Genomic DNA, 114564 nt, shown 5'->3' on the forward strand with positions numbered 1-114564 from the left:
GCGGTTACGGGCTTTGCCGGCTTCTACCTGGTGCTTGGCCGCGCGCTGCGCGAGCTCGATCCGAGTCGCACGATTCCGAAGCGGATCGAGGCGGCGTTCGATACCCTCGCTGAGGGCGTGCTGATCATTGACGACGACGAGCGCGTGCTGCTCGCAAACCGGGCCTTCAAACACAACGTTCTGACCGGTGGCGAACTTGAGCTCGGCTCTCCGGCCAGCGGATTGCCGTGGCTTTCGTCGGTGGCGGCTCCGGTTGCGCCAAGCGATCTGCCGTGGCGCGTCGCCCTGGAACATGAGCATCCGGTGCTCGGCGCGGAGCTGAGCATTCGCGATGCCGGCGGCGGCATGCACCGGCTCGTCGTCAACGCGACGCGCATCCTCGACGGCAGCGGGACGGCACGCGGCGCCATCGTCACGTTCACCGACGTGACGGCCTTGCATGAAACCAATATGCGGCTGAGCGCCTCGGTCGAGGAGCTGCGCAAGGCACAGCGGCATATCTCCGATCAGAATCTCGAGTTGCAATATCTTGCCTCGCGCGACCCCCTGACCGGCTGTCTCAACCGTCGCACCTTTTTCGAACAGGCGGAAGCACTGCTGACCGAAGCAATCCGCACTCGGCGTCCGTTTGTCTTCATGATGGTCGACGCCGACCACTTCAAGCGGATCAACGATCGGTTCGGCCATGCCTTCGGCGACAAGGTGCTGGTCGGGCTCTCCGACCAGTTGCAGACATTCTGCGGCGCGCCGCATCTGGTCGGCCGTTACGGCGGTGAAGAGTTTTGCGTCGCGCTGATCGGCCTGAGCAAGACCTCGGCCGAACACGTGGCCGAGCAGGTGAGACGGTCGGTGTCGAACGTCGGGACTTGGCTTCCGGGCAGCGAACGCGTGACCGTCAGCATCGGGCTCGCGCCTCTCGACGATCCGCGCGACAAGCTCCTCGATCTGGTCAACCGCGCAGACAAGGCGCTTTACGCAGCCAAGACGGCGGGCCGAAATCGCGTGGTCGTGGAACGCACTAAGGATGCGGCGCCCACGTCGACCGTTGCGAGAGCGGCTTCCCGGGCCGGTTGGCGCTGTGATCCCTAACGAACGACGCAGGCGGTCGGCCTTAGATGCCCTACCGTATCGGGGCGGACGCCGTCGCAGCGCTCGGCCAGCGGGCTCGCCGGGCGACGGAATGCCAGCAATGGCTGATGCGCAAGTCCTCGCGATCGCCGGTTCGTAGGTCGTGGGCGATGCTGCGCTCATCGGTGCCCTTGATGGTGGTGACGCTCGGCGAAACGCCGACACAGCGGGTCGGCATGGTCAACACCTCAACGACCCGATTTGCGAGATCGTCGCTTGCAAGGTCGTCTTGGTTGTTGCACGACGAGCAGTGACCGATGATCGTTCAGATCAAAGCGCTGGTTCTCAAAGAGCTAGGCCCGTCATGGATTAGGACGTTCCGGGATAACGTTCCCGTCCCGATACTACTCTCAGATCCCGAGCGCACCAAGCAGGCGCGGCGGGGGCGCCGAAGAATATGCGAGCATGAGCGAGAACTGCAGCGCAAGCTTCGTCGTAAGGCGGACTGAGGTTGCCTCGACTGAAGGACCCTTGCGCCGGAAAGCTCCGTGCAAGCCTACGCCGCGCTTGCCACAACGACTCTCGGTCGAAGGAGTCGACGCAATTAGTTCGGGTGGAGTTCTTGTAAGATGGCGTTACAGGGTCGTTCGTCAACATTGAACGGCACCAAGTTACGGTGGCCAGGACAGATTCTAGAAACACCGTCCCAACGGCGTTGGGGCGGCCCTGGAGCGCCTGGACCATCCCGAGATCGGCGGACGGCTCCTGAGCATCGTCTGCGCGAGCCGGCGCGCAGACGACTTGCCGATCTCAGCTCAGCCCGATCATCCGTGCGAAGCGGGTTGCTGTCCTCATCTCCGGCTGCTGTTCAATCTCCGGCTGTTCCGACCGGTTCAGCTCCGCCAGGGAGATCAGGACGATCTGGTTGACATATTCGATCACCATCGAGAACAGCTCACCGTCCGGGCTGTGATAGTCGATCCGCGTTGCCTGGCCATCCTGCACGGTCTTGACGACCGTCCAGCCCAGCGGATTGCTGGTATGTCGGATCAGTTCGCCGATGGTGTGAATCTGAAAACGTGATGGATCCTGCCGCAGGATCTCGCGCGCCTTTGCGTTCATCGTCAGGATGCGCGCGCTCTCGACCCTGTTCTGACCATCCATGACCGGCACGGCCGCGATGATCCCGAGCGGCGATCGGTCCGCGATCATCGCCGGTCAAGTCCACGACACGAGCCTTGACGACGAGGCCGCCGAGTTCAATGAGATGCCGCGTGCGCTTGCGGCGCTCGACCTGCCGCATATCATGCCGCACCCTTGCTGCCTGTTGACGGTTGCGCGCCGCCCGGTTGCGCCCGAGCGCCGCAGCGAAGCGGTCGGCGCGGCGGCCCGAATCGATGCGCAGTTCGGTCTCGAGCTGGAGCGCGCGGCTGGCGCGGTTGACCGGGCTGCCAGCCGCCTCGCGGGCAAGCTCAGCGTTCTTGTAGGCGGCTTCGGCATCGAGCGAGCCATAAGGCCGCACCTCCTCGAATACCCGGCGGATCTTTTGGAGTTCATCAATACCGGCTTAGCTCCACTTCCTCATAGCGCTCCAGGGCCTGGATGCCCGGACGCTGAGGTAGCCCTCAAACCGCTGCCGCTGCTCGTCGACCGTGAACGGTTCGAGCGCAACTATCAGGAGCGGCTCCTTGCGGTCGGCTGCACACGTCCGCAAACGTCGAGTTAGGTCGGCACGAGACTGCAGCTAAAGACCAGTTTGCCAGTCCACACGAACGCAAACGACCCACCAGCTCGATCGATGGCAACGATCGACCGTCGAACTTCGCGGGCGCCGTGAGTGCGAGACCACCAGGTGGGATGGTTCAGCCTGCAGCAGCGGCAATGGCCCAGCGCGATCTGGCCTCCCGTATCAATTCTGGCAAATTTGCGATCATTCGGTGCATGTGGGCTTCCAGGCGCGCGCACGCGCGCGCGGCGTTCTGGCTGCGGACGCCGTCCGCGATATCAAGACAGTCACGGAGCTCGGAGTCTGGATCGGCGTCTTGGGAGATGACGAGGCATCGAATATACCGGCTGCGATCGTTGAAGTTCTTTATCATTCGCAGCATCTCCTCGTTCCTCGATATCTGCGCGATCTGCTCGAACACACCCTCGATGGCGGCAGCATAATGCTTGGCGCGATTCCTTGCCGAATTCGCGGGCGGAAGCGCCGCCACTCTCATCGCGCTTCGGCCAAAGCGTACGGCCGACGACGACTCCAAAGCCTTCCTGAGATTATACGCGAGTACCAGCCGAGCAAACTCATAGAGGTCCTGCAGCTCCGCTGCGTCCGGGACCCTCGAGAAGAAGCCTCGCTTCGGAACGATATCAATCAGCCCCTCGCCATGAAGACGCTCGAGAGCTTGTCTCACCGGTGTCGCGCTCGCCCTGACATAGTCAGCAAGCTCGTCGATGCGCAGGTGCTCGCCTGGCAAAATGATCTTCGACTCCGACGTCAACTCGTAATGTGTGACCAATTCCTTGATTCGGGCGTAGGCAACATCGACTCGATTGAATTCGCTGTCCATATCGATACCTGCTGCGCGAGGATTGCTGATCCGGCGGGCTTGAGCCGAAGGCTGCGCGGCGCGTCGCGCGCTCATGCGACGCGCCGCTCATCTCGCTTTCTGCTCGCGATCGATCGCCGAGTGCCGCCGGGTGTCGCGCATGGCGAGATAGACGACAAGAGAGGTCGCAATGCAGCCGGTGAGGTAGAAATAGAACCAGCTTTCGTGACCGATCGACTTGAACCAAAGCGCGATCGACTCTGCCGTGCCGCCGAAGATCGAAACGGTCAATGCATATGGCAGCGCTACGCCCGTTGCTCGAATTGCAGTTGGGAACAGTTCGGCCTTGACCACCGCATTGATCGAGGTATAGCCGGATACGATCAACCACGCCGCCGCGATCAGGAGGAATGCGGTAAACGGATCGTGGACTCCCTGCAGCGTGTTCAGAAGCGGAATCGTGAACAGAGTTCCGCCCAGTCCGAACCCGATCAACAGCCATTTGCGTCCGATGCGATCGGAAAGGGCGCCATAGAGCGGCTGCAGCGCCATCGCGAAGATAAGGCTACAGGCGGTGACCATGGTCGTTTGATCATCGGTCAGCTTGACGGAGAGCTTCAGGTATTTCTGCATGTAGGTGGTATAGGTGTAGAAGGCCGCAGTCCCGCCCATGGTTAGTCCAACAACAAGCAGGACTTCACGTCGGAACTGACCCAGCGCACGCAGCGAACTCCCCTGTCTTGCCGCCTTCGCGCGGGTGAATACATCCGTTTCGTGCAGATTGCGACGCATGACGGCGGCCACGACGGCCAGCAGCGCGCCGATCACGAACGGAATACGCCAGCCCCATCCCCGAAGCTGCTCCTCCGTCAGGACCACCTTCTGCAAGACCAGGAGAACGACGATCGCGCAGAGCTGGCCGCCAATCAACGTCACATATTGGAAGCTGGAATAGAATCCGCGGTTCTTTTCGTCCGCGACCTCGCTCAGGTAAGTTGCGCTGGCGCCATATTCACCGCCAAGGCTGATTCCCTGCACGATTCGCGCGAAACCAAGCAGGACCGGCGCCGCAAAGCCGATCGACGCATAGGTGGGCGTCACGGCGATGATCAGAGAGCCGAAGCACATCATCAAGACCGACAAGGTCAAGGCATTGCGGCGGCCATGATGATCGGCAAAATGGCCGAATAGCCAGCCTCCGAGTGGGCGGACGAGAAAGCCGGCGGCAAACAGCAGCGCGGCGTTCAACTGCTGCACGACCTCGTCGCCCTCAGGAAAGAACGATTTGGCGAAATACAACGCAAACGCAGCATAGGCGTAGAAGTCATACCATTCCACCAGATTTCCGATCGAGCCGACGAAGATCGCGCGCAAGCGGCTACCCATCCCAAGGCCGTCACGGCGTGCTTCATCGGCGGCCGCAACGAGGGTGGGGTTGATAGCTCGCTCAAAATTCATGGCGTCCTCCGAGTGCACGTTTTCTTAGGCTCTAAGGCCAATCGTGCTCATGCCTGAGCAACCCGCGTGCCAGCCGGCCGCGGCCGCCGACCGCGCCGGCAAACAAAGCCATTTCAGATGGTTGCATTGCGCCCCGCGTGAAACGGGCTCGCGGCGCTCAGCGGAATTCCGCCGATCCGCGTCGGCGTGTGAGCGGGAATCCGCCTCGTGCCTAGCAGGAGGTTCGGCTGGGTCGCAGCAAGCCGTACCTTGCCATTTTTTCGTTGAGCGTCCGCCGTGGCACGCCGAGACTTTCCATAACCGCCACAACCGACCAGTTGTGCTCCAGCAAAGACGCCTCGATCAGCATGCGCTCATAAGCTGCGACACGCTCGGAGAGCGAGCGCCTTGCGCCCGCTCCCTCGGCCCGCCGCAGAATTTCCGCGACGCGACGACCCGTTGCGGCCAGGCCGAGCGCGTAGCGTTCAGCCACGTTCTTCAATTCCCGAACGTTGCCAGGCCAGTCATGGGTCAGCAGCGCATCGAAATCCTCGGCCCCGAGTGGGGTCAAGTCACGGCCGCTGCGCCGGGCGGCTTCCGCGGCGAAATGCTGGAATAGCAGCAGCACGTCGTTGCCCCGTTCGCGCAGCGGCGGCAGACGGATCTCCGCCGCGGCCAAGCGGAAGTAGAGATCGGCACGAAAGCGGCCGCTGCGGCTGTCCGCCGCGAGATCGGCCTTCGCGGCGGCGATCACACGGACGTCGATCGGGATCAGCCGGTTCGATCCCACCCGCTCGACCACGCGCTCCTGCAGAACGCGCAGGATCTTGACCTGAAACGCGTGTGGCATGCTTTCAATTTCATCGAGCAGGAGGGTTCCGCCGCTGGCATGTTCGAACTTCCCGATGCGAGCCCCGCGTGCGCCGGTGAACGCCCCCGCCTCGTGACCCAGCAGTTCGCTCTCGAACAGCTCGGCGGGGACGGCCGCGCAATTCACCGCAACGAAAGGAGCTCGTGCCCGCGGACCAAGGTCGTGCAGTGCGCGAGCGACGACCTCCTTTCCCGTGCCGCTCTCGCCGAAGAGGATCACATCCCTGTCGTGCTCGGCGAGCTCGCCAACGGACTTTCGCAGCGTGGCCATCGCTGGCGATGTCCCGAGGAGACGTCGCTCCAGCTCACCTTCGGCGCCGAGCCGGCTCGTGAGTTGCCTGAGTTGACGCTTCAATCCTGACTGTTCTGCCGCCCGCGCCAGCACGGCAGACATATGATCCGGGTTGGCAGGTTTCTGCAAAAAGTCGTAGACGCCCTCGCGCATGGCCGCAACCGCGAGTGCAACGTCGCCGTGAGCAGTCAGCAGTATGACCGGAATGTCGGGATCGATGCGCTGCACCTCGCGCATCAGTTCGATGCCGGATCGATGCGGCATCCGGAAGTCGGTCAGTACCACGTCAGGCAGCTGAGCCTGAAGCATCGACAGCGCCTCGTCCGCATTTCGGGCGGTGCGCACGTCGAAGCCGCCCAGCTCCAGCCATTGTCTGATCGAGCTGCGAACGATCTCCTCGTCGTCGACGACAAGAATCGATTTGCTCATCCACATACCCCGATAGGTCTAGGTCGGCGCGGGCGGCGCCGGCAGGGTCACCCGAAACCGGCTTCCGATTTGCAGTTCACTCTCAACCGAAATCGTGCCTCCGAGCTCCCTCACGATTCCATAGCTGATTGAAAGACCGAGGCCGAGTCCTTCACCGATTTCCTTGGTGGTGAAGAACGGATCGAACAGCGACTTCATGTGATCCGCCGAGATTCCGCTCCCGGTGTCTGCGACCTCGGTCGTAACGGTGCTCCCCGCACGACGGATGGAAACCGTGAGAACTCGGCGCGGGCGATCACGCATCGACTGGACCGCGTTCGAGAGCAGGTTGACGAAGACCTGCTCCAGACGGATCGGGTTCGCTTCGACGTGAGCCGGCTCCGCGGGCAAGTCCAGGACAACCTCGATACCTTCATTTCTGATCCGGTACTGCAGAAGCCGCATCGCATTGCCAAGTGTCACACCGACATCGACTCTGCTGGTTGCCCCGGTCTCCTTGCGCGCGAACATGCGCAAGTGACCGATCAATGCCATCATTCGCTCGGCTATGGATGACATCAAGTCGAGGTTCAAGGCCGTTCGTTCGATCTCGTTGCGTTGCAACAAGACTCGGCTGCTTGCGATGTAAGTGGTGAGTGCCGCGAGTGGCTGGTTGATTTCATGCGCCACCCCCGCCAGCGCCTGTCCAAGACTGGCAAGCTTCGCACTCTGCACCAGGCTCTCGTGGGTTTGTCGCAACTCCTGTTCGGTGCGCGTCCGTTCCAGGACTTCGCTCGTCAGCTGACGATTGGCTTCGCGAAGCTCCATCGTGCGCTCCGCAACACTTCGTTCCAGCAGCTCGTTCGCTTCGCCCTTGGCTTTCATCGATTGCCGCCATTGATAGGCTACAAGTCCAAGCAGCTGTATTGTGAGAACGGCAAAACCGGCTGTGGCGGCGACCATCATTGCATGCCGTCGCGCGTCTCCGATATCCGAGAAGATCAGGAGCTGCCACCCATGCGCCGGCAGATGCCGCGCACGCAGCGCATATTCGTGGATGTCATTGTCGTCGCCCAGTCCGACCGATACGTTGCCTGATGCCGCCGAGGAATGCAGGATCGGGGCATTTTCGATCGTGTCGCCGAACTGCCGGGACTTGTTGAGACGCGCGACCGCGCTCGAGGGCAGCGTTCGCAGCGGGTGATATTTCCACCGCGCGCGGCTGGCCAGGATCACCACGCCTCCTTCATCTTCCATGGCCACCAGATCACCGGCCCTGACCCAATCGGCTTCCAGCGGCGTCAAATCGATCTTCACGACGGCGACCCCGATCGTAAGCTCGCCTTCCGTGATCCGTTGCGACAAGAAGTAACCAGGCAGGCCGGTCGTCACCCCGACGGCATAGAGCTGCCCTTCCCCGTCACGGATTGCGCTCTGGAAATAGGGGCGAAAGTCGTACGCATGCCCGACGAAGCTCTTTGCTCCATCATAATTGCTTGCTGCCAGCGCCACCCCTGCCGTGTCCAGCACGTAGAGCTCGGCCGATCCCGCGGCCTGATTTAGCGACTTGAGATAGCGGTTGGCTGCTTCGACGACTGCCTCGTCGCCCGGTGTCCGGAACAGCCGGCGCACCGGGTCGGCGAGTGAAAGAACCGTGGGCAGATATCGGAAGCGGGCAACGGTTGCATCGAACGTGCTGCCGATCAACGTCAGCCTATCATCGGAATCGCGGCTCATCTGCGCGAGGCCAGCGCTCAGGGCCAATCGGTAGGACAGCAGCGCGACTCCCACGATTGCCAGGATGGCAATGGCCGCGATAGCCGGCCAAGCCCTTGAGAGCTCACGCGGCAGTTCCAGTCGGCTCGAAAACCACGCCGACATTGATACACTCCCGCTCACGCCAGGGCTCGAATGATGGACCTGACCTACGCTTCGGTCACCCCGCGAATTCTCCCCGCGCATGCCGGATCCAGAGCTTCACCCGCAACCGGAGTCTTGGACCCTCTTATGAGTCGAAGGTCGATGTACCCCGCGGCGTTTTACGGTCGAATGAGATCTATACGGCCGCAGCCATCGTCCAGCGTGACCTGGCGTCCCTGATGAGCTCCGGCAGATCGACGATCATCCGACACATGTGCGTTTCCAATTTGGCACACGCACCTTTCGGATCCTGATCACGGAGCAATTCGATCAACTCGAGACATTCTCGTACCTGGGCGCCTTGATCCGGGCTTTGCAGGATCGAGAGGCATCGGACATATCGGCTGCGATCATTGAAGTTCCGCATCATTCTCAGCATCTGCGCGTTTCGCGACAGCTGCGTGATCTGCTCGAAGACGCCTTCGATGGTCATCGCATGATGTTTGACACACTTCGTTGCCGAGTGACCCACTGCAACGGCTTCCACTTTCATCAAACCCCGGCCGAGACGCGCGACCGAGGACGGATCGAGTGGCGTCGTGATATTGTGCTCAAGAACCAGCCGGGCAAACTCATACAGGTCCTGCAGCTCTGACGCGTTCGGGACCTTGGAAAAGAAGCCTCGCTTCGCGATGCTGTCGATCAGTCCCTCGCCTTGCAGGCGCTCCAGCGCTTGGCGCACAGGCGTTGCGCTCGCATTGACGCGATCCGCCAGATCGTCAATGTGCAGATGCTCTCCCGGAAGCACCCGGACCTTGCTGTCAGGGACCAGATCATAGTGGATGACGAGGTCCTTGAGCTTAGTGTAAGCGGTGTCTACCTTGCTGATATCCCCGTCTGTATCACGCATGCCACGTCCCCTTGAACCACCCTAGGCGGACGCAACTTGCCGGCCGCAGACGTAGCACCGGAGAGGCGTATGCCTTGTTCCCGGAATGCTCCGACCGCGCCGACGAGCACGCATGAACGGGTTCGGCGACGCCCGACGTCGAACCCTTGCCCTGCTACTCGTTGTCCGCCCATGACTGTCATTTTTTTACACACCGTAAGCTTACGCACTCATTGCAGCCGTCACCATCATAAAAACTATGCAATCAATGTGTACTGGTTCACTGGAGCATGCTGAGACGGTGTCTCATCGCGTAAGCGGTTGCAGCGGCGCGCGAGCTCACGCCGATCTTCATATATATGTTCGCAATGTGTCTGTTGACGGTCGGCACACTGAGGCGTAGTTCCGCGGCAATGGCCTTGGAGCGGCTGCCGGCGGCGAGCTTGCTGAGGATCTCCATTTCTCGTGGCGAAAGATCATCAGGGCCTCGCGCGTATAAGTTGCGGGGCTCGACTTCGACTCCCTCTATCCGTGCTCGATCGACACGCTCCTGCCAGCTTCGCATGCCGAGTGCTACGAACTGCTCGCGTCCCCGCTGCAGCAGCGCGTGCGAGGACGGCTTGTCGCCTGAGGTTCCCGTCACGATCGCCTCGTCAAGATCGACGAGCGCTCGGAGGCAGACCTGGCCTGCCCGCTCAAGGTCGCCGCGGGCCTTTGCGAAGTGTGTGCATGCCGCAACCGTGTGACCCTGAAGGGCCGCCAGGCGTCCGAGGATGAATTCACGGCATTCACCGGCTGCACCGATCGTGCTTCCGTGTTTTGGAGCGCGGACCAACGCTTCGAACCGGCGCGCGCGCTTGACGTCCTCACGCTGCCAGGCGGCGCAGACCCCGAGCCCCAGTGCATCATCCGACAGCTGTCTGTCGCAATTTGTGTTCTCCAAGGATCGGAGCAGCGCCTCGATGCGAACGTCATATTCGTTTTCGCCAGGCAAGAACGCTTCAGTCAGAGCGGCGAAGCCGAGCACGATCTGTCCAAGGCGCACCGGATGATCCTTGACGATCTGCAGCGCACGCGAAGCGATTCTGCCGATTGCCGTCCAGTCGCCACCATACAAATAGGCCCGCCATGCGACCGCGGAAAGCTCCAGGGCGAGATGCAACCGGTGCCATGGTCCCAGTCGGACAGCCAGCGCACGCGCGTCGCGCAGCGCCGCGTCGGAGCTTGTCAAATGGGCCAGGCTCGCCTCGGCAATCGCGAGAGAGGTTAAAGCCTCGATCCGGCCAGGAAGCGACCCGAAACACTTGGCATCCCGCAACAGGTCGTGCGCAGTTTCGACCCCCATGGCGAGTTGTCCATGCCGATAGATCCAATCATGGGTGACGACCTCTCGAGCCCGGATGATGGCCGCCGGACTCTGCCATTCGGCGGCCCAACGTTGCACCTGCTCTGTCTGTTCGATGGATCGCGGAGCATACAGGTCGAGCGCCGAGGCGCGGTCCTCTTCGTCTCCAAGCTGACGGACGAGATCGAGCGCAACCGGATCCGGCGCATGGTAGATCGTCTCAAACGTCCCGTCATTCCATCGGCATCGCCAGTGCTGTCGGAGCACCTCCAATCGGGCCCAGTGCAAATCTCGGCGAGCACCGCAGGCCTCCAGTCCGCGTTCCACCAGAGGCTGCCACATCTCGGTGGGAGCGCCGGCGTCGCGCAGCCTGCGGGCAATCGTCACCAAGAAACTCATGATCCATGAGGGCTGCCGCTCCCAGCATCGGCCGAACAGAAGGCGAGACGTCGCGTCAGCGGCTTCGACGTCGAGGGATGCAGCCTGGGCAAGCGCGAGATCACGAAGCATCTCGTCCGAGACAGCATCGCCTGCGAGATCGCAAGCGATCCGAAGGAATGCAGCTTCGTGCTCGCTGATATAGTTCGCTCGCGCGCGCTCGGCTGCCTTCAGCGCGAAGACCCCGCCGATCTCGGCACCCGCGATGCGCTGCGAAGCGTGATACTGATGTGCAATCTCTCCGGGATCGGCATCGAGCTCGGCGAGACGCGTCGCCGCGCGCCGATGCAAGATCGCTCGCCGGTCGGGGTTCAGTTCGTCGTACATGGCACGCCGCAGCAACGCATGCGCAAAGACGTAGCCATCACCTCGCACGACGAGGACTCCGGCCCTCATCGCCTCGTCGATATGGTCGAGGATCGTCTCTTCGGAATCCGATATCAGAAGCTGCAATCGGCCGAGATCGAAGCCTTCCGGAAATATCGCAGCGATCCGTAGCATCCCCAGGGTCGGCCCCGAGAGCCGCGCGAACCGTCGCGACAGCAGCGGACGCAATCCGGCCGGGATGCCGACACCGTTGGTCACGAGATCGGCGGGCCATTGGCCCTGGCGCCCCGGAAATCTTCCCTCCTCGACGAGGTGGTTGAAGAGCTCGCGCACATAGAACGGATTGCCGCCAGTCTCACGATGAATTGCCGTCGCAAGCGATGCGGGAAGCCGCTCGCCAGCCAACGACTCAAGCATGCGCATCGTGTCCGCAGGCTCGAGCGGCCGAACCGCGATCCGGTGAAGTTCGCTCTCACGCGCCATCGCACTGAGTTCCAGCGGCTCGCCACCGGTCTCGTCGGGACGGAGGGTCATGACGGTTAGCAAGGGGAGAGATCGCGTCGAGCGTAAGCAATGCAGCAACATCGACCAGGATTCGCGATCGGCCCAGTGCAAGTCCTCCAGCACGAGCAACAGTGGAGATTCGACTGCAACCGCATGAAGCAGATGAACGGCGGATTCGAACAGCCGAAACCGCTCGTCCGGTCCGGAGAGTCCTTTGAGAGCAGGAAGATCCGCAGCGGCCGCGAACGCCGGCACCAGGCGAGACAGCGGCCGAATCATATCATTGCGAGCATGGTTGAGGAGTGTCGGCTGCTCGCGAGCCCATTGGGAGAACGTGTCGGCGAACAATCCATAGGGCAGAGGTTCGGCCATCTCGTAGGCGGCCCCCCTCGCGACACAGAAACCGCGCTGCTTCGCAGTTAGGGCCAGTGCCTCGACCAGACGGCTCTTGCCGATACCAGCCTCTCCTATCAGGACCGCGCCGACAGCGCGTCCATTCGTGCTCGGGAGAAGCTCGCGAAGCCGGTTCGACTCCTGGTCCCTTCCTATAAGCGGAACACCGCTATCCTTCATGCGCTAACCAATGGCCAACCTACACGATACTCTTTCATGGCTGCGGCACGACGCACTGCCGCCCGTGCGATTCAACCGTCTCCGACAACTTAAGATTGCTTTGAGAAAATATCAGCTCGGCACGATAATACCAAGCGTCAAATCAATGTTGCGCTGCGCATATGGGACTCATCTCGCGAAGACTGTCGCGCAATCGCGACCGGCGAGACCCGAAGGACTCAGATCGATCACGATCTCCATGGCCAGTTCAGCCAATGATTGCTTGCCCTAAAAGACACACAACCATCATGAGGTGCAACTACAAAACTCAACCGAAGCATGAAACATCATTGAGTCGTTTTCTTGACGAAATTCCCCTGGCCCAACGAGCTGGCGATCGAGGAATCGCGGCGACGCCGTTCTCGACTACTCGGCGTCGGAGGCGACGCACACATGGGCCAAGCATCTGCTGCAACGCCGGAGAGAACCATGCGTTCGCATACAGGCTCAGGAGATGGCGATGGCCTCAGGAGATCGCGGGTCCTTCATATCGTCCAACAACGCACCTTCAGCGTTCGGCGGCTTGGTGCCGAACCCCGACGCGCGAATCATTTCGGAGCGTCGGATTGCGCGCATCGGAGCCGCGGCAAACCAGTGACGAGTGCGGCTTGGCACATGACATCCGGCACGCAGATCTACTGAACCGAATGTCAGAACCGTTCCTTAGGGCCGGAACGATTCGATGTACTTGATCAAACCCTTGGCGCCGAAAGAAAGTCCGGAGGTCCACGCGTCGCGGGGACGGGCCCTCGCCCATTTCTTTGCTGCACCACTCTTCGCAACGGACCCGACCGCTGAACGCGTTGCAGCAAGGCCGACCCCGACAGCGACACCGACATCGGGACCAATGAGCGCCCAGTTCCCCGCGTGAGCGTGTACATCAGCCGCTACCAGATTGCCCGGAACGAGCCCAATCGCGCCGACAAATTGAAGGCCTTTTCCGGATTTGGTTGATGTTTCCCAACTTGACTTGGTGGGAATATTTACAGTTGGAGGAGCCAAGTCCTTCTTGTTTGCAGAGCTGGCCTTATTGTAGCTCATCAATTCTTTCGTCGTGCGCCCCGTTCTCCGCGCCACCTGCACCCATGTCAGCCTGCCCTTCGACGGATCTTGGACGTCACGATTATCGTAGACGCGGTCGACCGAGAGCTTGTCACCGACCCAAGCCCCGGCCCGCGGAAGCTCGTAAGTCTGGGGGATCCAAGTCCGGTTCTCGGACACGATCTTTCTGACTGTTGTGCCATGCTCCTTTGCGAGATCTCTCAGAGATTGTCCCGGCTGGAGATCGACGGCTTGCTTTTGCCCGGGAACGTGCAGATTCTGGCCGCTCATCGACAACAGACGTCGGAGAGGCACACCGGTTTTTTTGGCGATCTGTTCCCATGTCACGGCTGTTGGGTTGCTGGCCGACGAGGCTTGGCCCGGAACGTCAATCCGCAAAGGTGCACGACTGTCCTTGTTTGCCGTGATCAGCTTCTTGATCCCGACACCATGCCTGCGAGCGAAACTCTCCAGTGACTCGCCTGGTTGCAAGCGATCGGTCGTTGCCCCGCGAAGCACGCGGCCACCGCTCGCTGCATCATAAACCCGTCGTGGTGGGATGGACAAACCACGGTGCCCGTTCGCCTCCAACAGCCGCTTCAGGCTGAGTCCCTGATCGGTTGCAAATTCCCCGTAGGTCACGCCATTCGTGACCTGACGAAGCCGCTGAGGAACCAGGATCTCGGCGGGCGCTACATTCTTGGCGTTGGCCTTGGCGATCGATCGCAGCGAGGTGCTGTGGCTGTCGAGAAACTCCTGCGGGCTTTGACCGGCTTGCACGCGTGCGTCATCGACTGCCGGAACGGATGCGCCTGCGGAATCCTTCCGAGCGGGGATCGACCATCCATGCCGATCCAGGTTCAGCGCCACGAGCGTCTTGACATCGACCCCCTCGCGCTTCGCAATCTCGGCCCATGTCGCACCAGAACTGTTGAGAGCGGTAACTGTCGGATTGATGTCTTGAACGCCAGGATTGCTTCGCGTGAGGTCGCGCGGTATGAGGCCAAGCCTTTGGGCAATGCTGACCATCGTATCGCCTGGCAGAACGTCGACTTTCGTCCCGCGCGAGCGCATCAGCGCTTGGGAGCTCACACCATTGCGCAAGGCGAAAGCTGCCTGCCCAAGACCGAGCAAACCGTCCGATATGGCGGCGGCCCTGTCTGTATGCCATCCACTCGCAGCCTTCATGAAATTGATCGAGGCGTTGGTCCCGAAACTCGAGGCGACGACGGCGCGAGCCGCCGCTTCACGAGACGACCCGAGCCACGTCCTAACCCGCGCATGCGCCAGGGGACTGTTGAAAAACGCGCGACCTACTGGATTAAGATCAGCGATGGCCTCGCTCAATGCCGGCGCACCATGCGTGGCCAACACCAGTTCGCCGGCAACGGCTGCCGATGCTGCGGCCGGCGGAGCGGCAGCGACCCATTCTCTCAATCGATTCGCGATGCGCTTGGCGCCGCCTCCCGCCTGAGGTGTCGTCGAGGCGGCCAGAGCCCAATCGGCCGCGTGATCTTGGCTGATTGGCGTATCCTGCAACCCCAAAGCGGTCTGCCGGAACGATGCGAGTGCCGCTGGATCGCCTCCGAAAACCGCCTTGTGGAAGTCGGTCTCCCCCATCCGGTCGCGAATGGCCTCCGCGATCTTTGCCTCCGTCGCATAGGGCGATGTGCCGCGGCGCGGCACGACCTGCGAGGCGAGAAACTCGGTCACACCTTCGTTCAAGTTCGAATGTGGCCGGCTTGAATCAACGACCAAGGTGCTTGCGAGCTTCTTGAACGATTCCGAAGTCAGTGCATGCACCGCCTCGTGCGCGACCACGTCCGGGCTCAATCTGTCGGTCCGCACATAGACGCGATGCCCCCGATCCGATGCGATGCTGAAAGCATCGACGGCCGCCGGATCGTGCTGGCCGCCGGCATTTTGATATGCACGGGCGAAATCGGCAGGATCCATGGCCTGCTGCCGGATGCCATTCGGCGCTGAGCCGCTCGTCCGACCTTGATAGGCGTCAAACACCTTCCTTCCCGCGTCGAACGCAGCGGGCTGTCCGGCGAGGCCCGCTTCGGTCGCGGTGCGGGATCTGCTCTGCTGATAGTGATGAGAAGCCACACCGGAAACTGTATTGAGTCCGATGGACAGATAGTCTTGCGTGGTCGGCGCCTTGCCTGACAGGAGGCCGGGACCCGCAGTCAGCATGGTGTTCGCGCCCAGCTGGGAGGCTGTCTGATAAAGCGGGTTCGACACGAGGCCATTCGGCCGTGCCGCGCTTGAGGTCCGCACGGCGACCTTGCCGTCGACGAACTTCGTCAGACCGCCAGTCACGCCGGCCATCGCGACATTCTTGAAGTACCCCGAGAATGCGTCCTTCATCTGCGCGTTGGCTTCGTCCTGCGTGAGCCGTCCCTCGGAGAGCTGATACTGGGACTCGACGTAGGTCCCCGCGACGTTGCCGAGGCCCATGACCCCCTGATTGGCGACCATGACCGTTGATCCGGTTGCCAGCTTCGAGACGACCGAGCTTGCAGCCTGGTCGAGGCCGCGCGTAACGAAGGCCTCCGTCGCTCCGCCCGTCAACGCCCCGCCTGCTGCGCCCAGGGACTGCACGCCCGATACGGTCGCATCGACGCCCGCCTGCTTCACTTCATCCCAGCTGCCGCCACCTTGGAAGAAGTTGTTGGTCAGCGCCGCATCGAGGGAGACGTGAGAGCTGCTGTGAATGTCGCCGCCACCGAACACAGTCGCTGCATTCTGGGCCGTGTCGATGGCTTCTGCCGTTCCCGTTCCTACCAAGGTGCCCGCTGCGAGGGCGGCCAAGACAGGCGCGCCGGCTCCGGCCGTGGCCATGGTGACAGCGGTCGCAGCCGCGGCGATCGCGACGTCGCGCACGACTTCCTGTGCACTCGACCAATTGGCGTCGGTCTTGCGCTCGTTCTCGAACATCCGGTCATTCTGGGTGGCCAGATTACCCATGATTTTCAGATACTCGCCGTTGACCTCCTGGGCAGTCATCCCTCCCTGATTTTTCTGCAGGGCCGTGAGCGCCTCTTTCTTGTCCTGCAGATCCGACTCGAGCTCAGACCGGTTGGCACCGAACAGCCCCCCGACCCAATCGCCGCCCTTCTGCAGAAGGCTGCGGTTGCCGAGCGCTTTGTCTTCCCTGTCGATGGCATCCTGCAGCTCATGCAGCCCTTGACCGATATCCACTCGCGCGTTCGCGTCCTTGAGGCTCGCAAGCTGCTCAGCGACCGCGCCATCGCTCAAGGCACCCGGATGCTGCGCAAAGAATGTATTGTACGCATGCGAGAGCGCGCTCTGGTCAGCGGCCGTTTGCGGATCAAGTAGATTTTGCGGCAACGTCAGCCGAAACTGGGAGTCCAGCAGCTGATATTGAGCCAGCTTCTGTTGAAGTTGTGCATATTGAAGCGATTGCTGAGCCGTCGTCAGGGCGCTGCCCGCTTTGGTGAAACCCACAGCCTGTACATTGCCAGCTTGTACCAAATCAGTGTTGGCGGACTGCCGCGCGGTTGCGACCGCCGCCTCGCTCTGTGTGACACGATAATCCTGAACCAGCCTGTTGGTCGTTGCAGCCAGCTCTTTCGTGATCAGGCCGGCCGATGCCGCATCAGTTCTTGCCTGCGCTATCTGCTGCAACACCGGCGAGTTTGAGGGCAAGGGAACATGGCTATAGGTCTGCTCCAGATTAGCCAATGTCGTATTGCGCCGGTCGGCGTAGGCAAGCCCGGTTGCCGACTTGAAGCCCGCCGTCGCAATGTCGGACATTGTCGAGAGCTCGCGCAACTGATGCTGCGCTTGGTTCAGCTTGAGCTCCGTGGCGGCCGTCGGATTCTTGATATAGGCGGCCTGCGCATCCGAGACGGCCTGGTGGCCCTTGATCAGGGCGAGGTCGGTCCCGACTTTGTTCTGATAGGCGCTTGCCTGATCGTAGTCGATCTTCGCCGTGGTAGCGGTCTGCCGGGCTTGCGGGGACAATTTGGCAAGATCGGAGTCCTGCGCTGCCTCAAGATCGGTCTGCGCTGCCGCCGCAAATGCCACTCGGTGCTGAGCCGCGGCCCAGCCTGCATTCTGGTAATCAGCGTTCCCGTTCGCGAGCTTGAGATCGAGCGATGCCTGCTGCGGATCGCTGCCGCGCGTTGCACGTACGGTGTACCCCAATGGATGCAGAGCGTCGTTCACCCGATCCTGGGCATCCTTCGCAACCGTCCCGTATTTCTCGGAATTCGAAGCATAATACTGGAGCTGGGCCTTGCCCTGCGCGACCATGCCGACATCGGCGTTGAGCTTGCTCCGCGCCACGGTGAAGTCGTCATAGGCGCGCAGCTGCGATGGCGTCAAATTCGCCTGGGTCGGATTTTCGTTCTGGTCGATCGTGACACCGGCTTTCTTCAGCGCTGTGGAAGCGCTCTCGAGCTCTTTCTTGTCCGCCGCGGCCTGCTGCCCGTAGACGACGCTTTTCCCTGCCGCAAGGTCGGCGCTCGCGGCATCAAGCTTGCGCTGGTCCGTCGCCAGCTTGTGTTGCTGCGCATCCTGCTGCTGATTCAGCAACGACAGACGGTGCAATGTTCCGGCGCTGATCCCCCGGTCCATCTCGGTGTCCAGACGGCCGAGCTGCGATTTGGTCTGCTCGAGAGCAGCCGTATCGGCGGTGACCTTGGCCTTTCCCGCGGAAACCTGGGCCGAGGCCGCGTCGACGAGCGGGGCAACTTTCCGCGCGACTGGATCTTTCACGGTGACCGGCGGCGGTGCCGGCTTGTAGTTCGCTGCGGCGGCGTCGATGCGTTGTGCAGCACTCAGATTGCTCTTGGCCGAACTCAACACCGCCTGGTCGGCGGTGACTTGCTGCTGAGCGGCCGCAACCTGCTTCTTCAGATCGCTGATATGGGCTTGATGCGCAGCCGCCGCGGCGCCCGCGCCGCGACCGTACCCGATCGGAGCCTTCGTTCCCTGCGCATCATTCAGTTCGGTCTGCAGTTTATGCAGCTTTCCAGCATCACCGTCGAGAGTGGTCTGCGCTTTTGTCTGAACAGATTTTGCCTGCGAAACGGCGTCCGGGACCGGCGCCGCCGGCGCCGGGGCGGGAACTCCCGGACATGTTGCCGCCGCTTTCGGCGGAGCAGGCGGGCAAAGCAACACAGGCGTCGGCTGCAGAACCGGACCTATGAAAGGCCGAAGGGGCTGAAAGAGCGGCGAAGGTGCGGTCGATGATGATCCAACGCTGCGCGCCGAATTGCGATCGAGCATGCCCGACGATGATGCCGCGGACTTCGGCCGCGGAGGTGGCGGGGGTGGGGGTGGGGGCGGAGGAGGAGGCGGACTGGCGACAACCGAGCCACCTGCGTCATCTATCCGCATTCGTGCGTCTCCCCGTTAGCGGCGGCGGCTCTGCTCTGGCAGACGCAGTTCGTCAGCCATGCAGCCCGCTCGGCGATCATGTCCGAGCGACAGTTTAGGGCATCAGCCGGCGGCCGATCCGAAATATATTGTGAAAATACTGTCGGGCAGCACGGCTACACTCAGGATATGCCGCTCGCGCGCAAGGCCGACACCACCGGCTGGAAAAACTCCTCGGTGATGTAATGGTCCTGAGCGATGCGGCGATCGAGTTCCTCTGCGAGGTCTGGATTGCGGAAACGAGGAATGCCAAGCTCAGCCGCAGCTTCGGTGAGATTGTGCGCACGGACGGAACGTCCTTTGCACACGAGCCTTGGGACCTGTGTCTCACCCGGAACATAGCGCAACCCGACCATCACATCGTCGCCCTCAATGACCAGTGTTGCGCTTTCGATTCCTCCCCGCCCTCCCCCGTGCGCCAGCGATTGACGCTGACGGCGTTGTGCGGAGCGCACCTCCGGCAGGCCCTCCTGGTCTCTCCGCTCGCGCTTCGCCTCGCTTCGTGTCATCCGCATCTCGCGCATGAACAGTCCGCGCTGCAAGAGAACGTCGATAAGGCCGCCCACCATCAGCACGACGATTGCCGCGACGACGAGCGGTGCCATCACCGCCCCGATCACCGGCGCGAGGCACGAAAGGCCGCATCCTGGCGTGTGAACCAAGGAGTTGAGCGACATCTCGAGGACGAAAACCGAGATCGTGACGAGCAGGGTCGTCTTGACCAGACTCTTCACCAGCTCGATCAGGCTCTTGAGCGCGAAAATTCGCTTCAAACCCTTTGTGGGATGCAAGCGCTCTGCGCGGGGCTTGATAGGGTCAAGGCTGAAGACGATCCCCTTGGTGACGGCGACGTTGACGACGAGGGACATTAGGACGACGATGGCCGCCCCCCTTGCAAGGTATGGCACGGCGGCTTCGTACATCATCGTTCCGATCGTGCCCGCAGCTTCCCGAAACGGTTGCCCGCCCGCATCGCCCACGAGCATCATGGCTCCCCGTAGCCGCGCGAAAAGCTCCGGCAAGGTCAGCCAGAGATAGAGCAGCATGGACGACAGGCATGCACCGGCGACCATATCGGTGCTGCGAAAGACCTGTCCCTTTTCGCGCGCCTTACGTAACTTCCGCTCGCTCGGAGGCAGCGTCCGCTCCTCAGTGCCGCCATCCTCGCTCATCGCAGGAACTGCCCTAGCTGGTCCAGGATTCCGGTCAACTCTCCAAGCTGAGTACCGAAGTGATCGAGCAGAAAGGCCGCATAGAGCGGCAGAACCAGGAAATAGACCAAGTTGCGCGCCGCCATCGAAAGATCGAACACATTCAACTGCGGTGCGAAACGGGCAATCACCATCAGCGCGAACATCGCAACGAACATGGCCGCCAGCACTGGGAATGCCAGGATCAATGCCAACTGCAGCACGCGGACGAGCATTTCCAGCGCCAATAGGCCGCTCTCCGCGCGTAGCAACGGCGCGAGCTCAATGACCGGCCAGAGCCTGTAGCTGCCATAAAGGGCTTCGACGACGCTATGAAAGCCGTCGGCTGCGACGAACAGAACCACCGCAGCGAGCATAAAAAGCGTGCCAGACGCGGTGGACTCGGTCATGGCGTTGGGATCCTGAAGCTGGGCATCGGGGGCCTGACGTTCGTAGTCGAGCAGGTCGCCCGCGACCTCGGCGGCCCAGAACGGGATCCCAAGCAGCAGACCAAGGAGCCCTCCGATGATCGCTTCCTTGAACCCGACCGCGACCAATCGCAATGTTTGCGTGCCGATCGGAGGAAGCACCTCAACAAGTCCGGTCATGACCGGTAGCGAGATCGCGACCACGAAGGCACCACGAATCAAGCCGGTCAGCCCGAGGCGAACAAACACCGGAAAGGTCATGACGAAGGCGCTGGGACGCGCGATGGCGAGCGCCAACGAAAGAAGATGACGGAAGACGAGATTGGCCCCCGCCTCGATGCTGTCCAACGGCATGAGGTCAAGCCCCATCGCCACTCCGCGTCGCCCATGTCCCTCCGAGCACGATGAAGGGAAGGCCCGTCAACGCGTCAGTGCAGGAAAATCCGCAAGGATCTGATCGGCATATTGGATCAGCGGTGCCGCCAACACTGCGCCGAACACCGCCAGCGTGGCCACGACGGCAATCAGTTTGATCGTCTGCGGCAGCACCTGATCCTGAATCTGGGTTGCGGCCTGAAGAATTGAGACGAAGAGGCCAACAACCATCGCCACACCCAGGGGAGGCATGGCAAATATGAGAACGACCGTCAGACCCCTGACCAGATGATCGACGATTGTCGCTTGGCCCATTGCTTCCCCTCCCCATCTCGCAGGCTATCCGTAACTCAACACCAGGCCATGCATCAGCTTCGACCAGCCCTCGACCATCACGAACAAGAACAACTTGAATGGGACGGAGATCGTCGATGGCGGCACCATCGACATGCCAAGGGACATCAAGACCGCGGACACCACGAGATCAATCGCGATGAAGGGCAGATAGAGCAGGAAGCCGATCTCGAAGGCGCGCTTGAGCTCCGAGCTCATGAAGGAGGGAACGAGGATAACGAGATCTTCGCTCGATAGCTTGGCTCTGCTGCTATCGGGCCACAAGCTGCCAGTGGCCGTGACGAAAAAATCTCGCTCCGCGACCGTCGTGAACCGGCTCAAATGTTCGCGAATTGGCTGGCCTGCCCGCTCAGCAGCATCTTTCCAGTCGGTAAAAGTTTGAAACTCGCTGGGCCGATCATTGACGCGCTCATACACGGCCTGCACCAGCGGCGCGCTGACATAGGCCGTCAGAACCAGCGCAATGGCATAGAGCACGAGGTTTGGAGGCGTCTGCTGCACTCCCAGCGCATTCCGAATCAGGAACAGCACCACGGCGATCTTGACGAACGATGTCATCGTCACGACGGCAAAGGTGACAAGGCCAAGCCCGGCGATGACCGCGAGAACAGCGAACAAATTGAACTGGGTCACGGCTTCAGCTCATTCGTGATTGAACAATCTGTTGATCCGCACGCCGATTGCCTCGCCGATCCTGACGATCTCGCCCTGCCCGATCCGCCGATTCCCCGCGTGAATCTCAATTGCATGTCGCGGATCCCGACCGAGATTGAAGACATAGCCGGGCGCGATCATGCGCAACTCGCCGAGAGGTATCTCGAGCTGGCCGATCTCAAATAGGAGCTTGATCTGGAGGTCGTCCAGGCTCACATCGTCTGCGCCTGTATCGACGCTTTCATGTGCAGTCATGTCCACAGCCGTCCAATGATGATGAAGATCGCCTCTTATCTGGTGCAACGTGTCCACCACTGTCGCGTCGCTTCCCTCGAAGCGACATGAGGTGAGACGACGCTCGCCGAAGACGGCGGCGACGCGTCCATCCGGCATCGCGTGTTCGACGATCACGACGTCTCCCGGCCGTAAGCTCGCAAGCAAGCGGGCGCTGACGCGCGTAGCACCAAGCCGGAAAGCCGCGCAGATCGGAACTCCGGCGGCAGCAGCCGGACCCAATGCTTGAACTTGATTTGCCAAGCGGGATTCGTATGGCTCTGGTAAAGACAGGTAAGCACTGAACGATCGTTCGCCAAACCTGCCGCGACACAGGATTCCAATCGAGTCCGGAACGCTGCCATCGAAGGAAGCATGCGTGAGGATGACGGGGAGGCCGAGCGTCTCCTCGATTGAATCAAGTATGGCGGCGCAGGCGAACTCGATCAGAAGCAGCAGATCGGGCTCGGCAAGCGTAGTTCGAGGCGGACCATCAATCGCCTGCAGCGTTGCATCGATCACCTCGACAGGCAGACTTACGGCGCATGGATCACCGCCGATCGTAAAATGAAGACGACACGCCGGCCGGCTCGAAACGCCCGAGGAGGCGCCCGAGAAGGAAATCCGCAGCGGCAGACCTGCCAACTCGCAGGTGAGTTCAGCCAGCCGCCGACACCAACGACGGGCACGTAGAACATCAGCAATGGATAGCGCGTCCGGATGAAATTCGGTGATCTCACCGTCAGGCGCTCCGCGCCTGCGAGCGGGGAATGGCGCGTTCATGCTTGCCGCCCCGCCGCCCTGCCGTCCGAATTAGCCATCTCCTCTAGCAACGTCTCACGGTCCTCGCGACGGCGACGTGATTGCTGCGATAACTCATCCCACTTGCGACGCCTCCGATGAGCCTTCACGAATTCGAGGCGTAGACCCTGAACTTCGTTACGCGCATGGTCGAGCGTACGGATGCTCGCAAGGCGCTGCTCGGCAAGCGCCATTGCCAGCGACTCGAGGCGCCTGAGTTGCGCGTCAAGTTGGGTGATCTCCCGCGCGGAAATTGGACGCCCTACCATCTGCTGGTAGATCTGACGTTCGCGTGCGCCACGCGCCGCTGCTTGCAACGCAAGCGCATGATTGATCTGCGTCAGTTCTGCAGTCGCTTCGACCTGTGCCTCCACGCCGCGCTGAAGCGCGGAATTCGCCCGCCGCTCCCTCTCTCCGAGAACGATCCGCATCCTGCGTATGCGCGTGAGCAGTGGATCGTACCTCATGACGCGAGCTGCTCGAGTTGATGGATCGTGCGATCCCACGGAACGACCTCGCCGAGGCCCTGCCGCAGAAAGGACTTGATAGCATCCTGCTTGGCGATCGCCTCATCGGCGATCGGATCGGATCCGGCCTTGTACTCCCCAACCTGCAGCAGGAACTCAAGCTCTGCATAGCGAGCTATGAGTTCACGCACCCTCCTGGCTGCAGAGCGATGACGGCTCGTCACGACCTGATCCATGACGCGGCTGAGGCTGGACACGATGTCAATCGCAGGGAAATGCGCCGACTGTGCGAGCTTAGGTGACAACGCGATGTGCCCGTCCAGAATGCTGCGCGTCTCCTCCGCGATCGGATCCGCGGTACCATCCCCCTCAACCAGCACGGTGTAAAATGCAGTGATTGAGCCGGCGACTCCGGGACCGGACCGCTCGAGCAACTCGGGCAATGCCGCAAACACCGACGGCGGAAAGCCCCGGCGCGTCGGCGGCTCGCCCGCGGCCAGTCCGATCTCACGCAATGCCCTCGCAAAGCGAGTGACACTGTCCTGCACTAGGAGCACGCGTGCGTTGCAATCCCGGAAGTACTCCGCGATCGTCACGGCGACATAGGCAGCCGTGACGCGCTCCGTCGGCGGCCGGTCGGAGGTTGCGACAATCACGACTGATCGCGCCCGAGCCGCTCCGGCCAGGCAGCGCTCGACCATTTCTCGAACTTCGCGCCCACGCTCGCCAATCAGTGCGACAACGCAGACGTCGACGTCCGCGTTCTGGACGATCTGGGCGACAAGCGACGATTTGCCCGCGCCGGGTTCGCCATAGATGCCGATCCGCTGCCCCTCGCCGCAGCTGAGCAGACCATCGATCGCCCGGATACCAAGTGACAAAGGGCCGTCAACGAGCCGCCGTGCCAAGGGCGCCGGCGCAGCTCCGCGGACTCGTCGAATCTGGTCGAACTCGGGCCATCCTCGTTCCTGAACGTCGAGAGGGCGCCCGAGCCCGTCGACGACGCGGCCGAGCAGCGCTGGCCCAACCATGATGCCGAGGGCCTGCCTTGTCGAGACGACTTCCGTTCTTGTTGAGAGACCCGCCACGTCTCCGAGAGGCGTCAGCAACGCGACTCCGCCTTCGATGCCCACGATCTCGGCCCGCAGATCAGGCGAGGCATGGGCAGAACGGAGCAAACAGATATCGCCAACACGCGCATCGGGAACGATCGCCCTGATGAGGGTCCCCGACACCTGAATCACGCGCCCGCGGATCGGGCGCAGTTGCGAACGGCCTGCAGCTTCACGCAACTGCGGCAGGATTCGCGCGAGTCGGTGCGTGGCAGAGCCTGCCGGCATCATGGCTCCACGCCCTCGAAACCGGCACGCAGCGCCAAGGCGAGCTGCTCCAGTTGAGCGTCAACGGAAACATCGATCTGCCCGAACTCGCTCCAAAGCATACAGCGCCCCGGCGCAAACTGCGGGTCGGACACGATGGTGAGCTGGTCGGCCCCATCCTCCAGCAGCGTCGCCACTCGTACACGGATGGACTCCATCTCCTGCGGCGCAGTCATCAGCACGAGGGCCGTACCGGAACGGATCTCTTCGAGTGCTCTGGTGATGGCGCGCGCGGCGAGATCGTCCGGCTCAAAACTTCCGAGGATCTCCCTGATGATCTCGACGACGAGCGTGATAAGTTCGTCTTGCAGATCGGCGACGAAATCATCAACCGTGACCTTCGTTTCCGCAATCAGGCGAGCCGCCTCCTCAACTCCCGCGAGACGACCATCCTCAAAGCCTCTCATGCGCTGCTCTTCGAACGCGAGCCGGGCCTGCGCGGCGATCTGCTCGCATTGCCGCCGGGCGTCGGCAAGAGAGGCAGCCGCGGAAAACCAGGTCTCCGCCTCTTCGGCTCGAACCACGGGTCCGAGCGGATGGAACGTGCCGACAGGCTTGTCACTCTCGCGGGCTTTCACGGCACCATCCCATCGGCTAGAACGCGATCAACAATCTCCGGACCAAGCTGCTGGTGTCGCCGCGAGACCGAGGAGCCCAGCGGCGAGTTAATCGGAAATCGAAGAAGGATGCGGCTGCGCAAGGTGGCGGGGAGTCGCCAGATTGCGGCATTGAGACATTGCATCCCATCACCTCGGATGAGGTCCGCAAGCGCAGATGGATTCGGGGGGCGATCGGGTTTGGGCGACAGATCGATATTGGCGAGCGCGACCTTGTGGAGTCGGGAATCGAATTCTCCGAGATGCTCCCGGAGCGTAGTCTTGAGGACCGTGGAACGAATTGCGTGGGCATGCCAAACACCGCCGGCCAGCTCACCGACGCGGCATAGTTGCTCGCAGTCGAGAAACGCAATGCGACTGCGCGTGTCAGCGACGTCGGCTGCCGTGCAGCAATCAAGCTCGTAATGCACAACGATCCGCTCTGAGATATCTCGGTGGAGTCGGTCGCAGGCGAGTATCCGTGCGGCAAGCCCGGGCGAAACGCCCGGTACGCACGCGAGAAATCGTTCAACGTGGATGTAGCGTGCCGGTAATCGACAAAACGTGTCCATATCCATCACCGGCCAATGCCCCACCGGCGCGCCGGGTTCGCAGCCACCGCCGACCTTCGGAGCACGCAAACCAAGGGATGCTCCAGGTTGCACAAGCCTACTCATTTGCCGGCCAAGCCCACTTCAATCGCACTAGGATACGACACGCAGCGGATCACGCGCCGGCATTCGCGCCTCACGACGCGGCGCGTTGCGTTGCGCATATCCCACGCGTGCCCGGCGCCAGAGCTGGAAGATTCCGATCGATCCCAGCAGCCCCACCCCTACCGCGGCTGACACCTGCAGGATGAGCGGACGGTCACGCAGGGCAGATCCGTCGTGAGATAGAACGGATGCCGTCGTCTCGATCGACGTGGAGGGGCTGACTTCGACGGGATCCGAACTGCCACGCACGAAAACCACGGCCACCCTGTCGTACGTCAGTCCTTCGACACTGTTGGCAATGAGGGTCTTGATCTGCGGTAGGAGCACGGCGATTTCGGCGCGCGCGTCGTGCTTGATGAACACCGATGCCGCCGACGACGGAACCTGATCGTGACGCAACGGGTCTATCTTAGGCAGCACCACGTGGACTCGGGCAGAGATGACTCCGTCGATCTCCATGATCGTCCTTGCCAACTCTTGATTGAGCGCGTGAATCAACCTGACTCGCTCCTCTGTGGGTGACGACACCAGACCATTGCTTGAGAATATGCTGCCCATGTCTTCGAACTTCGCGTGCGGCAACCCGGACGCATTCAGCAGCGTCACAGCGTCGGCAAATCGCTCCTGCTCGACCCTGACAGTATTGCTACCGTCCTTTGCCTGGAGTCGGTCGGCGGCGATGCCGTGGTGCAGCAGAAGGGCCACCATCAGATTAGCCTCCTTCTCGCTCAAGCGGCTATAGAGCTCACCCTTGCAACCGCTCAGCATGAACGCCAAGCCCAGCACCAGCGCCAAATTCAATCCGCGCCCTCGAGCGGCCAGCCATTGTTTGCCGCAACCGGCCATTCTCATTGTCCCTTCAAGAACGTGTTGAAGATCCGGGTCGACTCGGTCGAGATTTTCGACATCAGCGTCGCCTCAATGGCAAACGAGAATGCGTGCTCCAGCATTTGCAGGGCCTGACGGCCCGCGTCTGGCTTGTCCGCTCCCAGGGCCGTTCCGCCAATGTTGGAGGACGCTGGACCGGATGCTGCCGGCTCCGGCATGAGATTGAGCTCGGGCGCGACATTGCGCTGGACCCGCTCGTACGAACTCTCCATCCACTCCATCACCTTGCCGCCGAGTTGGTCGACGGCGTGCTCAGGCTCCATAGGCAGTTTAGTGACCGATCTATGCAGAGCGTCCTGAAACGACTGCTGGGCGGCCGCTCCGGGCTCAACGGCTCCGAAACTGACACCAACTGTTCCGGAAGCTGTGACGCCACCCAACGGCGCAATCGTCGTCATGTCACCGCTCCATGCCGTCTCAGGACCCCTCGTGCTCTCGCCATTGCTCACTCCAAACAAATAATGACTCACAAGGACAGCCGGACCATGGCTTGCACAACGGATCAGACAGAGCTTTGCACGGCGCCCAGCGGGGCAGAGCATAATATTTTCCTAATATATTCTCCGACGCACCCGCGACCGCTGTGATTGAATGAGATGAGCTGATAGCAACAAGTACATGTGAGTCTGCTCGTGGGTACGCGCGATCAACTACACGATTGCCACGATTGTTCCGCGACAAGGCCGCACGAAGGCCACGTTTTCCCATGCGACCCTTTGGCATCTCGGGTTCTGGTCCCATTGCGCAGCGGGGCTGCGATCGCGACCGTCTGCCTGACGCTCTCGGCGGCTGCAATCCACACCACGTCCGCAGACGCGGGTGAACCTGCTTGGCCAACCGAGTCCTACAGGTACACCATCGTCGACCAAGACCTTGGCAACGTTCTTCAGGAATTCGGACGAAATACCGGCCTGCGGTTAGAGGTGAGCCCGGAAGTACGGGGACGTGTGCGCGGGCCTCTGCCTGAACTCAAGGCAAGAGAATTCATCGAGCATCTATCCCGGAACTACGGACTCGACTGGTATTTCGACGGCTTCCGGATTTATGTCACTAGCAACAAGGAAGCTTCGAGCAGGCTCGTTCAACTCGGTGCCGTGCCGCTCCAGCGTCTCGAAGCCGCACTTCGCGATCTCGCGCTCTCCGACGCGCGATTCTCACTCAGATCCATCAAGCAGGCCGACATGGCCCTGGTCTCGGGTCCCCCGCAATACATCCAAGCGGTGGAGCGTACGCTCGCAGCACTGAAGCCTCGAGCTGACCAGCCATCGTCCGTCACCGTCTATCGCGGGGAGCACGTCCAAGTGGTCAAGCTCAACGCCCCAGGCGACGTGCCATGACGCAGATCAACGGGTTCGCAAGTCCTGCCAGATCGACCGGACGGATCAAAGGAGGGTCAGAATGGCCGTAGAAGCATCGAGCATGACGACCGCGATGGCAAGCGCCTCGAGCAGCAGCGAGGCAGTCTCGGCTGAGGATCAAGCAAAGTTCGAGGAGGCGTTTCTCAGCGCAATGCCGCAGGCGGCCGCGTTCATGCTCATGACTGTTGCTCAGGACGGTATTCAGGAGATGGCATCCGTTGGCGACGAGAATAGTGCAACCCCGGATCCGTGACGGAGCCTGCCGACTGACGCCTCGTTAGACCCTTTGCTCAGAACAAGACAGATAAGACATCGGATCGCAAACAAGGAGAGAGTTGCATGTCTAGGGTCAGCTCCCACGCATCATCCTCACGTGAAGCTCACACCGGTCACATGATGGGTCCGCACGGACACGCGTCGTCCTGGCCCGGCTTTGCAGGATTTCAGCCCACGCCCGGCGGGTCGTCAGCTCATCCGGCTCATCGCTGTGATGCGGGGGATTGGTGGCAGTCGTCGATGCCGCCCGCTTCGCAGCAGCAAGATCCGCGGACGTCTTCCATAGCATCGGACGTTCTTGGATTGGTCGCGGACGCAAAGACACCTGCAGACAAGGCGGCTCTGATCTCGGCGGCCATCAGCATCCTGAGGGGCGGACCGAGCCAGTGCGACGCGCGGAACAACGGCCGCGTTGCCAAGATCCTTGGTGACCTGACCCATCAGATCACGAATTCCACTGGGCCCAGCGATCCCGCCAAAGGTCAGCTGCTCGACGGGATCGCGAAGATCCTGAAGCAACTCGTGTCCGGCCCATCCCATCAACCCGGCGCGAACAGCTCGATACTCAAGACGCTGAATCAGCTCGTCAGCCAAGTCTCAGAGGCAAAGGGCCTTGACCAAGCGACGAAGAACAACATCCTCGACAAGCTTTCCTCGATCATTCTGCAACTCGCGGATTCAAGCTCGGGATCGCCATGCGACCGCTCCGCGGGACACCTCTCGGCCGACAACCATATCACCGACAGAGCTGAGTAAAGCAACGAGGCCTCATTCTCGCAACGCGACGAGGGCGATGAGACCAGGACGTTGAAGGAAGCGCGAGAGGCGTACCTCGCAAGGTGCGCCTCGGGACGGGATCCAAGCCGCCGCTTCAGCCGAGAGGTGATCAGCGTGGACAACGCTAACGATCACTTCCCGGCTGGAGGGCATTCCCCGACAGCCCAATCCTCAACGCAACACGAACATAGAGAGATAAAGCGATGTCCCATTCAACAGGCTCCGTTTCTTCGACGACGTCATCGAACTCGAGCATCGATAGCGCGATCGCGAAGATGAAGAGTGCCTTCGACGAAGCGATCAAGACGAATGCCGAGATCACGACCAAGAAGACGCACTGGGGATCGATCGAGACGGTCGCGCAGCAGCGCCCGAACGTCGGCTGATCCAGCGATCGCCCTCGGACAGCTACCAACCGCTTACGGCACGGGGCGTTCGTACCGAGCGCTCCGCTGCCAACATGGCTGCTAGGCCCTGATGGAGAGGCAGAGAATGCCGGCATCACCGTCCCCATTCGAACTCACAATCCGATCGGGCCTTCATGCCGGGGTCCGGCAAGAACTCGACGCCGGGACCTATCTGGTGGGTCACTCGATGGACGCCGATGTCGTTCTCATGGATGACTGTCTGGCTCCTTTGCACGCGCGGTTCGCGCTAGAGGCGGACTGTTGCGAAATCGAAGGCACCGCAGATAATGTTCTGCTGAACGGCACCCTGCTCGGTGCCGGAGAAGCACGGATCAGTCGTTATCCGGCCGATGTCGTTCTGAATGGAATTCAGCTCCGCTTCACCCGCAAGCGCAGAACGACCCGCTCTACCTTCTTGAGGTATGGACTCGGCACCGCCGCGATCCTGGTCTGTCTAGCCCTGCTTCTGCAGGGATTTCCCGCTGGTGCGGACAAGGTGCCCGGCGATGGCGGCTATGCCACAGCTGAGCGGCTGAGATCCCCCCGCTGCGACTCCGACTGTTCGACGAAATATCCGAGCAGGCACGCGCCCAATTCGCCCGCCCCCACCCTTACCCCCGCACGACTGCCCGGCCAGGACAGAACGGGACGGGCCGGCGCGGAGCCCGGCGCGCCGGTGGCGGATTTGAACAGCGCGGCGGACGCGCTGCGCCAGCGATTGCTGACTGCGGGCCTCACGACCGTCGAGATTGTCAGCGACTCAAACGCCATCACGGCGAGAGGAAGCATTGAACCCGCGGCGTTAGGCAGGTGGCGCGACATTGAGCGATGGTTCGACGGCACGTTCGGCATTGCCATCGTGTTGACGAGCCAGGTCGAGGCGAAATCTGTAAAGCGTAGCGCCCCTTTGACCGTTCAGGCGATTTGGGCCGGAAATGGGCCGTATGTCATTGATGGACGCGGTCAGAAGCTGTTCGCAGGCGCCGTTATCAGCGAAGGGTGGATCGTCGATCGAATCGAACAAGACCGGGTCGTATTGCGTCGCGGCGCAGACCTGCTCGCCGTGAGCTTGTAAGACCATGCCGCTCTGCGTTTCGATCAATGTGACGAAGGTTTCGATCCCGCTTGGATGGAACCGCAAACTATGACGGCCATTGTCGAGAGCTTGACCCGCTGGTCGAACGACAAGCGCGAGCTTCTCGTCGTCATCCTGATCGTCACCACGATCACGGCGATGATCCTGCCGATTCCGACGGCGCTCGTCGACGTCATGGTGTCCGTCAACATCGGCGCGTCGATTCTGCTGCTGATGGTGGCGTTCTACTTGAACGCCGCGGTCGAATTCTCCGCACTTCCGGCAATCATTCTCATATCCACGGTGTTCCGGCTCTCGATTTCCATCACCATTACGCGCCTAGTGCTCAGCCAGGCCGATGCCGGGTCCATCGTTCAGACCTTTGGCGAGTTCGTCGTTTCCAGCAATGTCGTGGTTGGGCTCGTGGTGTTCCTGATCATCACGATCGTCCAGTTCGTCGTCATCACCAAAGGATCTGAACGGGTCGCCGAAGTTGCTGCCCGATTCACGCTCGATGCGCTGCCGGGTAAGCAGATGAGCATCGATGCCGACCTTCGCAATGGCGACATCAACCAGGCCGAGGCCCGGCGCCGCCGACGCCGGCTGGAGCGCGAGAGCCAGCTCTACGGAGCGATGGACGGCGCCATGAAGTTCGTCAAAGGTGATGCGATCGCCGGTCTCATCATCATCGCCGTCAACCTCGTTGGCGGCATCGTTGTCGGCACCGTGCAGCATAGGCTGCGCATCAGCGAAGCGATCCAGCTCTACTCGTTGTTGACGATCGGCGACGGCTTGGTCTCCCAAGTCCCGGCGCTGTTCGTGTCGATGGCGGCGGGAACGGTCGTGACCCGGGTTGCGACAGAAGCGCCGAGCAATCTTGGTTCCGAGATCATGGAGCAGATCACGTCGCAGCCGCAATCCCTGCAGCTGGCCGGTCTCATGATGCTCGGGCTGGCGTTCGTACCGGGTTTTCCGGCGCCGATTTTCCTTTTTATGGCCACCGTGTTCGGCGGCTCCGGCGTTGCGATGCTCTTGGCTCGACGGCGAGCCCAACGAACCTCCGGCACGGCGCAACCGTCCGACCCGTCAGAGCCCACGAGAAGTTCGCGGATCGCTATCCCGGCGGCCAAGTCTGCACCGATCATGATCCTCGCGGAAGCCGCCTTGTGCGATGAACTGCGGAGAGCCGGCATTCATGATCGGATCAGGCGGACGCGACAGGACGTGGCAGACTGGCTCGGATGCGCCTGTCCAGGGGCGGCAGTCGACGAAAGCAGCGCCCTGGCGCCCGGTCATTTCAGGATCGAGCTGCATGGCGTGCCTCTTCTGCTCTCGTCCGGTGAACTGGATCAGCCGGCAACCCGAACGGCGGGGGGAGCGGCCATCTCCGCAGTCGATGCCGAGCTGCGGCGCGTTCTTGTCCGCTATGCGCCGGAGTTCCTCGGCATACAGGAGACCAAGCGCCTGCTCAACCAGTTAGAGGCTGACTACGCCGACTTGGTGCGCGAGGCCTTGCGTGTGGTCCCTACACAGCGCATCACCGATGTCCTTCGCCGGCTGCTCGACGAGCGGGTCTCCATCCGCAATCTGCGGCTGATTCTTGAGACGCTGGCCGAGTGGGGAATGCGGGAGCAGAGCAGCGTCATGCTGGTCGAGCACGTGCGGCTGGCGCTGCGCCGGCAGATCTGCTTCGAAAGCTCAGGCTTTGATCGGACCTTGCGCTGCTTCGTGCTTGATCGACAGACAGAGGAAGCGATCCGAACGGCAGTGCACGCCCTCGATGAAAACGCTCAGACGTCTCTCGATCCTGCCGTCAGCACGCGCCTGCTTGATGCGTTGACCCGGCAGCTTGCCGACGTCGATCATCTTGCCGCATCGCCGAGTATTGTACTGGCCTCCGCCGACCTGCGCCGGGTGGTCTGGACGCTGCTTGCGCCGTCCGGTCTCAATGTGGTCGTGCTCTCCTATCAGGAAATCTCAAAGGATTTTCGGGTCGAGCCGATCGCCGTCCTTGGATTGGATGAATCACGCGAGCAGGCTGAACCTTTCCCGATCTCGGCGATGCAATGAACCAGTCAACCCGCGACGACACCTGCGAGGTTTCGAGACTTGAACTATAAGACAGTGCAATATCCGTAGGAAGTACATGCGTAGCTCTGAAGGCCGGGAAACCGCGTTCAACAACCATCTGAAACCAAGTGCCGGTGTTTGCAGGCGAATGGCGCTGGCTGGCAGCATCGCCGGTCTGCTCTGCGCCTGTTCGTCGCTGAGCCCAGACATTGGCGGACCGGTGCCGACGCCCACGACCGCACCCGCCTCGGTCGAGGGTCGCAATCTCCCGGCCTCCACGGCAACCGCAGCAGCTCCCGCCAACCAAGTCGCCGGGATGGAAGACAAGGACGATCGAATCAGAAAAGCGCGAAGCGAGCTCGCCAGACATCAAGCCGAGCCCGCCCTGGCAATCTTCACCAGCGTGCTCACCTCGGACCCCGAGAACATTCCGGCGCTCAACGGCCTCGGAGTGGCTCTCGACATGCTCGGCCGCCATGACGAAGCTCAGACAGCCTATCGTCAGGTGCTCGCAATCGCTCCCGCCGACATGATCGCAAGCAACAATCTGGGCCTGTCGCTTACCTTGACGGGCCGGTACGCCGACGCGATGACGGTTCTGCGGCCGATCGCGCTCGGTGAGAGCGCCTCGCCTCGTGCACGCCAGAACCTCGTGATCGCTATGGCGCTGAGCGGAGATCGCGATGGCGCCGCCAAGCTTGCGCGGGTCGACCTTCGGGAAGAGGACGTGAGGCTCAATCTCGAGATGCTCTCGGCGATGCGGCGCTGACGATGGGACCGTTTCGAATTTCGCCATCCGCCTGGCTGACCTCGATCGTGGTGATCCTTACGATGCTGGTTCATTGCGCGCCGGCATCATCCAATGCGCGGCAACAGGTGCGGATCTACGCGTCTCAGGGCGAGATGCTGACCTTGCCCCGTCCGGCTTCCAAGGTCTTCGTCGCCGAGCCGGCTGTTGCGGACGTCCAGGTCGCGGCCGCCAACCGCGTCTTCGTTTTCGGCAAAAAGCCCGGCCGTACGACGCTCTTCGCGCTCGACGATTCCGGCGCGACCGTCGCGACGTTCCGGATTGCGATTGCCTATGACGAGAGTGATCTACGGCAGCTGCTGCGAGCTCAATTCGCAGACCTCGACGTCAGGCTGTCGCGGACGCCGCGCGGCGCGGTGCTGAGCGGGCTGGTGCCCAACGCCGACACCGCCGAGAAGGTCCGCTCCACCTGCGCGCAGTTCCTCGGCGAGGACGAGGTGCTGCTCAATCAGTTGAAGATCGGCGGTAGCACGCAGGTGAACCTGCGGGTCCGTATTGCCGAAGTCTCGCGCAACGCGGTGAAGCAACTCGGCGTCAACTGGGAGGCCGCAGGCTCGGCCGGTGGTTTCAGCTTTGGGCTCTCGTCGGCGGCCTCAGGGAGAATCAATACGCCGGCAAACGGCAGCTACAGTGTGACTGCCATCGTGGATGCGCTCGCTCAGGAGGGACTGGTTTCAATCCTGGCAGAACCGACGCTCACCGCTGTTTCGGGTCAGAAGGCGAACTTCCTGGCAGGCGGCGAATTTCCGATCCCCGTCGCCCAAGGGCTGGACCGCATCTCGATCGACTTTCGTCGCTACGGCGTGGGACTGGAGTTCACACCGACGGTGCTCTCCGATCGTCTGGTCAACCTGCAGGTCAAGCCCGAGGTCAGCGAGCTCTCGAACGAAGGCGCCCTGATCATGAACGGCGCCCGCGTCCCGAGCCTGATTACCCGGCGGGCGGAGACCACAGTCGAGCTCGGCAGCGGGGAGAGCTTCATAATCGCCGGACTGCTGCAGAACAAGTTCAATACCGGCCTGGACATGTTGCCGGGGCTGGGCGACCTGCCGGTACTGGGGGCTCTGTTCAGGTCGACACAGTTCCGGAAGAACGAATCCGAACTGATCATCATCGTCACACCGACAATCGTTCGCCCGATCGGCGAATCGGCACGCATACCGGTCCCGACCGACTTCGTCGGGCCGCCTTCCGAGCTCGAGCGCATCATATTCGGCCGTCTTGGAACGACCCGCCCCGGGGCAGGCCCGATCGAGGTGCCGGTGCCGGGCCGGAGATTGCGTGGCGATGCCGGCTTCCTGATCGAATGACGGTCCTCCAAGGAGCGATAAACATGGCACCGATCAGAAGCGGCCTCGCCATCGCCCTCGCGGTGCTGGCTGCAGGCTGCGCTGTGGACCGGACGGCACCGCCACCGCAGCTCGCAGGTGAGACCGTTCATTACGTCTACGATGTACCTGCAGGACGCTGTTCTGCGGCGAGCTCCGGCGTCGAACACTTCGTGGCCGCGACGGCGAATGGCCGCCCTGAAAGCGTCCGTGCCTGGATCGAAGGACCGCCGGGGCCATGCACGGCGGCGATCGAGCATTCCATCATCCGAGCCGGCGTGGATCGCTCCCACGTCAGGCACGACGTTGCCTCGGCAATGCACCACGCGACGCGTGTTCACATCGATCGCCTGCTCATCAGCTCCGTTCGCTGCCATCTGTCGGATGGCTTCAATCGCGGCATCTTCGCCGACAATGCTGCCGATCCGGCCCTCGGCTGCAGCACGGCTGCGGCCTTTGGCGGCATGGTTGCGGATCCGGAGGATCTTCAAGCCGGAAAAGGACGCAGCCGCGCCGAAGGGGAACCGGCCACCCGCGCGGTCGCGAATTTGCGCGGGGAGCAGCCAACCCGTGCCGAACCAACCGGCGAGGACCGCCCGCAGACCACGGCTCATCCCGCGCAATGATTGTTCAAGCCGAAGAGCTCAGCCGTCGCCATTCCGACCTGGAGAGACCTCAGCGTCGCACGTTGCTCAAGGATAAAGCGGAAGCGATGGTGCCGTTGATCCGCAGATTTCTTGATCGCAAGCCCTCGGAGAGCTCAAATATTTTCCTGCGAAAGAGGTCGGGAGCGAAGTATCCAGAGGAGGTACGCCTCCGACTTCCACTTGAAGACGCGGTCGGGTTCGAGACAGCGGATCTCGACGTCGCAGCGTCACGGCGCGCTGGCTCAGCTACCAAGTTGTACGTGTTGGACTACGCGGCTAAGTCACTCTCTCCCTCGGTCTCTTCGAGTTCACTGCACGAAGACGTCGCTCCCCCCCCCCAAAGGACTCTTTTTCGAGCCTGTCCGCGGCGACATAGATGACATCGGCTTTTGCAGCGGCCTGGATCGGGCTTTGACGCAGCGACCGCCGCGCCACGACATCGTCCCTTACAATCGCATGTGTTCGGACCGCTTCTTCTCTTTTCGGCCGGACGAGAGCGGCAGCGCACTGGGCAGCGTCGAGGTGAAGGAGGCACTGGTCTACGATCAGTACATGCGCGGCGACATCGACTTCACGGGCTTCAGGGTGACCATCTCGCTACGAGAGCAGGCCTGCCAAGCCTATCTGAGTCACGTCGGCATGCGGCAACCTGAGCTGCGCGATCGCGAGTCCTGGGATGGCCGCCTTCTCTTCCGCATCCCCTCGCGTCCTTTCGCGTTTCCCATGCCGCGCGGAAACTCCGATCCGTGGACGTTCGGAAAACGGGTGGTCGCCCCATTGCAGGCGATCGCTCGGTTCGCCTTCGACGAGATCGAAATCCAACTGCTGCGTGACGACCGAGGCCGCCGCGTGACCATGGGCGAGGCTGCGTGCGACTGAGATCCCGGCTGGCAGGCGCCCTTGCGTCTGCGGGCCTGACGCGCAGCGCGCCTCAGCCACGCACCACGCCGGCCCGCGCCTTCAGGAACTCGCGCGCGACGATCAGCTTCTGCACTTCGGTCGCGCCTTCATAGATGCGCAGCGCGCGGATCTCGCGGTAGAGGCTCTCCACGATCTCGCCCTTGCGGACGCCGCGGCCGCCGAACATCTGCAGGGCACGGTCGATGACGCGCTGGGCGGTCTCGGTGGCCGTGAGCTTGGCCATCGCGGCCTCGCGCGTGGTCGGCAGCTTCTGCACGTCGCGGCGCCAGGCCGCGCGGTAGGTCAGGAGCGCGGCGGCATCGGTCTCGGTCGCCATCTCGCCGAACGCCGCCTGCGTCATCTGCAAGTCCGACAACGTGGCGCCGAACATCTTGCGGCTCTGCGCATGCGCCTGCGCCTCGTCGAGCGCGCGACGGCCGAAGCCGAGGGCGGCGGCCGCCACTGAGGCGCGGAAGATGTCGAGCGTCTGCATCGCCAGCTTGAAGCCGCCGCCCGGCGCGCCGAGCCGGCGGCTGGCCGGGATGCGACAATTCTGCAGACGGAGTGTCGCCAGGGGATGCGGTGCGATCACCTCGATGCGCTCGGCGACCGAGAACCCGGGATCATCGGGAAACACGACGAAGGCGGAGATGCCGCGCGCGCCGGGCGCCTCGCCGGTGCGGGCGAACAGCGTGTAGACGTCGGCGATGCCGCCATTGGAAATCCAGGTCTTCTCGCCATCGAGCACGTAAGTATCGCCGTCCAGCCGCGCCGTGCAGGTCATCGCGGCGACGTCGGAGCCCGCCTCCTTCTCTGACAGCGCGAAGGCCGCGAGCCATTCGCCGGCGCGCACCTTGGGCAGCACACTGGCGCGCAGCTCCGGCGAGCCGCCGAGTGCGATGGCGCCGGAGCCAAGTCCCTGCATGGCGAAGGCGAAATCGGCCAAACCGTCGGCATAAGCGAGCGTCTCGCGCGACAGGCAGATCGCGCGTGAGTCGATCGCGCCGGCATCCGCGTCGGGCGCCACGACGGCGCTGTCGAGCAAGCCTGCGGCACCAAGCGCGCGAACGATCTTGCGGCAGGCGGTGTCGACATCGCCGTGATCGACGTCGTCGAGAACGCCCGAGCCGACGAAGCGGTCGAGCTGGTCGCACAGAGCGCGGTGACGCGACTCGAAGAACGGCCAGTCGAGCCAGTCGCGGGGGATCACCTTCGCCGAAACACTCATGACAAGACCTGTCCGCCAATTATTTTAAGTATAAAATACTTGGCGGAGGATCGATCTGTCAAGCTTGCGGCGGCCGGGCGCGCCGCCGCATTCGCTCACTCCGCCGCCCTGCCGAGCTTGCCGAAGGCGCGTGTCGGGGCCGGGAAGCCGCAGGAGGTGCCGTCGGTGACCTTGACCTGGTCCTCCCACGGCAGCCGGTAGGTGCCGGCGACCATGTCGTGCATGAAGGTGTAGGGACAATCCATCGCGCCGCCCTTCACTGCGACATAGCCGCGATGCCAGAGCTGATAGATGTTGTTCTCGACGCCCCAGTTGATGCGGGCCTCGCGCACGAGATCGGGGCGCACCTCGGCGGTGATGATCTCGTCGGCGCGCCCCGTCGTGCCGTGCGCGATGATGCTGCCGTCGAAATTGACGATCATGCCCTCGCCCATCGAATCGAACGAGCCGTCGGAGCCGCACATGCAGACATTGGCCGTCACCATCAGGTTCTGGAACGCATTGGCTTGGTTGGTGAAGCGCCAGCTGTCGCGGATCGGCGCGGTGTAGCCGGCGGTGCGAATCATGATTTCGGCGCCCTTGTAGGCGCATTCCCGCGCCATCTCCGGGAACATGCCGTCATGGCAGATGATGAGCGCGATCTTGGCGCCGCGCGGTCCCTCGATCACGGGTATGCCGAGATCGCCGGGCTCCCACGGCTCGACCGGAATCCACGGATGCAGCTTGCGGTAATACAGCTTGATGTCGCCGTGGTCGTCGATGATCAGACCCGAATTGTAGGGGTTGCCGTCGGGGTTGTGCTCCATGATCGAGAAGCAGCCCCAGATCTTGTTGTCGATGCAGGCCTGCCTGAACGCGGCGACCTCCGGCCCGTCGAGCCGGCACATGATCTCGGGATTGGTGTCCATCGACAGCCCGTGTAGCGAGTATTCCGGGAACACCACGAGATCCATGGTGCCGAGATTCCGCCGGGCCTTGCCGACCATCCAGACGATCTTCTCGGTCTGCCGCGCGAGGTCGTCCTTGCTCACAACGACCGGCAGCTGCAGCTGCACCAGGCCGATGACCACGCCGTTGTCGGATTTATTGAGACCGCCTAACCCGTTCATGCCGGACCTCCCTGGATGTCGCCGCTGCTCGAGACGTTGCTCGAGACAACCACGATTTCACGAGGGCCGCGCGCTGATATTTCAGCCCGCCATTTGCCGCTTGCTGAGGCAGCGGTCGCCGGCGCTTCGGGAGTCAGACGCCGGATGATCGTTGCAGGCGCGCTTGGAACCGCGTCAGCGCGCGGCCGAAAACGGCCGCCTCACCGGTTGCGCGCGCCAGCACCAGTGCACCCTGGATGCCGAGCACCACCTCCTCGGCGCCGTCGGCGGCCTGTGCCGCCGGCCAGCCGTCGCGGATCAGCGCATCGCGCAAGGCCTCGATCCAGCGTGTGAAGTAGCTGGCGATGGCGGCGGCGAAGCGATCCCGCGTCTCGTCGAGCGCGAACGCCCCGACGAGGCAGACGCGTCGGCCGGAACGGAAGTAGTCGTCGACGCCACTCCACATCCGCGCGATCGACTGCTCCGGCGGATCATCGCGCAGCGGCGCATAGATCTCGCGCTCGAACCAGGCGTCGACATGCGCCAGCACCGCCCGCCCCATCTCGTCCTTCCCGCCTGGAAAGAAGTGATAGAGGCTGCCTTTGCCCAATCCCGTCATCTCGGTGATCCGGCTGAGCGAGGTGCCCTCGAAGCCGAACTCGCGGAACACCTCGGCAATCAGCGGGATGACGTCGGCGCGCTCGTTGAGCGTCCGCATGGCTCTCCCTGCGTCAAAGTCCCAAGTCGGTCAGTCCGGGATGATCGTCCGGCCGGCGCCCGAGAGGCCAGTGGAATTTGCGATCGACCGCCTTGATCGGCAGGTCATTGATGCAGGCGTAACGGCGCTGCATCAGCCCCTGCGCGTCGAACTCCCAGTTCTCGTTGCCGTAGGAGCGAAACCAGTTGCCGCTGTCGTCGTGCCACTCATAGGCGAAGCGCACCGCGATCCGGTCATCGCTGTGGGCCCAGATCTCCTTGATCAGGCGGTAGTCGAGCTCCTTGGCCCATTTGCGGGAGAGGAAGGCGACGATCTCGGCGCGGCCGGTGATGAACTCGGCCCGATTCCGCCACCGGCTGTCGGGGGTGTAGACCAGCGACACGCGCTCGGGGTCGCGGCTGTTCCAGCCATCCTCGGCCATGCGCACCTTCTGGGTGGCTGTCTGCAGCGTGAACGGCGGGGCGAGAGAGCTCACGGGACATCTCCTTGTGTACTGTATAGTACAGATTATACCGATCGGTACACATCGTCAAGCCTCAGGTGTCGAGCGGAGCTCCAGGCACGGCTCGGCCGTGCGCAATCCGCGTCGACGCGCGAGGGCCTACTATCCCTGCGGTGCCCCTCTACCAAATGTGCGCGTCGCGACAGTCAGGACCCTTGTGTGCTCAACGGAAATTCGATGATCTGCTAAGGGAACCGACCGCGCCGCGGGGGCGACACGGTCCGTCGGCCACACTTTTGGGGATATCGGACATGTCGATGCTCACGCCGCATGGCGAGTGCCTGCTGTGGACACCTGAGCTGATCTGGGTGAACACGGTGTCCGACATCCTCATCTCCTTCGCCTTCTTCACCATCGCGTTCGTGCTCGCCTTCATCGTCTATCGCCGCCGCGACTTTCAGTTCAGCTACATCTTCTGGGCCTTCGCGCTGTGGGTGTCCGTCTGCGGGCTGACACGGCTGATCGAGGTGCTCACGATCTGGGTTCCGGCCTACAGCCTGGAGGCGGCCACCAAGGGCTTCCTGGCCTTCCTGTCGGTCGGCATCGCCGCCGCGCTGTTGCTGCTGCTGCCGCGGGTGCTGACGATGCCGTCCCGCGCCGAGCTGCGGAACGCCTATGCGCAACTCGAGGAGGAGACGCGGCAGCGGCGCAGTGCGGAAGCCATGGTCCGGCGGTTCCAGGAGATCGAGGCCACGGAGGCGCAGGTGCGGCAGGCGCAGAAGATGGAGGCGATCGGCCAGCTCACCGGCGGCGTCGCCCACGACTTCAACAACATCCTCACCGTGATCACCGGCACCATCGAGATCCTGGCCGAGGCGGTCAAGGACCGGCCGCAGCTGGTGCAGATCACCAGCCTGATCAACTCGGCGGCGGCGCGCGGCGCCGACCTGACGAAGCACCTGTTGGCGTTCGCCCGCCGCCAGCCGCTGCAGCCGCGCAGCGTCGACATCAACGGCATGGTGGTCGACACCGCGCGCCTGCTGCGCCGGACGCTCGGCGAGCAGATCGAGATCGAATCCATGCTGGCGCACGATTCGGCGCCGGCGATGATCGACCCCAGCCAGCTGTCGACCGCGATCCTGAACCTCGCGCTCAACGCGCGCGATGCCATGCCGGACGGCGGCAAGCTGACCCTGGAAACCAAGAACGTCCTGCTCGACGCCGCCTATGCGCGCATGAACCCGGAGGTGATCCCCGGCAACTACGTGATGATCGCGGTCAGCGACACCGGCGAGGGCATTCCCGCCAACCTGCTCGACAAGGTGTTCGAGCCGTTCTTCACCACCAAGGACGTCGGCAAGGGCGTCGGCCTCGGCCTCAGCATGGTCTACGGCTTCGTCAAGCAGTCCAACGGTCACATCAAGATCTACAGCGAGCCGGGGCACGGAACCTCGGTCAAGCTGTACCTGCCGCAGGCCAATGCCGATGCCGATGCGGCACTGTCGACCATCGGCGCCGAGGGCATGGAGCGCGGCGACGAGACGATCCTGATCGTCGAGGACGATTCGCTGGTGCGCGAATATGTCATCGCCCAGATCAAGCGGCTCGGTTACACGACGCTCGCGGCCAGCAAGGCCGACGAGGCGCTGGCGCTGATCGACAGCGCGACGCGGATCGATCTTTTGTTCACCGACATCATCATGCCCGGCGGAATGAACGGCCGCCAGCTCGCGATCGAGGCGCTGAAGCGGCGTCCCAGCCTCAAGGTGCTGTACACGTCGGGCTATACGGAGAACGCGATCGTTCACCACGGCCGCCTCGATGCCGGTGTGCTGCTGCTCACCAAGCCGTATCAGAGCGCCGATCTCGCACGCATGCTGCGGACCGCACTGAACTCTTGACCGTGCGATGCGCGACGCATGATCCGGCCTGCGGGCGCGCGCGTTTCCGGGCCGGTGATGCGCACCTTCTTGCGGAGCTGAGGGACTTGAATGGCTGAGATGTTTTCACGCGGGCTGGCCGCCGTGCAGGCCTATGCGTCGGCCGATGACCCGCAGTCCGACATCGCCGCCAAGGTCGCGCTGATCATCGTCTCCAACCAGCCGTTCTATCCGCTCTATCTCCATGCTATCGTGGGCGCGGCGGCGTGGCCGGCCTGGCTGACGCTGCTCACGACGCCATTGTTCGCCAGCGTGCCGATGCTCGCGCGGCGCAATCCGTTCGCCGGCCGCGCCTTGATGGTCCTGACCGGCACGGCCAACACGGTGTTCTCCGTCAAGCTGTTCGGCGCGCAGAGCGGCGTCGAGCTGTTCCTGCTGCCTTGCGCCCTGCTCGGCGCGCTGCTGTTCCGGCCAGCGGAGCGCCTGATGTCGTTGCCTTTGCTGGGACTGCCATTCGTGTCCTATCTGCTGATCGATGCCCGCCTTGGCGCGCCGCTGATGAAGGTCGCCAACTCCAATTACGGGTCGCTCGTCGCAATCAACGCGACCAGCGTCGGCGCGCTGACGGCCCTGATCGGGATCCTCGCTGCCGGACGCATGGCGACGCAGTAAGGCGCAGCAGGCCCGCCTCGTCCCTGCTCAAGACTTCGACGCCCAGATCGGCCCTGGCGCGCCGCCGCTGCTGCGGCGGTGCCACATCTGGTCGTAGAGATCCTGCAGCGACCGGGCATAGGCGGCAGCGTCGAACAGCGGCGCGGCCGGCCGGTTGCGCCAGAGCCTGGCCTTGGCCGCCTGCAGCAGATCCGGCTCGGCGGCGAGCGTCAGCGCCACCGCCAGATAGTCGGCCTCGTCCGACGCAATGAGCTCGGGACATCCGACCGCATGTAACAGGCTGCCAGCCACCCGCGAGGCAAACGTATCCCCGGCGCAGCTCACGATCGGCACGCCGGCCCACAGCGCGTCGCTCGCCGTGGTGTGGGCGCCATAGGGCGCGGTGTCGAGCACGAGATCGGCGAGCTGGAGCCGGCGCAGATGCTCGCCTTGCGTCGTTTCCGGCGCGAACACCAGGCGACCGGGCGCCACGCCGCGCCGAAGCGCCTCGCCGCGCAGATTGCCCTCGGCCCGATCGGACGCCAGCAGCCACAGCACGCTGTCCGGCGTCGCGTCGAGCAGGCGGCACCACAGGTCGAACACCGCGGGCGTGAACTTGTAGGCCTGGTTGAAGCAGCAGAACACGATGCCGGCGTCCGGCAGGCCCACCTCCGCACGGGTCGGCGCCGGGCCCAGCGCCGCCCGGCCGTGCGGCTGGTACGAATGCGGCATGTAGGCAAAACTCTCCGAATAATCGCCCGCAACGGCCAGCGGCGTCATGAACGGATCGGTGATGATGTAGTCGCAGATGTCGCCGCCCAGCGTCCCGGGATAGCCGAGGAAATTCACCTGGACCGGCGCCGGATGCAGCATCAGGATGCCGGTCCGGGCGCCGCGCGTATAGCCCTTGAGGTCGACCAGAATATCGATCTGCGCGGCATGCACCGCGGCCGCAGCGGCGCTGTCGCTCAGCGCGGTCACATCATGGAAGCCGTCGAAGACGGCGTGCAGCCGGCCCCGCATGGCGCCGCGATCGTCGGCGCCGAACGAGAACGCATGCAGCTCGCAGCGATCGCGGTCATGCGCCTCGAGCGCTTCGATCAGCAGATGCGCCGTGGCGTGGTCGTGGAAGTCGTTTGAAAGGTATCCGACACGAAGCTTGTCGCGGAATGTCAGATCGAAGCGAAAATCCAGCCGCGCCCGCTCGGCGCTGCTGGCGACGATCCGGTCGCGGGTCCACAGCTCGGAGCAAAGGCGATGCTCGCCGGCGCTCATGCCGGGCACCGATAGCAGCAGGAATGGCGGAATTTGCCCCGATCGCGCCTGCGCCAGCAACAGCCGGGCATCGGTCGACGACCGGGCGAAATCGTCCCAGGCACACATGCCGCGGTCGCGCCCGAGCGATCTCATTCAGGTCCATCGATGGCGGAGCTGACATCAGACCCAGCAAGTCCTGCGCCAGACCCCGGCCTGCAGATGAAATGGAGACGCGCTGTGACAACTCCCTCGCTGTCGCTCGGGCGCCGATCGCGCCGCAGGAATGACGCGCTGTGCCCGAAGAACTACGCGGCCGCCATCTGCCGGTGCGACGGCCGGTAGGAGCCCCCGTGATGGCCGATATTGTAGTTGATGTTCGCCGGCGGTTGCGACGGTGCCTGGCGAGCGACGAAATAATCCTCGAGCTCGGCGACCGCACGGCTTTCCCATTCGGCCGCCTGCGCCAGCAGCGAGTCACGCTGATGTGGGCGAAATGCCGCAGTCTGGCGGTACAAGGAGGCGATGGTCCGATAGCGCCGCACGTTCTCGAGAACCGCTTCCCCATTCATCATCATGATGCTCTCCCCTCTCCGTCCCCCAGGACGCGCCGAAGGTGCACGCGCCCGATTTGCGAAATCGTTAGCGGGCAAGACCGCGTGCCCGGATGGTTGGCGAATCCTTGACTAACGCGGTGCGGCCGATTGTCCGCTTCGTCGAAACGGCTCGGTATCAGTTGACCGCCTCGTCGGATTTACAATGACTTAAGGTTAAGACCACACGCGCGGAAAGTGACGCCGTCACAGATACTTACGCTCACGAGTGTTGTAGTTGGACTACAGCCTAATCGGCCGAATTGTGAGAAAAGCTTGTCTCAATGTTGCTGATTTTGATTGAGGATTGTGACCGATGAAAACCCTTGCCTCAGCCGTCTCTTTGCTCCTCGCCAGCTCGCTCGGCGCATTCGCCGCGGATCTGCCGGCCCGCTACACCAAGGCGCCTCCTCCGGCCGCGATCTACAATTGGACCGGCTTCTACTTCGGCGGCAGCGTCGGCTACGGCTGGGGCCGGTCGAACTTGAACACGACGCTGGACCAGACCAGCAGCTGGGCGGTCGAGGGCGCCGCCTTCCAGAATGAGTTCGTCAACATCAGCAACAACCGGCTCAATCCGGCCGGCGTGCTCGGCGGTCTCCAGGCCGGCTACAACTGGCAGAGCGGCGCCGGCGTCTTCGGCATCGAGGCCGACATCAACGGATCGGACCTCAACAAGCGGACGGTTTACACGGCGGCCAACCCGCCCACGACCCGCACCTTCAACGAGAGCATCCGGAACGACTGGTTCATGACCCTGCGCGGCCGCGCCGGTTACGCGGTCGATACGACGCTGTTCTACGTCACTGGCGGTCTCGCGGTCGGCAATGTCAAGGGCAGCTGGGATCTGACCTCGGCAAACGGCTACACCAAGACCGCCTCGGCCAACGAGACCCGGGTCGGCTGGACCGTGGGCGCGGGTGTCGAGCATGCGTTCGCACCGAACTGGACCGTCAAGGCAGAGTATCTCTACACCGACCTCGGCAGCATCAACTACACCTCGGCCTACGTCCCGGGCAGCACCTTCGCCCCGCCCGGCTCGAACTACGTCGAGCGCCTGTCCCAGGACTTCTCATTCCACACGGTCCGGGTCGGCGTGAACTACAAGTTTGGCGGCCCGGTGGCCGCGCGCTACTGATCGCCGCCATCCATAGCGACGCCATTCAAGGAAAAGCCTCGGCCCAGTGCCGAGGCTTTTTTGTCGGGGTCGAGGGCAGGCTCAGGCCGCCGCGATCGCCGCCCGGAAGCGGCGCAAGGTCAACGCCAGGACCACGGCGCCGATCGCCGCCACCGCTACGAATTGCGGCCAGACGACATCGATGCCAGCGCCGCGATAGAGGATCGACTGGGCGAACGACACGAAATGCGTCGACGGCGACGCCTTCATGATGGTGGCGAGCCACACCGGCTGGCTTTCCACCGGCGTCATCCCGCCCGACAACAGGTTCATCGGCACGGCGACGAGGATATAGAGCAGACCGAGCTGGGGCATCGACCGCGCGATGGTGCCGAGAAACAGCCCGACGGCGGTCGCGAAGAACAGATACAGCACGGTGCCCACCATGAACAGCGGGATCGAGCCCATGATGGGCACGCGCAGATACCACCGCACGACGGCGTAGAGCGCGATGGCGACGGCGACGGCGATCACCAGCGCATTGGCCCAGATCTTCGACATCGCGATCTCGAAGGGCGACAGAGGCATGACCAGCAGATGATCCATGGTGCCATGTTCGCGCTCACGCACCAGCGCCGCGCCGGCCAGGATGATCGCGAGCATGGTGACGCTGTTGATGATGCCCATCACGCCTTCGAACCAGGCCGTCGTGACGTTGGGATTGAACGCGATCCGCGTGACCAGATTGACCGGGGCGGACGAGGATGTCTCGGAGCGGGCGACGAACCAGGCGACCTCCGTGTTGATGATCTGCAGCGCATAGCCGGATCCGATTCCCGCCTGGATCATCGCGGTCGCATCGACGTTGACCTGCACCGACGGCTTCCGCCCGGCAAGGACGTCACGCTGGAAATTCGGCGGGATGTCGAGCACGAACGTGAAGCGACCGCTGTTCATGAGCCGCTCCACCTCGCCTTGGCTGATGTAGACAGGCGGCTGGAAGTAAGGCAGCTGGAATACGCTGGCGATCCGGCGCGACAGCTCGGAGCTGTCCTCGTCGACGACGGCGATCGAGGCGCGATGCAGCTCCTGCGAACTGCTCTGCGCCTGGCTGATCACCGCCACCGTGAACGAATAGATCACGAGCCCGATCAGCACGACGTCGCCGAACAGGCTGCGCAGCTCCTTGGTTCCGAGCCAGAATACGTTGGAGAGCGAGCGCATCATGGCTCACGCCTCCTGCTTCGGCAGCATCGCCAGGCTGAATCCGGTCAGGACGGGAATGAAGATCAAAAGGATCAGGATGTCGGCGCCGACATCGGCAAAGCCCAGCCCCTTGGTGAAGGTGCCGACCGCGATCGGGCGGTAGTACGTCATCGGGAAGACCATGCCGATCAGCTTGGCCACACCGGACAAAGACGACACCGGGACCAGCATGCCCGAGAACTGCGTGGCCGGCAGCACGGTCAGGATCGCGGTCCCGAACAGCGCCGCGATCTGGGTGCGGCAGAAGGTCGAGATCAGCATGCCGAAGCCGGTCGTGGTGACGACGTAGACCAAGGTGCCGACCATCAGCGGCAGAAAGGCGCCCTTGAGCGGGACTCGGAACAGGATCATCGCCATCACGTACATCAGCGCGAAATTCACCAGCGCGACGGCGATGTAAGGCAGCTGCTTGCCAAGCAGGAACTCGAGCCGCGTCACCGGCGTGACATAGAGATTGGTGATCGACCCGAGCTCCTTCTCCCGGACCACCGCGAGCGCCATCAGGATGGCCGGAAACAGCGCGAGCAGCAGCGCGATCGTGCTCGGGGCCATCGCGTAGATGCTGTCGAAGGACTGGTTGTACTTGAACCTGATCTCGACATTGACCGGCGAGGCCGGCAATGGCTGCGTCGTCTTGACGGCGGGATCGGAGAGATAGAGCTGATGCGTGCCTTCGAGGTAGCCCCGGATGGTCTCGGCGCGGAACGGCATCGCGCCGTCGATCCAGGCCGACACGAAAGCCGGCCGGCCGCGCTTGATGTCGACACCGAAGTTCGGCGGGATCTCGATCGAGGCCTTGATGTCGCCGCTCTTCATCCGCCGTTCGAGCTCGGCATAGTTGGCGAGCGGTGGCCTTTCGACGAAATAGCGCGAGCCTCTGAGCTCCGACAGATAGGCGCGACTCTCCGGCGACTGATCGCGGTCGAGCGCGGCGAAGGTCAGGTTGTTGACGTCCGTGGAGATGCCGAAGCCGATCACGATCATCAGGAACGCCGTTCCGAACAGCGCGAACATCAGACGGATCGGGTCACGGATCAGCTCGAGACCTTCGCGGATCGTGTAAGCGAGCAGCCGCCGCAGGCTGACGGCGGCCTGCCGTTGCTCGTCCCGCGGCCGATCGGCGGGGCGTGGATCGGGTCTCGCCTGAGTCAGCGTGACCGGCGGATCGGCGACGCCGGCATCCTGCTCGAGGAAGGCGATGAAGGCCTGCTCCAGCGTCTGCGCGCCCTTGGCGCGGATCAGGCCGTCCGGCGTGTCGGTCGCCAGCACCCGCCCCTCGTGCATCAGCGACAGCCGGTCGCAGCGCGCCGCCTCGTTCATGAAATGCGTGGAAACGAAGATCGTCATCTCATCCTGACGCGAAAGTTCGATCAGGAGGCGCCAAAACTGATTGCGCGCGACCGGATCGACGCCCGACGTCGGCTCGTCGAGGATCAGCAGATCCGGCCGGTGGACGATCGCCACCGCGAGCGACAGGCGCTGGCGGATGCCGAGCGGAAGATCGGCCGCGAGGCCGTCGATGTGATCGGTGAGGTCGCAGCGCTCGATCAGTTCGGCAATCCGCTTCCCGGCAGCGGCGAGTGGCAGATGGAACAGCCGCGCATGCAGCACCAGGTTCTGCCGCACGGTGAGCTCGCCATACAGCGAGAACGCCTGCGACATGTAGCCGACGCGACTGCGCGATTCATGATTGCCGGCCTCCATGGAGCGGCCGAAGATCAGCGCCTCGCCGGCGCTGGGAGGCAGCAGCCCCGTCAGCATCTTCATCGTCGTGGTCTTGCCGCAGCCGTTGGAGCCGACGAAGCCGAAGATCTCGCCCTTGCGGATCTGGAAGTTCACGCCGTCGACCGCGGTGAAATCGCCGAAGCGGCAGGTCAGGTCGCGCGCGACAATCACGGTCTCGTGGCTGCCGTCGAGCTCGGACTTGGCCGGCATCTCGGCGCGGTCGCGCGCCGGCCGGTCGGGCAGCAGCGCGACGAACGCGTCCTCGATCGACGCCGCATGGGTCTGCGCCTTGAGCTCCGTCGGCGTGCCGGTCGCGAGGATGCGCCCGTCGTTCATCGCGATCAGCCAGTCGAAACGCTCCGCCTCCTCCATATAGGCGGTGGCGACGATGACGCTCATGCCCGTCGCGCTACGCGCGCGCAGGCGGTCGATCAGGTCCCAGAACTGCCGGCGCGACAGCGGATCGACGCCGGTGGTCGGCTCGTCGAGGATGAGCAGATCGGGATCATGGATCAGCGAGCAGCACAGGCCGAGCTTCTGCTTCATGCCGCCGGACAGCTTTTTTGCCGGCCGGTCGGCGAAATCGGACAGCGCCGTCGCCTCCATCAGCTCGGCGATGCGCCAGTCGCGCTCGGACCTCGACTGGCCGAACAGCCGGGCAAAGAACGCGATGTTCTCGCGCACGCTGAGATCGGGATAGAGATTCTTGCCGAGACCCTGCGGCATGTAGGCGATCCGCGGACACACCTGCGTGCGGGCGCGCCGGTCCGCCATGTCGGCCCCGAGCACGCGCGCCTGCCCGTCCTGGATCGCGCGCGCGCCGGCCAGGATCGACAGCAGCGACGACTTGCCGACGCCATCGGGACCGATGAGCCCGACCACGCGGCCGGCGGGAATGTCGATCGAGACGTTGTCGAGCGCGATCACGCCGCGATAGCGCTGCGAGACGTTCCTGACCATCGCGACCGGAGACGCATCGCCGATCATGTCGGCCATCATGGCGAGACTTGCAGACGCGCCGGCCATGCGACGTCGGGATTCCACCTGACATACGCCACGCCCGGCAATCCGCTCCTCACGGCATCGGCATGCGCAGCCAGTCTGTCCGGATCGACGCGTACACGGATGCGAAACATCAGCTTGTCACGCTCGCTGCGGGTCTCGACCGTCTTCGGCGTGAACTGCGCCTGGCTCGCCACGAACGCAACTTTCGCCGGGATCGGACGATCCGGATAGGCATCGAGCACGATCCGCGCTTCGGTGCCGATCTTGACCTTGCCGACCTCCTCGGTCGGCAGGAACACGTCCATGTAGACATAGCCGATGTCCAGCATGGTGAAGACCTTGCCGCCGGCGGCGAGAACTTCGCCGACATTGGCGAGACGATATTGAATGCGGCCGGGCTTCGGCGCGATCAAGGAATTGTCGGCGATCTGAACGGTGTAGAGCGCCACGTCGTGACGAACCGCTTCGAGCCCGCGTTCGGCTTCGAAAATCCGCGCCTGCGCGCCGGCAAGGCCGGCGGTCGCATTGTCGAGCGCCTGCTGGCGCTGATCGGCCAGCTCACGCGTGGTCCAGCCGCTCTGCAGCAGGCTGCGGGTGCGCTCCATCTCCTGCTCGGCGAGCGTCTTCTGCGCCTGCAGTTGCGCGAGATTGGCACGGGCCTGGTCGACGACGTGCTGCGCCTGCTCGGCCTGGGCCTGCGCCTTCGACAGCGATTGCTGCAGCTCCTTCGTGTCCATCCGCGCCACGATCTGCCCGGCCTCGACGCGATCGCCGATATCGGCGCGCAGCTCGGCGACGCGCCCGGCATATTTGGTCGCGATGTCGATCTCGTCAGCCTCGATGCGGCCGTTGCTCACGCTGATGCCCACCGGCAGCGGCGGATGCAGGCGCTGCCACCAGACGTAGCCGCCACCACCGGCCGCCCCGACGGCGAGCACGAGCAGCAGAAACGGCCACAACGCCCACCTGCGCCGCGGCTGATGGGACACGGGAACAGGCGCCGACGAGGGAACGACAGCGCCGGGGTCAGCATGCATATCCCGAACAGGCCGGATGTCACTGACAAGCTCGGATTCCTGCTGATTCATTCCAAAAACGCCTTCGTCGCTGAAGCAGGCGTTCCGTGTGCCATACGCACGCAGAAATCCGTTGACGCAGCTCAATCGCCATCAGGCGGCACGCGCCGGTGGCTCAGCCAGCCGATCACGTTTCAGTTATGGCGTCGTTGATGCTCAAACGTTCAGCACACCGCTGACCATCGCGAGCTGTGCGGCGAGCGCCTCGCGCACGCGCGCGACGACGTCGGCATAGTCACGTCGCGCGTCCTGGCGGAACAGCCGCACGCTCGGATACCAGGGACCGTCGTCACGACCGAGCAGCCAGCGATAGTCCGGCGTGAAGGGCAGCATGATCCAGGTCGGCTTGCCCAGCGCGCCGGCCAGATGTGCCACGCTGGTATCGACGGTGATGACCAGGTCGAGATTGTCGATCAGCGCCGCCGTATCGACGAAGTCACGGATGTCAGCGGTGAGATCGAGAATGTCGTCGCGCGCGGCGAGCGCGGCCTTGTCGGACGGCCGAGGCTCCTTCTGCAGACTAACGAACCGCGCGCCAGTCTCGAGCAGCGGCGCGAGCGTCGGCAACGGAATCGAACGGTTGTGATCATTGAGATGCGCGGGGTTGCCCGACCAGACCAGGCCCACCCGCAAGCGGTCATGCGGACCGAGTCGCTGTTCCCAGATCGCCCGGCGCGCCTCGGGAGGACGCGGCAGATAGCACGGCGCGGCAGGGATGGTGTCGAGCCGGGTGGCGAAGGCGAGCGGCAGGCTCGACAGCGGGCAGTGATAGTCGACGGCAGGCAGCGCATCGATGCCACGGGCAAGGCACTGCGCCACGCCATCCAGGCCGGACAGAAGCGGCTGCAGCGGCGCGTCGACCTCGAGCACGACGCGCGCGCCCTGCTTGGCCACCAGGGTGGCGTAGCGCGAAAACTGGATCGTGTCGCCGAGCCCCTCGTCGCTATGGAGCAGGATCGTCTTGCCGGCGAGGGGCGCGTCCGCAAGCCACAGCGGCGCCTCGAAGCTGCGCTCGACGAAGCCGACGGCGCGACATTTTCGTCCCCATTCGCGCGCCGCCCAGCCGCGGGCGAAGTCGCCGGTCAGCAGCCGGAACAGCGCCGCGTTCCAATGCGCATCGGCCAGATCAGGCTTCAGCGCGACGGCGCGATCGAAGCTTTCGAACGCCTCTGCGAAGCGATGCAGCTCGGCCAGCGACGTGCCGCGATGATTGTGGAAATCCGCGGTTTGCGGCCGGAGCGCGATCGCCTTGTCGAACATGGCGACGGCGTCATCGTGACGGCCGAGGTTCTGCAGGATGCAGCCATAGCCATTGGCGACGTCAGGATCATCAGGCGCCAGCGCCTGCGCACGGCGGCCGAACGTCTCGGCTTCCTGGTAGCGGCGCAGCCGCCGCAGCGCGATTCCCTTCAGATACAGCACGCCCGCCTGATCCGGCATCACTGCCAGCGACTGCCCGAAGCGCGCGATAGCCTGCTCGTAATGCCCGGCATCGAAATGCAGCGCGCCGGCCTTGTTGGCCGCCTCGAGGTGATCGGGCCTGAGCTGCGCCACCTGATCGAAGGCCAGCGCCGCCTCGTCGCGCCGGCCCTGGGCTTCCAGCACCTCGCCGAGACGAAACCAGGTCGCAGCACGATCGGGCGCGAGCTGCAGCAGCCGGTCACAGGCCAGCGCCGCCTCGGCGTGTCGCTGCCTTAGTTGCAGCAGTTCGCCAAGCGCATCCCAGCTCTCGATCGCGTCCGGCTGCAGCTGCAGCGCGCGATCATAGGCCTTGATCGCTTCATCGGTGCGGCCAGCGAGCCGCAGCGCCTGCGCCAGGCCGACGAAGGACTGCGCTGCGGACATGTCCTGCCGAACGGCGCGGGCAAACCACTCGATCGCATCATCGACGCGCTTGAGCGCCAGGCAGACCTGTCCCATCGCACGCAGCGCGTCGAGCGAGGCCGCGTCCAGCGTCAGCGCGCGGCGGCACGCATCCTCGGCCTGCGCGAGCTGGCCGGCGCGCAGCAGCCGCAGGGCGGCGGCGCACAGCGCATCGGGCGTATCGGTGTGGCCCATCGATCCGGATCTGACCGGAGGCTTGCCGGCAGGCCGGCGCTGCTTGTGCTTCATCAGGAGATCTCTGCGCTCGTGCTGCAAGCGGTAGATGATTCCCCGATGTGCGGAAAGATTGGGCCGTCGTCAGGCGACCGGTGCCGGCGCCAGCGGCACCGCCTCGAGTCCTCCGAAGCGGCGCTCGCGGCCGCGGAACGAGGCGAGCGCCTGCGCGAGATCTGCGGCATCGAAATCGGGCCACATCCGCTGGGTGAAATGCAGCTCGGCATAGGCGCCTTCCCAGAGCAGGAAATCGGACAGGCGCTGCTCGCCGGAGGTGCGGATGATCAGATCAACGTCGCGCAAGCCGGCTTCGCCGGTCACGAGGTCGGAGAACGCCGCACGCGTCAGGCCGTCGATTTCGCGGGCCTTCGCCGCGGCCTCGAGGATCGCGTCGCGCGCCGAATAGTCGACGGCGATGCGCAGATGCAGGGTGCTGCCGTCGCGGGTTGCCGCTTCGGCCCGGCCGATCGCATCGGCGATGCCGCCGGGCAACCGGTCGCGACGGCCGATCACGGTGAGGCGGACGCCGTTGCGTACCAGCGACTCCACCTCGCTGGCGAGATAGACCCGCAACAGCGCCATCAAGGCGGCGACCTCGGCACGCGGGCGTCGCCAATTGTCGCTGGAGAACGCATACAGCGTCAGGGTCCCAATGCCCTGGTCGGGCGCGGCTTCGACGACGCGCCGGATCGCCTCGACCCCCGCCTCGTGCCCGCGCAGCCGCGACAGGCCCTTGCGCGTCGCCCAGCGGCCGTTCCCGTCCATGATGATGCCGACATGCAGGCCATCCAACACAGCAGGCGATTTAGGTTGCAGACTACTTTGCATTGCAAAGCTCCAGGTCAAAAAAGTGCGATGCGCGATTCAGATGCGGCCCGGGATCAGGCCGACCGACGATGGCGTATGTTCCTTGCCGGCAGCCGCCGCGGTGTCGCGGACGAGGCGCTCGAGCACGGCGAGATAATCGAGGAAGCGGCGGCGTCCCGCCTTGGTCAGCCGGCAGGTGGTATGAGGGCGATTGCCCTCATACCCCTTGGTGACCTCGACGAGACCGGCTTCCTGCAGCACCTGCAGATGGCGCGACAGATTGCCGTCCGTCAGCCCGCAGAGCTGCTTGAGGTCAGCAAAAGCCAGACCCTTCGGGTGCGCCATCAGCGAGGTGAGCAGGCCGAGCCGTGCCTTCTCGTGGATGACGCGATCGAGGCCGTCATAGGAGAACGGCGCGCTGCCGTCAGTCTTCGACATCGGACTCTCCGGTCGCAAAATACAGAATGCCCGCCATCAGCCCCTGTCCGATCGCGAACGGAAGCCCCATCGTCCAGGGCGACAGCGCATGCGTGGCGCTGCCGACCAGCAGCACGGCGAAGCCGGCCATGAAATAGAACGCCCCGGCAAGCGCCACCGTGCGTGGCAGCGAGCGCACCGACGCGAACACGCCGAGCGACATCAGGATCTGCCACAGGCCCGGCAGCATCCACAGCGCCTCCGGCGCGAACTTCCACAGCAGCACCGCGAGCAGGACGCCGGCGATGCCCGCTGGCAGGAACTGCTCGACCGCCTGATGAATCATCGCGTCCGCAAGGCCGGAATGATGCCGGCGCGACCGCGCCCGCATCTCGAACCAGATCATCGTCAGCGACACGCAGGCTGCCGCCGCCCATCCGAGCAGGAACGTCCACGCGTCGGCCGTCGGGTCGCGCAGAAACAGCTGCTGAAGCAGCGCAGTGACCAGCGCGACGGCCGAGGTCGCGGCCATCGTCGCCGGCCCGTAGCCGCGAAATGCCGTGCCCGCCGCAAGCTGGCTGCGGATCGCGATGATGTCCGCCAGCGCCTTATCGAGGTCGCGCATGTCTCACCTGAGGCCCGGAACGGCTCGTTTAACTTTGCAATACAAAGTATATACGAACGCAAAGTCGATGCAAGCCCGCGCGATTCCGGAAGCGCGCCTGCGTCAGCCGCTTGGCCGCGCGTGCCGACCCGCTCCGTAGAGGCGTCAGTAATACTGATAGCGGTGCACGCGGCGCGGCGGCGGCATGTCGACATAGACCGAGGGGCCGCGGCGGCCAGGATCGAACGCGACGCGCGGATTGATGCCGCAGCCTGCATTGCGCCCGGAGGCACTCGCCCGGCATTGCTCGAAGGTCTGATAGGAGCAGTCGCCGGGGTAACCGACGCCTCGGCCCTGCACACACCAGGGATAGTCGTAACCGCCTGCGGAGGCCGGCGCGATACCGCCACCAAGTGCAACGCCGACGAGGCCGGCTGCCATCATCATAACCTTGCGCATGATCTGTTCCTCTTTTGGCCGGAGGGTTGCACCACACCGGCATGGTCAAAAAACGACAAATCGGCGGAACGGATCACCAACCAAGGCCGTGACGTGTCGCATGCGCGGCACGTCACCTTCAGCCCTCGACGCCCGCCCGGCGGGCCGGCGCCTCATCGAAGACCCGCGCGGCACGCGGCCCAGCGATTGCGGCGTCGCCTGGTCGTCTCATTCGACCTTCAGGCCGGCGAACTCGACGACCTTCTTCCACTTCTCGGTCTCGGCGGCGATCTGGGCGCCGAACTGCTCCGGCGACTGGATCAGCGGCTCGCCGCCGAGATCGACGAGACGGGCCTTGATCTCGGGCTCGGCCAGGATGGTGTTGACCTGCTTGTTGAGCTTCTCGACGATCTCCTTTGGCGTGTTCTTCGGCGCGCCGATGCCGAACAGCGCGCTCGCCTCGTAACCGGGTACGGTCTCGGCGACGGCCTGGACGTCCGGCAATTGCGGCGAACGCTGCTGCGTGGTGACGCCGAGCGCTCGCAACGAGCCGGAGCGGATGTGCTGGATGATGGAGGGCATGTTGTCGAAGATGACCTGCACCTGGCCGCCGAGCATGTCGGTGATCGCGGGCGCCGCGCCGCGATAGGGCACGTGTTGCATCTTGGTTCCGGTCATCGCCATGAACATCTCGCCCGACAGATGCACCGAGGTGCCGTTGCCGGACGAGGCCATGTTCACCTTGCCGGGGTTTGCCTTGAGATAGGCGATGAACTCGGCGACGTTCTTGGCCTCGATGTCCTTGTTGACGGTCATCACGTTGGGGACACGGTTGAACGAGGCCACCGGCGCGATGTCGCGGACGAAGTTGAACTTGAGATTGGTGTAGAGGCTCGCATTGATGTAGTTGGCCGGATTGACCAGCAGCACGGTGTGGCCGTCGGCTGCCGCGTTCACGACGGCATCGGTGCCGATATTGTTGCCGGCCCCCGGCTTGTTCTCGACGATGAACTGCTGACCGAGCGTCTCGGACAGCCGCTGGCCGATCAGCCGCGCCAGGATGTCGGTCGCGCCGCCCGGAGGATAACCCACCACGAAGCGGACGGGACGGGTGGGATAGTCGGCCGCGGACGCCTTGCGAACGGCAGCGATGGACGGGACGGCGGAGGCGATCAGACCAAGCGCGCTACGACGTGAAATCATGCGTTTCCTCAGGCATTATCGTTGAGCGGCGGTTAACGCGCCGCCGGGATCGATTGTAGCAGAGTGCCGCGATTGCGGCGAGATCGATGCCCCATCAGGAGGGAAGGCCCCATGCCGGTCAAGGTCGATGCGCTCGATCATCTGGTCATCAATGTCGCCGACGTGGACCGCACGACGGCGTGGTACCAACAGGTGCTGGGCATGACGGTCCAGGTGTTCGATCCCGGACAAGGCAAGGCGAGGCGCACGTCGCTGCTATTCGGGAACCAGAAGATCAACGTGCGACCGAAGGACGCGGACAAGGTCGATTGGTTCACGGCCGACCATGTCGCGGCCGGCAGCGACGACCTTTGCTTCCTCACCACCAGCCCCCCCGACGAGGTGGTGGCGCATCTCGAGGCGCTCGGCATTGCCATCGAGGAGGGCCCGGTCGCCAAGCAGGGCGCGCGCGGCACGCTGCGCTCGGTGTATTGCCGCGATCCCGACGGCAGCCTGATCGAGATCTCCTCGTATCAGGATTGAGCCGCGGCCCCCTTAGGTCATTTCGTCACGGTCTCGCCGCTCTTGTCCATTTTCGCGACGATCTCGCTGCGCGACCACCCGGTCAGTTGCGCGAGATCCGTCGCCTGCGTGGCGAAACGTGCGGCGAGATTGTCCCGGTAGGTCTTCGCCGCGGCACAGGACGCCTCGCCCCGCCAGGGGTGGTGCTGGACATAGCGGCCCTGGAAATTGCTGCGGTCCTTGGTCTCGGCGAAGACGATGTCCTCGGGGAAGGACTTCGCATCGTAGCGCACGTGCAGCCGGGTCACGAAGGCGCTGGCTCCGGCCGTGCCCCGGCGGAGGCTGAAGGCGGTGTCATCGTCGCTGCCGATCCAGCGCGCGCCGAACTCGACCAGTTCCTTGTTGCTCATGGGATCGGCGGCGCAGGGGTCGCACCATCCCATGTCCCAGGCATATTCCACGAACACCGCCTGCATGTTCTCGCGCGCGACGGCGCGTTCGAACACAGCCTTGTAGAACAGCCCGAACTCGTCCTTCACATAGAGCGGAACATCGATATCGGATGGGATCTTCACCGTTCGATAGTTGGCCGCCTCGATGCGGCCGCTCCTGGTGAGCGCATAGATGATCAGGTCCTGCGGTCCCCTGGCATTGACCGTGCCGAGCCGCAGCGGCACCATGAACTTGGCGCTCCGGTAGCGCACCTGCAGGGGCCGCAGGGAGCCGTTGCCGATCCCCTTCATCCGCTCGACATTGACCTTCGCGACGAAGAACCGCATGCCCTGCCTGATGTAGCTGCCGAGCACGGCCTCGGCGCCTTGCGGGATGCGATAGTCATTGTCGGTCAGCCAGCGCGTCAGTCCGTCGCTCTCCTGCGCCGACAGGATCAGCACGTCGTATTCGGCGACGTCGTAGCTGGCCTCGACGGTGACGCCGTAGTTCCGCCGGGCCATCTCGTAGACAGCGCCTGCCATCATCGGCGCCACGGACATGGCCCGCGCCGCAACGACGACCGGCGCGCATGGATCGGCATCATGATATTCGACCAGCCGCGGCGCGGTGTATTTGTCGAGATGGTCGATGGTCTTCGGCTCGACCACGCCGATCTGCTTGCGCTCGATGAAGGTCGGCACGGGGACGACCACCGCGAACTCGTTGACGTCGCCCTCGAAGTCGCTGGCCATCGTGATCGCCGTCTGCTCGCCGTCGCGGGCCAGCACGACCTTCGATGACTGGTTGAACAGCTTCGCGTCGGCCTGGGCGACATAGAAGCCGCAAAAGGCATTCGCGGGCGCCATCGCTGCGTTCGCCAGGATCGCGGCGGCCGCGACGCCGGTGCGGAAGAGCTTGCTGTAACGCAGGGTCATGTCGACACTCCTTCGGGAACGGGCGAACGCCAGGAAAAGCGGGTCTCAGGGACGAGCCGGTCGAGCAGCAGCGTGAGCGGCGACAGCGCGATCAGCGACACGTAGAGCGCCGGCCGCATCTGCATGGCGAAGGTGAGGTAGTGCGCCGCGACCGCAACGCTCAGCGCGAACAGCAGCCGGCCGACGCGCGAGTCCGGCGAGGTGCGCGGGTCGGAGATCATGAAGAAGGTGAAGATCAGCAGCGAGCCGCTCTGCAACTGATGCAGCGGAATCGCCAGGGGATCGCCGAGCCAGGCGGCGCGCAGCAGCAGGAGCGCAGCGTGACTTGCAAGGAAATACACCGCGATATCCACCCGGCGGGAGGTGCTGAGCACCAGGATCGCGAGAAATCCGGCGAGGCTCGCGAACCAGATCTCCGTGCCCCACTGGCCGGGCGAGATCCACACGCCCTTGGAGCTGAACAGCAGCACCACGATCGCAAGCCCGGCCGGGTTGAACACGTGCTTGCCATCGATCCGCAGCACGAATTTCGAGCCGATCGCGATCATGGCCGCCGCCGCATGCAGCCAAAGTGCATCGGCGCGCAACAGCAGGCTGAGCGACAGGCCGGTGATCAGCGGAGACTTGAGATCGAGCGGCGCGCCGGAGATGCGGCAGCAGACCACTTGCGTGAGCAGCGCCATGGCGACCGCGACCACGCTCGCTGCGGGACGCGCGCCGAAATCGATCATGGCGAAATTGATCGCCAGCAGCGTCGCCAATGCCGCGATCTGGAAATAGCGGGCATCGGGCAGCCGCCATGGTCGTGGCTCGGCCTGCATGCAAACCTCCGGGCGTGTCTTGCCGCGCCATTGGTCGCCCGCGAACGGAGACGGGTTCAATCCCGATTTGATCGCGACGGCGCAAGGTGGCAGAAGATGACGACGAGAACGAAGCGGCCGGAGACAGGCCGTACTCAAGAACGACGGGAGCGAAGATGACGGGAACGACGATGGCAGCGGGCACGGTGACGCCGTTCGACGGCATGGACGTGCCGTGGCTGTTGAAGCTGCGCAGCGAGACCCGGCGCGATCATCCGTTCCTGATCTCGGCGCCGTTCGAGGCACCGGCGCGCCGCTGGACCTATGGCGCGTTTCACGAGCGTGTCGGCGCATTGGCGGCCGGGCTGGTCAAGCGCGGCGTCCAGCCCGGCGATGCCGTGCTGATCCATCTCGACAATTGCGTCGAGGCGATGCTTGCCTGGTTTGCCTGCGTCGAGCTGGGCGCGCTCGCCGTCACGACCAACACGCGCTCGGCAGCCGCCGAGATGAGCTACTTCGCGGAGCACTGTCGCGCGGTGGCTGCGATCACGCAGCCGGCCTATGCCGAGATGATCGCAGCGCATTGCCGCGGTCTCAAATGGATCGCCGTGATCTCGCACGATCCGGGTCAGGCGGAGGCGTCGGCCGTCGAACGAGGCGAGCGCTTCGAAGCGCTGTTTGCCGACAGCGCCGATCGGCCGCGGCGGCCGGCCGATCCGCTGGCGCCGTGCAGCGTGCAATACACCTCGGGCACGACATCGCGGCCGAAGGCGGTGCTGTGGACGCATGCCAACGCGCTGTGGGGCGCCAAGGTCAACGCCGTCCATGAGGATCTGCATCAGGGCGACGTGCACCAGACCTATCTGCCGCTGTTCCACACCAACGCGCTGGCCTATTCGATGCTTGCCACACTCTGGGTCGGCGCGACCTGCGTGATCCAGCCGCGCTTCTCCGCGCGCCGGTTCTGGAGCGCGGCGCTCGAGCATGGCAGCACCTGGACCTCGACCATCCCGTTCTGCATGAAGGCGCTGCTCGACCAGGAGGTACCGAAGCATCACAAGTTCCGGCTGTGGGGCACGGCGGTGTCCGAGCCGCCCGCCTTCGCCAAGTTCGGCATCAAGATCATCGGCTGGTGGGGCATGACCGAGACCATCACCCATGGCATCGTCGGCGAGGTCGATCAGCCGAACGCGCCGATGTCGATCGGCCGCGCGGCGCCGGAATACACCATCCGCATCACCGACGATGACGGCCGGCCGACCGAGGTCGGCGCCACCGGCAATCTCGCCATCAAGGGCGTGCCCGGCCTGTCGCTGTTCGCCGAATATCTCTACAACGACGAAGCGACGCGCACGAGCTTCGATGCCGACGGCTTCTTCCTGACCGGCGACCGCGTCACGCGCCTGGCCGACGGCTTCATCAAGTTCGGCGATCGCACCAAGGACATGCTCAAGGTCGGCGGCGAGAACGTCGCGGCGTCCGAGATCGAGCAGGTGATCATCACCGTGCCCGGCGTACGCGAGACCGCCGTCGTCGCCAGGAAGCATCCGATGCTGGACGAGGTGCCGGTCGCGTTCGTGATCCCGCAGCCCGGGATCGCGCGCGACGAACTGCCCGACAAGGTGCTGGCCGCCTGCCGCGCCGGGCTCGCCGACTTCAAGGTGCCGCGCGAGGTCAAGCTGGTCGACGAGATGCCGCGCTCGACCCTCGAGAAGGTCGCAAAGGCCGAGCTGCGCAAGCTGCTGGATTGAGCGCCGCGTCAGCCCATCGTGACGCGGATCGGCAGCTTCTTCGGTCCGTTCACGAACGTTGCCCGCGTCATCAGCACCGGCCCCGCCGGCGACAGCGATGTGAGCCGCGGCAGCAGTTCCTCGAACAGGATGCGCATCTCGAGCTTGGCGAGATGCTGGCCGAGGCAGAGATGCGCGCCATAGCCGAACGCGACGTGGCGGTTCGGCTTGCGGTCACAGCGGAACGTGTCGGGCTGCTCGAACACCGCCTCGTCGCGATTGCCGGACGCGTAGCACAGCATCAGCCAGTCGCCCTTGGCGATCCTGCGTCCGCCGAGCTCGGTGTCGGCGGTGGCGCTGCGCATGAAATGCTTGACCGGCGTCATCCAGCGGATCGCCTCGTCGATGAGGCCCGGGATCAGCTCGGGATTGGCTTTGACGCGCGCGAACTGCTCGGGATCTTCCGCCAGCGCCCAGATCGCGCCTGCCGTGGACGACGACGTCGTGTCGTGACCCGCGGTCGCCACGATCATGTAGTAGCTGGTGCGGTCGTGCAGCGGCATGTCCTCGCCATTGATCCTGGCGTTGGCAATGACGGTGGCGAGATCGTCGCGCGGATGAGCCTTGCGGTCTTCGGTGATGCGCTGGAAGTAGGCGGCGAAATCGGCCACCACCGCCTGCAGCATCGCCGCGAACACCTCGGCCGACAGCGCCTCCCGCACCCGCGCCGTGTCCGGATCCTGCGGGCCGAACAGCTCCTGCGTCAGCTTGAGCATGCGCGGCTCGTCCTCCTCCGGCACGCCGAGAATCTCCATGATCACGTGCAGCGGATAATGGAGCGCGACGTCGGCGACGAAATCGCAGACGCCGCCATTCGCCGCAGCCTTCGCCGCCATGCGGCCGACGGTCGCCCGCGCGATCTCGCGAATGCGCGGCTCGAACTTGGCGATGTTGGCCGGCATGAACCAGCCCTGCGTCAGCGCGCGATATTTCGGATGGTCCGGCGCATCCATCTGCACCAGCGAACGCACGAGATTGGGCTGGCCGGTAATCTTGTGAACGCGCTCCAGCACCGCCTTGTTGGTCAGCGTGGTCGCACGGTCGGCATTGTGGAACAGATCATTCTGACGGCTGATTGCGAGAATGTCAGCGTGCCGCGTCACCACCCAGAACGGATCGAACGCATCGAGCTCGGCCCGCCCGAGCGGATTGTTGGCGCGCAGCCAGCGATAGGCATCATGGATGCGGTGGTCGGCATAACAGGCCGGATCGACCAGCGCGGCGGCGATGTGCCCGGGAATGACCTCGCCGGCCTGTTCGGCTGCGCCCATGCTGCTCCTCCCGCCTTTCACCGATTGGCGGGTAGGATAGTGCGCCTCGGCCGAGATGCACTTGCGTCGAGCGGCTACCCTCGGGCGATGGATGCGCTCTCAGGCGATCGCGTCAATGCGCGCCCATCGCGACCGGGCGGAACGCCTGTAGCAGCTGCTGGTCGAGCTTCGGGCCCATGTTCTCCATGATCTGGAACGCGCGCGCATGGGTGAAGGCCGGCCGATAGGCGCGGTGCTCGATCAGCGCGGCGTAGATGTCCACGATCGTGGTGAGGCGCACGATGTCGCTGATCTGCTCGTTGTGCAGCGCGTCGGGATAGCCGGAGCCGTCGAGGAATTCGTGGTGATGCAGGATGACGTCGAGCATCTCCGGCGGGAAGCCGCCCTGCCGCCACAGCGCCTCGTAGCCGCGGCGCGGATGCTGGCGAAGCAGCGCGATCTCCTCCGCCGTCAGCTTGCCCTGCTTGTCGAGGATCGCGACCGGGATGAACGCCTTGCCGACGTCGTGCAGCAGCGCCGCGCGGACCAGCCGGCGCTGGTCGTCGTCGCGCATGCCCAGATGAATCGAGAAGCCGACCGCAAGGCCGGTCACGAACAGGCAATGCCGATAGGTGTCGTTGTGATGACAGCCGACCACGGTCATCCATTCGCGCAGCGAGGAGTGCTTGATCGCCTTCAGGATCTTGTTCTCGGCCGCGACGATGTCCTCCATCGTCAGATGCGCGCCAGTGGGCAGCTTCTCGAAGATCTTGACCATGATGGCCTGCGCGGCCTCGACGCCGCGATTGAGCAGCTTGCCGCGATCGGTCTCGTCATAGCCGTCGTCGGCGGGAAGCGCCGAGCGGATGCGCTGCAGCACGTCGGCGGGGCTGAACGGCCGCGCGATGGTATCGGTGGCGCCGAGCGCCCATGCCTGCATGGTGGCGTGGTGCAGCGCCTCCGCGAGCACGAACAGCCGCGGCACGTCGCTATAGGCGCGCGACGACAGCTTCTTGCGCACCCGCTGCACGCTCTCGGGCGAACGCAGGTTTATGTCGACGATGACGCCGGAGAAGCGGTTGCCGGGGTTCTCGGGGATTTCGGTGGTCGGCATCATGTCGACGTCGCCGACCGAGCGCAGGATGCGCGCCAGCTCGCTGCTCTGGTCACCGCGATCCGACGCGAGCAGGAGATGGCGCCTGTTCGCGGTCTGGGTCACGGTCTGCTTGGCTGTCGCGCTCATACGTGCTCGCCCCCTGCGGTTTGCTGCCCATGCAAGTTACCGGGATACGGGTTCGTCGCGGCTTAAGCCGATCATTCAAGCTGTATCGTTTCAGGTGAGCGAGACGTTAAGAGGATCATTCAAATCGTGCCGCGCGAGAACCTGACCGCAGCGCAAAAAAGACCCGCCGGAGACGAGCTCCGGCGGTTCCCAGATACAGGAATGGTCTCGCGACGACGCTAGGCCCTCATCGCCGCCTTGACCGCTGCGGCGGTGATCGGCAGCGAGCGCAACCGCGCGCCACAGGCGTTGTAGATGGCGTTGCCGAGCGCTGGCGCGACCACGGTCACCGCGGGCTCGCCGACGCCGGTCGCCTTCTCGCCATTGGCGATCACGGCGATCGCGACCTCCGGCACCTGGCTCATCCGCAGCGGCGTGTAGCTGTCGAAGTTGGTCTGCTCGATGCCGCCGTCTTTCAGCGTCGCCTTCTCGTACATCGCCAGCGACAGCCCCCACAGCGCCGCGCCCTCGACCTGGGCGCGGATGTTGTCGGGATGCACCTGGGTGCCGACATCGGTCGCCACGGTGAGCTTCTTCACCGTGACCGCGCCCGTGGGCGCAACCGCGACATGGGCGACGCACGCCGTCCAGCTCGCCGTGGCACGCTCCTGCGATGAAACGCAGGAGACGCCCATGCCTTCGCCTTGCGGGAGCTTCCTGGCGCCGTAGCCGGACAGGCCCATCGCTGCCAGCAGCGTGTTGCGCAATCGCTGCGCGCCGCCGTCGTTCTTGCCCTTGCCGTCGAGCAGCGCAATGCGGAACTGCGCCGGGTCCTGCCCCGAGGCCACCGCGATCTCGTCGATCATGCTCTCGACCGCCCAGAACGTCCAACCCGGCGCCACCGAACGGAGTTGTCCCGATGGCGTCGCATTATGCGCGAGTTCGTTCTTGATCGCGCGCACATGATGATTGGGCACGGTGTAGAAGAAGTCGGCGCCATTGACCGTGAACGAGTCGAGCGGGCCCTTCTTGTCGACCGAGGGCGACAGGAAGTCCGGGATGCCCCAGCGCGCCGTCGGCCAGGCCGAGACGACGTCATGGCTGAGCGCGATCAGCTTGCCGTTGCTGTCGAGCCCGGCCTTGACCTTCTGGTAAGTGAGCGGCCGCGAGTAGTCCATCGTCATGTCGTTCTCGCGCGAGTAGATCACCTTGACCGGCTTGCCGACCGCCTTGGCCGCCTGCACCGCCGGCACCATCATGTCAGCATCGAGCCTGCGGCCGAAGCCGCCGCCGAGCCAGGCCTGGTGCATCACGACGTATTTCGGATCGATCCCGGCCGCAGCCGCCGCGATCGCGCCGGAACGGGTCGCGAACTGATTGCCGGTGTAGATGTGCAGGATGTCACCCTTGAACTCGGCGGTCGCGTTCATCGGCTCCAGCGGCGCATGGATGTTGATGCTGGTGGTGTACTCCGCCTCCAGCACCTTGGCCGCGCCCGACATCGCTGCAACGGGATCGCCGTCCTTGACGAAGAACTGCCCGGCATCGTCCTGCGCCTGCAGCCGCATCGCCTCGGTGATGATGGTGTCGGTGCTGACATTGGCATAGGGGCCTTTGTCATAGCTGATCTTGAGCGCGTCCGCCGCCTTCCTGGCGTTGGCATAGGTGTTGGCGACCGCCACCACCCAGCCCGAGGTCGAGCCGGTCTTGTCGTCGAGCGTCACCGCCTTGATGAAGCCCGGCACCTTCTTGGCCTCGGAGTCGTCGACCGCCGTGACCGTCGCGCCGAAGCGCACCGGCGGCGTGACGACCTTGCCGTAGACCATGCCCGGCAGCATCGTATCGATGCCATATTTCGCCGTGCCGTTGGTCTTGGAGGGAATGTCGAGCTGCGGCACCGAGACGCCGATCATCGTGTACTGATCGGGCGTCTTCAGCGTCAGCGCCTTCAATTCGTCAGGCGTGAAGCTCTTGGTGATCTTGCCGCTCCTGACGATCTCGGCGTAGCTCATCTGCTTCTTGGACTTCGGATGCATCACGACGCCGTCGCGCACCACGAGTTCGTTGGCCGGCACGCCCATCGCGGTCGCAGCGGCTTCGGTGAGCGCGATGCGGCCCGCGGCGCCGGCGCGGCTCATGGCATCGAAGTTCATCATCGTGCTCCAGCTGCCGCCCGTGATCTGGGCGCCGAGCACGGGATCGTTGAACTTCGGATCGTTGGAGGCGAGCTGGACCCGCATGTCCTTCCAGGCCGCGCCGAGCTCCTCGCAGACGATCTGCGCCATGGTGGACGCAATGTGCTGGCCCATGTCGGCCTTGCCGCAGGTCACTGTGACCAGGCCATCCGGCGCGATCGCATACCAGACGCTGGGTTCGAAATTGGCCGGCGCCGCGGCCGCCAGTGCGCTGTCGGCGAGGCCGGCATAGCCGAGCACGAGGCCGGTGGCGGCGGTGCCGACCAGGAAGGAGCGGCGGCTGAGATCGGTCGCGACCGAGGAATTGGTTTTGACGTGCTGGTTCATGTCGCTCTCCGGTCGCTCGAGTTGGACGCGGTGCGCATTTCGGACGCGGCGCGCTGGATCGCCTTCTGAATCCGCGAATAGGTCATGCAGCGGCAGAGATTGCCGTCCATATGCGCGACGATCTCCTCCTTGGTCGGGCTCGTGGTCTTGGCGAGCAGCGTGGCCGCCTGCATGATCTGGCCGGACTGGCAGTAGCCGCATTGCGGCACCTGCTCGGCGATCCACGCCTTCTGCAAGGGATGATCGCCCTTCTGCGACAGCCCCTCGATGGTCGTGATCTTCTTGTTCGCGACGTCGCCGACCATGGTCTGGCACGAGCGCACGGCCTCGCCGTTGACATGCACGGTGCAGGCGCCGCACAGCCCGGCGCCGCAGCCGAACTTGGTGCCGGTCATCTGCAACTGCTCGCGGATGACCCATAGCAGCGGCGTGTCGTGCGCCGCGTCGACGGACATGGTCCGCCCGTTGATGGTGAGATTGGGCATTTGGTTTCTTCCCCGCCCGGCGTGCGACTTCGCTTACGGCGAAGTTCGGTTTTATCGATTCGCTGGGACCCACCGGATAGATGCCAGCCATCATAAGAATGATCGCGTTGCGACGGCGACGCAACGGGATTTGAACGCCGGCCTGCCACATGAAACGGCATTTGTGTTGTGCAGCGCGAACGATGCTGGGCTGGTGACGCCGGGCACGCTAAGAAGAGATGCAGCCAACGCCGACAGCGAAAGGAGATTTCGGCCCATGAGACCATCCGTACGCATGACGCTGTGCCTGGCTGCGGCCATGCTGCCGAGCCTGTCGGCCGTAAGCCCTGCTGCGGCGGGGCAGACGCTCGGCGTCGCCGACGCGCCTTTCACAGCGATGTTATCCAACGTCACGCCGCTTGCCTTCGGCATGGATGTCGGTGAGACATCGCGCGTGCTGGAGCAGCCGTTGATCTATCTGAACGGCGCGCCCGGCAACGAGACCTTTCTGGCACTGCGTAATCTCGGCGGCAGCGGACTGGTCCCGCACCATCACCGCCTCTACCTGAAGTTCCGCAGGGGACGGCTGACCGGCTGGAAAGAGGACTACGGCACCAACTGGATGTGGCGTTGACGCGCGCCTGACGACCGCAAGAGGACAGAACGTGGGACAAGATATCAAGCTGACGGCATCCGACGGCTTCCAGCTCGGCGCCTATCGCGCCGATCCGACGGGAACTGCAAAGGGCGCGCTGGTCGTCATCCAGGAGATCTTCGGTGTCAACCATCACATCCGCAACGTCTGCGACCGCCTCGCCGCCGCGGGTTACGTTGCCATCGCGCCGGCGATCTTCGACCGCGTCGAGCCCGGCTTCACCTCAGGCTATTCGCCCGACGAGATCGCGGTCGCGCGCAAGTTCGTCGCCAATCCGGATTGGGCGGCCTTTTTGCGCGACACCCAGGCCGCAATCGACGGCGTGAAGAATGTCGGGCCGGTCGGCATCATCGGTTTCTGCCTCGGCGGCAGCATCGCCTATGCGGCTGCGACCAAGCTGTCGGGCCTCCGCGCTGCCGTCGGCTATTACGGCGGCGCTGTCGCGCGGTTCGCCGACGACAAGCCGACGGTGCCGACCCAGCTACATTTCGGCGAGAAGGACGCGGGCATCCCCTTGCGCGACGTCGAGGCCATCAAGGCCAAGCGGCCGGACGTCGAGATCTTCGTCTATCCCGGCGCACAGCACGGCTTCGGTTGCGACGAGCGCGCCAGCTACGACCAGCCGAGCGCCGATCTCGCCTGGACGCGCAGCCTGGCGTTCTTTGCGCAGCACCTGCGCTGAACGTCCAACCACCGTCATTGCGGGGAGCCTCGCGTCACTCAGCGTCGGGTCGACGCAGGTGCTCAGGTAGGCGTTGAGCCGCAATCACTCGTGCGGAGATCAGAACCAGCGCTCGCCGACCTGGATGGTGTCGCCCGGCTTGAGCGAGGTGCCGAGCGGCACCTCGTAGCGCGCGGCTCCGGAAGCATCGGTGTGGGTCAGGGTGACGACGTCGCGCCGCGCCCGAGGCGAGAAGCCGCCGGCGATCGCGATCGCGCTCTCCACCGTCATATTGGGCACGTAGGGGTATTGGCCGGGCGCCTGCACCTCGCCGAGGATGAAGAACGGGCGATAGGCTTCGATCTCGACGGCCACCGAGGGCTCGCGGATGTAGCCGTTGCGCAGCTTGGCGGTGATCTCGGCAGCGAGGCCGGCGGTGGTGCGGCCGCGCGCCGGCACGCTGCCGATCAGCGGCATCGTGATCGATCCGGACGCATCGATCGCATAGGTGTTGGTCAGGCCCTCCTGGCCGTAGACGACGACGCGCAGCTTGTCGCCAGCGTCGAGATGATAGGCGGAGTCGCGGCGCGCCGGCGCATAGCCGGCGGGAACGACATAGGCGCCTGCGCCGGTGGCGGCAGCGAACGAGTTGCGCAGCGCCGGGATCGCCCCGCCCTGCCCGGTGGCGGCAACCGGGCCGGTGGAAGGCGTTCCATAGGCCATCGCGTCGAGATCGCTCTGCGGCTGGACGGCAGCGACGGGGGAGATCGTCTGCATGCAGCCCGACAACAGGATCGCGGACAGGACGGCAATGACCGGAACAAACAACGCGCGCACTCGAACAATCCTTGAATGAGGATGTGCGCTAGTCATGCGCGGTTAAGGTTAACAAACCGTTGGCGCGTGTAGTCCCCGTCGCAAGCGGGCGACGGTCAAAGCCGCCCGAAAAAATCCCCCTCCCACGGCGTGGGAGAGGGATCCAATGTTCACCGTGATCGGGCGCGCTCAGCCTGCCTATGCGCTCACGCCGACTCCGATCGGGCACGCGACGCCCGTTCCGCCCAGGCCGCAATATCCGGCCGGATTCTTGGCCAGGTACTGCTGATGATAATCCTCGGCGAAATAGAACGGCCCTGCCGGGACGATCTCCGTCGTAATCGCTCCGAGCCCCTTGGCGCGCAGCGCCGACTCGTAGGCCGTCTTCGACGCCTCGGCCGCCTCGCGCTGCGCGTCGCTGAACGTGTAGATCGCCGAGCGATATTGCGTGCCGACGTCGTTGCCCTGACGCATGCCCTGGGTCGGGTCGTGGCTCTCCCAGAACGTCTTCAGGAGGCGCTCGTAGGACATGATCTTGGGATCGAACACCACCAGCACGACTTCCGTGTGCGCCGTCTGCCCCGAGCACACCTCCTCGTAGGTCGGGTTTGGCGTATGGCCTCCGGCATAGCCGACGGCGGTGACGTGGATGCCGTCACCGAGCTGCCAGAACTTGCGCTCCGCGCCCCAGAAGCAGCCGAGCCCGAACACGGCCTGCTCGAGGCCGTCCGGATAGGGCGGCAACAGGCGGCGACCGTTGACGAAATGCGTCGCGGCGGTGGGGATCGGCTGGGCGCGGCCGGGCAGCGCCTCGGCGGCAGACGGCATGACAGGGGCTTTGCGCATGAAGAACATGGGATGTCTCCGCTCATGGCCAGCGCCCGCGGGACGGCCCACGGCGCGATGACCTCTTGTCAGGGGAATATATAGGGCTCTACGGGTCCGGCAGTAGCGCTGTTACGCCGCGCCAGCGGTTCCCGCGCCGCGCTGCCAGCGGAATCCAAGACAGCTGCCGGCGCGGCGAGACGAACAGCCGCGCTCAGTCGCGCCCGTAGCCGATGAGCGGCTTGCGCGGCCGGAACAGCAGCATCAGCAGGATTCCGAGCAGGCCAAGCACCGCAAACACTGGCTGGTCCAAAAATACCTTGACGATCCACTCCCACAGGAACGGGGCCTTGGCCTCGATCCAGGCCTTGAAGGCGGCCTGGCTCGCCTGGTGGACGTCGTTCCAGAGCTGGCCGAAACGGGTGAACTGCAGGGTCTGGTCGGCCACCCAGCGCGCGCCGTCATAGACCAGGAAGATGAAGCTTCCGGCCAGCAGCAACAGCCCTACCAGACGGAAAAAACCGCGGATCATGCCTCACCTGCCCTCTCTCGCTCGCCCTTGCGGGCAGCAAGGCCATAGCGGGGGCCCCGCAGAAATTCAACCTCGTCAGGGGCTTAGAACCGGGTTTTGGTCGATTCCGGCCGCCGCGGGCCGCTCCGAGACCGTTGACGCTCGGCAGGGCTGCCCCTATAAGGTCGCCATTGGCGGTGGGCGCAATCCCGCCGCCGCTGTTCTTTGAGCAGCGCCGATCCGCCGAGCACCCGCTCCGGTCATGGCATTCTCAGAGAGGCGTCCGAACAACCCACCGCGTCGATGGGGCCGCGTCAAGCGGGCCGCGCGCGTACCCGCAAGAGCGGCGACTGCTCGCCGCCGAAGGATATTTGAGAGCATGGCCAACACGACTTCCGCGAAGAAGGCGACGCGCAAGATTGCCCGCCGCACCATCATCAACAAGTCGCGCCGCACCCAGATGCGCGGCGCGGTTCGCTCCGTCGAGGACGCGATCAAGAAGGGCGATCGCGACGCCGCGCTGAAGGCGATGGCCAATGCCGAGCCGCAGCTGATGCGCGCCGCGCAGCGCAACATCATTCACAAGAACAACGCGAGCCGCAAAGTGTCGCGCCTCACGCATCAGATCGCCAAGCTCGCGAAGTGACGCTGACGATCGGCTGACGAACTATCAAGATGCAAACAGCCCGGCTCGCGCCGGGCTTTTCTTTTGTACCATCTTCAATTGCGCGTTCGGCTGTCGCGCATCCCTCCATCGCTCGCCGCGCCTTCTCCATTTGATGGTCACATCTTGATGGTGATATCGCATCGCGAATACGATCTTCGCGCGTGGTGGAACCCGCGCGATGTCGTGCGCGCCTGACACATGTTCCGTCGGAACTACACGAAGTTCCGTATTTTTACGCAGTGACAATATTGTCTCATCTGAAACAGCTGCGAATCTGCGCGCCGCGCTTGCGCATCGATGTCAAGAGCGCGCGATGCGCCGCTCACTTTGCGCACCGCGCATCGCGGGAGTTACCCGCTTCGAGCAATCGCGAAAAACATCGTTTCGAAAATGACTTAAGTGCATAGCGCGACCAAGTGATTGGAAAAGCGGGTGAGGCCGGTCGAAACATAAAAAAATTATGAAGAAATTTTGGGCAGACGATGTTGTTTGTCACATCCGAGATTCCTCGCGATGATTCAAAACGTTGCTTTCTTAACGCGCAACACCGCGTCGCAACCGCTGCGAAGACTCGTAACGCGTGCTCCGATCTTATGGATTGCGAGTCCTGACGCATCGTGTATTTCTTTAATCACTCGCGGCGCCCACGATCTTGAGACCAGCGCGGTTTTAGAAACGGGGCGGACGTGCAAATCGGCGGCGGTGTGCGCGTTGGCGACGCTTTCCAAAGCGATGGCCGGATCTGTACCCATAGCAATATGGGGAACGATCGAACTTTGTCGAAATTTCTCGGGCGCAGCATCATCGTTGCGCCGCTTTGAACAAGAGAAATACGACATCGGTCGACCCGGCTGGAGCTCGTGGCGGCTTCGCTCACCGAGTGGACAAGTTGGACGGGGATGTACGGCGGTGCGGCTGAATCTTGGGGTTCGGGCGCGGCGGCATTGGGATGACAACTTGCCGTGAGCAATCACGGCAGGGCGGGGAGGTTGCATGTTTTACGGACACATTGCGAGCACACACTATAGGCTGGTTCCGGACAACGCACCCTTGGCGGTCAACACTGAAGTGATCGACATCTCCAGCCCGGCCATTGCCAGCACGGCGATCGGCCCTCCCGCGTCCATCGCGCATCTGAGTATGCGCTGACCTCGCGGAGAAGCTTCTTCCACCAGCATTGATGGCCCGACGGCGTCCACGCCGAACGGCGAGCCATGTCTGGAGTTGAGCCTCCGCTCGAGGTCTCGCTGCGGCACACGTGTCCTTTCACGGGACGTCTGCCCGGCGATCACACGACACCACCACTCAATTCGAAAAGTTGCGACTGCCATGACAAATTCGGAACAGGAACGCTGGTCTCGCGTGAAGGGTCGGCTGCGCTCGACCGTCGGCGAGGACGTCTATACGAGCTGGTTCGCGCGGATGGACCTCGAAGCCGTCCAGGACGAAAGCGTTCATCTGTCGGTGCCGACGCGTTTCCTGAAGAGCTGGATCCAGGCGCATTATGCCGAGCGCGTGCTGTCGTGCTGGCAGGCCGAGATGCCGGAGGTGCACCGTATCGATCTGTCCGTTCGCACCGCGATGCGCTGCGCGGCGCCGGTCAAGGAAGCTCCCGTCGCCGTCGAAGCCCGCCGCGCCGAACGCAACGACGCCAGGCCGGCGACCAGCGCCGACGCGCGAACGGCGTCGGCTGCGGCTTCGCTCGCCACGAGCCATGATGCGCTCGGCGGCTCGCCGCTCGATCCGCGGCTGACCTTCGCCAGCTTCGTCGTCGGCCGCGCCAACACGCTGGCCCATGCGGCGGCGCGCCAGGTCGCCGACGGTCGCCGCGGCGATCCCGTGATGTTCAACCCGCTCTACATCCATGCCGGTGTCGGGCTGGGCAAGACGCATCTGCTGCAGGCCGTGACCTGGGCCGGCAACGCCGGCGGCGAACGGAAGGTGCTGTACCTCACCGCCGAGAAATTCATGTACGGCTTCGTCGCAGCGCTGAAATCGCAGACGGCGCTGGCCTTCAAGGAGGCGCTGCGCGGCATCGACGTGCTGGTGATCGACGACCTGCAGTTCCTGCAGGGCAAATCCACCCAGGCGGAGTTCTGTCATACGCTGAATGCGCTGATCGACGCGGGGCGTCAGGTTGTGATCGCAGCCGACCGGCCGCCGTCCGACCTCGAAAGTCTCGATGATCGCGTCCGCTCGCGGCTTGCCGGCGGCCTCGTCGTCGAGATGGCAACTTTGGGCGAGGATCTGCGCCTCGGCATTCTCAAGTCGCGCGTCGCGGCGGCCCGCGCCCATCATGCGAGCTTCGACGTGCCGGAGCCGGTGCTCGACTATCTCGCCCGCTCCATCACCCATAACGGCCGCGATCTCGAGGGCGCGATCAACCGCCTGCTGGCGCATTCCAAGCTCAACAACCAGCCGGTCACGCTCGACATGGCCGAGCGCGAGGTGCGTGACCTGGTGCGGCCGCAGGAACCGAAGCGCATCAAGATCGAGGACATCCAGCGCGTCGTGGCGCGGCAGTACAACGTCAGCCGCTCCGACCTCCTGTCGTCGCGCCGCACCGCCAACGTGGTGCGCCCGCGCCAGGTCGCGATGTACCTCGCCAAGACGCTGACCCTGCGCTCGCTGCCCGAGATCGGCCGCCGCTTCGGCGGGCGCGACCACACCACCGTGCTGCATGCGGTGCGCAAGATCGAGGCGCTCGTCGGCAAGGACGTCGCGCTGAACGACGAAGTCGAGTCGCTGAAGCGCCAGTTGCAGGATTAGAGGGCACGCACGGCCAGGGGAGCGGACAGAAGGTTCGCCCCCAGCCGGGCCGTTGTCCCGGCCGTTCGACGCTGTCCTCGGACGTCATGCTCGGCCCCCGCCTCCGGGTCACGGAAGAGCCTGCCGAAACATGGGAAATCGGCTCCGCATCCCTTGCGCTTGAGCCCCATCCGCGCCACTTTACGCCTCCCCCTCACGCTCCTGGACGCTGGCCAAGCGCCGTTCGGGCGCGAGGTGCCATCGGCCGCGGCGCTGCTATAGCCCGCCGGCATTCCAGGACAAGCTCAGTTGGAACGGGCGGGTATAATACAATGAAGGTGACCGTCGAACGCGCACAGCTCCTGAAGTCGCTGGGCCACGTCCATCGTGTGGTCGAGCGCCGCAACACCATCCCGATCCTGGGCAATGTGCTGGTGCGCGCCGAGAATGCCCGGCTGTCGCTGCGCGCGACCGATCTCGATCTCGAAGTGACGGAAACCCTGGCTGCCGAGACCGCCACCGCGGGCTCGACCACAGTTCCGGCGCACATGTTCTACGACATCGTCCGCAAGCTGCCGGACGGCTCGCAGATCGTGCTGGAGAGCGACGGCGAGCGCGCGGTGCTCGCGATCCGCGCCGGCCGCTCCAAGTTCACCTTGCAGACGCTGCCGGAGAGCGACTTCCCGGATCTCGCCGCAGGCGACATGACGCATGCGTTCGGGGTTCCCGCCAAGGACATCAAGAGCCTGATCGACCGCACGCAGTTCGCGATCTCCACCGAGGAGACGCGCTATTACCTGAACGGCATCTATCTGCACGCCGGCGGCACCGCCAAGCAGCCGACCTTGCGCGCCGTCGCCACCGACGGTCACCGCCTCGCCCAGGTCGACCTGCCGCAGCCGGCCGGCGCCGCCGAGATGCCCGGCGTGATCGTGCCGCGCAAGACCGTCGGCGAGGTGCAGCGGCTGATCGAGGACAATGACAGCGAGATCAGGATCGAGCTGTCGCAGGGCAAGATCCGCTTCACCTTGGGGCAGGTGGTGCTGACTTCGAAGCTGATCGACGGCACCTTCCCGGATTACGGCCGCGTCATTCCGCAGAACAACGACAAGGAGCTGGTCGTCGACAAGGCCGATTTCGCCGCCGCCGTCGACCGCGTCTCCACCATTTCCTCCGAGCGCGGCCGCGCCGTGAAGCTGGCGCTGGCGCCCGGCAAGCTGGTGCTGTCGGTGACCAATCCGGATTCCGGCAGCGCGACCGAAGAGCTCGAGGTTGAATACGCCGCCGACGCGCTCGATATCGGCTTCAACTCGCGCTATCTGCTCGACATCGCTGCCCAGATCGAGGGCGAGGTCGCCGTGCTCCGGCTCGCCGATCCAGGCTCGCCGACATTGATCCAGGACCGCGACAACAGGAATGCGCTGTACGTGCTGATGCCGATGCGGGTGTGAGGCGAGACTTCTGCGAGATCGAGTTTAACCCGTCATGGCCGGGCTTGACCCGGCCATCCATCCTTACAAATGGCCTACTGGGTTTACATCCTCGCGAGCAAGCCGGGCGGCACGCTGTATGTCGGCGTGACCAATGATCTCGTCCGGCGCGTCTATGAGCACCGCGAAGGTCTCGCCGAGAGCTTTACGCGCCGCTATGGCATCGAGCGCCTCGTCTATTTCGAGGCGCATGAGACGATCGCCGCAGCATTGCAGCGTGAGAAGAACATCAAGCACTGGTCACGCGAATGGAAGGTCGACTTGATCGTCGCAAACAATCCGGACTGGCGCGATCTCTATGATGAAATGGTCCGCTGACGCGGACGACGGATTGCCGGGTCAAGCCCGGCAATGACAGAACTGGGCTTGCAACTCCACCCCATGACCCCCTCCCGCATCCACCGTCTCGCGCTGACGCATTTTCGCAGCTATCGCGCTGCCAGCGTCAGCGTGCAGGCGGACATGGTCGCGCTGGTCGGGGCCAACGGCGCCGGCAAGACCAATTGCCTGGAGGCGATCTCGTTCTTCGCGCCGGGCCGCGGCCTGCGCCGTGCCACCCTGGAGGACGTCGCCGACAACCAGGGCGACGGGTCGTGGGCGGTCTCGGCGGAGGTCGAGGGCGCGCTGGGGCTGACGACCTTCGGCACCGGCATCGAGCCGCCGCGCAGCGATGCGAGCACAACACGCCGCTGCCGCATCGACCGCGAACCGGTCGGCTCGGCGGCCGCCTTCGGCGATCACATCCGCATGGTGTGGCTGACCCCTTCGATGGACGGCCTGTTCATGGGCGCGGCCTCGGAGCGGCGGCGCTTCTTCGACCGCCTGGTGCTCGCGATCGACAGCGAGCATTCGAGCCGGGTGTCGGCGCTGGAGCGCTCGCTGCGCTCGCGCAACCGGCTGCTCGAGGTCCGCAATTTCGACGATCATTGGTGTGACGCGATCGAGCGCGAGACCGCGGAGCTCGCGGTCGCCGTCGCCGCGAGCCGCGGCCAGACCGCGGTGAAGCTCGCCGCGATGCTGCGGCAGCGCGGACAAGCCTCGGCGTTCCCGTCCGCCGAGATCGCGCTCGACGGCTGGATGGAGAATGCGCTGCTGAGCGAGCCGGCCCTCGCCGTCGAGGACCGTTATCGCGCTGTCCTGCGCGACAATCGCGCGCGCGATGCCGCCGCCGGCCGCACGCTCGACGGTCCGCATCTCACCGATCTCCATGTCGTCTATGCGCCGAAGAGCATGCCGGCGCGCGACGCGTCGACCGGCGAGCAGAAGGCGCTGCTGATCGGCCTCATCCTTGCGCATGCGACCTTGGTCGCCGAAACCACCGGCATCGTGCCGATGCTGCTGCTCGACGAGATCGTCGCCCATCTCGATCCCGGCCGCCGCACCGCTTTGTTCGCCGAGCTCGGCACGCTCGGTGCCCAGGTATGGCTGACCGGCGCCGATCCCGCGGCGTTTGCCGAACTACGCGAGCTCGGCGAGATCTTCGACGTCGAGGCGGGGCGGATCAGCGCGCGGCGGTAGCTCATTCCGCCGTTGAACCTACCAGTTCGCCGGCTCGACTAGTTGTCGTTGGATGGCACGCCGGCGCCAACCGCTCTCCTCCAGCGCCCGAGGGCACAAGCGCCCCGAACTCGAAATCCCGGAGATCGATGATGTCAGAGCTTTGGCAGCAGGCCATCGCCGCGCCGCGGCTGAGTCGGTTTGCGTGCGGGCTGTTGCTGCTCGCGAGCTGTGCCGGACCTGCGCGCGCCGACGACGCCATCGTCGACGTCCACGCGCTGCCGCGGCTCGAGGGTGCGGTGGAAGACACGTCGCATCCCGATCGCTACCGCGCCATCTATCGTCTGCCGGCGCCTGTCGCAGCGGCCAATGCCGCCACGCAGCAGTTGCTCGGCGCCGACGGCTGGGTGCGCTATGTCAGGCCGCTCGAAGAGCGCAATCCGACGCTCAGCTACAAGAAGGACAAGCAGGGGCTCCTGGTCTTCTTCACAGGCAGCGCCGGCCGCGCCGGGCAGTCGGAGGTGACCTACTCGCCGCAGCGGATCTACGCCAATTTGCCGTTCCCCGATGGCGCTGCTGACATCGTGTTCGACGAGACGCGGCCTTATCTGTCATGCATCGCGCCGATGACGCTGGATGCGGCGCTGACCTTGTTCCGCAAGGAGATGTCCGCCCTCGGCTGGGAGCCGCTGACGGCCGAGGCCGCCGCGCGCTGGCCCAATGCCGATCTGGGCGAGACCGCGCCGGGCGGCGTGCGCGCCTTCTACGGCCATGACGACGGCGACGGTTATCGCCGGCAGAATCCGGTGATGCTGACGCTGACCCGGCGCGACGACGGCCGGACCCATGTCGAGATCCGGATCGCGCCATTCGCGCTACCCTCCACCCTCGAAGCCGGCGACGACCACGCCGGCCTGCCGATGCCGAAGCCGACCAAGTGGTCGCAAAGCCTCGGCAGCGCGGCCTCGTCGAGCCGCCAGGCCAATGGCGCCGTCATCGCCGAGCTGCCGGCCGTGCTCGCCTTCTACACGCGGCAGATCCCCGCGCGCGGCTGGCGGATCGAGACGGCCGGTCCGGGAACGCCGGACGAGGTCACGCTCAAGGTCGTCGCGCCCGAGGACAACGGGACCTTGAAGCTGTCCCGCAAGTACGATCTCACCATGGTCGAGCTATCGATGCGCACCACCGAAGCCGCCCTGGCCGCCCGCGCCAAGGCGAAGAAGGACGCCGACGACAGGTTCATGGCGGATGCCGCCGCGATGGCCAAGCAGGTGATCGCCGCCGACGAGGCGCGCCGCGCCGTGCAGGCCGGCGCCATGTCGGATGCGCCCGTGAAGCCGCTGGCCGGCAATCCGGCGCCGATCGCGCTGCCCGAGACCGCCGAGGCCGTGAGCTTCGATGGCGACCGGGGACAGCTCGCGTTCAAGTCGGCTTCGTCGGTGAAGACACTCGCCGGCTTCTTCCGTTCCACGTTGAAGACGGCCGGCTGGAAGGAGGCGCCGACCGTGATCGACAATCCGACCATGGCGCGCCTGGAGTTCTCGGCGAAGGGCAAGTCGGTGGCGTTCACGATCATGCAGATGGGCCCCAAGGTGAACGTCACGGCCGACGGCACCGGCCTGCTCGCCGCCGCCAGGCCTTCGGCCGCGGCCCGACCGGCCAAGGACGCGACGCCGCTCGAGGCCGATCCCGACTCGGCGCTGCCGGTGCCGAAGCAGCACAGCGCGACCGCGCTGTCGCGGTCCAGGGCGCCGGGAATGGACACGCCGCTGCGGCTGGAGCTGGAGGCCAGCGTCCCGGCCGAGCTCGGTGCCGTCACGGCCTTCTACCGCGCCGAGCTGACCAGGCTCGGCTGGCGGGAGAAGCCCGAGGACGCGCAGGCCAGCCCCGATCGGGTCCGGCTCACCTTTACCTCGTCGCAGGGACCCGCCGTGCTCACGCTCGGGCGCGCCAAAGGCGAGACCTCGGTCAACCTGGTGCAAAGGAATGCAGAAGCGGCGGCCAAGGCCGGCATCCTGCCGAAGCCTGGCCGGGCCAAGCTGATGCTCGGCAATATCGGCGACACCGACGCCGTGCTGACCATCAACGGGCAGACGATCAGGATCGCGGCCGGCACCGGCAGCCCGCAATCGCCCAAGGGCCCGCTGCTCGACCTGCCGCCAGGCAAGCACCGCTACGAGCTGAAGATCGCCCGCCGGCCCGCCGTGATCGACACGCTGGAGCTCGCCGCCGGCGATGCCTGGGGCCTCATGGTTGGCCCGGGTGGCACCGCCCTGCCGCTCCCGCTCTACTGAGGCGGCACCTGCCGCGTCACGCGTGACTCGTGCCCTGAATCGCACGCGAAAGCGCCCCGCTGCACGCCTCAAAACCAGCCGCGGGAATGGCCTGAATCCGGCTTTCGGAGGGGACGAAAACGACCCTCGCCAGGCCTTGAAAAACCGTTAAAAAGCGCTATCTCTTCAATGTCTTACGACGGGCCACTTTGCGCTAGGCGCGTGGCTTCTTTCGTGAGAGAAAGAGCGCTCTCGGCATGCGATCTGCAATGCCGATTCGACCACCCCTTCCGAAGGCCCCACATGACCGAACCCGCCCGGCAAACCATCGCCGACAACGAGCCTGCAACCGCGAACGAATACGGCGCAGAATCGATCCGGGTGTTGAAGGGCCTGGATGCCGTGCGCAAGCGCCCGGGCATGTATATCGGCGACACCGATGACGGCTCCGGCCTGCATCACATGGTCTACGAGGTCGTCGACAACGCGATCGACGAGGCGCTGGCTGGTCACGCCACCGCGGTCGAGGTGGTGCTCAATCCGGACAATTCGGTCACCGTGCGCGACGACGGCCGCGGCATTCCTGTGGACATTCACAAGGGCGAAGGCGTGTCCGCCGCCGAGGTCATCATGACCCAGCTGCACGCCGGCGGAAAGTTCGACCAGAACTCCTACAAGGTGTCCGGCGGACTGCACGGCGTCGGCGTCTCCGTCGTCAACGCGCTGTCGAGCAAGCTGCAGCTTCGGGTCTGGCGCGACGACAAGGAGCATCTCATCGAGTTCGCCCATGGCGACGCGATTGCGCCGCTGAAAGTGGTCGGCGAGGCCAAGGGCAAGCGCGGCACCGAGGTGACGTTCCTGGCCTCGACGGAGACCTTCAAGAACGTCGAATACGACTACGCGACGCTCGAGCATCGCCTGCGCGAGCTCGCCTTCCTCAATTCCGGCGTCAACATCGTGCTCTCCGACATGCGCCACGCGGTCGAGAAGCGCGAGGAGATGCATTACGACGGCGGCGTCGAGGAGTTCGTCAAATATCTCGACCGCAACAAGAAGGCGATCGTTCCGGCGCCGATCATGGTGCGCTCGGAGGTCAACGGCATCACGGTGGAAGCTGCGCTGTGGTGGAACGACAGCTATCATGAGAACGTGCTGTGCTTCACCAACAACATCCCGCAGCGTGACGGCGGCACCCATCTCGCCGGCTTCCGCGGCGCGCTGACGCGCCAGGTCAACGGCTACGCCGAGGCCAATGCGAAGAAGGAGAAGATCGCGCTGACCGGCGACGACTGTCGCGAGGGTCTCACCGCCGTCCTTTCCGTGAAGGTGCCGGATCCGAAATTCTCGTCGCAGACCAAGGACAAGCTGGTGTCCTCGGAAGTGCGTCCCGTGGTCGAGAACGTTCTGAACGAGGCGCTCGCCGCCTGGTTCGAGGAGCATCCGGGCGAGGCCAAGACCATCGTCGGCAAGGTGATCCAGGCCGCAGCGGCACGCGAGGCCGCGCGCAAGGCGCGCGAGCTGACCCGCAAGAGCCCGCTCAGCGTCTCCTCGCTGCCCGGCAAGCTCGCCGACTGCCAGGAGAAGGATCCGGCCAAGTCCGAGCTCTTCATCGTCGAGGGTGACTCGGCCGGCGGCAGCGCCAAGCAGGGCCGCAACCGCGAGTTCCAGGCGGTGCTGCCGCTGCGCGGCAAGATCCTCAATGTCGAGCGCGTGCGCCCCGACAAGATGCTGTCGAGCGAGCAGATCGGCACCCTGATCACCGCGCTCGGCACCGGCATCAGCGACGAGTTCTCGATCGACAAGCTGCGCTATCACAAGATCATCGTGATGACGGACGCCGACGTCGACGGCGCCCACATCCGCACGCTGCTGCTGACCTTCTTCTACCGGCAGATGCGCGAGATCATCGATCGCGGCCACCTCTACATCGCCCAGCCGCCGCTCTACAAAGTCACGCGCGGCAAGTCCGAGCAGTATTTGAAGGACGAGCGCGCGCTCGAGGACTATTTGATCGGCACCGGCCTCGACGATTGCGTGTTCAAGACGGCGGAAGGCGAGGAGCGCAAGGGGCGTGACCTCCTGGCGCTGGTCGAGGAAGCGCGTCTCGTCCGCAACATCCTGCGCAACCTGCACACGCGCTACGACCGCAAGGTCGTCGAGCAGGCCGCGATCGCCGGCGTGCTGCGCCCGGACATCACCCGCGACATCCCGACGGCGGACGCCGCGGCCGCCTACATCGCAAAGCGGCTCGACGTGCTGGCCGACGAGGTCGAGCGCGGCTGGATCGGCCACTTCGTCGAGGGCCAGGGCTTCACCTTCGAGCGCACCGTGCGGGGCGTCAAGGACGTCGCCGTCATCGACGACGCATTGCTCGCGTCCGTCGATGCCCGCAAGCTGGACGAATATGCGGCCCGCCTGCAAGAGGCCTATGCGAAGCCCGGCGCCTTGCGCCGTGGCGACGTCCAGACCGTGATCCATGGCCCGGTCGATTTGTTCGAGGCGGTCACCGATGCCGGCCGCAAGGGCATCAACATGCAGCGTTACAAAGGCCTCGGCGAGATGAACCCGCAACAGCTCTGGGAGACCACGCTCGACACTGAGGCCCGTACGCTGCTCCAGGTGAAGGTCAAGGAGGTCGACGAGGCCGACGACATCTTCACCAAGCTGATGGGCGACGTGGTCGAGCCGCGCCGCGAGTTCATCCAGGACAACTCGCTGTCGGCCAACGTGGACGTGTAGTCGCGACGTCCAGCCCGAGTCTACCTCGCACTGGCGCGATAGACGACCAGGCGCACCCTGAGTCTGCGGAGCAGTGGCCTGCCCGTGCCTTCCGTGTTAATTCCGTTGAAGATCGATGTTCCGCTTTCGCCGGTCCCCGGGCGAATCACCATCTCAGAACGGACTTTTCGCGCATGGCGCCCATTCAATACATCGTCGAGGGCGGTCACCGGCTCAAGGGCGCGATCGAGCCGTCCGGCAACAAGAACGCCGCGCTGCCGATCATCGCCGCCGCACTGCTGACCGAGCATCCGGTCACGCTCGACAACGTGCCGCGCATCCGCGACACCGAGACACTGGTCGAGCTGGTGCGCTCGGTCGGCGCCTCCGCCGAATGGCGCGGCCGGAACAGGCTCACGATCCATGCCAAGGAGATCCGCGCCGCGGACCTCGATCCGGACCTCTGCGCGCGCATCCGCGCGTCGATCCTGCTGGCAGGGCCCCTGCTCGCCCGCTGCGGCGAAGTGGCGCTGCCGCCGCCAGGCGGCGACGTCATCGGCCGCCGCCGGCTCGACACCCATTTCCTCGCCTTCGAGCAGCTCGGCGCCACCGTCACCGCGACCGACAGGATCGAGCTGCGCGCCTCCGGCCTCAAGGGCGCCGACGTCTTCCTGGACGAGCCCAGTGTCACCGCGACCGAGAACGCGTTGGTGGCCGCGGTGGCCGCGCATGGCACGACTTACTTGCGCAACGCCGCCTCCGAGCCGCACGTCCAGGATCTCGCCCATTTCCTGGTCGCGCTCGGGGCCAACATCGAGGGCATCGGCACCAACACGATGGTGATCCATGGCGCCAGCACGCTGGGCCAGGCGAGCTACTCGATCCAGCCCGATCACATCGAGGTCGGCTCGCTGATCGGGCTCGCCGCGGTGACGCGCTCTCCCTTACGCATCGTGCGCGCCGGCACCGAGCATCTACGCTCGATCCGCATGGGCTTCGAGCGGCTCGGCATCGTCTGCGAGGTTGCCGGCGACGATCTCATCGTGCCCTCGGAGCAGACGCTGCGGATCAAGGACGATTTCGGCGGCCGCGTGCCGAAGCTGGAGGACCAGCCCTGGCCGGCCTTTCCCGCCGACCTGATGTCGATCGCACTCGTCACCGCCACGCAATGCGAGGGCGTGATCCTGATGTTCGAGAAGATGTTCGAGTCACGGATGTTCTTCGTCGACAAGCTGATCTCGATGGGCGCGCGCATCGTGCTGTGCGACCCGCACCGCGCCATCGTCGCCGGCCCGAGCCGCCTGCGCGGCGCCCGCGTCGTCTCCCCCGACATCCGCGCCGGCATGGCCATGCTGCTGGCCGCGCTGTGCGCCGAGGGGACCTCGTATATCGACAATGCCGACCAGATCGAGCGCGGCTACGAACGCATCGACGAGCGGCTGAATGCGCTGGGCGCCAAGATCACGCGCGTTCCGGAACGCGGACGGTAGCGCTATTCGCGCAGGATCTCTCCGCCGTCATTGCGAGCAGCGCTATGGCATTCGCGTGCTGGCTTCGCGGACATCCGTGTGCGATGATGCTTCGTATCGCGCACAGCGCGGGAACAACCGTGACATGTGAGGCTCATTGCACATGGCCATCAGCGAGATCACTCCCAACGTCGACCGTACCAGATGGCTCGCCGGCGCGGAGTTCGCTGATGCATTTCGCATCGCGATTGACGAGCCGGCCATCGATGCCCGCACGGCGGCCGAGCGCATGCTCGGTCACGCGCCCTGGTGGATGGCGGCGCTCCTGAAGCTCCGTAACCTGCTGGTCAGACCCTTCGGTCTGAAGACCTCGGGCGCGGACCCAGGCAACCCACGTCCTCTGATCGGGATGTTTCCTGTCGTGGACGAAACGCCGCAACGAATCGTGCTCGGCTTCGACGACAAGCATCTGGATTTTCGTGTCCTGGTCGACGTGGTCTCTCATCGCGCGACCACGCAAGTAACAGCGAGCACTCTGGTGCAGACCCACAACGCTCTCGGCCGCGTCTATCTCGCCGTGATAAAGCCGTTTCACCGCCTCGTCGTGAAGGCGATGCTCCGGCAGGTCGCAACGGCCGCCTGATTCCGCGCAAGTCTTCGACCCGCTGCCGCGCCGGCTCTCCGTCCCCGGATTGAATACTCCGCAAGCAATGACGGAGAACGCATCGAACCGCGCGGCAGCCCAGCCGAGCCACCACGTTGCGTTTTGCCGGTTTTCAGAATTTTTCGCTTGCTTCTATTTCGAAAATCAGAAACAATGCACCCGTCCCGTCCTCATGAGAGGGGCGCTTCGCGATCGTCACGGACCGTTGAGGGTGGGATGCGATGGATGCGGCGGCTCACAACGCGCACTCAGGTTCTCTTGAGGCTGGCGCGTGGACGAAGGGGCTGTCGCATACGGCGAAATCGTATGGTCCTGGCCTCCCGATGCTGAGGTCAAGCCGGCGAGCGATCTGCAGGTGACGGGGGCAAACAAGCCCGGTCCCCGGGGAGAGTACGTATAAGCCGTTCCAACCATGGCGCAGGGAAGGCCGGATGTGCGGCCCACCTGTGGTGACTGCCGCCTGCTACTTCTTTTGCAGGCGGGCCATGGGTGTGGTCAAGCACCCGGCCTTCCCTGCCCCTCTTCCTGTTCGAGGGGAGCAAATCGAGCATCACCCGGGCACGCCGTGTCGCGGGAACGTGTGTGGCCGTCCGATCCGATCTGGTTCGGCACGAGAGCAGTCCGCGATGGCCGACGTCGCGAACCCAAGCTCCAACGATGATGTTGCCGCGACGCTCGCATCTCGCACGGCCCATGACGACGACGGCGTGATGTGCACGACACTGCGGGGACTGCTATAGCCTCGATCATGACCTCCACAGCCGGAACCGACCACGCGCCGCCGCCGGCGGCGCCGACACCTTCTCTCGCGCTCGACCTCTGGGAGACGGTCCGCCTCGCCGCGCCGATGGCGCTGACGCAGCTGTCGCAGATCGCGATGATGTCGACCGATCTCGCCTTCATCGGCCGTCTCGGCGGCGATGCCGTTGCAGCGGCCGCGTTAGCGGGCACCGTCTACTTCGTCGGCTCGACCTTCGGCATGGGTCTGATGTCCGCGGTGGCGCCGCTCGCCGCGCAGGCGTTCGGCGCGGCCGATGCCGGGCTGGTCCGGCGCGCGCTGCGTGTCGGGCTGTGGGCCGGGCTGTTCATCGCGTTGCCGATCATGCTGATCGCGCTGAACGGCGAGATCATCCTGCTCGCACTCGGACAGGCGCCGGACGTGGCGCATCTCGCGCAGGACTATCTCGCCGGTCTCGCCTGGGGGATCGCGCCGATGCTGTGGTTCCTGGCGCTGCGCAGCTTCATGGGCGCCGTCAACCGCCCCGAGCCGGTGCTTTGGATCACCTTGGCCGCGATCCCGCTCAACGCGCTGCTGGTCTATCCGCTGCTCTACGGCCACTGGGGTTTTCCGCAGCTCGGCCTGACCGGCGTCGGCCTCGCCACCTCGACCGTCAACCTCGGAACGTTTCTTGCCGGTCTGTGGTTCGCCGCGTTGCGCCCGCCGTTCCGCGACTATCATGTCCTGGCCCGGCTCGGGCGCATCGACTGGCGGCTGATGCGGCAGCTCCTGATCATCGGCGCGCCGATCTCGCTGTCGTTCCTGCTCGAATATGGCCTGTTCTCGGCGGCGGCGATCCTGATGGGACTGATCAGCACGGCCGCTCTCGCCGCGCATCAGATCGCGCTGCAGATCACGGCGATCCTGTTCATGGTGCCGTTCGGCATCAGCATGGCTGCGACCGTGCGCGTCGGCCACGCCGCCGGACGTAACGATGCGGCCGGAGTCCGTCGCGCCGGACTGATGGCAATGTCGCTCGGCCTAGGTCTCGCAATGCTGTTCACGCTCGGCATCGTCATTGCCCGCTATGACATCGTGCAGCTGTTCCTCGGCGCCGGCATCGCCGATGCGGAAGCGACGGCGGCGCTCGCCGCGATGCTGCTTCTGATCGGCACGACCTTCTTCATCACCGATGCGCTGCAAACGATCGCGGTCGGCGCGCTGCGCGGCATCAAGGACACGCGCATCCCGCTGCTGCTCGCCGTGCTCGGCTACTGGCTGATCGGCTTTCCCGCCTCCTATGCACTCGCCTTCCACACCGCGCTCGGCGCGACCGGGATCTGGATCGGCCTGTCGGTCGGCACCGCCATATATGCAGCCCTTCTGGTGCTGCGCTTCCTGCGGTTGTCACGATGAGGAGATCAGGCCCCCGCTGTATCCGGCGTCTCGTCGCGCTCCGGTCGATGCGGTTTCCCGGTCGACGCTCCCGCCCATTCGGCGACGACGCGCTCGAGATCGATCAGGTTCTGGCGCATCTGCTCCAGCGAGAAGCCGAGCGCGAAGAAGCGCTCGGCGGCGTCACCCGGCAGGCCCCGCGTGAGACCGTCGCTGCGGACGGCGGCGACCTCTTCCGCATAGGCCTTCACCGCGACGTGGATCGGCCAGATCGCCGGCGGGCCGGAACCGTTGCGGATGGCTGCGGCACAGCCGCGCAGATAGCTCGCGATGGCATCGCTGACGCGCGCCACCGGTCCCGACAAGCGCGCCTGCAGCTCGGATGGCAGCGGCACTACGCTGGCACGGCCGATCATCACGACGTCGTGGCGCAGGCGCAGGATCGTCCGCAGCAGCGGGCCGGTATCGGCGCCGGAGGACAGCCGCGCCGAGCGCTCCCGCTCGGCCTCCGCTCCTGTCGCATTCAATTCGGTGAGCGCGGTACCGATGCCGTCCTGGATCCGATGCAGCGCGTCGTTGTCGCGGCCGCGCGACAGGCCGGCCAGCAGCTCGGTGAAGGCGGCTGCGATCAGTTCGAGCAGACGCCCCGCCGCGCTACGCATCTGCACATGCGCGCGCGACGGCAGCACGATGAACGAAACGGCGAGCCCGGTCAGCGCGCCGACCGCGACCTCGAACACACGGTCGATCGCCGATCCCAGCGGATCGAGATGGCCCATCGTGGGCACCAGCAGCACGATCACGGCCGTCACCGTCGCCGCGTTGAGACTTGGATTGATCGCGGCGATGAAGGCGAGCGGCGTCACCGCCAGGATCAGCATGCCGAGCAGTTGCAGCTCGCCCGAATGCGGGATGAAGACCGTGATGGCGCCGCCATAGATCGCACCGCCGATGGTACCGAACATGTAGTCGCGCGTTGCCTTCAACGAGCGCCCGACGCTGCCTTGCGTCACGATCAGCGAGGTCAGCACCGCCCACAGCGGCAGCTTCAGGTGGAAGGCCGTGGCGATCGCGAAGGCAAGCGTCGCCGCCACCGTGCCGCGGACCGCCAGCGACATCGGCGCCTTGCGGGCGCGCAACCGGCCGAACAGCCGTTTCAAGGACACCATCAGTCGCTCACCTCGAAAAGCACCAGCGCGATCGCGGCATGGCAGCTCCCCACCGGGCCGAACCGGCTTGAAAGGCGGAATCGGCTTGCCTACGGTCATTGCAACGATGCGAGGAAACACGATGGCCCAGGAAACCGCAACGCTCGCCGCCTATGTCGCGGAGCTGAAATATGACGATATCCCGCCCGAGGTGCTCGACCGCGCCAAGGTGCTGACGCTCGACTTCCTCGGCAGCGCCATCCGGGCCCGGCGCGAGGCGGAATCGACGCCGTCGGTGGTGAAGATGCTGGCGGCGCTGAAGCTCGATGCGGCGGGCGAGGCGACCGTATTCGGCGACGGCAGAACCTGGACGCCGGCGGTGGCGGCGCTGCTCAACGGAACGATGGGCCATTCGCTCGATTTCGACGATACCCACGCCGATTCCTCGCTGCACCCGAGCGCGCCGGTGGTGCCGGCCGCCTTCGCCGTCGGCGAGATGGTCGGCGCCTCGGGCCGCGAGGTGCTGACCGCGATCGTCGCCGGTTACGAGGTGTGCTGCCGGCTCGGCAACGCGCTCGATCCGACCTCGCATTATGCCCGCGGCTTCCACCCGACCGCGACCGCAGGCACCTATGGCGCGGCGGCCGCCGCCGGCAAGCTGTTCGGCCTGTCGGAGCAGCAATTGATCTACGCTTTCGGCGTGTCCGGCAGCCAGGCCGCGGGCTCGCTGCAGTTTCTCGTCAACGGCGCCTGGAACAAGCGCTATCAGGTCGGGGCGTCGGCGATGAACGGCGTGATCGCGGCGACGCTCGCCAAGAACGACTTCGTCGGCGCGATCGAATCCGTCGAGGGCAAGCACGGCCTCCTCGTCGGCTACACCGACACGCCGCATCACGACAAGGCGGTCGCAGGGCTCGGCTCCACCTATGAGACGATGAAGATCGGCGTGAAGCCGTATCCGAGCTGCCGCTATACCCATGCTGCGATCGACGCCATCATCGCCCTGCGCCGCGAGCACAATCTGACGCCGGACCAGGTCAAGCGCGTCGAGATCGGCCTGCATCGCAACGGCATCACCCTGACGGGCGATGCCGCCACCAAGCGCCATCCGACCTCGATCGTCGGCGGCCAGTTCTCGATGTTCTTCACCGGCGCGCTTGCGCTCGACCAGGGCCGCTTCGGCTGGGACGACTACACGCGCCTTGGCGACGCCGCGATCAATGCACTGGCCGACAAGTTCGACGTCGTGCAGGACGACAAATTGGAGATCGGCCGCAGCCATCCGTTCGGCGCGCGCGTCACCATCACCACCGCGGATGGCGTGCACGAGCGGCTGCACGACGATCCCTCCGGCGAGCCGACCTCGTTCCCGACTGCGCAGGCGATGAGCGACAAGTTTCTGACGCTGGCGCGGCCAGTGCTGAGCAGCCGGGCACAGAGCTTCGCCGACGCGATCCTGTCGCTGGAGCGATTCGAACGTGTCGAGCAGGCCACCGCTTTGGGAAGAGCGTAACGCATGCGTCATTCTCCCTGCGTCGCCGCGATCACGTCGCTCACGAGCTGCGCCACGCCATCGGCCTCCGGCGGCCAATTCACGGTGCGGCCGAAACGCGTGATGACGAGACGCTCCGACGGGACGACGATGACATATTGGCCGAGCGTGCCCTTGGCGAAGAACGCGTCGCGCGGCCAGCCATGGGAGGTGCGGTAGTTGGCGCCAAAGCTGTCGCCACTGTTGGTCCAGAAGCCAGCGCCGAGGCCGACGAACGCGCCGGGCGTCGGCGCGCTGGCATACGCGACCCAGCCCGCGGGCAGGATGCGCCGGCCGGCGACGACGCCGTCGTCGAGATAGAGCTGGCCGAGCCGCGCCCAGTCGCGCGCCGAGGCCAGCATCTGGCTCGATCCCTCCGGTGTGCCGGCGGCATCGAATTCGAGGGTGACGCTGGTCATGCCGAGCGGATCGAACAGCTCGCGATGCGCAAAGCGCAGCACATCCGCAGCGCTGCCGCCGACGGCGTCGCGGATGAGATGAGAGAGGATGACGGTGTTGCCGTCGTGATAATTGCTGACCGCGCCCGGCGTGGTTTCGAGCGGCATGGTTTCGGCGAAGGCGGCGCGGTCCGTTTCGACGAATTTCATGCGGTTGACAGGCTCGAGCACAGAGAACAGCGAGGCCTGCAGCGAGCTGCCGAGCGCGAGGCCTGCGGTGTGGCGCAAGAGGTGATCGACGGTGATGGCGTGGCGCGGATCTTTGTCGTCCCGCCACGCCGCGATGGGCGCGGGCGTATGCAGCGCGAGCTTGCCCTGGCGGACGAGAATGCCGATCAAGGTCGCGGTCATCGACTTGGTCGCAGAGAAGCCGAGCAGCGGCGTGTCGAGCGTGAAGCCCTGGGCGTAGCGCTCGGCGATCACCTTGCCGTCCTTCATCACCAGGACAGCATGGGTATGCCGGAACGGCGGCGAGTCCGGCTCGGCAAAGGCGCGATCCAGCGCTGCCGCGAGGGCCGGAGTGACCGGCGCGACGACGCGTGGCGGAGCGACGTCGGGCAGCAAAGCGGGGGTTGGCGCAGCGGGCCGGATGGCCGGCCAATCCGCCGCTTCGCCATGGTCCATGTGGCAGCCGAGCCCGTCGCGATACACGGCCCGGCTCTGCCCGATCCCGAGCAGCGTCACGGTGACGTCCTTGGCGGCGCGATCGACGCGGACGTCCATCGCCCAGCTCAGCAGGCCGGCGCCGGGCATCGCGGCCCGGGTCTCGGAGAGCGTGCGGTCCGGGTCGAGACCGGAGACGAAGGTCTCCGAGCACAGGAGGCTGGCGATGAAACCGGTTGCCACCTTCGGCACATCGCGGGCGCGGGCGCCGCCGACCGCCAGGGCGGTCAGCGCGGTGGTGGCAACGAGAGCAAGCAGCAGGCGACGTTTGGTCATGAGGAGCTCCGGCAGTTGGATCTGCCGGACCAGACTGCGGCCGCGGCCCGGACGCTCGCCGATTTCGGAAATCATCCCAGCCGAGAATCGTCGGGATCTCGCCGATTCTGGAATTCCTTTGCAGTTTCAAGGCTGAACAGATCACGCCGCCGACAGCCTCATGCGCCGGTATTCGGTCGGCGTCACCCCGGTCACCGCCTTGAAGGCGCGGTTGAAGGGCCCAAGCGACTGGAACCCAGCGTCCATCGCGATGGTGATCACGGGCACCTCGGCCTGGGCAGGATCGGCGAGCGCGGCCTTGGCCTCCTCGATGCGGTGGGTGTTGAGGAAGGTGTTGAAGTTGCGGTAGCCGAGCTCGCCATTGATCAGCCGCCGCAGCCGGTATTCAGGAATGGAGAGCTTCGTCGCCAGCATGCCGATCGTGACGTTCTCCTGACGATAGATCCGCTCGTCCGCCATCAGCCGCATCAGCGCGTCCACCAACCTGCGGTCGGCGGCTTTCGGAGCCATCGCTTCGAGCGCCGCGGCCGGTGGCGCCTCCGGCGCGAGCACATCGCCGGCACCGACCTTGAGCAGCATCAGCGCAACGGCGCCGACCACGACCAAGAACATCGCCGCATTGACCACATTGGCAAGCTCGGACGGGCCGCTGCCGGCGGACGCCATCTGCAGCAGCGCATTGACGCCACCGTAGGACAGCGCCGCGATCACGACGAAGGCGCGGATGCGCCGCCGTCCCTCGACGAGATCCGCCGCCCAGGAACGGATGGTCTGCGCCAAGGTCAGGCCGAGGAAGCCGAGAGCCAGCACATTATTGGCGACGATCACGAGCCGTCCATGTCCGGCAGGCCCCAGCACGAGACAGCTCAGCAGGCTGAAGCCGAACACCGCGAGCCAGATCAGGCCGTGCAGCCAACGCAACGCAAAGCCGTCGTCGAACAGCGCGCGGCAGAACAGCCAGAGCACGACGATATCGGCGGTCGCCACCGCAATCAGCGGCGCGGAAGCGAGCGATGGCGCGGCCGTGCCGCCGATGTTGAAGGTCGCGGCATGCGCGGCCGAGCCCAGCGCCAGCGCGATCGCGAGCCGGCCGCGCCATTGCCTGCCGAGATCGCGTCCCAGCGCGACGGCGAGCACGGCCAGCAGCGCGATGGCGGCGGCGCGAAGCGCGAGATCGAGGCTTTCGAGCGTCATCGTCACGGGTCCGTTGTCAGCGCCGGAACTCTAGGCCGGAGCTTCGCTTCGTTCAAATCGCGGATGCCGCGACCTCGTGCCCTGCCCTCGCCTTCGTGAAGCTGCTAAGCTCGCGCGACCACATTGCAGGAGCGCCCCATGAGCTGGCAGCCATCGATCGATCCCGAGTTCGGCGATCCCACCTCGTGCGATGCGCTGGAGCACGTCATCGTGCCGCGCACCCGCGATCTCGGCGACGGTTTTGCGGTGCGCCGCGCGCTGCCGCACGGCCGACGCCAGATGGTCGGCCCGTTCATCTTCTTCGATCATTTCGGCCCGGTGCAGTTCATGTCCGGCAAGGGCATGGACGTGCGGCCGCATCCGCATATCGGGCTTGCCACCGTCACCTATCTGTTCGACGGCGCCATCATGCATCGCGACAGCGAGGGCAACGTGCGGGAGATCCAGCCCGGCGCGATGAACCTGATGACGGCGGGCCGCGGCATCGCCCATTCCGAGCGCACGCCCGACCTGCAGCGGCAGAACGGGCAGAGGATGCTGGGCCTGCAGAGCTGGATCGCGCTGCCGGTCGAATCGGAAGAGATCGCGCCGAGCTTCCAGCACTACGCGGCGGACGCGCTGCCGACGGTCAGCGACACCGGCTTCTCCGCGCGCGTCATTGCCGGCAAGGCTTTCGGCGCGACCTCGCCGGTGACGATGGTCTCGCCCTGGTTCTATGTCGAGGTCACGGCGCAGGCCGGCACGGTGGTGCCGCTCGATCCCGATCACGAGGAGCGCGCCATCTATATCGTCGATGGCGAGGTCGAGATCGCGCGCGAGCGCCACGAGGGCCCGCGGCTCCTGATCTTCCGCCCGGGCGACGCCATCAGCGTGCGCACGGTGAAGCCGACCCGGATGATGTTCCTTGGCGGCGACGCCCTGGAAGGGCCGCGGCACGTGTGGTGGAATTTCGTCTCCTCCAGCAAGGAGCGCATCGAGCAGGCCAAGCAGGACTGGAAAACCGGCCGCTTCGCCGCCGTTCCGCAGGAGCACGAGTTCATTCCGCTGCCGGAATAGGCTATTGCGGTCGCAACGCTCCCGTTTCGAAGGCTCTGCACGATGACCACGCTTCTCGCCAGCAATCTGCCGCTCCCGAAGATCGGCCGCGGCAAGGTCCGCGACATCTATGCCGTCGGCGACGACCGCGTGCTGCTGCTGACCACCGACCGCATCTCGGCCTTCGACGTCGTGATGAACGAAACCATCCCGATGAAGGGCGCGGTGCTGACGCAGATCTCGGCCTACTGGTTCAACGCGCTCGAAGGCGTGGTGCATCACCACATGATCTCGGCCGACACCGACACGATCATCGCGGAGGTGCCAGCGCTGGCGCCGCATCGCGACGAGATTCTTGGGCGCGCGATGCTGTGCAAGCGCACCACCGTGTTCCCGATCGAATGCGTGATCCGCGGCTATCTCTCCGGCTCGGCCTGGAAGGAATATGCGGCCCATGGAACGCTGGCCGGCGAGCAGCTTCCCGCCGGCCTCGTCGAGAGCCAGAAGCTCGACCCCGCGATCTTCAGCCCCGCGACCAAGGCCGAGACCGGCCATGACGAGAACATCACCATTGCGCGAATGCGCGAGGTGGTCGGCGACGACACCGCGTATACGCTGGAGAGCATGACGCGCGCGGTCTACACGCTGGGTGAAAAGCTGGCGCGCGAGCAGGGCATCATCATCGCCGACACCAAGTTCGAGTTCGGCCGCGACAAGGACGGTCACATCATCCTGATCGACGAGGTGATGACGCCCGACTCGTCGCGCTTCTGGGCGGTCGATGCCTATCAGCCGGGCCAGCCGCAGCCGAGCTTCGATAAGCAGCCGCTGCGCGACTATCTCGATGCCGAGCGCCGTGCCGGCCGCTGGAACGGCGACGCCCCCCCGCCGCCCTTGCCGCAGAGCGTGGTGGATGCGACCAGCCAGCGCTATCTGGAGGCGTTCCGGCGGGTGACGGGCAGCGAGCTGAAGATCTGAGCACTGCACGTCTCTCGCCGCGATGACGGATCCGAAGGCAGTATTTTCTTCGGAGTGGGAGTCGAACTGGTACCGTATCGGCGGTGCGCTCCCCCGCCCCGCTTGCGGGGAGAGGGCTGGGGTGAAGGGGACTCTCCATGCACACCAGACTCGCGGAGAGCCCCCGTCACCCGGATTGCATCTTCGATGCAATCCGACCTCTCCCCGCAAGCGGGGCGAGGTGAGAACTGATCGTTCTGCGAGGCGCGTGCTCACATCAGCCAAGGCATCGTTGATCATCGGAGAGTTGCTAACGAGACGCGCTGCGTCGATCTCGCGGCCATGCTTGCCCGAGCTATGCTGATCGATCTCGCCCTCTTAAAATGCGAGGGCGCAGGGAAGGCCGGGAGCTGGCCGCCCCCATGGCCCGCGTGCGAAAAAAAATGCACGCGGCGGTCACCACAGGTTCAGCCGAGACATCCCGGCCCTCCCTGCGCGATGGGTTTAACGGCTGCTCCGTACTCTCCCCGGGGACCGGCTTGTTTGCCCCCGTCGCCCGCCACGACGCACGAACGTCATCGCGAGCTTGGCGCCAGCATCGGGGCGCCAGGACCACACGGCTTGACCGTCCGCGCGCTGCCGTTCGTCAGCGCAAGAGCGCCTGACAGGCACGCGGCCACCGCTCCCCGCCTCTACGTATCGTGACGACGCGTACGCCCCTCTGCATGAGGACGGGATGCACGGATAAGAGCACGACTTCGGAAAAATAGCAATCAAAATCTCATGCGACAGATTAGCCCGACGGGCTATCTGCAGGCAGCGGATATGCGGCGCGGCACCAGACCGAGATCACTCTCCGTCCGTAAAGCGCCGCTCGACATGAAACGACTTGGCCGTGACCAGCCACTCGCCATCGATCAGGTGAAGGCAGAGATAGTCGAGATAGAGGATCGGATCGATCCTGACGCGCACCTTCACGACCGCCTGCGAGAGCGACGCGAAGTCGATCAGCAGAATCTCCTGTTGGCGGAGCGCTCCCTTCGACTGCGGAGAGGGAGTGGTCGCCAGCAGCTGACGATAGTCGGTCGCGGTCAGAACGCGCAGAGCCTGGTCACGCAGACCATGCAGTTGCGCGGTCGGCGCAAACACGCGGTCAAACCGGTCGACGTCGGAATCGAACATCAGGTCGAAGTATCGCTCGACGGCGGCGAACAGTCCTTGATGGGTAGCAGTATCGGTCATGTCGAGGGATCTCCGGGCGGGTTGATCTCACCTCATCTTCGCTCCGGACCGGCGGGCATGTCCTTGCGAACTGTGCTACCATAACGGCCTGCCGCGCAATAAACCGTCCTCCCGGCGCGCCCGGATTGTCAGAAATATGCCAAAAGCCAAGCTCGATGCGATCGACCAGCGCATCATCGGGGAATTGCAGGCCGATGCGCGGCTCAGCAATGTCGAGCTTGCCGATCGGGTCGGTCTGTCACCCTCGCCCTGCCTTCGGCGTGTCAAGCGGCTGGAGCAGGAGGGCATCATCCAAGGCTATCGCGCCGTCCTGAATCGCGATGGCGTCGGTCTCGGCTTTTCGGCGTTCCTGGCGATCAAGATCGAAGGACACGCCAACGAGCACGCCCTGGCGTTCGAGGAGACCGTCTGCGCCATGCCGGAAGTCTGAGTTCGCTTTCCCCATACCAGCTTCCAGCCTTCTGCAGACCGAGTCGCTTGGGCTTCTTGCTCGAAGGATCCGTCGTGATCACTAACGATGACTTTGAAGTTGATTAGTTCATCTCCGACCCATGTGAAGATGTTCCAATTTTCGTACCGCTTAGCTGTGTATTTAAGCTGTTGTGTCGGCGGATCGGAATCGGTTGACCAAATCGAGACGTCGTAGGGACGACTGCATTCGTCGCTCCGATCAATGGATACCAGATACCGGCCGTTCGGTGACTGTACCGGCCTCGTGGCATTGGACATTTGGACGATACTGCCGGTCTTGCGGCTAATGAACTCATAGTGCCCCGCAGTCGCCCAGAATTGCCTCAATCAGGAGCGAGTTCTGCGAAGGATATAGTGCGTCTAGCCGGAAGACGACGCACCTCTCGCCGTTTGGATCTCGCCGACATGCCTCTCGATCACTCCTGTAGGTCTTAATTTGCCTATTCTCTAGCAGCAGCAGCAGATCGCCCTTTCGCGAGGCAATCCCCTGAAAGCGTTTCAAGCAAGAGGGATCTTCCGCTAGGGCGCTTTGATCGGCCTCGCAAACTATTGGCAGTGGAGCTAGCTGGCCATCGTTGGCAAGGGAGAGATAGGGTACCGCCCCGGCAGCGACCAGAACGGATGCGGTCGTAATTCGACGAACTTTTCCAGCAACGCCAGGGAATATTAGATCGATTTTGCAAGGCAACTACGCCTCCTTTACGTACCGACCAACTTACTGAGCCAGCGACCGACCTTCGGTTGCAACCGAAACCCGATATTTGCGTTCGAGACCTTCTGCGATGGCCCAACGAGTGAGCGACCTGCGGCCGAGAAGAAAGTGACCTAAAATGGCCTGAACAAATTAATCGCTGCCACGGCACGCCGAACTCAGCAGCACTTCAACTGGACGGAAGCTGACCAATTCGACACGATCAAGAAAACCGGTGATCGGTTCCCAACCGGACAGGAGGGCCTTGAGAGCCGCCCCCGGGTCATGCAAGGCACCCGATAACGTCACGTGTGGCACCCACGCTCCTGGTCGATAGTGCTCGTGCACATTAAGATCGCCCAGTGCGGAGTGGATAGCGTCATGACGAGCAAGCAAACCGGCCGTCACTACTGGTACTGCCCATAGAACGGCGCCGTCTCCGGGAAACACACCCAATCCGCTCAGGCGAACAGGGAGCGGCTCCCAGTTTCGGCACGTATCTTCAATAGCGCTGCGCAGCCTGTTAAGAGGTGTTTCGTCCGGATAGATGGCAACGGTGACGTGTGGAGCGTAGCCAAGCTGATGCCGATCGGCGTCGATTCCGTCGGCGGCGAGATGACGCCACATGGCTTGGATCTTGCTAGCGCTGATGTGGTCGAACGGAAGTGTGATTGCGAACGGCATGGACACGAGATTTACTCTGCCCCCCTCGTCCATGGCAATTGATCAGTGCTCGCTCCAACGTCTGCGTCCGCCGACTTTAAAACTGACATTCCTCTCGAGGTGAGCAAGTTGGCCTCCGCCCGTCGGTTGTAGTGGGTCACAAGCCCTAATAACTCTCGGGAATCGCATGGATACGGGTTGTGACCCACTCGGCGCTAACACCTTTGATCCGGATCCTCCGGAGAGCCTTGCTGGGATCGCCAGTCGTCATCGTTGAAAACCTGGAAAAATAGATGTTTGCGAGCACCATCGCGTCTGGGTCTCATCGAACTCTCGCGAAACAAATGAGGATCAAAGTGGACATTCCGGGACCGATGTCGATGAAAAGTCCCGGAACACGTCCCGGACCGGAACGCCACATTGCGGTCGAAAAACTACGAACGCGACGCTGATGAAATTCGCCTCTCCCCGCCCCTATGCCGCCCCGGAGACCGCCGCGCGCGAGCTGGTTAGGATTTCAGCCGGCATCGAGCCGGCTCAGACGGCCGCGTCCACATCGAGAAGATCAACTGGCCGATGCTGGCCGACCTGAAAGCCACGCCGGCGGAGTACAAGGCCGGCCTCGACCTGGCGGTCCCTCGGGGCTGGCTCTGGCTGCACGAGAGCGGCACCTATGTGAAGCTGACCGAGGCGGGCAAAGAGATCCTCGCCTGAGGTCAGACTTGCGCGACATCTTCACATGCAGTTCGTGAAGCGCCCCGTCGTGACGCAGTGCACCGGCGGGCGCGAAGGATACGAGGCTTCCGGGATCGGCGGCGGGCTGGATGGCGGAGGCGCCGCAGCCTGGACGGCGTCGGCCGTCTCGTGAGCAGATGCGCGCGTCGCCCGGCATTGAACATAGGCGTCCGTGCCCGGCTGCGCGCCGTAGCTCCGGCAGTCCTGGTCATCCTTGGCGGCGATTTCGGCGCACGCTTGCGACGCGCAGTCGGGCGCGGCCGCGCGAGCGGCATGGCCGGCGAACTCCTCGATCACCCAGCGCCGCGAAAAGCCGGTGGGCACGCCGACATGCGGCGGCTCGCGGCCGAACAGCTCGCGCTGCACCGCCGCCGCAAACTGCCAGCAATTGTGCTGGGCCCAGGCCCAGGGCTCGCCGATCAGGAGGCTGAGAAAGGCCGCTCGGTCGCCGCGTCCCATGTCAGTTGAATTCTCTCGGCCACGCTGTCATATTGCGCCCTGCAATTGGAGGTTGCGACATGGTCGATAACCATAAGCCCGACACGCCGACGGCATTCGTGGAGAAGCCAAAGGTGGAATCCGTGCACCGCAAGAGGCGATGGTGGGAAGACCTCTTCAGAGGTCCGACAGCCGGGCGCGGTTCTTTAGAGGCAAAACAAAGGGAGCGGTTTGGTCGCCTGAAGATCTTCAGCCGTGACTCGAAAACACGATGAACCTTCAGGACTGCCGAGACGCGTTCGCGACGTACTCCGGCAAGGTAAGCGACATCTGTCGTCATCTGGGCCTGACAGGCGTTGTTATCATTTGGACGTTCAAGAAGGACGTCACAGGACGATCCGCTATTCCGCGCGAGCTATTGATTCCGCTCCTTCTGATTGCGTGCGGTCTACTGGCTGATCTCCTCCAGTATTTCCTCGGAGCAATCATCTGGTTCTTGTACTATCGGAAGCAGGAGATCGTTGGCATCAAGGAGAACGAGGATTTCCGTCACACACCGCTGCTCGATCTTCCCATGCACATTCTGTTCCTGCTGAAGGCCGTCCTGCTCGCTGTCGCTTATGGATACATCGCGAGCTATTTCTATCGAGCCATCTCATTTTCATGATCAGGACAACAGGCTCGGAAACTGCTGATAGTCGTAGTTCTTGGTGATGCGCGGAAAGCGCTTGTTCTGCAGATTCTTCGCGATGACCGTGCCAGTCACGGTGGTCCCCGTCATCTGATTGTTGCGCAGCTCGAACTGCACGGGACCATAGGCCGGGCCGGTCAGGTCGCTGCCGAGATATTCGCGGTAGAGCACATCGATATAGGCGCGCACCCCAAGCGCAGCGCGGATCTGCGGCACCACATCGCGCGCGACATTGTCGATCGAGATCCTGCAGAAAGGCGGCTGGCCCTCGCGCTGTTTGCCCACGCGCCCTTCTTCATGGCAAGCTCCCTGATCCAGTCGGCGTCATAGCCACGGTCCGCAAGCAGCATTGATCCGGATTTCAGACGAGACAGCAGTTTCCCGGCAAGTCGAACGTCGTGAGCTTCGCCGGGGCTCAACGCAAGCCGTACCGGCAGATCATTGCTATCGACAACCGCGTGAATTTTGCTCGTCAGGCGGCCGCGTGACCGTCCCATCGATTGACGCTGGTTCTTTGTGATGCAAGCTCCATGCTGATGGACGCGGACGATGGAGGTGTCGATCATCTGGACAGCGGCATCATGGGCGCCTGCCAGTGCGTTCAGAATCTTGGCCCAAACACCGACTTGTCGCCAACGAACAAAGCGATTGTAGCAGGTCGTGTACGGGCCGTAGGCGTCTGGCAGGTCGCGCCATGGCGCTCCAGATCGCAAGACCCAGAAGATGCCATTAAGGACCCGACGGTCGTTCACCCGAGGAACGCCACGCGGCTTGTTGGGCAGCATGGCTTGATGGCAACCCATTCATAGTCGGCGAGTTCGTAGCGCATGATTCGCTCCCCAGTTTGGGAGTTCGAATCACATGCACCCCGCCAAACACAATGCCCACAGCCTAGCACGACAACGGATCGCTATTAGGACTAAACACAAGCCAGCAGATAAATTGCAGTCGAGAAGACCAACAATGAAAGCGCTCAGCGCAGATACGTGGTGAAGAAATCGACCGCAAGTCTGATCGTCTCGGCATGAACTGCCTCACGGTCGGCGCCATCGGGATCGCGGCACGTGCTCCGAAAGAATGCGCTTCCGACCAGAGTGCACGTGTCCAGAAATATGAAGTGGCCGGCCTTCGGAAATATCTTCAGAGTCGAATGCGGGATCAACCTAGCGAATGTCTCGGCAGCGGCGGGTGTCGGGACAATTTCGTCGGCGCTTCCGGCGACAATCGCAACGGGAATCGAGATTTTCTCAAGGCTGTTCGGTGCGAAGATCGGGCCTGGCCCGGGCGCCATGGCGAAGGCCGCGCGGATGCGTTCGTCCCGATAGGACTTGCCGGCCTCGCTGTAGCGTTGCCGGAAATTGGGATCGACGCTCAGACGTGCTAGGGTCTCCCGGCGCATGACGGCAGCGGGCGGCGGCGGTTTGCATGACGCGTCGGCCGCAGGCGAGCGGCAAAACACCTGCAGCAGTTCCGGATTGCTGATGCCACCGGCGGCCGCGAGGACAGTGTAGCCACCGAGCGAATGACCGGCGGCACCGATGCGCGCGGGATCGACTCGGCTGCCAAATGTCTTGTCGACGAGCATCGCATCGATGACGGCGCTAACATCCACAGCTCGCAGCCACCACAATGACATACCCTCGACGGTATAGTCCTCGAGAGCGCTATTGCCGGGATGATTGACTGCGACGACGATAAAGCCAGCCCCCGCCAGTGCTGCGCCGAGCCAAGCGATTTGGAACGCTGCGCCGCCGTTACCGTGGGACAGGACGACGAACGCACGCCGGGGTCCCGATGCCGGCTCCGCATCGGGCGCGGCGCTGCCGGCGCTGAAGAACGGGATGATGCGCGGCCCGATCCACTGCGGTCTCTCGGGCGCATCCGCTGCGGCCGGATACCATATCGTTGCGCGGAGCGCATGTGTCTGGGCGCCGCGCCAATTGTAAGGCTCAGCAGGAACAAAATCACGCTCGGTTACACCGACCCTAAAGACTGCTCCTTCTGCGCAAGCACCATTTGGCGCTGCGAGAAGGGCCAGCAACAGGGCCAGAAATTTCATCAGATGTCCGATCCTAGACGCGCAAAACATGTAGGCCGGCAACGCAATGACCGCTGCGAAGTCGGCCAGCTCTTGATACCACGAGGCCCTTCAGCTTCGAAATACTATCGCGTCACTTCGATGTCGCGCAGCAGCCAGGTTGGCCTTACCTCCAAAGTGGACCTGATCGAGCTTTATGAGTACGCGCTCTAGTCCTCGAACCCCACGAACACCGTCGCTTCCTTCACCGGCTTCCGCTCCGACACCACGGCATTGGCGGGGAAATCGTGATCCGGCCAGCCCAGCGCGATGCTCTTCATGATGACCTGGTCGTCGGCGATGCCGGCGTGCTCGCGGACCACGGGCGATTGCATGATGCCCTGGCTGTTGATGACGGCGCCGAGGCCGCGCGACCAGGCGGCGTTGACCAGCGCATTGGTGACGGCGCCGCAGTCGAACGGCGTGTCGTCGCTGCCGTCGAGCGCACGATCATAGGTCACGATGATGCAGACCGGTGCGTCGAACTGGCGGAAGCCGCGCAGCACCCAGTCCTGTCGCTTGTCCTTGTCGTCGCGCGCGATGCCCATGGCGGAGAACAACTGCTTGGCGACCTGCACCTGGCGCTCGCGATGCGCGCCCGCGAAGGGCTGGCCGATACGGAATTCACGCGACTGCGGGACGCCGGCGACCATCCGCTCGGTGTTGCCGGCGCGGATGCGGTTCAGCGGCTCGCCGGTGATGACGTAGAAATTCCAGGGCTGGCTGTTCATCGACGACGGCGCGCGCATCGCAAGCCCGATGATCTCCTCGATCAGCGCCCGCGGCACCGGATCGGGCTTGTAGCCGCGGATGCTGCGGCGGCCGAGGATGACGTCGTCGAACTGCATGTGTGTGATAGTCCCGTGATGACAACTGACCTGCCGCGAATATTCGCGGCTTTCCGGTTCCGGTGCAAGGTTGACGCGCGGACCGATCGGGGTGTCGCGAACACAGGAGGTTGTGATCGAGCTAGACCTTCAGCATCGACAGCACGGCGCGCGCGAGATCGGCCGGACATTCCACGAGGCGGTCGGCGCCGGCCATCTCGAGCTCGTCGCGGCTGCCATAGCCCCAGAGCACGCCGAGGCTGCGCATCCTGACGGCATGGGCGCCGGCAATGTCGTGGCGGCGGTCACCGACCATGATCGCGTCGGAGGGTGCGATATTCCGCTCGGTGAGAATATGCGCGAGCAGCTCCGGCTTGTGGTCCAGCAGGCCTGACGGCACCGAGCCGTGGATGGCGTCGAACAGCGACGCGAGATCGAGATGCTCGAGGATGCGGCGCGCAAACACCTCCCGTTTGGATGTCGCGAGATAGAGCCGCACCCCCGCGCCATGCATCTCGTGCAGCGCGTCCCGGATGCCAGCATAGAGCGCGCTGCCGAACAGTCCGCTCTCGCCGTAATGCTGGCGATAGGCGGTCACCGCTTCGTCGACCCGATCGTCGTCATAGGCCTGCAGCAGCGCCCGCAACATGTCCTGCAGCGGCGGCCCGATGACACGGCGGATATCGAGCGTCTCGTCCGGTGCATGCCCGAGCGCGCGCAACGCCGCTAGGGCGCTCGCGGCGATGCCGGGCTGGGAGTCGATGAGAGTGCCGTCGAGGTCGAGCAGGACGGAGTGACGACCGAGGCTCATCATATCAAGCCTTCGCACTGGGACGGCTCGAAACTACACCATACCACCGCGCGAGATGGTGGAGGTGATCCGGCGGATCGAGCTTGGCGCGGACCGCGAAATCCACCGTCACCATGGCGCTGATGTCGGCAATGGTGAAGTCGGGTCCGCAGACGAAGGCGTGATCGGCCAGCCGCGCATCGAGCCACGCGAAGTAGTGCGTGGCGCGGAGACGCCCGCGCTCCGCCAGCGCCGGAATCTGCTCGAGCGGCAACGGGCCGGGCAGAGCGCGGCTCTCCAACCCTGGCGCACTGTTCCGGAACGCTTCCTGGATGGCGTAGATGCCATCCCATTCGATCCGCCGCACCCAGCATTCGATCAGCGCGCGTTCCTCCGCACTCCGCCCCATCAGGGCCGGCTCAGGATGCAGCTCCTCGAGGTAGCGGCAGATCGCGATGATGTCGGTGATCGCAGCACCGCTGTCGAGCTGCAGGACCGGCACCGTGCATTGCGGGTTCAGCGCGCGAAATTCCGGCCGGAACTGCTCGCCGGCGCGCAGGTCGAGCTGAACGGTGGGAATCGTGAGGCCCTTCTCGCTGAGGAAGATGCGCACGCGGCGCGGGCTTGGCGCCGTCGCGGAATCGTACAGCCTCATGAGCGTCCTCTCTGCGGGATTTGGGCTGGAAGCTTGGCAGCTTCGGCGGATGGCGCAGCTACTCCGCGCCGAAGATTTCGTCCTGGTCCATGCGCACCGCGCGCAAGGCGCGGGTCCGTCGCCACGCGTCCAGCTGCACCGAGGTGGCGTAGGTGATCAGCAGCGAGCGACGGCGGGCGCCGCTGCGGTTGCGGGTCGCGCCGTGCAGCAGGTTGACGTCGAACAGCAGGATGTCGCCGGCTTCGCCTGTCGTGACGAACGGGGCGGCCTGCGCATCATCCGTGTCGCGGCGATGCGTGCCCGGCGCCACCTGCGTCGCGCCGTTGTCGGGGCCGAACGGATCGAGGAAGGCGAGCGCCGAGACGGCGTCGGTACGGAACCGGTCGACGCCGTCGCGATGCAACGGCTGCTGGCCGCCATCGGCGAGCGGCTCGCGGCCCTCGACTTGGCCGAGGAAGAACGGCGCCTTGAGAATGTGAGACACGGCCGCGAGCATCACCGGCAGCCGGCAGGCGCGCTGCACCCTGGCATCGAGATCGACCATCGCGTGGCGCCAGTCGCGGCCGCGCGGCACCGGCCATTGCTCGGATGGCAGCGTGCCCGCCTCGAACGCATCGCGCAGCGGCGGGAGCCAGTCCGCCGGAATCGCGCCGCGCAGCAGCAGATAACCGTCCGCATCGAGGCGGCGCGCATCCGCGTCCGGAAGCTGGCCGACACCGACGCGCGTGAAGGCTGCGGTCATGGTGAGCTCGCACATTGAAAGGTCGTGGTTCGCCGCGTCATGGTCGACGATCCGGCGCGTCTGGGCAAGCGGCTCGCTTACGCCCGTGCAGCCCGGTGGGGCTTCGCGCCGTCGCATTCATCCGAGGGCTATTCGTCGCCACAGGAAGACGCTGAGACGATGGGCCGCAGCGCGGAACGGGCGGCTCGTAGCCGCAGTTCACCGTTCGTTAACCCCCTCGACCTACGTCTCGTTAGCAACACTCTGCAACGATCCGACACACGGGGTAAACGAGCAGTCGAGCTCCTTGGAAGCACACATGGTCGCCATCCAAAGCACCAACCAGATCTCGCCCGCCAACGAGCGGGTCTATCGCCAGAGCAACCTGCTGGGCGAGTGGAAGGGCAGTTGGACGGCCAACGGCCAGGCCGTGAGCTTCAAGGTCGTCAACATCAGAGGCGCCGCCGCCACGGTGGAATACACCCATAACGGCCGCACCGAACGCGGCATCGGCCAGGTCAACGGCTCGACCATCGACTTCGGCGCGGTCACGCTCGGCACCAAGAACGGCAAGAACGCGGTGCTGCTGTTTTCGGCCGGCGGCGGCAAGGCCACCGCGATGCTGGAGAAGCAGGCGCCTCCCGCCGACGAGAGCAATCTGGTCGGCAGCTGGGCCGGCTATAACGGCGAAAACGGCCAGAGCGCGAGCTTTCGCGTGCTGTCCGTCAGCGGCAAGGAGGCCCAGGTCAGCGTCACGACCAACGGCGTCACGCGCCAGGGCACGGGGATCGTCTACAACAACGTCATCATGTTCGGTCAGTCGCAGATCTCGACGACCGACGGCAAGAGCGGCAAGGTCATCTTCCAGGTCGGCAACAAGTCCTATCTTGTGCCAGTGGACAAGCTGCCCAAGACTGCTTGAGCTCGGCCTGAGCCCAGGCGTCCAGAGCTCAGACGCCCGCCATCATCACGTATTTGATCTCGAGGTATTCCTCGATGCCGTGATGCGAGCCCTCGCGGCCCAAGCCGCTCTCCTTGACGCCGCCGAACGGCGCGACCTCGGTGGTGATCAGACCGGTGTTGACGCCGACCATGCCTGATTCCAGCGCCTCCGCGACGCGCCAGACCCGGCCGAGATCGCGGGCATAGAAGTAGGACGCGAGACCGAACGGCGAGGCGTTGCACATCGCAATGACGTCGGCCTCGTCCTTGAAACGGATGACGGGGGCGAGCGGGCCGAACGTCTCCTCCTGCGCGACCAGCGCGTCGGCCTTGACGTCCCGAAGGACGGTCGGCTCGAAGAAGGTGCGGCCGAGCGCATGGCGCTTGCCGCCGGTCACGACCTTCGCCCCGCCCTTGACCGCGTCGGCGATGTGGCGTTCGACCTTCTCAACCGCCTCTTCGTTGATCAGCGGCCCCTGGGTCACGCCGGCCTCGGTGCCCTCGCCGATCTTCATCGCCGCGACCTTGGCGGCGAGCTTCGCGACGAAGGCGTCGTAGATGCCGTCCTGCGCATAGAGGCGATTGGCGCAGACGCAGGTCTGGCCCATGTTGCGATATTTCGAGACCATGGCGCCTTCGACAGCCGCATCGACATCGGCATCGTCGAACACCACGAACGGCGCGTTGCCGCCGAGCTCGAGCCCGAGCTTCTTCACCGTGCCGGCCGACTGGCGATAGAGAATCTTGCCGACCTCGGTCGAGCCGGTGAAGCCTATGAAGCGCACCGACGGATGCTCGCACAGCACCTTGCCGATGTCAGGCGCGTCGCCGGTGACGATGTTGAGCGCGCCCGCCGGAATCCCGGCGCGTTCGGCCAGCACGGCGAGCGCCAGCGCCGACAGCGGCGTCTCGTTGGCCGGCTTCAGCACCACGGTGCAGCCGGCGGCGAGCGCAGGCGACACCTTGCGGGTGATCATCGAGTTCGGGAAATTCCATGGCGTGATGGCGCCGCAGACGCCGATCGGCTGCTTCAGCGCCAACAGGCGCGCATCCGGCTTCTGGGTCGGGATGGTCTCGCCATAGACGCGACGCGCCTCCTCGGCGAAGAACTCGATATAGGCGGCGCCGATATCGACCTCACCGAGCGCCTCCGTCAGCGGCTTGCCCTGCTCGGAGGTGAGGATCAGCGCGAGGTCCTCGCGGTTGGCCGTGATCAGCTCGAACCATTTGCGCAAGGTATTGGAGCGCTGCTTGGCGGTCAGCCGGGCCCAGGACGGGAACGCGCGCGCGGCGGCCTCGACGGCTTGCGTGGTCTCCGCCGCACCGAGTTGCGCGACCTTGGCGAGCTCGGCGCCGGTGGCCGGATTGTTGACCGGGAGCACCGGCGTACCGACCCACGCACCATCGATGTAGCACTGCTCGCGCAGCAGCGACGGATCCTTCAGGCGGTCACGCAGGCTCGGGGCGGCAGTGGAGGCACGGGCGGCGGCGGGCGGTGTCATCGGGCTACTCCTCGAAAGCGAGCGATCGTCTCCGAATATAGCCACGCCCCGGCGGCGGCGCACGGCGCGTGCGCCTCCTCAACGGTACATTCGATCCGGCGATCCGTGCCTGTACGGCACCAAATGCTGAATGCTGACGAGCCGACCCGGGATCAGGCCGCGCCGCTCATATAGGTCTCGCGCCGGCCGATCATGCGCTCCGCCGCCGCCTTGGCGTCGGCCTTGGTCGAGGTCGCGCAGGTGCGGTATTCCAGGTCCGGCAAGGCGGCGGGATCACGGCGGCCGAACCATGATTTCTGCCCCACGGGCAGCAGCGCCAGGGCCTGCGCCACATTGTCGACCGCGCCGAACGCATACAGCGCTCCGGTCGCCGCAATGCGCACTTCGTAGATGCCGGGCGTGATCGGCGCCTCGATATTGTCGCCGCGCCCCGGGCGGGGATACCGCTTCCACTCGCTCCACGTTGAAATCATATCGCCCCCAACGGCGGACATTGCCGCCAAAGCCATGCCATCGGCTCGAAAAAGCCGGTTCTTCAACCCTTTAATGCAAAAATGGTTGCAACTCACAACAGTCGCAAGCCCGTGGTGGGAACATGGCCCCCATGTGTCGGACTCGCGACTGAGTGGAACTAATCATGATTCTGGCGAGAAATTGAAGCGCTGTGGCCTCCGCGGCGCTGTTGTCCCCGCCTGCTTCGTTCGCGCCGCATCATCACGAGATCGCGACCGGCCGTGAGACCGGCGGTCCTTGCTGCCCAGGCCGGCCCGAGAAACAATCGCCTACCGTCATCAAGAACGGAACGGAGGAGACCATGCAGAACAAGACCGACATCGACGGCGTGCTGCGGCAGAAGGCGGAGGCGGGAGAGATTCCCGGCGTCGTCGCCTTTGCCGCTGACAGCAACGGCATCATCTATGAAGGCGCCTTCGGCAAGCGCGACCTCGGCCGCGACGACCCGATGACCACCGACAGCGTGTTCTGGATCGCCTCGATGACCAAGGCCATCACCTGCGCGGCCGGGATGCAGCTGGTCGAGCAGGGCCGGTTGTCGCTGGATGCGCCGATCGGCACGGTGCTGCCGGACCTCGCCGCGCCCAAGGTGCTCGACGGTTTCGACGCCAATGGCGAGCCGATCCTGCGGCCGGCGAAGACCGCGATCACGCTGCGCCATCTGATGACCCACACCGCCGGCTTCTGCTACGACATGTGGAACGGCGATATGGCCACCTATGTGCAGAAGGCCGGAACGCCCGGCATCATCACCTGCAAGAACGACGCTCTCAAATTGCCGCTCGCCTCCGATCCGGGCACGCGCTGGGAATACGGCATCAACATCGATTTCGTCGGCAAGGCGGTCGAGGCCGCCAGCGGCCAGAAGCTCGACGCGTACTTGCGCGACCATCTGTTCGCGCCGCTCGGCATGGACGATACCGGCTTCAAGCTCGGTCCGTCGCAGCGCGCACGTCTGGTCGGCATGCATGCCCGCGGCGAGGACGGCAGCCTGGCGCCGATCCCGTTCGAGCTCGAGCAGGAGCCGGAATTCCACATGGGCGGCGGCGGGCTCTACGGCACGGCCGGCGACTACATCCGCTTCACCCGGATGATCCTCAACAATGGCCGCGGCAACGGCAACCAGGTGCTCAAGCCCGAGACGGTCGCGGCGATGCGCGACAACCATATCGGCGAGCTCGAGATGACGAAGATGGCCGCGGCGGTGCCCGGCGTGACCAACGACGTCGATCTCTATCCCGACATTGTCAAGAAATGGGGCTTGAGCTTCATGATCACGACGGCGCAGACCCCGGAGGGCCGCAGTGCCGGCAGCCTCGCCTGGGCCGGCCTCGCCAACACCTACTACTGGATTGATCCTGCGCGCGACGTCACCGGCGTGATCCTGATGCAGCTCCTGCCGTTCGCCGACCGGCTGTGCCTGGAGACCTTTGCCGGCTTCGAACGCGGGGTCTATGCCGGGCTCGATGCCGCGGGCGGACAGAAGGCGGCGTGATCAGATTGATAGCTCGGTCCCGCTCCGAGCGGACTCGTTGTTAGTTCGACGTCATGTCCGGGCTCGGCCAGGGCATCCTCGTCTTTCACGACGACAACTCAAGAAGCGTGCATGGCCGGGTCAATCCCGGCCATGACGGTGCAGAGATATCACGGTGCAGAGAGTGGTGTCGGAAGCGCAAGAGAACGGCTGCGTGACCACAGCTTCGACCTACACCTTCAGTCCGTTCTGAGCCGCCAATTCCTTCAGCGACACCTGCGGCCTTGCACCAATGTGCTGGATCACCTCGGCGGCGGCGAGGCCGCCGAGGCGGCCGGCCATCTCATAGCCGGTCTTGCGCACCAGCCCGAACAGGAAGCCGGCGGCGAACAGATCGCCCGCGCCGGTAGTATCGACCAGGCTCTCGATCGGATGCGCCGGCACCGAGATCACGCCGTCATTCGACACCACGACGCAGCCTTGTTCGCTGCGGGTGACGATGCCGAGCGTGGCGTCCTCACGCAGCTGCTTCAGCGCGCCGTCGAAATCCGAGGTCTGGTACAGCGAATGCAGCTCGGCCTCGTTGGCGAAGACGAGATCGACGGTGCCGCCGCGCATCAGGTCGAGAAACTCCTCGCGATAGCGATCGACGCAGAACGAATCCGACAAGGTCAGCGCGACCTCGCGTCCGGCGTCATGCGCGATCGCCGCCGCCTTCACGAACGCATCCTTGGCGTCCTTCGGGTCCCACAGATAACCTTCGAGATAGATGATGCGCGCCGCCGCAATCTGCGCGGGATCGATGTCCGCGGCGGTGAGATTTTGCGCGGCGCCGAGATAGGTGTTCATGGTGCGCTCGCCGTCCGGCGTCACCAGGATGTAACAGCAGCCGGTCGCCGGGCCGTCGGCAGCGGGCACGGTATCGAAGGTGACGCCGGCGGCGCGGATATCATGCCGGTACATCCGGCCGATCTGGTCGTCCTTGACCTTGCCCACGTAAGCGGCACGCGCGCCCAGGCTGGCGAGGCCAGCGATGGTGTTGGCCCCCGAACCGCCGGACATCTCGGTGGCCGGACCCATATCGGCATAGATCGCGGCCGCGCGGGCCTCGTCGATCAGCGCCATGCTGCCCTTGGTCATGCCGTGCCGGGTGAGAAAGGCTTCATCGGCATGCACCAGCACGTCGAAGATCGCGTTGCCGATCCCGAGAACATCGTATTTCGCGTCAGTCATCCACTGGCCCCGTTTACGGCGTTTTGCAAACGCTGCGGCCTATCACAAGCGGCGCTGCTATAGAAGCCTGATGATCCGCTCATTCGTGACTGTGTTGTCAGGAACACTGGCCTCGCGCCTGCTCGGCTTCGTCCGGGATGCGCTGATGGCCGCGCTGCTCGGCGCCGGTCCGGTCGCGGACGCATTTCTCGCGGCGTTTCAGCTCGTCAACGTCGTCAGGCGATTGCTGACGGAGGGCGCGCTCAATGCAGCCCTGGTGCCGGCCTGGCTGCGAATATACCAGCAGTCTGGTAGGACACATGCGGCAGCTTTTGCCGGCCGCGTGCTCGGCACCGTCAGCGCCGGCCTGCTCGCCGCCACCTTGGTGCTGGCGCTGCTGATGCCGTTCGTGATGACCGTGCTCGCGCCGGGCTTCGCCGGTGAAGAGACGCTCACCCTGGCCGTCAACGATGCCAGGCTGATGCTGCCCTATCTCGCCTTTGCCGGCCCCTCGACGGTGCTGCTCGCACTGTCCAGCGCGCAACGACGCTTTGCGCTCGCGGCCTTCGCCCCGCTGCTGTTCAACGTGGCATTGATCAGCGTGACCATCGTGCTGCTGATGCAACATCCGGACCCTGGAAGCGCCGCGCTGCTGCTCGCCGCCACGATCGGTGTCGCCGGGCTGCTGCAGCTCGCGATGCTCGCGCGGCGAGGCCGCGACGGCCCCCTCGCCTCGCCGGTGCGCGTCACCTTCCATGGCGAAATGCGCGGCTTCTTCGCCAAGGCGCTGCCCGGCATGGTCGCCAGCGCCGGCCCGCAATTGCTCGCGGTCGGCGGCGCGGTCATCGCCTCCACCTCGCCTTCCGCGGTGTCGTGGCTGTATTTCGCCAACCGCCTGATCGAGCTGCCGCTCGGGCTCGTCGGCGTTGCCATGGGCACGGTGCTGGTGCCGGAGCTGACGCGCGCGCTGCACGAGGGCAACGAGGAGGCTCTGGCGGAGGTGCAATCGCGCGGCCTCGAGCTGACGATCGGGCTCGCGCTGCCTGCGACGCTCGGACTCATGATCCTGAACGAGCCGATCATTCGTTTGCTGTTCGAACATGGCGCATTCAGTTCGGACGATGCCGCCGCGACGGCGCAGGTGCTGACCTGGCTCGCGGCAGCGTTGCCGGCGCAGGTGCTGACCAAGGCGCTGCAGCCCGCCTTCTTCGCGCGCGAGGACACGCGGACGCCGCTGCGCGCGACGTTGATCGGATGCGGTGTCGCGATCGCGCTGGCGTTCCTGCTCGCACAATTGTTTGCGGCAAGTGGCATCGCGGCAGGGCTCGCGCTCGGTGCCTGGGCCAATGCGGCGGTCCTGATCCGGCGTGGCGCCACGCGCTTCGGTTTCGCGCTTCCCCCTGCCTCGCGGCGCCGGCTGCCGCGCATCACGTTGGCTGCGATGGTCATGGGCGCGGTCCTCTGGACCGTCGCCGGACGCTTCGCCGGCACGTGGAGCAGCAGCCATCTCGGCGCGGCCGCCCTGCTCGCCGCCCTGATCAGCGGCGCCATCATCCTCTACGGCGTGCTTCTGTTGTCCCTGGGCGCCGTAAGCTGGCGCGAAACCGTCCGGGCGATCCGGCAAAAGCCCGCCGGCGACTTGCACCTTTGAGGCGCACGTGCCAAACGACCCCAAATCCATTCATCCGGAACAGTGACCATGGCCTTCGTGGAACGGGTTTTCTCGGGCGTCCAGCCGACCGGCAACCTGCATCTCGGCAACTATCTCGGCGCGATCGTCAACTTCGTGAAGATGCAGCAGACCCACAACTGCATCTATTGCGTCGTCGACATGCACGCGATCACCATGCCGATCGATGTCTGGGGCGGCCCCGCCGAACTCGCGCGCAACACCCGCGAGGTCACCGCCGCCTTCATCGCCGCCGGCATCGATCCGAAGAAGCACATCGTTTTCAACCAGAGCCAGGTCTCAGGGCACGCGGAGCTCGCCTGGATCTTCAACTGCGTTGCGCGCATCGGCTGGCTGAACCGCATGACGCAGTTCAAGGAGAAGGCCGGCAAGGACCGTGAGAACGCATCGGTCGGTCTGTACGACTATCCGGTGCTGATGGCCGCCGACATCCTGCTGTACCGCGCCACCCATGTTCCGGTCGGCGAGGACCAGAAGCAGCATCTCGAGCTCTCCCGCGACATCGCGCAGAAGTTCAACAATGACTACGGCGACTCGATCCGCAGCCACGGCTTCGGCGACGGCCTGTTCTTCCCGCTTCCGGAACCCTTCATCACCGGTCCCGCGACGCGCGTGATGTCGCTGCGCGACGGTACCAAGAAGATGTCGAAGTCCGATGCCTCGGACTATTCGCGCATCAACCTGACCGACGATGCCGATACGATCGCGCAGAAGGTCCGCAAGGCCAAGACCGATCCGGAGCCGCTGCCGACCGAGGAAAAGGGGCTGGACGCGCGTCCCGAGGCCGACAACCTCGTCGGCATCTACGCGGCGCTGTCGGACCGCAGCAAGGCCGATGTGCTCAGGGATTTCGGCGGCGGCCAGTTCTCCAGCTTCAAGAACGCGCTGGTCGAGCTGTGCGTCACCAAGCTCGGGCCGATCGCCGCGGAGATGAAGCGCCTGACCGCCGATCCCGGCTACGTCGAGTCCGTGCTGGTCGACGGCGCCGACCGCGCCCAGGCCATCGCCGCGGAGACCATGAAGACGGCCAAGGACATCGTCGGCTTCATCCGCAAGCCCTAAGCAGCACGGCGCGCGCTCCGGAGTCGGCCTTGCGGCCGTAGCCAGGATGAGCGAAGCGACATCCTCGCTACTAGAAGCCGCACCACCGCTGTCGTTGCGGGCGCGATGGAACCCGCAGCCCTCTCCCCAACGGAGATGGGCTGTGGCAGCATCGCGGCCGGATCGACTCGCAGCAGCAGGCGGGAACGCGATGGCGGCGCAGCGGCAGAGCTACCAGACCGGCCATGCGCCGAAATGCCTGGTCGTGGTCGACGACAGCGAGGAGTGGGACCGCGCGGTCCGCTATGCCGGCCGCTGGGCGGTCCGTTCCGGCGGCCGTATCGTCATGCTGCACGTCATCGAAACGGAGGACCAGAACCAGCAATGGCTGGGGGTCGCCGATCTGATGCGGGCCGAGGCGCAGGAGCAGGCGCATGCCGAGCTCGACCAGGCCGCGGCGCTGCTGTCGGCGATCGGCGTGACCGCGCCGGAACGGGTGATCCGCGAGGGTGAGCCGACGGCGCAGATCCTGGAGACGATCGAGCACGACAGCGACATCGCGCTGCTGGTGCTCGCCGCCCATTCCGGCCCCGAGGGCCCCGGCCCGCTGGTCACCCATGTCACCAAGACGAGCGGTGCCTTCCCGATCCCGCTGGTGATCGTGCCGGGCGATCTCGGTGACGCCGATCTCGACGCTCTTTCATAGGCTTAGATCGGAAACGCCGGCCATGCCCCCTTGATCGTGCGCGCGTTCGCGCCATCTGCTATGAGGACACCACAGGCCGGCCTTGAACCGGCGCTGCCGGAGAAAACCATGTTCATCCAGACCGAAGCCACCCCCAATCCCGCCACCTTGAAGTTCATCCCGGGCCGCGTCGTGTTGCCCGCGGGCACGATGGAGTTCGGCAGCCGCGACGCCGCCGCACGCTCCCCGCTGGCCGAGCGCCTGTTCGCCGTCGACGGCGTCAGCGGCGTGTTCTACGGCGCCGATTTCATCACCGTCACCAAGAGCGGCGGTGAGTGGCAGCACCTCAAGCCGGCGATCCTCGGCGCGATCATGGAGCACTACATGTCGGGCGCGCCGCTGCTCGCCGACGGCAGCGCCGCCAATGACGAATCCGCCGACGAGGACGACGAGTTCTACGACGAGGCCGACACCGAGACGGTCGGCATGATCAAGGACCTGATCGAGAGCCGCGTCCGCCCGGCCGTAGCCAATGACGGCGGCGACATCACCTTCCGCGGCTTCAAGGACGGCATCGTCTATCTCAACATGAAGGGCGCCTGCTCGGGCTGCCCGTCATCGACCGCGACCCTGCAGCACGGCATCCAGAACCTGCTGAAGCACTTCGTGCCTGAGGTGGTTGAAGTCCGGCCGATGTAGGAAGGCAATGGCGAATGGGGTTGGCGAACAGATCTGCGCGCTAATCATCATTTGCCTCTGCTCACGCTGCGCTGCCGAGGGTGGCGGCCACGGCCGCCCCCACCGCATGCTCGACGGTATCTCGCTCGTCACCGCGCTCGGCGCGCCGACCGGCTTCGCCGGCGCCGCCCAGACTTGCGCCAATCGGTACTTTCGCCGGACCTGTTCGTCGCCCCCCACTGCGCTCGAACTTGACCGAGCGGAATTGGGCGTTTGAGGCTGGTCCGGATGAGGCGGCGACCCCCATGCCATCGGTGCCGAACCCGAGCACCGGCTTGCGAGCGATTGATCGCCTCGACCCGGCCCCATCGCGCCGGCATCGCCTTTGCCACCGGGATGGCGCGGCGGCCTGAACGTCGAACCGGACGATCAATCCAACAGCCCGGAAAGATTTGCTTGAATGAGCGCCAATTCAGTAGTTTGCGGTCGTGCGCCGTGATGCGTTTTTCCCGATCAGGATGTAAGAAAGCGGCAACCGACTTTATCAAAGCCCCAAAAAGGTATTCGGCGCTCCTTTCAATGTGAATCTGACCGGATGTTGATCCTCGCCATCGATACTGCCCTCGACCATTGCGCGGCTGCCGTTCTGGACACTGATTCGGCCGCGATGCGCGCCGAGGAAACGCTGCCGATGAAGCGCGGCCACGCCGAGGCGCTGATGCCGCTGATCGCGCGCGTGATGCGCCAGTCGGGCGTCGGCTTCCACGAGCTCGACCGCATCGCGGTGACGACGGGTCCTGGTAGTTTCACCGGGCTGCGCGTCGGCCTCTCCGCCGCGCGCGGCATTGCCTTGGCGGCGCACAAGCCGGTCGTCGGCGTGACCACGCTGTCCGCCTACGCGGCGCCGATCGTCAGCGAGGACCGCGCCAACCCGGTGATCTCGGCGATCGATGCCCGGCACGACCATGTCTACTACCAAGTCGTGAGCGGCAGCGGCGAGGAACTGGTCGCGCCCCAGGTCGCTGCGACAGACGACGTCCTGGCGGCCGCGCGGCTCGGCGCCCCGCACCTCGTCGGCAACGCCGCGGCGCTGCTGGCCGAGCGGTGGCCCAAGGACGCAGCCGCGCCAGTTGCGGTCGACTCGCAAGACGGGCCCGACATCGGCTGGGTCGCCTGGCTCGGCGCGGCCGCCGACCCGGCGCACGCGCCGGCGCGGCCGTTCTATCTGCGCGCGCCCGACGTCAAGCCGCCCGCCGGTGCGGCGCGTCAACCGGCGCAGACGGCCGTCTCGTCATGAACATGTTCTTCCGCTGGCTCGGCAGCCCCAAACCGTTGATCGAAGCGGCCGCGCCGCGCGACGCCGCCCGGCTCGCCCTGATCCACGCCGCCTCGTTTCACCGCGGCTGGGGCGAAGGCGAGTTCGAGGCGATGCTGGCCGAGCGCAACACCATGATCCATCGGCTGCGGCTCGGGCGGAAGCTCATCGGCTTCATCGTCTCGCGAATCGGCGCGGACGAAGCGGAAATATTGTCAGTTGCACTTGACCCAAATCAGCGCGGCCGCGGATTTTCTCGTGATCTGTTGCTGCAGCATCTCGGGCACCTCGCGGGGCGCGGGGTCCGGACGGTCTTTCTCGAAGTGGAGGAAAACAACCAGCCGGCCCGCCGACTCTATGAACGCGCCGGATTTGCGACCGTGGGCCGTCGGGAACGCTATTACCTTCAGCCCGGCGGGGAACAGTTGAATGCGCTTCTGATGCGCCGGGACTTGTCGTAACCTGCGCTTGGTGGCAGAAAGCGCATCCTTGAGGCGAGACACGATGACCTCCTTGAAAACCACGCCAGCGCTCAATTCCACCGGAATCGAGGCCCGCTGTGCCGCCACCGGCATGCGCATGACCGAGCAGCGCCGGGTCATTGCCCGCGTGCTCGCGGAAGCCTGCGACCATCCCGACGTCGAGGAGTTGTACCGGCGCTGCGTCGCCGTCGACGACAAGATCTCGATCTCCACGGTCTATCGCACCGTGAAGCTGTTCGAGGATGCCGGCATCATCGAACGCCATGATTTCCGCGAGGGCCGCGCCCGCTACGAGCAGATGCGCGACAGCCATCATGAT

101 protein-coding genes and 3 pseudogenes (2 of these 104 running past the window's edge) are annotated in these 114564 nt (G+C 64.6%); 42 read left to right on the forward strand and 62 right to left on the reverse strand.

What is annotated here, in order from left to right; translation table 11 throughout:
• Positions 1-1089: the 3' portion of a sensor domain-containing diguanylate cyclase gene (locus tag ACQR03_RS13280; protein ID WP_316173593.1), read on the forward strand. The gene continues 471 nt to the left of window position 1, outside the view; only the last 1089 of its 1560 coding nucleotides appear in the window; its start codon lies beyond the left edge, outside the window; the stop codon is at positions 1087-1089.
• A 789-nt stretch (positions 1090-1878) separates the two neighbouring features.
• Here the strand turns inward: ACQR03_RS13280 and ACQR03_RS13285 are convergent.
• The 21 genes and pseudogenes from ACQR03_RS13285 to ACQR03_RS13385 form a co-directional block, all read right to left on the reverse strand.
• Entirely contained in the window at positions 1879-2190 is a 312-nt protein-coding gene (locus ACQR03_RS13285) for a hypothetical protein (RefSeq protein ID WP_316191548.1), read from the reverse strand.
• A gap of 82 nt (positions 2191-2272) precedes the next feature.
• A pseudogene (locus ACQR03_RS13290) lies at positions 2273-2371 on the reverse strand (conjugal transfer protein TraD); the annotation flags it as partial.
• 66 nt (positions 2372-2437) lie between these two features.
• Positions 2438-2629 (reverse strand): annotated as a pseudogene (locus ACQR03_RS13295) (conjugal transfer protein TraA); the annotation flags it as partial.
• A gap of 301 nt (positions 2630-2930) precedes the next feature.
• A complete protein-coding gene (locus ACQR03_RS13300; RefSeq protein WP_316191476.1) occupies positions 2931-3710 on the reverse strand; it encodes a GntR family transcriptional regulator in 780 nt (259 codons plus the stop codon).
• 12 nt (positions 3711-3722) lie between these two features.
• On the reverse strand, positions 3723-5000 hold the full coding sequence (locus ACQR03_RS13305; protein ID WP_316191540.1) for an MFS transporter: 1278 nt from the start codon (positions 4998-5000) through the stop codon (positions 3723-3725).
• A gap of 283 nt (positions 5001-5283) precedes the next feature.
• Complete coding sequence (locus ACQR03_RS13310; protein WP_434841460.1) at positions 5284-6642, reverse strand: sigma-54-dependent transcriptional regulator; 1359 nt, start codon at positions 6640-6642, stop codon at positions 5284-5286.
• Between the two features lie 18 nt (positions 6643-6660).
• Positions 6661-8502 (reverse strand): ATP-binding protein, encoded by a 1842-nt coding sequence (locus tag ACQR03_RS13315; RefSeq protein WP_434841461.1) that lies wholly within the window; start codon positions 8500-8502, stop codon positions 6661-6663.
• Positions 8503-8677: 175 nt separating this feature from the next.
• Entirely contained in the window at positions 8678-9391 is a 714-nt protein-coding gene (locus ACQR03_RS13320) for a GntR family transcriptional regulator (RefSeq protein ID WP_434841462.1), read from the reverse strand.
• Positions 9392-9650: 259 nt separating this feature from the next.
• Positions 9651-12557 carry a helix-turn-helix transcriptional regulator gene (locus tag ACQR03_RS13325; protein WP_434841463.1) on the reverse strand — a complete coding sequence of 969 codons (2907 nt, stop codon included), beginning with the start codon at positions 12555-12557 and terminating at the stop codon, positions 9651-9653.
• A gap of 702 nt (positions 12558-13259) precedes the next feature.
• Positions 13260-18899 (reverse strand): LysM peptidoglycan-binding domain-containing protein, encoded by a 5640-nt coding sequence (locus tag ACQR03_RS13330; RefSeq protein WP_434841464.1) that lies wholly within the window; start codon positions 18897-18899, stop codon positions 13260-13262.
• A gap of 272 nt (positions 18900-19171) precedes the next feature.
• Complete coding sequence (locus ACQR03_RS13335) at positions 19172-20221, reverse strand: EscU/YscU/HrcU family type III secretion system export apparatus switch protein (RefSeq protein ID WP_315751852.1); 1050 nt, start codon at positions 20219-20221, stop codon at positions 19172-19174.
• Positions 20218-21036, reverse strand: coding sequence for a type III secretion system export apparatus subunit SctT (gene sctT, locus ACQR03_RS13340; RefSeq protein WP_315751851.1), 819 nt, complete (start codon positions 21034-21036; stop codon positions 20218-20220). Before sctT ends, ACQR03_RS13335 begins: the two co-directional genes overlap by 4 nt.
• Positions 21037-21087: 51 nt before the next feature.
• Positions 21088-21357 carry a type III secretion system export apparatus subunit SctS gene (sctS, locus tag ACQR03_RS13345; protein ID WP_315715074.1) on the reverse strand — a complete coding sequence of 90 codons (270 nt, stop codon included), beginning with the start codon at positions 21355-21357 and terminating at the stop codon, positions 21088-21090.
• Between the two features lie 24 nt (positions 21358-21381).
• Entirely contained in the window at positions 21382-22029 is a 648-nt protein-coding gene (gene sctR / locus ACQR03_RS13350) for a type III secretion system export apparatus subunit SctR (RefSeq protein ID WP_315751850.1), read from the reverse strand.
• A gap of 9 nt (positions 22030-22038) precedes the next feature.
• Positions 22039-23106: a type III secretion system cytoplasmic ring protein SctQ gene (sctQ, locus tag ACQR03_RS13355; RefSeq protein ID WP_315751849.1), complete on the reverse strand. Its 1068-nt coding sequence runs from the start codon at positions 23104-23106 to the stop codon at positions 22039-22041.
• On the reverse strand, positions 23103-23555 hold the full coding sequence (locus ACQR03_RS13360; RefSeq protein WP_315751848.1) for a hypothetical protein: 453 nt from the start codon (positions 23553-23555) through the stop codon (positions 23103-23105). The genes sctQ and ACQR03_RS13360 overlap by 4 nt, the downstream gene beginning before the upstream one ends.
• Positions 23556-23587: 32 nt before the next feature.
• A complete protein-coding gene (locus ACQR03_RS13365; protein WP_315729338.1) occupies positions 23588-24931 on the reverse strand; it encodes a FliI/YscN family ATPase in 1344 nt (447 codons plus the stop codon).
• A complete protein-coding gene (gene sctL, locus ACQR03_RS13370; RefSeq protein ID WP_315715069.1) occupies positions 24931-25548 on the reverse strand; it encodes a type III secretion system stator protein SctL in 618 nt (205 codons plus the stop codon). Before sctL ends, ACQR03_RS13365 begins: the two co-directional genes overlap by 1 nt.
• Positions 25545-26207 (reverse strand): SctK family type III secretion system sorting platform protein, encoded by a 663-nt coding sequence (locus ACQR03_RS13375; RefSeq protein ID WP_315751847.1) that lies wholly within the window; start codon positions 26205-26207, stop codon positions 25545-25547. The genes sctL and ACQR03_RS13375 overlap by 4 nt, the downstream gene beginning before the upstream one ends.
• Positions 26208-26270: 63 nt before the next feature.
• Positions 26271-27128 (reverse strand): type III secretion system inner membrane ring lipoprotein SctJ, encoded by an 858-nt coding sequence (sctJ, locus tag ACQR03_RS13380; protein ID WP_315751846.1) that lies wholly within the window; start codon positions 27126-27128, stop codon positions 26271-26273.
• A 2-nt stretch (positions 27129-27130) separates the two neighbouring features.
• Complete coding sequence (locus ACQR03_RS13385; protein ID WP_315751845.1) at positions 27131-27568, reverse strand: hypothetical protein; 438 nt, start codon at positions 27566-27568, stop codon at positions 27131-27133.
• Between the two features lie 342 nt (positions 27569-27910).
• On the opposite strand from ACQR03_RS13385, the gene ACQR03_RS13390 reads away from it, so the two are divergent.
• The 9 genes from ACQR03_RS13390 (at position 27911) to ACQR03_RS13430 (ending at position 36795) form a co-directional block, all read left to right on the forward strand.
• Positions 27911-28507, forward strand: a complete 597-nt coding sequence (locus ACQR03_RS13390) for a nodulation protein NolW (protein WP_315751844.1) — start codon at positions 27911-27913, stop codon at positions 28505-28507.
• A gap of 61 nt (positions 28508-28568) precedes the next feature.
• The gene (locus ACQR03_RS13395; protein WP_315751843.1) at positions 28569-28781 is read left to right on the forward strand and encodes a hypothetical protein; all 213 of its coding nucleotides are present in this window, start codon (positions 28569-28571) and stop codon (positions 28779-28781) included.
• Between the two features lie 326 nt (positions 28782-29107).
• Positions 29108-29560, forward strand: a complete 453-nt coding sequence (locus tag ACQR03_RS13400) for a hypothetical protein (protein WP_315751842.1) — start codon at positions 29108-29110, stop codon at positions 29558-29560.
• A gap of 513 nt (positions 29561-30073) precedes the next feature.
• Positions 30074-31063, forward strand: a complete 990-nt coding sequence (locus tag ACQR03_RS13405) for a SctD/MshK family protein (RefSeq protein ID WP_316193238.1) — start codon at positions 30074-30076, stop codon at positions 31061-31063.
• Between the two features lie 69 nt (positions 31064-31132).
• Positions 31133-33133: a flagellar biosynthesis protein FlhA gene (locus tag ACQR03_RS13410; protein WP_315751840.1), complete on the forward strand. Its 2001-nt coding sequence runs from the start codon at positions 31133-31135 to the stop codon at positions 33131-33133.
• A 76-nt stretch (positions 33134-33209) separates the two neighbouring features.
• Complete coding sequence (locus ACQR03_RS13415; RefSeq protein WP_315751839.1) at positions 33210-33902, forward strand: tetratricopeptide repeat protein; 693 nt, start codon at positions 33210-33212, stop codon at positions 33900-33902.
• Positions 33903-33904: 2 nt separating this feature from the next.
• Positions 33905-35251, forward strand: coding sequence for a type II and III secretion system protein family protein (locus ACQR03_RS13420; RefSeq protein WP_434841465.1), 1347 nt, complete (start codon positions 33905-33907; stop codon positions 35249-35251).
• Positions 35248-35895 carry a hypothetical protein gene (locus tag ACQR03_RS13425; RefSeq protein ID WP_315751837.1) on the forward strand — a complete coding sequence of 216 codons (648 nt, stop codon included), beginning with the start codon at positions 35248-35250 and terminating at the stop codon, positions 35893-35895. Before ACQR03_RS13420 ends, ACQR03_RS13425 begins: the two co-directional genes overlap by 4 nt.
• A gap of 432 nt (positions 35896-36327) precedes the next feature.
• Entirely contained in the window at positions 36328-36795 is a 468-nt protein-coding gene (locus ACQR03_RS13430; protein ID WP_315751836.1) for a hypothetical protein, read from the forward strand.
• 52 nt (positions 36796-36847) lie between these two features.
• On the opposite strand, the gene ACQR03_RS13435 is transcribed toward ACQR03_RS13430, so the two are convergent.
• The 4 genes from ACQR03_RS13435 to ACQR03_RS13450 form a co-directional block, all read right to left on the reverse strand.
• On the reverse strand, positions 36848-38044 hold the full coding sequence (locus ACQR03_RS13435; protein WP_315751835.1) for an acyl-CoA dehydrogenase family protein: 1197 nt from the start codon (positions 38042-38044) through the stop codon (positions 36848-36850).
• 95 nt (positions 38045-38139) lie between these two features.
• Complete coding sequence (locus ACQR03_RS13440) at positions 38140-39153, reverse strand: formamidase (RefSeq protein WP_315751834.1); 1014 nt, start codon at positions 39151-39153, stop codon at positions 38140-38142.
• 133 nt (positions 39154-39286) lie between these two features.
• A complete protein-coding gene (locus ACQR03_RS13445) occupies positions 39287-39850 on the reverse strand; it encodes a TetR/AcrR family transcriptional regulator (RefSeq protein ID WP_315751833.1) in 564 nt (187 codons plus the stop codon).
• Between the two features lie 13 nt (positions 39851-39863).
• The gene (locus ACQR03_RS13450; RefSeq protein ID WP_315715053.1) at positions 39864-40325 is read right to left on the reverse strand and encodes a nuclear transport factor 2 family protein; all 462 of its coding nucleotides are present in this window, start codon (positions 40323-40325) and stop codon (positions 39864-39866) included.
• 278 nt (positions 40326-40603) lie between these two features.
• On the opposite strand from ACQR03_RS13450, the gene ACQR03_RS13455 reads away from it, so the two are divergent.
• Positions 40604-42193, forward strand: a complete 1590-nt coding sequence (locus tag ACQR03_RS13455) for an ATP-binding protein (protein ID WP_315751832.1) — start codon at positions 40604-40606, stop codon at positions 42191-42193.
• A gap of 90 nt (positions 42194-42283) precedes the next feature.
• A complete protein-coding gene (locus ACQR03_RS13460) occupies positions 42284-42844 on the forward strand; it encodes a hypothetical protein (RefSeq protein ID WP_316202448.1) in 561 nt (186 codons plus the stop codon).
• 27 nt (positions 42845-42871) lie between these two features.
• On the opposite strand, the gene ACQR03_RS13465 is transcribed toward ACQR03_RS13460, so the two are convergent.
• Positions 42872-44233 (reverse strand): UDP-N-acetylglucosamine-peptide N-acetylglucosaminyltransferase, encoded by a 1362-nt coding sequence (locus tag ACQR03_RS13465; protein WP_316202449.1) that lies wholly within the window; start codon positions 44231-44233, stop codon positions 42872-42874.
• A 152-nt stretch (positions 44234-44385) separates the two neighbouring features.
• Entirely contained in the window at positions 44386-44655 is a 270-nt protein-coding gene (locus ACQR03_RS13470) for a hypothetical protein (RefSeq protein ID WP_315715049.1), read from the reverse strand.
• A 331-nt stretch (positions 44656-44986) separates the two neighbouring features.
• On the opposite strand from ACQR03_RS13470, the gene ACQR03_RS13475 reads away from it, so the two are divergent.
• Positions 44987-45808: an outer membrane protein gene (locus tag ACQR03_RS13475; protein ID WP_434841466.1), complete on the forward strand. Its 822-nt coding sequence runs from the start codon at positions 44987-44989 to the stop codon at positions 45806-45808.
• A gap of 81 nt (positions 45809-45889) precedes the next feature.
• On the opposite strand, the gene ACQR03_RS13480 is transcribed toward ACQR03_RS13475, so the two are convergent.
• The 9 genes from ACQR03_RS13480 to ACQR03_RS13520 all read right to left on the reverse strand — a co-directional run bounded on the left by ACQR03_RS13480 (position 45890) and on the right by ACQR03_RS13520 (position 56425).
• Positions 45890-47014 carry an ABC transporter permease gene (locus tag ACQR03_RS13480; protein WP_315751829.1) on the reverse strand — a complete coding sequence of 375 codons (1125 nt, stop codon included), beginning with the start codon at positions 47012-47014 and terminating at the stop codon, positions 45890-45892.
• A gap of 3 nt (positions 47015-47017) precedes the next feature.
• Complete coding sequence (gene rbbA / locus ACQR03_RS13485) at positions 47018-49765, reverse strand: ribosome-associated ATPase/putative transporter RbbA (RefSeq protein ID WP_434841502.1); 2748 nt, start codon at positions 49763-49765, stop codon at positions 47018-47020.
• A gap of 8 nt (positions 49766-49773) precedes the next feature.
• Positions 49774-50820: an HlyD family secretion protein gene (locus tag ACQR03_RS13490; RefSeq protein WP_410052193.1), complete on the reverse strand. Its 1047-nt coding sequence runs from the start codon at positions 50818-50820 to the stop codon at positions 49774-49776.
• Positions 50821-51015: 195 nt separating this feature from the next.
• Positions 51016-52971: a tetratricopeptide repeat protein gene (locus ACQR03_RS13495; RefSeq protein WP_434841467.1), complete on the reverse strand. Its 1956-nt coding sequence runs from the start codon at positions 52969-52971 to the stop codon at positions 51016-51018.
• 69 nt (positions 52972-53040) lie between these two features.
• On the reverse strand, positions 53041-53784 hold the full coding sequence (locus ACQR03_RS13500; protein ID WP_434841468.1) for a di-trans,poly-cis-decaprenylcistransferase: 744 nt from the start codon (positions 53782-53784) through the stop codon (positions 53041-53043).
• Positions 53785-53820: 36 nt separating this feature from the next.
• Positions 53821-54201: a winged helix-turn-helix domain-containing protein gene (locus tag ACQR03_RS13505; protein WP_434841469.1), complete on the reverse strand. Its 381-nt coding sequence runs from the start codon at positions 54199-54201 to the stop codon at positions 53821-53823.
• Positions 54188-54805: a hypothetical protein gene (locus ACQR03_RS13510; protein ID WP_315715042.1), complete on the reverse strand. Its 618-nt coding sequence runs from the start codon at positions 54803-54805 to the stop codon at positions 54188-54190. Before ACQR03_RS13510 ends, ACQR03_RS13505 begins: the two co-directional genes overlap by 14 nt.
• Before the next feature lie 144 nt (positions 54806-54949).
• Positions 54950-55243 carry a DUF3551 domain-containing protein gene (locus ACQR03_RS13515; RefSeq protein ID WP_315825624.1) on the reverse strand — a complete coding sequence of 98 codons (294 nt, stop codon included), beginning with the start codon at positions 55241-55243 and terminating at the stop codon, positions 54950-54952.
• A gap of 207 nt (positions 55244-55450) precedes the next feature.
• Complete coding sequence (locus tag ACQR03_RS13520) at positions 55451-56425, reverse strand: Bug family tripartite tricarboxylate transporter substrate binding protein (RefSeq protein WP_434841470.1); 975 nt, start codon at positions 56423-56425, stop codon at positions 55451-55453.
• A 111-nt stretch (positions 56426-56536) separates the two neighbouring features.
• On the opposite strand from ACQR03_RS13520, the gene ACQR03_RS13525 reads away from it, so the two are divergent.
• The gene (locus ACQR03_RS13525; protein ID WP_315825625.1) at positions 56537-56947 is read left to right on the forward strand and encodes a VOC family protein; all 411 of its coding nucleotides are present in this window, start codon (positions 56537-56539) and stop codon (positions 56945-56947) included.
• A 17-nt stretch (positions 56948-56964) separates the two neighbouring features.
• Here ACQR03_RS13525 and ACQR03_RS13530 read toward each other — a convergent pair whose 3' ends face one another.
• Together ACQR03_RS13530 and ACQR03_RS13535 are read right to left on the reverse strand one after the other, a co-directional pair.
• Positions 56965-58293, reverse strand: coding sequence for a DUF2330 domain-containing protein (locus ACQR03_RS13530; protein ID WP_434841471.1), 1329 nt, complete (start codon positions 58291-58293; stop codon positions 56965-56967).
• Entirely contained in the window at positions 58290-59114 is an 825-nt protein-coding gene (locus ACQR03_RS13535) for an RnfABCDGE type electron transport complex subunit D (RefSeq protein ID WP_434841472.1), read from the reverse strand. The genes ACQR03_RS13530 and ACQR03_RS13535 overlap by 4 nt, the downstream gene beginning before the upstream one ends.
• 155 nt (positions 59115-59269) lie before the next feature.
• On the opposite strand from ACQR03_RS13535, the gene ACQR03_RS13540 reads away from it, so the two are divergent.
• On the forward strand, positions 59270-60844 hold the full coding sequence (locus tag ACQR03_RS13540) for an AMP-binding protein (protein ID WP_316186530.1): 1575 nt from the start codon (positions 59270-59272) through the stop codon (positions 60842-60844).
• 8 nt (positions 60845-60852) lie between these two features.
• Here ACQR03_RS13540 and ACQR03_RS13545 read toward each other — a convergent pair whose 3' ends face one another.
• The 4 genes from ACQR03_RS13545 to ACQR03_RS13560 all read right to left on the reverse strand — a co-directional run bounded on the left by ACQR03_RS13545 (position 60853) and on the right by ACQR03_RS13560 (position 66362).
• Positions 60853-62154 (reverse strand): cytochrome P450, encoded by a 1302-nt coding sequence (locus ACQR03_RS13545; protein WP_316186529.1) that lies wholly within the window; start codon positions 62152-62154, stop codon positions 60853-60855.
• Positions 62155-62266: 112 nt separating this feature from the next.
• Positions 62267-63376 carry an HD-GYP domain-containing protein gene (locus ACQR03_RS13550; protein WP_315715034.1) on the reverse strand — a complete coding sequence of 370 codons (1110 nt, stop codon included), beginning with the start codon at positions 63374-63376 and terminating at the stop codon, positions 62267-62269.
• Between the two features lie 218 nt (positions 63377-63594).
• Complete coding sequence (locus ACQR03_RS13555; RefSeq protein WP_316166332.1) at positions 63595-65877, reverse strand: xanthine dehydrogenase family protein molybdopterin-binding subunit; 2283 nt, start codon at positions 65875-65877, stop codon at positions 63595-63597.
• Positions 65874-66362 (reverse strand): (2Fe-2S)-binding protein, encoded by a 489-nt coding sequence (locus ACQR03_RS13560; protein WP_315715032.1) that lies wholly within the window; start codon positions 66360-66362, stop codon positions 65874-65876. The genes ACQR03_RS13555 and ACQR03_RS13560 overlap by 4 nt, the downstream gene beginning before the upstream one ends.
• A 298-nt stretch (positions 66363-66660) precedes the next feature.
• On the opposite strand from ACQR03_RS13560, the gene ACQR03_RS13565 reads away from it, so the two are divergent.
• The gene (locus ACQR03_RS13565) at positions 66661-66975 is read left to right on the forward strand and encodes a hypothetical protein (RefSeq protein WP_410051220.1); all 315 of its coding nucleotides are present in this window, start codon (positions 66661-66663) and stop codon (positions 66973-66975) included.
• A 31-nt stretch (positions 66976-67006) separates the two neighbouring features.
• Entirely contained in the window at positions 67007-67678 is a 672-nt protein-coding gene (locus tag ACQR03_RS13570) for a dienelactone hydrolase family protein (RefSeq protein WP_316186526.1), read from the forward strand.
• A 99-nt stretch (positions 67679-67777) separates the two neighbouring features.
• Here the strand turns inward: ACQR03_RS13570 and ACQR03_RS13575 are convergent, their stop codons facing one another.
• From ACQR03_RS13575 to ACQR03_RS13585, 3 genes are all read right to left on the reverse strand, one after another.
• Entirely contained in the window at positions 67778-68494 is a 717-nt protein-coding gene (locus ACQR03_RS13575) for a polysaccharide biosynthesis/export family protein (protein ID WP_315715029.1), read from the reverse strand.
• Between the two features lie 177 nt (positions 68495-68671).
• Positions 68672-69328 carry a peptide-methionine (S)-S-oxide reductase MsrA gene (gene msrA, locus ACQR03_RS13580; protein WP_315751818.1) on the reverse strand — a complete coding sequence of 219 codons (657 nt, stop codon included), beginning with the start codon at positions 69326-69328 and terminating at the stop codon, positions 68672-68674.
• A gap of 184 nt (positions 69329-69512) precedes the next feature.
• Complete coding sequence (locus tag ACQR03_RS13585; RefSeq protein WP_315715027.1) at positions 69513-69830, reverse strand: hypothetical protein; 318 nt, start codon at positions 69828-69830, stop codon at positions 69513-69515.
• A 358-nt stretch (positions 69831-70188) separates the two neighbouring features.
• On the opposite strand from ACQR03_RS13585, the gene rpsT reads away from it, so the two are divergent.
• Entirely contained in the window at positions 70189-70455 is a 267-nt protein-coding gene (rpsT, locus tag ACQR03_RS13590) for a 30S ribosomal protein S20 (RefSeq protein WP_315715026.1), read from the forward strand.
• A 539-nt stretch (positions 70456-70994) separates the two neighbouring features.
• On the opposite strand, the gene ACQR03_RS13595 is transcribed toward rpsT, so the two are convergent.
• Entirely contained in the window at positions 70995-71315 is a 321-nt protein-coding gene (locus ACQR03_RS13595) for a hypothetical protein (RefSeq protein WP_315715025.1), read from the reverse strand.
• Between the two features lie 490 nt (positions 71316-71805).
• Between ACQR03_RS13595 and dnaA the strand changes: the two genes are divergently transcribed.
• The 9 genes from dnaA (at position 71806) to ACQR03_RS13640 (ending at position 85469) form a co-directional block, all read left to right on the forward strand.
• The gene (gene dnaA / locus ACQR03_RS13600) at positions 71806-73245 is read left to right on the forward strand and encodes a chromosomal replication initiator protein DnaA (RefSeq protein ID WP_315715023.1); all 1440 of its coding nucleotides are present in this window, start codon (positions 71806-71808) and stop codon (positions 73243-73245) included.
• 311 nt (positions 73246-73556) lie between these two features.
• Positions 73557-74675: a DNA polymerase III subunit beta gene (dnaN, locus tag ACQR03_RS13605; protein WP_315751817.1), complete on the forward strand. Its 1119-nt coding sequence runs from the start codon at positions 73557-73559 to the stop codon at positions 74673-74675.
• Positions 74676-74744: 69 nt separating this feature from the next.
• Complete coding sequence (locus tag ACQR03_RS13610; RefSeq protein WP_315751816.1) at positions 74745-75032, forward strand: GIY-YIG nuclease family protein; 288 nt, start codon at positions 74745-74747, stop codon at positions 75030-75032.
• A 63-nt stretch (positions 75033-75095) separates the two neighbouring features.
• Positions 75096-76232 (forward strand): DNA replication/repair protein RecF, encoded by a 1137-nt coding sequence (gene recF, locus ACQR03_RS13615; protein WP_315751815.1) that lies wholly within the window; start codon positions 75096-75098, stop codon positions 76230-76232.
• A gap of 131 nt (positions 76233-76363) precedes the next feature.
• A complete protein-coding gene (locus ACQR03_RS13620) occupies positions 76364-78505 on the forward strand; it encodes a hypothetical protein (protein ID WP_315751814.1) in 2142 nt (713 codons plus the stop codon).
• Between the two features lie 282 nt (positions 78506-78787).
• A complete protein-coding gene (gene gyrB / locus ACQR03_RS13625; protein WP_315751813.1) occupies positions 78788-81223 on the forward strand; it encodes a DNA topoisomerase (ATP-hydrolyzing) subunit B in 2436 nt (811 codons plus the stop codon).
• Between the two features lie 173 nt (positions 81224-81396).
• Entirely contained in the window at positions 81397-82692 is a 1296-nt protein-coding gene (gene murA / locus ACQR03_RS13630; RefSeq protein WP_315751812.1) for a UDP-N-acetylglucosamine 1-carboxyvinyltransferase, read from the forward strand.
• A 142-nt stretch (positions 82693-82834) separates the two neighbouring features.
• A complete protein-coding gene (locus ACQR03_RS13635) occupies positions 82835-83314 on the forward strand; it encodes a DUF2867 domain-containing protein (RefSeq protein WP_315751811.1) in 480 nt (159 codons plus the stop codon).
• Between the two features lie 769 nt (positions 83315-84083).
• Entirely contained in the window at positions 84084-85469 is a 1386-nt protein-coding gene (locus ACQR03_RS13640; RefSeq protein ID WP_315751810.1) for an MATE family efflux transporter, read from the forward strand.
• Between the two features lie 5 nt (positions 85470-85474).
• Here ACQR03_RS13640 and ACQR03_RS13645 read toward each other — a convergent pair whose 3' ends face one another.
• Positions 85475-86617 (reverse strand): FUSC family protein, encoded by a 1143-nt coding sequence (locus ACQR03_RS13645; protein WP_315751809.1) that lies wholly within the window; start codon positions 86615-86617, stop codon positions 85475-85477.
• Positions 86618-86738: 121 nt separating this feature from the next.
• Here ACQR03_RS13645 and ACQR03_RS13650 point away from each other — a divergent pair, with 121 nt between their 5' ends.
• Complete coding sequence (locus ACQR03_RS13650; RefSeq protein WP_315751808.1) at positions 86739-88109, forward strand: MmgE/PrpD family protein; 1371 nt, start codon at positions 86739-86741, stop codon at positions 88107-88109.
• A gap of 8 nt (positions 88110-88117) precedes the next feature.
• Here ACQR03_RS13650 and ACQR03_RS13655 read toward each other — a convergent pair whose 3' ends face one another.
• On the reverse strand, positions 88118-89524 hold the full coding sequence (locus ACQR03_RS13655; RefSeq protein ID WP_315751807.1) for a serine hydrolase domain-containing protein: 1407 nt from the start codon (positions 89522-89524) through the stop codon (positions 88118-88120).
• A gap of 141 nt (positions 89525-89665) precedes the next feature.
• Positions 89666-90718, reverse strand: a complete 1053-nt coding sequence (locus ACQR03_RS13660) for a helix-turn-helix domain-containing protein (protein WP_315751806.1) — start codon at positions 90716-90718, stop codon at positions 89666-89668.
• 138 nt (positions 90719-90856) lie between these two features.
• Here ACQR03_RS13660 and ACQR03_RS13665 point away from each other — a divergent pair, with 138 nt between their 5' ends.
• A complete protein-coding gene (locus tag ACQR03_RS13665; RefSeq protein ID WP_315751805.1) occupies positions 90857-91774 on the forward strand; it encodes a pirin family protein in 918 nt (305 codons plus the stop codon).
• A gap of 42 nt (positions 91775-91816) precedes the next feature.
• A complete protein-coding gene (locus ACQR03_RS13670) occupies positions 91817-92731 on the forward strand; it encodes a phosphoribosylaminoimidazolesuccinocarboxamide synthase (protein ID WP_315715007.1) in 915 nt (304 codons plus the stop codon).
• A gap of 828 nt (positions 92732-93559) precedes the next feature.
• Here the strand turns inward: ACQR03_RS13670 and ACQR03_RS13675 are convergent.
• Positions 93560-93952 (reverse strand): nuclear transport factor 2 family protein, encoded by a 393-nt coding sequence (locus ACQR03_RS13675; RefSeq protein WP_315751804.1) that lies wholly within the window; start codon positions 93950-93952, stop codon positions 93560-93562.
• A gap of 136 nt (positions 93953-94088) precedes the next feature.
• Between ACQR03_RS13675 and ACQR03_RS13680 the strand changes: the two genes are divergently transcribed.
• Complete coding sequence (locus ACQR03_RS13680) at positions 94089-94382, forward strand: Lrp/AsnC family transcriptional regulator (RefSeq protein ID WP_316193237.1); 294 nt, start codon at positions 94089-94091, stop codon at positions 94380-94382.
• 885 nt (positions 94383-95267) lie between these two features.
• Here the strand turns inward: ACQR03_RS13680 and ACQR03_RS13685 are convergent.
• Positions 95268-95798, reverse strand: a complete 531-nt coding sequence (locus ACQR03_RS13685) for a 2'-5' RNA ligase family protein (RefSeq protein WP_315751952.1) — start codon at positions 95796-95798, stop codon at positions 95268-95270.
• A 555-nt stretch (positions 95799-96353) separates the two neighbouring features.
• Between ACQR03_RS13685 and ACQR03_RS13690 the strand changes: the two genes are divergently transcribed.
• Positions 96354-96491 carry a hypothetical protein gene (locus tag ACQR03_RS13690; protein ID WP_315751802.1) on the forward strand — a complete coding sequence of 46 codons (138 nt, stop codon included), beginning with the start codon at positions 96354-96356 and terminating at the stop codon, positions 96489-96491.
• 21 nt (positions 96492-96512) lie between these two features.
• Here the strand turns inward: ACQR03_RS13690 and ACQR03_RS13695 are convergent, their stop codons facing one another.
• On the reverse strand, positions 96513-96971 hold the full coding sequence (locus ACQR03_RS13695; RefSeq protein WP_315751801.1) for a hypothetical protein: 459 nt from the start codon (positions 96969-96971) through the stop codon (positions 96513-96515).
• Between the two features lie 250 nt (positions 96972-97221).
• Here ACQR03_RS13695 and ACQR03_RS13700 point away from each other — a divergent pair, with 250 nt between their 5' ends.
• A complete protein-coding gene (locus ACQR03_RS13700; protein WP_315715002.1) occupies positions 97222-97617 on the forward strand; it encodes a hypothetical protein in 396 nt (131 codons plus the stop codon).
• Here ACQR03_RS13700 and ACQR03_RS13705 read toward each other — a convergent pair whose 3' ends face one another.
• The 7 genes and pseudogenes from ACQR03_RS13705 to ACQR03_RS13735 all read right to left on the reverse strand — a co-directional run bounded on the left by ACQR03_RS13705 (position 97618) and on the right by ACQR03_RS13735 (position 102732).
• Positions 97618-97926: a DUF1833 family protein gene (locus tag ACQR03_RS13705; RefSeq protein ID WP_315751800.1), complete on the reverse strand. Its 309-nt coding sequence runs from the start codon at positions 97924-97926 to the stop codon at positions 97618-97620. It lies immediately after the preceding gene.
• Positions 97917-98470: pseudogene (locus ACQR03_RS13710) on the reverse strand (IS5 family transposase); the annotation flags it as partial. The gene ACQR03_RS13705 and the pseudogene ACQR03_RS13710, both read right to left, overlap by 10 nt.
• A gap of 144 nt (positions 98471-98614) precedes the next feature.
• Entirely contained in the window at positions 98615-99700 is a 1086-nt protein-coding gene (locus ACQR03_RS13715) for an alpha/beta hydrolase family protein (protein ID WP_315751799.1), read from the reverse strand.
• A gap of 188 nt (positions 99701-99888) precedes the next feature.
• A complete protein-coding gene (locus ACQR03_RS13720) occupies positions 99889-100566 on the reverse strand; it encodes a nitroreductase (protein WP_315751798.1) in 678 nt (225 codons plus the stop codon).
• A gap of 121 nt (positions 100567-100687) precedes the next feature.
• Entirely contained in the window at positions 100688-101356 is a 669-nt protein-coding gene (locus ACQR03_RS13725) for an HAD hydrolase-like protein (protein WP_315751951.1), read from the reverse strand.
• 4 nt (positions 101357-101360) lie between these two features.
• The gene (locus ACQR03_RS13730) at positions 101361-101990 is read right to left on the reverse strand and encodes a glutathione S-transferase family protein (RefSeq protein WP_315751797.1); all 630 of its coding nucleotides are present in this window, start codon (positions 101988-101990) and stop codon (positions 101361-101363) included.
• Between the two features lie 58 nt (positions 101991-102048).
• On the reverse strand, positions 102049-102732 hold the full coding sequence (locus tag ACQR03_RS13735; protein ID WP_315751796.1) for a phytanoyl-CoA dioxygenase family protein: 684 nt from the start codon (positions 102730-102732) through the stop codon (positions 102049-102051).
• A gap of 298 nt (positions 102733-103030) precedes the next feature.
• On the opposite strand from ACQR03_RS13735, the gene ACQR03_RS13740 reads away from it, so the two are divergent.
• Positions 103031-103633, forward strand: a complete 603-nt coding sequence (locus ACQR03_RS13740) for a hypothetical protein (protein ID WP_315751795.1) — start codon at positions 103031-103033, stop codon at positions 103631-103633.
• 28 nt (positions 103634-103661) lie between these two features.
• Here the strand turns inward: ACQR03_RS13740 and ACQR03_RS13745 are convergent, their stop codons facing one another.
• Together ACQR03_RS13745 and ACQR03_RS13750 are read right to left on the reverse strand one after the other, a co-directional pair.
• Entirely contained in the window at positions 103662-105155 is a 1494-nt protein-coding gene (locus ACQR03_RS13745; protein WP_316202455.1) for an NAD-dependent succinate-semialdehyde dehydrogenase, read from the reverse strand.
• Between the two features lie 152 nt (positions 105156-105307).
• The gene (locus ACQR03_RS13750; protein ID WP_011942561.1) at positions 105308-105628 is read right to left on the reverse strand and encodes a hypothetical protein; all 321 of its coding nucleotides are present in this window, start codon (positions 105626-105628) and stop codon (positions 105308-105310) included.
• Between the two features lie 341 nt (positions 105629-105969).
• Between ACQR03_RS13750 and ACQR03_RS13755 the strand changes: the two genes are divergently transcribed.
• A complete protein-coding gene (locus ACQR03_RS13755) occupies positions 105970-107163 on the forward strand; it encodes a serine hydrolase domain-containing protein (protein WP_315751793.1) in 1194 nt (397 codons plus the stop codon).
• A 210-nt stretch (positions 107164-107373) separates the two neighbouring features.
• On the opposite strand, the gene ACQR03_RS13760 is transcribed toward ACQR03_RS13755, so the two are convergent.
• Entirely contained in the window at positions 107374-108375 is a 1002-nt protein-coding gene (locus ACQR03_RS13760) for an adenosine kinase (RefSeq protein ID WP_315751792.1), read from the reverse strand.
• A 70-nt stretch (positions 108376-108445) separates the two neighbouring features.
• Between ACQR03_RS13760 and murJ the strand changes: the two genes are divergently transcribed.
• From murJ to ACQR03_RS13795, 7 genes are all read left to right on the forward strand, one after another.
• Positions 108446-110005: a murein biosynthesis integral membrane protein MurJ gene (gene murJ / locus ACQR03_RS13765; RefSeq protein WP_315716943.1), complete on the forward strand. Its 1560-nt coding sequence runs from the start codon at positions 108446-108448 to the stop codon at positions 110003-110005.
• Positions 110006-110053: 48 nt separating this feature from the next.
• A complete protein-coding gene (trpS, locus tag ACQR03_RS13770) occupies positions 110054-111106 on the forward strand; it encodes a tryptophan--tRNA ligase (RefSeq protein ID WP_315716942.1) in 1053 nt (350 codons plus the stop codon).
• Positions 111107-111296: 190 nt separating this feature from the next.
• Positions 111297-111791, forward strand: a complete 495-nt coding sequence (locus ACQR03_RS13775) for a universal stress protein (protein ID WP_315716941.1) — start codon at positions 111297-111299, stop codon at positions 111789-111791.
• 108 nt (positions 111792-111899) lie between these two features.
• Positions 111900-112469, forward strand: coding sequence for a NifU family protein (locus tag ACQR03_RS13780; protein ID WP_434841473.1), 570 nt, complete (start codon positions 111900-111902; stop codon positions 112467-112469).
• Positions 112470-113043: 574 nt separating this feature from the next.
• Positions 113044-113745 carry a tRNA (adenosine(37)-N6)-threonylcarbamoyltransferase complex dimerization subunit type 1 TsaB gene (tsaB, locus tag ACQR03_RS13785; protein WP_315716939.1) on the forward strand — a complete coding sequence of 234 codons (702 nt, stop codon included), beginning with the start codon at positions 113044-113046 and terminating at the stop codon, positions 113743-113745.
• Complete coding sequence (gene rimI / locus ACQR03_RS13790) at positions 113742-114224, forward strand: ribosomal protein S18-alanine N-acetyltransferase (protein WP_316202458.1); 483 nt, start codon at positions 113742-113744, stop codon at positions 114222-114224. The genes tsaB and rimI overlap by 4 nt, the downstream gene beginning before the upstream one ends.
• Before the next feature lie 43 nt (positions 114225-114267).
• Positions 114268-114564: the 5' portion of a Fur family transcriptional regulator gene (locus ACQR03_RS13795; RefSeq protein ID WP_315716937.1), read on the forward strand. It continues 156 nt past the right edge of the window; only the first 297 of its 453 coding nucleotides appear in the window; it begins with the start codon at positions 114268-114270; its stop codon lies off the right edge, out of view.

The organism is Bradyrhizobium sp. HKCCYLS3070, assembly GCF_051167575.1.
Taxonomy (GTDB): Bacteria; Pseudomonadota; Alphaproteobacteria; order Rhizobiales; family Xanthobacteraceae; genus Bradyrhizobium.

Coding starts and splice junctions, on each gene's coding strand:
- ACQR03_RS13285 (WP_316191548.1), bottom strand. CDS start 2,190: ATGAACGCAAAGGCGCGCGAGATCCTGCGGCAGGATCCATCACGTTTT.
- ACQR03_RS13300 (WP_316191476.1), bottom strand. CDS start 3,710: ATGAGCGCGCGACGCGCCGCGCAGCCTTCGGCTCAAGCCCGCCGGATC.
- ACQR03_RS13305 (WP_316191540.1), bottom strand. CDS start 5,000: ATGGGTAGCCGCTTGCGCGCGATCTTCGTCGGCTCGATCGGAAATCTG.
- ACQR03_RS13310 (WP_434841460.1), bottom strand. CDS start 6,642: ATGAGCAAATCGATTCTTGTCGTCGACGACGAGGAGATCGTTCGCAGC.
- ACQR03_RS13315 (WP_434841461.1), bottom strand. CDS start 8,502: ATGTCGGCGTGGTTTTCGAGCCGACTGGAACTGCCGCGTGAGCTCTCA.
- ACQR03_RS13320 (WP_434841462.1), bottom strand. CDS start 9,391: ATGCGTGATACAGACGGGGATATCAGCAAGGTAGACACCGCTTACACT.
- ACQR03_RS13325 (WP_434841463.1), bottom strand. CDS start 12,557: ATGAAGGATAGCGGTGTTCCGCTTATAGGAAGGGACCAGGAGTCGAAC.
- ACQR03_RS13330 (WP_434841464.1), bottom strand. CDS start 18,899: ATGCTCGATCGCAATTCGGCGCGCAGCGTTGGATCATCATCGACCGCA.
- ACQR03_RS13335 (WP_315751852.1), bottom strand. CDS start 20,221: ATGAGCGAGGATGGCGGCACTGAGGAGCGGACGCTGCCTCCGAGCGAG.
- sctT (WP_315751851.1), bottom strand. CDS start 21,036: ATGGGGCTTGACCTCATGCCGTTGGACAGCATCGAGGCGGGGGCCAAT.
- sctS (WP_315715074.1), bottom strand. CDS start 21,357: ATGGGCCAAGCGACAATCGTCGATCATCTGGTCAGGGGTCTGACGGTC.
- sctQ (WP_315751849.1), bottom strand. CDS start 23,106: ATGAACGCGCCATTCCCCGCTCGCAGGCGCGGAGCGCCTGACGGTGAG.
- ACQR03_RS13360 (WP_315751848.1), bottom strand. CDS start 23,555: ATGCGGATCGTTCTCGGAGAGAGGGAGCGGCGGGCGAATTCCGCGCTT.
- ACQR03_RS13365 (WP_315729338.1), bottom strand. CDS start 24,931: ATGCCGGCAGGCTCTGCCACGCACCGACTCGCGCGAATCCTGCCGCAG.
- sctJ (WP_315751846.1), bottom strand. CDS start 27,128: ATGGCCGGTTGCGGCAAACAATGGCTGGCCGCTCGAGGGCGCGGATTG.
- ACQR03_RS13385 (WP_315751845.1), bottom strand. CDS start 27,568: ATGACGACGATTGCGCCGTTGGGTGGCGTCACAGCTTCCGGAACAGTT.
- ACQR03_RS13395 (WP_315751843.1), top strand. CDS start 28,569: ATGGCCGTAGAAGCATCGAGCATGACGACCGCGATGGCAAGCGCCTCG.
- ACQR03_RS13405 (WP_316193238.1), top strand. CDS start 30,074: ATGCCGGCATCACCGTCCCCATTCGAACTCACAATCCGATCGGGCCTT.
- ACQR03_RS13410 (WP_315751840.1), top strand. CDS start 31,133: ATGACGGCCATTGTCGAGAGCTTGACCCGCTGGTCGAACGACAAGCGC.
- ACQR03_RS13415 (WP_315751839.1), top strand. CDS start 33,210: ATGCGTAGCTCTGAAGGCCGGGAAACCGCGTTCAACAACCATCTGAAA.
- ACQR03_RS13420 (WP_434841465.1), top strand. CDS start 33,905: ATGGGACCGTTTCGAATTTCGCCATCCGCCTGGCTGACCTCGATCGTG.
- ACQR03_RS13425 (WP_315751837.1), top strand. CDS start 35,248: ATGACGGTCCTCCAAGGAGCGATAAACATGGCACCGATCAGAAGCGGC.
- ACQR03_RS13435 (WP_315751835.1), bottom strand. CDS start 38,044: ATGAGTGTTTCGGCGAAGGTGATCCCCCGCGACTGGCTCGACTGGCCG.
- ACQR03_RS13440 (WP_315751834.1), bottom strand. CDS start 39,153: ATGAACGGGTTAGGCGGTCTCAATAAATCCGACAACGGCGTGGTCATC.
- ACQR03_RS13445 (WP_315751833.1), bottom strand. CDS start 39,850: ATGCGGACGCTCAACGAGCGCGCCGACGTCATCCCGCTGATTGCCGAG.
- ACQR03_RS13455 (WP_315751832.1), top strand. CDS start 40,604: ATGTCGATGCTCACGCCGCATGGCGAGTGCCTGCTGTGGACACCTGAG.
- ACQR03_RS13460 (WP_316202448.1), top strand. CDS start 42,284: ATGGCTGAGATGTTTTCACGCGGGCTGGCCGCCGTGCAGGCCTATGCG.
- ACQR03_RS13465 (WP_316202449.1), bottom strand. CDS start 44,233: ATGAGATCGCTCGGGCGCGACCGCGGCATGTGTGCCTGGGACGATTTC.
- ACQR03_RS13470 (WP_315715049.1), bottom strand. CDS start 44,655: ATGATGATGAATGGGGAAGCGGTTCTCGAGAACGTGCGGCGCTATCGG.
- ACQR03_RS13475 (WP_434841466.1), top strand. CDS start 44,987: ATGAAAACCCTTGCCTCAGCCGTCTCTTTGCTCCTCGCCAGCTCGCTC.
- ACQR03_RS13480 (WP_315751829.1), bottom strand. CDS start 47,014: ATGATGCGCTCGCTCTCCAACGTATTCTGGCTCGGAACCAAGGAGCTG.
- rbbA (WP_434841502.1), bottom strand. CDS start 49,765: ATGATCGGCGATGCGTCTCCGGTCGCGATGGTCAGGAACGTCTCGCAG.
- ACQR03_RS13490 (WP_410052193.1), bottom strand. CDS start 50,820: ATGCATGCTGACCCCGGCGCTGTCGTTCCCTCGTCGGCGCCTGTTCCC.
- ACQR03_RS13495 (WP_434841467.1), bottom strand. CDS start 52,971: ATGAAGCACAAGCAGCGCCGGCCTGCCGGCAAGCCTCCGGTCAGATCC.
- ACQR03_RS13500 (WP_434841468.1), bottom strand. CDS start 53,784: ATGCAAAGTAGTCTGCAACCTAAATCGCCTGCTGTGTTGGATGGCCTG.
- ACQR03_RS13505 (WP_434841469.1), bottom strand. CDS start 54,201: ATGTCGAAGACTGACGGCAGCGCGCCGTTCTCCTATGACGGCCTCGAT.
- ACQR03_RS13510 (WP_315715042.1), bottom strand. CDS start 54,805: ATGCGCGACCTCGATAAGGCGCTGGCGGACATCATCGCGATCCGCAGC.
- ACQR03_RS13515 (WP_315825624.1), bottom strand. CDS start 55,243: ATGCGCAAGGTTATGATGATGGCAGCCGGCCTCGTCGGCGTTGCACTT.
- ACQR03_RS13520 (WP_434841470.1), bottom strand. CDS start 56,425: ATGATTTCACGTCGTAGCGCGCTTGGTCTGATCGCCTCCGCCGTCCCG.
- ACQR03_RS13525 (WP_315825625.1), top strand. CDS start 56,537: ATGCCGGTCAAGGTCGATGCGCTCGATCATCTGGTCATCAATGTCGCC.
- ACQR03_RS13530 (WP_434841471.1), bottom strand. CDS start 58,293: ATGACCCTGCGTTACAGCAAGCTCTTCCGCACCGGCGTCGCGGCCGCC.
- ACQR03_RS13535 (WP_434841472.1), bottom strand. CDS start 59,114: ATGCAGGCCGAGCCACGACCATGGCGGCTGCCCGATGCCCGCTATTTC.
- ACQR03_RS13540 (WP_316186530.1), top strand. CDS start 59,270: ATGACGGGAACGACGATGGCAGCGGGCACGGTGACGCCGTTCGACGGC.
- ACQR03_RS13545 (WP_316186529.1), bottom strand. CDS start 62,154: ATGGGCGCAGCCGAACAGGCCGGCGAGGTCATTCCCGGGCACATCGCC.
- ACQR03_RS13550 (WP_315715034.1), bottom strand. CDS start 63,376: ATGAGCGCGACAGCCAAGCAGACCGTGACCCAGACCGCGAACAGGCGC.
- ACQR03_RS13555 (WP_316166332.1), bottom strand. CDS start 65,877: ATGAACCAGCACGTCAAAACCAATTCCTCGGTCGCGACCGATCTCAGC.
- ACQR03_RS13560 (WP_315715032.1), bottom strand. CDS start 66,362: ATGCCCAATCTCACCATCAACGGGCGGACCATGTCCGTCGACGCGGCG.
- ACQR03_RS13565 (WP_410051220.1), top strand. CDS start 66,661: ATGCTGCCGAGCCTGTCGGCCGTAAGCCCTGCTGCGGCGGGGCAGACG.
- msrA (WP_315751818.1), bottom strand. CDS start 69,328: ATGTTCTTCATGCGCAAAGCCCCTGTCATGCCGTCTGCCGCCGAGGCG.
- ACQR03_RS13585 (WP_315715027.1), bottom strand. CDS start 69,830: ATGATCCGCGGTTTTTTCCGTCTGGTAGGGCTGTTGCTGCTGGCCGGA.
- rpsT (WP_315715026.1), top strand. CDS start 70,189: ATGGCCAACACGACTTCCGCGAAGAAGGCGACGCGCAAGATTGCCCGC.
- ACQR03_RS13595 (WP_315715025.1), bottom strand. CDS start 71,315: ATGTCGTATTTCTCTTGTTCAAAGCGGCGCAACGATGATGCTGCGCCC.
- dnaA (WP_315715023.1), top strand. CDS start 71,806: ATGACAAATTCGGAACAGGAACGCTGGTCTCGCGTGAAGGGTCGGCTG.
- dnaN (WP_315751817.1), top strand. CDS start 73,557: ATGAAGGTGACCGTCGAACGCGCACAGCTCCTGAAGTCGCTGGGCCAC.
- ACQR03_RS13610 (WP_315751816.1), top strand. CDS start 74,745: ATGGCCTACTGGGTTTACATCCTCGCGAGCAAGCCGGGCGGCACGCTG.
- recF (WP_315751815.1), top strand. CDS start 75,096: ATGACCCCCTCCCGCATCCACCGTCTCGCGCTGACGCATTTTCGCAGC.
- ACQR03_RS13620 (WP_315751814.1), top strand. CDS start 76,364: ATGTCAGAGCTTTGGCAGCAGGCCATCGCCGCGCCGCGGCTGAGTCGG.
- gyrB (WP_315751813.1), top strand. CDS start 78,788: ATGACCGAACCCGCCCGGCAAACCATCGCCGACAACGAGCCTGCAACC.
- murA (WP_315751812.1), top strand. CDS start 81,397: ATGGCGCCCATTCAATACATCGTCGAGGGCGGTCACCGGCTCAAGGGC.
- ACQR03_RS13635 (WP_315751811.1), top strand. CDS start 82,835: ATGGCCATCAGCGAGATCACTCCCAACGTCGACCGTACCAGATGGCTC.
- ACQR03_RS13640 (WP_315751810.1), top strand. CDS start 84,084: ATGACCTCCACAGCCGGAACCGACCACGCGCCGCCGCCGGCGGCGCCG.
- ACQR03_RS13645 (WP_315751809.1), bottom strand. CDS start 86,617: ATGGTGTCCTTGAAACGGCTGTTCGGCCGGTTGCGCGCCCGCAAGGCG.
- ACQR03_RS13650 (WP_315751808.1), top strand. CDS start 86,739: ATGGCCCAGGAAACCGCAACGCTCGCCGCCTATGTCGCGGAGCTGAAA.
- ACQR03_RS13655 (WP_315751807.1), bottom strand. CDS start 89,524: ATGACCAAACGTCGCCTGCTGCTTGCTCTCGTTGCCACCACCGCGCTG.
- ACQR03_RS13660 (WP_315751806.1), bottom strand. CDS start 90,718: ATGACGCTCGAAAGCCTCGATCTCGCGCTTCGCGCCGCCGCCATCGCG.
- ACQR03_RS13665 (WP_315751805.1), top strand. CDS start 90,857: ATGAGCTGGCAGCCATCGATCGATCCCGAGTTCGGCGATCCCACCTCG.
- ACQR03_RS13670 (WP_315715007.1), top strand. CDS start 91,817: ATGACCACGCTTCTCGCCAGCAATCTGCCGCTCCCGAAGATCGGCCGC.
- ACQR03_RS13675 (WP_315751804.1), bottom strand. CDS start 93,952: ATGACCGATACTGCTACCCATCAAGGACTGTTCGCCGCCGTCGAGCGA.
- ACQR03_RS13680 (WP_316193237.1), top strand. CDS start 94,089: ATGCCAAAAGCCAAGCTCGATGCGATCGACCAGCGCATCATCGGGGAA.
- ACQR03_RS13685 (WP_315751952.1), bottom strand. CDS start 95,798: ATGCCGTTCGCAATCACACTTCCGTTCGACCACATCAGCGCTAGCAAG.
- ACQR03_RS13690 (WP_315751802.1), top strand. CDS start 96,354: ATGCTGGCCGACCTGAAAGCCACGCCGGCGGAGTACAAGGCCGGCCTC.
- ACQR03_RS13695 (WP_315751801.1), bottom strand. CDS start 96,971: ATGGGACGCGGCGACCGAGCGGCCTTTCTCAGCCTCCTGATCGGCGAG.
- ACQR03_RS13700 (WP_315715002.1), top strand. CDS start 97,222: ATGAACCTTCAGGACTGCCGAGACGCGTTCGCGACGTACTCCGGCAAG.
- ACQR03_RS13715 (WP_315751799.1), bottom strand. CDS start 99,700: ATGAAATTTCTGGCCCTGTTGCTGGCCCTTCTCGCAGCGCCAAATGGT.
- ACQR03_RS13720 (WP_315751798.1), bottom strand. CDS start 100,566: ATGCAGTTCGACGACGTCATCCTCGGCCGCCGCAGCATCCGCGGCTAC.
- ACQR03_RS13725 (WP_315751951.1), bottom strand. CDS start 101,356: ATGAGCCTCGGTCGTCACTCCGTCCTGCTCGACCTCGACGGCACTCTC.
- ACQR03_RS13730 (WP_315751797.1), bottom strand. CDS start 101,990: ATGAGGCTGTACGATTCCGCGACGGCGCCAAGCCCGCGCCGCGTGCGC.
- ACQR03_RS13735 (WP_315751796.1), bottom strand. CDS start 102,732: ATGACCGCAGCCTTCACGCGCGTCGGTGTCGGCCAGCTTCCGGACGCG.
- ACQR03_RS13740 (WP_315751795.1), top strand. CDS start 103,031: ATGGTCGCCATCCAAAGCACCAACCAGATCTCGCCCGCCAACGAGCGG.
- ACQR03_RS13745 (WP_316202455.1), bottom strand. CDS start 105,155: ATGACACCGCCCGCCGCCGCCCGTGCCTCCACTGCCGCCCCGAGCCTG.
- ACQR03_RS13750 (WP_011942561.1), bottom strand. CDS start 105,628: ATGATTTCAACGTGGAGCGAGTGGAAGCGGTATCCCCGCCCGGGGCGC.
- ACQR03_RS13755 (WP_315751793.1), top strand. CDS start 105,970: ATGCAGAACAAGACCGACATCGACGGCGTGCTGCGGCAGAAGGCGGAG.
- ACQR03_RS13760 (WP_315751792.1), bottom strand. CDS start 108,375: ATGACTGACGCGAAATACGATGTTCTCGGGATCGGCAACGCGATCTTC.
- murJ (WP_315716943.1), top strand. CDS start 108,446: ATGATCCGCTCATTCGTGACTGTGTTGTCAGGAACACTGGCCTCGCGC.
- trpS (WP_315716942.1), top strand. CDS start 110,054: ATGGCCTTCGTGGAACGGGTTTTCTCGGGCGTCCAGCCGACCGGCAAC.
- ACQR03_RS13775 (WP_315716941.1), top strand. CDS start 111,297: ATGGCGGCGCAGCGGCAGAGCTACCAGACCGGCCATGCGCCGAAATGC.
- ACQR03_RS13780 (WP_434841473.1), top strand. CDS start 111,900: ATGTTCATCCAGACCGAAGCCACCCCCAATCCCGCCACCTTGAAGTTC.
- tsaB (WP_315716939.1), top strand. CDS start 113,044: ATGTTGATCCTCGCCATCGATACTGCCCTCGACCATTGCGCGGCTGCC.
- rimI (WP_316202458.1), top strand. CDS start 113,742: ATGAACATGTTCTTCCGCTGGCTCGGCAGCCCCAAACCGTTGATCGAA.